At 70.4% G+C, this 110,472-nt stretch carries 109 protein-coding genes and 4 tRNA genes (2 of these 113 cut by a window edge); 48 read left to right on the forward strand and 65 right to left on the reverse strand.

Translation table 11 applies throughout. The features are described 5' to 3' along the window. The 3 genes in view from BHU06_RS08980 to BHU06_RS08990 are tightly spaced (at most 25 nt apart) and all read right to left on the reverse strand, a layout consistent with a single transcriptional unit that may run on beyond the window. Positions 1-2,126: the 5' portion of a nitrate reductase subunit alpha gene (locus BHU06_RS08980; RefSeq protein WP_070398842.1), read on the reverse strand. The gene continues 1,690 nt to the left of window position 1, outside the view; only the first 2,126 of its 3,816 coding nucleotides appear in the window; the start codon lies at positions 2,124-2,126; the stop codon falls past the left edge of the window. A gap of 25 nt (positions 2,127-2,151) precedes the next feature. Next, on the reverse strand, positions 2,152-3,564 hold the full coding sequence (locus BHU06_RS08985) for a NarK family nitrate/nitrite MFS transporter (RefSeq protein WP_070398843.1): 1,413 nt from the start codon (positions 3,562-3,564) through the stop codon (positions 2,152-2,154). 21 nt (positions 3,565-3,585) lie between these two features. Then, the gene (locus BHU06_RS08990) at positions 3,586-4,857 is read right to left on the reverse strand and encodes a nitrate/nitrite transporter (protein WP_070398844.1); all 1,272 of its coding nucleotides are present in this window, start codon (positions 4,855-4,857) and stop codon (positions 3,586-3,588) included. A gap of 157 nt (positions 4,858-5,014) precedes the next feature. Here BHU06_RS08990 and BHU06_RS08995 point away from each other — a divergent pair, with 157 nt between their 5' ends. Further along, positions 5,015-5,569, forward strand: a complete 555-nt coding sequence (locus BHU06_RS08995; protein WP_083293133.1) for a hemerythrin domain-containing protein — start codon at positions 5,015-5,017, stop codon at positions 5,567-5,569. 6 nt (positions 5,570-5,575) lie between these two features. Here BHU06_RS08995 and BHU06_RS09000 read toward each other — a convergent pair whose 3' ends face one another. After that, a complete protein-coding gene (locus tag BHU06_RS09000; protein ID WP_070398845.1) occupies positions 5,576-6,268 on the reverse strand; it encodes a response regulator transcription factor in 693 nt (230 codons plus the stop codon). Beyond that, on the reverse strand, positions 6,265-8,172 hold the full coding sequence (locus BHU06_RS09005; protein ID WP_070398846.1) for a type IV pili methyl-accepting chemotaxis transducer N-terminal domain-containing protein: 1,908 nt from the start codon (positions 8,170-8,172) through the stop codon (positions 6,265-6,267). The genes BHU06_RS09000 and BHU06_RS09005 overlap by 4 nt, the downstream gene beginning before the upstream one ends. Before the next feature lie 213 nt (positions 8,173-8,385). On the opposite strand from BHU06_RS09005, the gene BHU06_RS09010 reads away from it, so the two are divergent. Continuing rightward, entirely contained in the window at positions 8,386-9,690 is a 1,305-nt protein-coding gene (locus tag BHU06_RS09010) for an NnrS family protein (protein WP_070398847.1), read from the forward strand. 147 nt (positions 9,691-9,837) lie between these two features. Beyond that, positions 9,838-10,557 (forward strand): PleD family two-component system response regulator, encoded by a 720-nt coding sequence (locus BHU06_RS09015; RefSeq protein WP_070398848.1) that lies wholly within the window; start codon positions 9,838-9,840, stop codon positions 10,555-10,557. Positions 10,558-10,566: 9 nt separating this feature from the next. Here the strand turns inward: BHU06_RS09015 and BHU06_RS09020 are convergent, their stop codons facing one another. Continuing rightward, the gene (locus BHU06_RS09020; protein ID WP_070399207.1) at positions 10,567-11,775 is read right to left on the reverse strand and encodes a flavin-dependent oxidoreductase; all 1,209 of its coding nucleotides are present in this window, start codon (positions 11,773-11,775) and stop codon (positions 10,567-10,569) included. A 79-nt stretch (positions 11,776-11,854) separates the two neighbouring features. Beyond that, positions 11,855-12,823: a tripartite tricarboxylate transporter substrate binding protein gene (locus BHU06_RS09025; protein WP_070398849.1), complete on the reverse strand. Its 969-nt coding sequence runs from the start codon at positions 12,821-12,823 to the stop codon at positions 11,855-11,857. 89 nt (positions 12,824-12,912) lie between these two features. Between BHU06_RS09025 and BHU06_RS09030 the strand changes: the two genes are divergently transcribed. Next, complete coding sequence (locus tag BHU06_RS09030; RefSeq protein WP_083293134.1) at positions 12,913-13,428, forward strand: MarR family winged helix-turn-helix transcriptional regulator; 516 nt, start codon at positions 12,913-12,915, stop codon at positions 13,426-13,428. A 36-nt stretch (positions 13,429-13,464) separates the two neighbouring features. Here the strand turns inward: BHU06_RS09030 and BHU06_RS09035 are convergent, their stop codons facing one another. The 3 genes from BHU06_RS09035 to orn all read right to left on the reverse strand — a co-directional run bounded on the left by BHU06_RS09035 (position 13,465) and on the right by orn (position 17,861). Then, a complete protein-coding gene (locus tag BHU06_RS09035; RefSeq protein WP_070398851.1) occupies positions 13,465-15,288 on the reverse strand; it encodes a DEAD/DEAH box helicase in 1,824 nt (607 codons plus the stop codon). Between the two features lie 276 nt (positions 15,289-15,564). Further along, positions 15,565-17,145: an inorganic phosphate transporter gene (locus tag BHU06_RS09040; RefSeq protein ID WP_070398852.1), complete on the reverse strand. Its 1,581-nt coding sequence runs from the start codon at positions 17,143-17,145 to the stop codon at positions 15,565-15,567. A gap of 128 nt (positions 17,146-17,273) precedes the next feature. Beyond that, complete coding sequence (orn, locus tag BHU06_RS09045; RefSeq protein WP_070398853.1) at positions 17,274-17,861, reverse strand: oligoribonuclease; 588 nt, start codon at positions 17,859-17,861, stop codon at positions 17,274-17,276. 66 nt (positions 17,862-17,927) lie between these two features. Between orn and BHU06_RS09050 the strand changes: the two genes are divergently transcribed. Genes BHU06_RS09050 through rsgA form a run of 3 tightly spaced genes read left to right on the forward strand, consistent with a single transcriptional unit; the run spans position 17,928 to position 20,437 of the window. After that, positions 17,928-19,190 carry a M48 family metallopeptidase gene (locus BHU06_RS09050; protein ID WP_070398854.1) on the forward strand — a complete coding sequence of 421 codons (1,263 nt, stop codon included), beginning with the start codon at positions 17,928-17,930 and terminating at the stop codon, positions 19,188-19,190. Between the two features lie 12 nt (positions 19,191-19,202). Further along, positions 19,203-19,523, forward strand: a complete 321-nt coding sequence (locus BHU06_RS09055; RefSeq protein WP_070398855.1) for a 4a-hydroxytetrahydrobiopterin dehydratase — start codon at positions 19,203-19,205, stop codon at positions 19,521-19,523. Then, entirely contained in the window at positions 19,523-20,437 is a 915-nt protein-coding gene (rsgA, locus tag BHU06_RS09060; RefSeq protein WP_070398856.1) for a ribosome small subunit-dependent GTPase A, read from the forward strand. Before BHU06_RS09055 ends, rsgA begins: the two co-directional genes overlap by 1 nt. A gap of 94 nt (positions 20,438-20,531) precedes the next feature. On the opposite strand, the gene BHU06_RS09065 is transcribed toward rsgA, so the two are convergent. From BHU06_RS09065 to rpsP, 6 genes are all read right to left on the reverse strand, one after another. Beyond that, the gene (locus BHU06_RS09065; protein ID WP_070398857.1) at positions 20,532-21,461 is read right to left on the reverse strand and encodes a CobD/CbiB family protein; all 930 of its coding nucleotides are present in this window, start codon (positions 21,459-21,461) and stop codon (positions 20,532-20,534) included. 70 nt (positions 21,462-21,531) lie between these two features. Then, positions 21,532-22,224: a CoA pyrophosphatase gene (locus tag BHU06_RS09070; RefSeq protein ID WP_070398858.1), complete on the reverse strand. Its 693-nt coding sequence runs from the start codon at positions 22,222-22,224 to the stop codon at positions 21,532-21,534. Between the two features lie 47 nt (positions 22,225-22,271). After that, entirely contained in the window at positions 22,272-22,628 is a 357-nt protein-coding gene (gene rplS / locus BHU06_RS09075; protein WP_009518047.1) for a 50S ribosomal protein L19, read from the reverse strand. A 154-nt stretch (positions 22,629-22,782) separates the two neighbouring features. Continuing rightward, positions 22,783-23,556, reverse strand: coding sequence for a tRNA (guanosine(37)-N1)-methyltransferase TrmD (gene trmD, locus BHU06_RS09080; RefSeq protein WP_070398859.1), 774 nt, complete (start codon positions 23,554-23,556; stop codon positions 22,783-22,785). Positions 23,557-23,571: 15 nt separating this feature from the next. Continuing rightward, complete coding sequence (rimM, locus tag BHU06_RS09085; protein ID WP_070398860.1) at positions 23,572-24,159, reverse strand: ribosome maturation factor RimM; 588 nt, start codon at positions 24,157-24,159, stop codon at positions 23,572-23,574. A 7-nt stretch (positions 24,160-24,166) separates the two neighbouring features. Continuing rightward, entirely contained in the window at positions 24,167-24,424 is a 258-nt protein-coding gene (gene rpsP, locus BHU06_RS09090) for a 30S ribosomal protein S16 (RefSeq protein WP_070398861.1), read from the reverse strand. Positions 24,425-24,618: 194 nt separating this feature from the next. On the opposite strand from rpsP, the gene BHU06_RS09095 reads away from it, so the two are divergent. Beyond that, on the forward strand, positions 24,619-25,146 hold the full coding sequence (locus BHU06_RS09095; RefSeq protein ID WP_070398862.1) for a GNAT family N-acetyltransferase: 528 nt from the start codon (positions 24,619-24,621) through the stop codon (positions 25,144-25,146). A 2-nt stretch (positions 25,147-25,148) separates the two neighbouring features. After that, a complete protein-coding gene (locus BHU06_RS09100) occupies positions 25,149-25,601 on the forward strand; it encodes a TM2 domain-containing protein (RefSeq protein WP_070398863.1) in 453 nt (150 codons plus the stop codon). A 10-nt stretch (positions 25,602-25,611) separates the two neighbouring features. Here BHU06_RS09100 and BHU06_RS09105 read toward each other — a convergent pair whose 3' ends face one another. Genes BHU06_RS09105 through BHU06_RS09115 form a run of 3 tightly spaced genes read right to left on the reverse strand, consistent with a single transcriptional unit; the run spans position 25,612 to position 27,408 of the window. Then, a complete protein-coding gene (locus BHU06_RS09105) occupies positions 25,612-26,580 on the reverse strand; it encodes an AEC family transporter (protein WP_070398864.1) in 969 nt (322 codons plus the stop codon). Between the two features lie 60 nt (positions 26,581-26,640). Then, on the reverse strand, positions 26,641-26,886 hold the full coding sequence (locus tag BHU06_RS09110) for a hypothetical protein (RefSeq protein ID WP_070398865.1): 246 nt from the start codon (positions 26,884-26,886) through the stop codon (positions 26,641-26,643). A 3-nt stretch (positions 26,887-26,889) separates the two neighbouring features. Further along, entirely contained in the window at positions 26,890-27,408 is a 519-nt protein-coding gene (locus tag BHU06_RS09115) for a Fur family transcriptional regulator (protein ID WP_070398866.1), read from the reverse strand. 113 nt (positions 27,409-27,521) lie between these two features. Here BHU06_RS09115 and BHU06_RS09120 point away from each other — a divergent pair, with 113 nt between their 5' ends. From BHU06_RS09120 to BHU06_RS09135, 4 genes are all read left to right on the forward strand, one after another. Further along, complete coding sequence (locus BHU06_RS09120; RefSeq protein ID WP_217494347.1) at positions 27,522-28,397, forward strand: EamA family transporter; 876 nt, start codon at positions 27,522-27,524, stop codon at positions 28,395-28,397. 16 nt (positions 28,398-28,413) lie between these two features. After that, the gene (locus BHU06_RS09125; RefSeq protein ID WP_070398867.1) at positions 28,414-29,370 is read left to right on the forward strand and encodes a diiron oxygenase; all 957 of its coding nucleotides are present in this window, start codon (positions 28,414-28,416) and stop codon (positions 29,368-29,370) included. A 190-nt stretch (positions 29,371-29,560) separates the two neighbouring features. Further along, positions 29,561-29,860 carry a RidA family protein gene (locus BHU06_RS09130; RefSeq protein ID WP_175442828.1) on the forward strand — a complete coding sequence of 100 codons (300 nt, stop codon included), beginning with the start codon at positions 29,561-29,563 and terminating at the stop codon, positions 29,858-29,860. A gap of 22 nt (positions 29,861-29,882) precedes the next feature. Continuing rightward, the gene (locus BHU06_RS09135) at positions 29,883-31,205 is read left to right on the forward strand and encodes a (Fe-S)-binding protein (protein WP_070398869.1); all 1,323 of its coding nucleotides are present in this window, start codon (positions 29,883-29,885) and stop codon (positions 31,203-31,205) included. A gap of 29 nt (positions 31,206-31,234) precedes the next feature. Here BHU06_RS09135 and BHU06_RS09140 read toward each other — a convergent pair whose 3' ends face one another. The 6 genes from BHU06_RS09140 to BHU06_RS09165 form a co-directional block, all read right to left on the reverse strand. Continuing rightward, positions 31,235-32,017: a 3-hydroxybutyrate dehydrogenase gene (locus tag BHU06_RS09140; protein ID WP_070398870.1), complete on the reverse strand. Its 783-nt coding sequence runs from the start codon at positions 32,015-32,017 to the stop codon at positions 31,235-31,237. Next, positions 32,014-34,203 (reverse strand): acetate--CoA ligase family protein, encoded by a 2,190-nt coding sequence (locus BHU06_RS09145; protein WP_070399209.1) that lies wholly within the window; start codon positions 34,201-34,203, stop codon positions 32,014-32,016. Before BHU06_RS09145 ends, BHU06_RS09140 begins: the two co-directional genes overlap by 4 nt. Before the next feature lie 13 nt (positions 34,204-34,216). Next, on the reverse strand, positions 34,217-35,236 hold the full coding sequence (locus BHU06_RS09150; protein ID WP_070398871.1) for a 3-hydroxyacyl-CoA dehydrogenase family protein: 1,020 nt from the start codon (positions 35,234-35,236) through the stop codon (positions 34,217-34,219). 1 nt (position 35,237) lies between these two features. Then, the gene (locus BHU06_RS09155) at positions 35,238-35,633 is read right to left on the reverse strand and encodes a RidA family protein (protein ID WP_070398872.1); all 396 of its coding nucleotides are present in this window, start codon (positions 35,631-35,633) and stop codon (positions 35,238-35,240) included. A 10-nt stretch (positions 35,634-35,643) separates the two neighbouring features. Next, positions 35,644-36,606 carry a tripartite tricarboxylate transporter substrate binding protein gene (locus tag BHU06_RS09160; RefSeq protein ID WP_070398873.1) on the reverse strand — a complete coding sequence of 321 codons (963 nt, stop codon included), beginning with the start codon at positions 36,604-36,606 and terminating at the stop codon, positions 35,644-35,646. 189 nt (positions 36,607-36,795) lie between these two features. Beyond that, positions 36,796-37,599 carry an IclR family transcriptional regulator gene (locus tag BHU06_RS09165; RefSeq protein ID WP_070398874.1) on the reverse strand — a complete coding sequence of 268 codons (804 nt, stop codon included), beginning with the start codon at positions 37,597-37,599 and terminating at the stop codon, positions 36,796-36,798. A gap of 106 nt (positions 37,600-37,705) precedes the next feature. Between BHU06_RS09165 and BHU06_RS09170 the strand changes: the two genes are divergently transcribed. Both BHU06_RS09170 and BHU06_RS09175 read left to right on the forward strand, forming a co-directional pair. Further along, positions 37,706-38,680: an NADPH:quinone oxidoreductase family protein gene (locus BHU06_RS09170; RefSeq protein WP_070398875.1), complete on the forward strand. Its 975-nt coding sequence runs from the start codon at positions 37,706-37,708 to the stop codon at positions 38,678-38,680. 8 nt (positions 38,681-38,688) lie between these two features. Beyond that, positions 38,689-39,615 carry a LysR family transcriptional regulator gene (locus BHU06_RS09175; RefSeq protein ID WP_070398876.1) on the forward strand — a complete coding sequence of 309 codons (927 nt, stop codon included), beginning with the start codon at positions 38,689-38,691 and terminating at the stop codon, positions 39,613-39,615. 21 nt (positions 39,616-39,636) lie between these two features. On the opposite strand, the gene BHU06_RS09180 is transcribed toward BHU06_RS09175, so the two are convergent. From BHU06_RS09180 to BHU06_RS09195, 4 genes are all read right to left on the reverse strand, one after another. After that, positions 39,637-40,413, reverse strand: a complete 777-nt coding sequence (locus tag BHU06_RS09180) for a ferredoxin--NADP reductase (RefSeq protein ID WP_070398877.1) — start codon at positions 40,411-40,413, stop codon at positions 39,637-39,639. A gap of 13 nt (positions 40,414-40,426) precedes the next feature. Then, entirely contained in the window at positions 40,427-40,759 is a 333-nt protein-coding gene (gene fdxA / locus BHU06_RS09185) for a ferredoxin FdxA (protein ID WP_070398878.1), read from the reverse strand. A gap of 123 nt (positions 40,760-40,882) precedes the next feature. Continuing rightward, on the reverse strand, positions 40,883-41,419 hold the full coding sequence (msrA, locus tag BHU06_RS09190; RefSeq protein WP_070398879.1) for a peptide-methionine (S)-S-oxide reductase MsrA: 537 nt from the start codon (positions 41,417-41,419) through the stop codon (positions 40,883-40,885). Between the two features lie 96 nt (positions 41,420-41,515). Beyond that, on the reverse strand, positions 41,516-42,409 hold the full coding sequence (locus tag BHU06_RS09195) for a LysR family transcriptional regulator (protein WP_070398880.1): 894 nt from the start codon (positions 42,407-42,409) through the stop codon (positions 41,516-41,518). Positions 42,410-42,511: 102 nt separating this feature from the next. On the opposite strand from BHU06_RS09195, the gene BHU06_RS09200 reads away from it, so the two are divergent. Then, complete coding sequence (locus BHU06_RS09200; protein WP_070398881.1) at positions 42,512-43,393, forward strand: class I SAM-dependent methyltransferase; 882 nt, start codon at positions 42,512-42,514, stop codon at positions 43,391-43,393. Here BHU06_RS09200 and BHU06_RS09205 read toward each other — a convergent pair. Then, positions 43,390-44,286 (reverse strand): LysR family transcriptional regulator, encoded by an 897-nt coding sequence (locus BHU06_RS09205; protein WP_070399210.1) that lies wholly within the window; start codon positions 44,284-44,286, stop codon positions 43,390-43,392. The genes BHU06_RS09200 and BHU06_RS09205 overlap by 4 nt on opposite strands. Before the next feature lie 113 nt (positions 44,287-44,399). Between BHU06_RS09205 and BHU06_RS09210 the strand changes: the two genes are divergently transcribed. From BHU06_RS09210 to BHU06_RS09270, 13 genes are all read left to right on the forward strand, one after another. Then, positions 44,400-45,593, forward strand: a complete 1,194-nt coding sequence (locus BHU06_RS09210; RefSeq protein ID WP_070398882.1) for an acyl-CoA dehydrogenase — start codon at positions 44,400-44,402, stop codon at positions 45,591-45,593. A gap of 76 nt (positions 45,594-45,669) precedes the next feature. Continuing rightward, on the forward strand, positions 45,670-47,148 hold the full coding sequence (locus BHU06_RS09215) for a potassium/proton antiporter (RefSeq protein WP_070398883.1): 1,479 nt from the start codon (positions 45,670-45,672) through the stop codon (positions 47,146-47,148). A gap of 109 nt (positions 47,149-47,257) precedes the next feature. Next, complete coding sequence (locus tag BHU06_RS09220; protein WP_070398884.1) at positions 47,258-47,917, forward strand: TetR/AcrR family transcriptional regulator; 660 nt, start codon at positions 47,258-47,260, stop codon at positions 47,915-47,917. A gap of 58 nt (positions 47,918-47,975) precedes the next feature. Then, complete coding sequence (locus BHU06_RS09225; protein WP_139147024.1) at positions 47,976-49,127, forward strand: efflux RND transporter periplasmic adaptor subunit; 1,152 nt, start codon at positions 47,976-47,978, stop codon at positions 49,125-49,127. Between the two features lie 21 nt (positions 49,128-49,148). Further along, positions 49,149-52,325, forward strand: a complete 3,177-nt coding sequence (locus BHU06_RS09230; protein ID WP_070398885.1) for an efflux RND transporter permease subunit — start codon at positions 49,149-49,151, stop codon at positions 52,323-52,325. Between the two features lie 49 nt (positions 52,326-52,374). Beyond that, a complete protein-coding gene (locus BHU06_RS09235; protein ID WP_070398886.1) occupies positions 52,375-53,064 on the forward strand; it encodes a protein-L-isoaspartate O-methyltransferase in 690 nt (229 codons plus the stop codon). A 14-nt stretch (positions 53,065-53,078) separates the two neighbouring features. Next, positions 53,079-53,426 carry a rhodanese-like domain-containing protein gene (locus tag BHU06_RS09240; RefSeq protein WP_070398887.1) on the forward strand — a complete coding sequence of 116 codons (348 nt, stop codon included), beginning with the start codon at positions 53,079-53,081 and terminating at the stop codon, positions 53,424-53,426. A 129-nt stretch (positions 53,427-53,555) separates the two neighbouring features. After that, positions 53,556-54,887 carry a TolC family outer membrane protein gene (locus BHU06_RS09245; protein ID WP_070398888.1) on the forward strand — a complete coding sequence of 444 codons (1,332 nt, stop codon included), beginning with the start codon at positions 53,556-53,558 and terminating at the stop codon, positions 54,885-54,887. A 122-nt stretch (positions 54,888-55,009) separates the two neighbouring features. Then, the gene (locus BHU06_RS09250; protein WP_070398889.1) at positions 55,010-55,750 is read left to right on the forward strand and encodes a glycosyltransferase; all 741 of its coding nucleotides are present in this window, start codon (positions 55,010-55,012) and stop codon (positions 55,748-55,750) included. Next, on the forward strand, positions 55,726-57,759 hold the full coding sequence (locus tag BHU06_RS09255; RefSeq protein WP_083293136.1) for a 3-deoxy-D-manno-octulosonic acid kinase: 2,034 nt from the start codon (positions 55,726-55,728) through the stop codon (positions 57,757-57,759). The genes BHU06_RS09250 and BHU06_RS09255 overlap by 25 nt, the downstream gene beginning before the upstream one ends. Beyond that, complete coding sequence (locus tag BHU06_RS09260) at positions 57,756-59,003, forward strand: O-antigen ligase (protein WP_070398890.1); 1,248 nt, start codon at positions 57,756-57,758, stop codon at positions 59,001-59,003. Before BHU06_RS09255 ends, BHU06_RS09260 begins: the two co-directional genes overlap by 4 nt. Continuing rightward, the gene (locus tag BHU06_RS09265) at positions 59,000-60,079 is read left to right on the forward strand and encodes a hypothetical protein (RefSeq protein WP_070398891.1); all 1,080 of its coding nucleotides are present in this window, start codon (positions 59,000-59,002) and stop codon (positions 60,077-60,079) included. The genes BHU06_RS09260 and BHU06_RS09265 overlap by 4 nt, the downstream gene beginning before the upstream one ends. Before the next feature lie 22 nt (positions 60,080-60,101). Continuing rightward, positions 60,102-61,040 carry a hypothetical protein gene (locus BHU06_RS09270; RefSeq protein WP_070398892.1) on the forward strand — a complete coding sequence of 313 codons (939 nt, stop codon included), beginning with the start codon at positions 60,102-60,104 and terminating at the stop codon, positions 61,038-61,040. Positions 61,041-61,056: 16 nt separating this feature from the next. Here the strand turns inward: BHU06_RS09270 and BHU06_RS09275 are convergent, their stop codons facing one another. Beyond that, on the reverse strand, positions 61,057-61,914 hold the full coding sequence (locus BHU06_RS09275; RefSeq protein ID WP_139147025.1) for a glycosyltransferase family 2 protein: 858 nt from the start codon (positions 61,912-61,914) through the stop codon (positions 61,057-61,059). A 102-nt stretch (positions 61,915-62,016) separates the two neighbouring features. After that, positions 62,017-63,399, reverse strand: a complete 1,383-nt coding sequence (locus tag BHU06_RS09280; protein WP_070398894.1) for a phosphomannomutase/phosphoglucomutase — start codon at positions 63,397-63,399, stop codon at positions 62,017-62,019. 123 nt (positions 63,400-63,522) lie between these two features. On the opposite strand from BHU06_RS09280, the gene BHU06_RS09285 reads away from it, so the two are divergent. The 3 genes from BHU06_RS09285 to BHU06_RS09295 are packed head-to-tail and all read left to right on the forward strand — an operon-like array spanning position 63,523 to position 66,490. Next, complete coding sequence (locus BHU06_RS09285; RefSeq protein ID WP_070399213.1) at positions 63,523-65,046, forward strand: DNA-3-methyladenine glycosylase 2 family protein; 1,524 nt, start codon at positions 63,523-63,525, stop codon at positions 65,044-65,046. After that, positions 65,043-65,579 (forward strand): methylated-DNA--[protein]-cysteine S-methyltransferase, encoded by a 537-nt coding sequence (locus BHU06_RS09290; RefSeq protein WP_070398895.1) that lies wholly within the window; start codon positions 65,043-65,045, stop codon positions 65,577-65,579. Before BHU06_RS09285 ends, BHU06_RS09290 begins: the two co-directional genes overlap by 4 nt. Next, complete coding sequence (locus BHU06_RS09295) at positions 65,576-66,490, forward strand: DMT family transporter (protein WP_070398896.1); 915 nt, start codon at positions 65,576-65,578, stop codon at positions 66,488-66,490. Before BHU06_RS09290 ends, BHU06_RS09295 begins: the two co-directional genes overlap by 4 nt. An 18-nt stretch (positions 66,491-66,508) precedes the next feature. Here the strand turns inward: BHU06_RS09295 and BHU06_RS22495 are convergent, their stop codons facing one another. From BHU06_RS22495 to cphA (BHU06_RS09320), 6 genes are all read right to left on the reverse strand, one after another. Further along, positions 66,509-66,994, reverse strand: coding sequence for a hypothetical protein (locus tag BHU06_RS22495; RefSeq protein WP_139147026.1), 486 nt, complete (start codon positions 66,992-66,994; stop codon positions 66,509-66,511). Between the two features lie 24 nt (positions 66,995-67,018). Then, a complete protein-coding gene (locus BHU06_RS09300; protein ID WP_070398897.1) occupies positions 67,019-67,468 on the reverse strand; it encodes a hypothetical protein in 450 nt (149 codons plus the stop codon). 46 nt (positions 67,469-67,514) lie between these two features. Beyond that, positions 67,515-68,039 carry a CDC27 family protein gene (locus tag BHU06_RS09305; protein ID WP_070398898.1) on the reverse strand — a complete coding sequence of 175 codons (525 nt, stop codon included), beginning with the start codon at positions 68,037-68,039 and terminating at the stop codon, positions 67,515-67,517. Then, positions 68,036-68,467 (reverse strand): hypothetical protein, encoded by a 432-nt coding sequence (locus BHU06_RS09310; RefSeq protein ID WP_070398899.1) that lies wholly within the window; start codon positions 68,465-68,467, stop codon positions 68,036-68,038. The genes BHU06_RS09305 and BHU06_RS09310 overlap by 4 nt, the downstream gene beginning before the upstream one ends. 211 nt (positions 68,468-68,678) lie before the next feature. Then, positions 68,679-71,255, reverse strand: coding sequence for a cyanophycin synthetase (gene cphA, locus BHU06_RS09315; RefSeq protein ID WP_070398900.1), 2,577 nt, complete (start codon positions 71,253-71,255; stop codon positions 68,679-68,681). Then, a complete protein-coding gene (gene cphA, locus BHU06_RS09320) occupies positions 71,255-73,492 on the reverse strand; it encodes a cyanophycin synthetase (protein WP_070398901.1) in 2,238 nt (745 codons plus the stop codon). Before cphA (BHU06_RS09320) ends, cphA (BHU06_RS09315) begins: the two co-directional genes overlap by 1 nt. A 119-nt stretch (positions 73,493-73,611) precedes the next feature. Between cphA (BHU06_RS09320) and BHU06_RS09325 the strand changes: the two genes are divergently transcribed. Beyond that, the gene (locus BHU06_RS09325; protein WP_083293137.1) at positions 73,612-75,957 is read left to right on the forward strand and encodes an ABC transporter ATP-binding protein; all 2,346 of its coding nucleotides are present in this window, start codon (positions 73,612-73,614) and stop codon (positions 75,955-75,957) included. Positions 75,958-75,971: 14 nt separating this feature from the next. Further along, positions 75,972-76,442 carry a DUF1854 domain-containing protein gene (locus BHU06_RS09330; protein WP_070398903.1) on the forward strand — a complete coding sequence of 157 codons (471 nt, stop codon included), beginning with the start codon at positions 75,972-75,974 and terminating at the stop codon, positions 76,440-76,442. Between the two features lie 308 nt (positions 76,443-76,750). On the opposite strand, the gene BHU06_RS22500 is transcribed toward BHU06_RS09330, so the two are convergent. From BHU06_RS22500 to folC, 10 genes are all read right to left on the reverse strand, one after another. Then, positions 76,751-77,350 (reverse strand): hypothetical protein, encoded by a 600-nt coding sequence (locus BHU06_RS22500; RefSeq protein WP_139147027.1) that lies wholly within the window; start codon positions 77,348-77,350, stop codon positions 76,751-76,753. 506 nt (positions 77,351-77,856) lie between these two features. After that, positions 77,857-77,933, reverse strand: a tRNA-Asp gene (locus tag BHU06_RS09335). A 67-nt stretch (positions 77,934-78,000) separates the two neighbouring features. After that, positions 78,001-78,076 (reverse strand) — tRNA-Glu (locus BHU06_RS09340). Between the two features lie 83 nt (positions 78,077-78,159). Next, a tRNA-Ala gene (locus BHU06_RS09345) sits at positions 78,160-78,235 on the reverse strand. A gap of 74 nt (positions 78,236-78,309) precedes the next feature. Continuing rightward, a complete protein-coding gene (gene gltX, locus BHU06_RS09350) occupies positions 78,310-79,695 on the reverse strand; it encodes a glutamate--tRNA ligase (protein ID WP_070398904.1) in 1,386 nt (461 codons plus the stop codon). Next, complete coding sequence (locus BHU06_RS09355; protein ID WP_070398905.1) at positions 79,692-80,903, reverse strand: O-succinylhomoserine sulfhydrylase; 1,212 nt, start codon at positions 80,901-80,903, stop codon at positions 79,692-79,694. Before BHU06_RS09355 ends, gltX begins: the two co-directional genes overlap by 4 nt. A 1-nt stretch (position 80,904) precedes the next feature. Beyond that, positions 80,905-82,407: an amidophosphoribosyltransferase gene (gene purF, locus BHU06_RS09360; protein WP_070398906.1), complete on the reverse strand. Its 1,503-nt coding sequence runs from the start codon at positions 82,405-82,407 to the stop codon at positions 80,905-80,907. Positions 82,408-82,431: 24 nt separating this feature from the next. Continuing rightward, positions 82,432-82,917 (reverse strand): CvpA family protein, encoded by a 486-nt coding sequence (locus tag BHU06_RS09365; RefSeq protein ID WP_070398907.1) that lies wholly within the window; start codon positions 82,915-82,917, stop codon positions 82,432-82,434. Between the two features lie 13 nt (positions 82,918-82,930). Continuing rightward, positions 82,931-83,623: an SPOR domain-containing protein gene (locus BHU06_RS09370; protein WP_070398908.1), complete on the reverse strand. Its 693-nt coding sequence runs from the start codon at positions 83,621-83,623 to the stop codon at positions 82,931-82,933. A 29-nt stretch (positions 83,624-83,652) separates the two neighbouring features. Next, a complete protein-coding gene (gene folC / locus BHU06_RS09375; RefSeq protein ID WP_070398909.1) occupies positions 83,653-84,999 on the reverse strand; it encodes a bifunctional tetrahydrofolate synthase/dihydrofolate synthase in 1,347 nt (448 codons plus the stop codon). Positions 85,000-85,055: 56 nt separating this feature from the next. On the opposite strand from folC, the gene BHU06_RS09380 reads away from it, so the two are divergent. The 3 genes from BHU06_RS09380 (at position 85,056) to argG (ending at position 87,153) form a co-directional block, all read left to right on the forward strand. After that, the gene (locus tag BHU06_RS09380; RefSeq protein WP_070398910.1) at positions 85,056-85,403 is read left to right on the forward strand and encodes an ArsC family reductase; all 348 of its coding nucleotides are present in this window, start codon (positions 85,056-85,058) and stop codon (positions 85,401-85,403) included. Positions 85,404-85,484: 81 nt separating this feature from the next. Beyond that, positions 85,485-85,802, forward strand: coding sequence for a pyrimidine/purine nucleoside phosphorylase (locus BHU06_RS09385; protein ID WP_070398911.1), 318 nt, complete (start codon positions 85,485-85,487; stop codon positions 85,800-85,802). A 19-nt stretch (positions 85,803-85,821) separates the two neighbouring features. Then, positions 85,822-87,153 (forward strand): argininosuccinate synthase, encoded by a 1,332-nt coding sequence (gene argG, locus BHU06_RS09390; protein ID WP_070398912.1) that lies wholly within the window; start codon positions 85,822-85,824, stop codon positions 87,151-87,153. 81 nt (positions 87,154-87,234) lie between these two features. Here the strand turns inward: argG and BHU06_RS09395 are convergent, their stop codons facing one another. The 3 genes from BHU06_RS09395 to murB are packed head-to-tail and all read right to left on the reverse strand — an operon-like array spanning position 87,235 to position 89,219. Further along, positions 87,235-87,780, reverse strand: a complete 546-nt coding sequence (locus BHU06_RS09395) for a DUF4256 domain-containing protein (protein ID WP_070398913.1) — start codon at positions 87,778-87,780, stop codon at positions 87,235-87,237. Between the two features lie 11 nt (positions 87,781-87,791). After that, positions 87,792-88,142 carry a DUF2200 domain-containing protein gene (locus BHU06_RS09400; protein ID WP_070398914.1) on the reverse strand — a complete coding sequence of 117 codons (351 nt, stop codon included), beginning with the start codon at positions 88,140-88,142 and terminating at the stop codon, positions 87,792-87,794. 24 nt (positions 88,143-88,166) lie between these two features. Continuing rightward, positions 88,167-89,219: a UDP-N-acetylmuramate dehydrogenase gene (gene murB / locus BHU06_RS09405; protein ID WP_070398915.1), complete on the reverse strand. Its 1,053-nt coding sequence runs from the start codon at positions 89,217-89,219 to the stop codon at positions 88,167-88,169. A 33-nt stretch (positions 89,220-89,252) separates the two neighbouring features. On the opposite strand from murB, the gene BHU06_RS09410 reads away from it, so the two are divergent. Continuing rightward, the gene (locus BHU06_RS09410; RefSeq protein WP_070398916.1) at positions 89,253-89,738 is read left to right on the forward strand and encodes a YajQ family cyclic di-GMP-binding protein; all 486 of its coding nucleotides are present in this window, start codon (positions 89,253-89,255) and stop codon (positions 89,736-89,738) included. A gap of 126 nt (positions 89,739-89,864) precedes the next feature. After that, positions 89,865-90,482, forward strand: a complete 618-nt coding sequence (locus tag BHU06_RS09415) for a TIGR02281 family clan AA aspartic protease (RefSeq protein ID WP_070398917.1) — start codon at positions 89,865-89,867, stop codon at positions 90,480-90,482. A 1-nt stretch (position 90,483) separates the two neighbouring features. Here BHU06_RS09415 and BHU06_RS09420 read toward each other — a convergent pair whose 3' ends face one another. The 4 genes from BHU06_RS09420 to BHU06_RS09435 all read right to left on the reverse strand — a co-directional run bounded on the left by BHU06_RS09420 (position 90,484) and on the right by BHU06_RS09435 (position 93,162). Next, positions 90,484-90,843 (reverse strand): RidA family protein, encoded by a 360-nt coding sequence (locus BHU06_RS09420; RefSeq protein ID WP_070398918.1) that lies wholly within the window; start codon positions 90,841-90,843, stop codon positions 90,484-90,486. Further along, positions 90,840-91,469, reverse strand: a complete 630-nt coding sequence (plsY, locus tag BHU06_RS09425) for a glycerol-3-phosphate 1-O-acyltransferase PlsY (protein ID WP_070398919.1) — start codon at positions 91,467-91,469, stop codon at positions 90,840-90,842. The genes BHU06_RS09420 and plsY overlap by 4 nt, the downstream gene beginning before the upstream one ends. A gap of 49 nt (positions 91,470-91,518) precedes the next feature. Next, on the reverse strand, positions 91,519-92,010 hold the full coding sequence (locus tag BHU06_RS09430; protein ID WP_070398920.1) for an aminoacyl-tRNA deacylase: 492 nt from the start codon (positions 92,008-92,010) through the stop codon (positions 91,519-91,521). Positions 92,011-92,109: 99 nt separating this feature from the next. Beyond that, positions 92,110-93,162 carry an aldo/keto reductase gene (locus BHU06_RS09435; RefSeq protein WP_070398921.1) on the reverse strand — a complete coding sequence of 351 codons (1,053 nt, stop codon included), beginning with the start codon at positions 93,160-93,162 and terminating at the stop codon, positions 92,110-92,112. Positions 93,163-93,295: 133 nt separating this feature from the next. On the opposite strand from BHU06_RS09435, the gene BHU06_RS09440 reads away from it, so the two are divergent. Then, entirely contained in the window at positions 93,296-93,979 is a 684-nt protein-coding gene (locus tag BHU06_RS09440; protein ID WP_070398922.1) for an OmpA family protein, read from the forward strand. Between the two features lie 65 nt (positions 93,980-94,044). Here the strand turns inward: BHU06_RS09440 and BHU06_RS09445 are convergent, their stop codons facing one another. Next, positions 94,045-95,781 carry an acyl-CoA synthetase gene (locus BHU06_RS09445; RefSeq protein ID WP_070398923.1) on the reverse strand — a complete coding sequence of 579 codons (1,737 nt, stop codon included), beginning with the start codon at positions 95,779-95,781 and terminating at the stop codon, positions 94,045-94,047. Positions 95,782-95,829: 48 nt separating this feature from the next. Between BHU06_RS09445 and BHU06_RS09450 the strand changes: the two genes are divergently transcribed. The 6 genes from BHU06_RS09450 (at position 95,830) to BHU06_RS09480 (ending at position 102,330) form a co-directional block, all read left to right on the forward strand. After that, the gene (locus BHU06_RS09450) at positions 95,830-96,744 is read left to right on the forward strand and encodes an alpha/beta fold hydrolase (RefSeq protein WP_070398924.1); all 915 of its coding nucleotides are present in this window, start codon (positions 95,830-95,832) and stop codon (positions 96,742-96,744) included. A gap of 59 nt (positions 96,745-96,803) precedes the next feature. After that, the gene (locus tag BHU06_RS09455) at positions 96,804-97,310 is read left to right on the forward strand and encodes a hypothetical protein (RefSeq protein WP_070398925.1); all 507 of its coding nucleotides are present in this window, start codon (positions 96,804-96,806) and stop codon (positions 97,308-97,310) included. Between the two features lie 91 nt (positions 97,311-97,401). Beyond that, a protein-coding gene (gene prfB / locus BHU06_RS09465; protein ID WP_116958158.1) for a peptide chain release factor 2 occupies positions 97,402-98,506 on the forward strand; the annotation gives its coding sequence in 2 pieces (ribosomal slippage) (positions 97,402-97,482 and positions 97,484-98,506; 1,104 coding nt in all). A gap of 3 nt (positions 98,507-98,509) precedes the next feature. Continuing rightward, positions 98,510-101,182, forward strand: coding sequence for an aminopeptidase N (gene pepN / locus BHU06_RS09470; RefSeq protein ID WP_070398927.1), 2,673 nt, complete (start codon positions 98,510-98,512; stop codon positions 101,180-101,182). 12 nt (positions 101,183-101,194) lie between these two features. Beyond that, complete coding sequence (locus BHU06_RS09475) at positions 101,195-102,202, forward strand: class 1 fructose-bisphosphatase (protein WP_070398928.1); 1,008 nt, start codon at positions 101,195-101,197, stop codon at positions 102,200-102,202. A 52-nt stretch (positions 102,203-102,254) separates the two neighbouring features. Continuing rightward, positions 102,255-102,330, forward strand: a tRNA-Thr gene (locus BHU06_RS09480). Positions 102,331-102,402: 72 nt separating this feature from the next. Here the strand turns inward: BHU06_RS09480 and BHU06_RS09485 are convergent. After that, positions 102,403-102,870 carry a cyclic nucleotide-binding/CBS domain-containing protein gene (locus tag BHU06_RS09485; protein WP_070398929.1) on the reverse strand — a complete coding sequence of 156 codons (468 nt, stop codon included), beginning with the start codon at positions 102,868-102,870 and terminating at the stop codon, positions 102,403-102,405. Positions 102,871-103,063: 193 nt separating this feature from the next. Between BHU06_RS09485 and BHU06_RS09490 the strand changes: the two genes are divergently transcribed. After that, positions 103,064-103,678: a nitroreductase family protein gene (locus BHU06_RS09490; RefSeq protein WP_070398930.1), complete on the forward strand. Its 615-nt coding sequence runs from the start codon at positions 103,064-103,066 to the stop codon at positions 103,676-103,678. 23 nt (positions 103,679-103,701) lie between these two features. Here BHU06_RS09490 and BHU06_RS22505 read toward each other — a convergent pair whose 3' ends face one another. The 4 genes from BHU06_RS22505 to BHU06_RS09505 all read right to left on the reverse strand — a co-directional run bounded on the left by BHU06_RS22505 (position 103,702) and on the right by BHU06_RS09505 (position 107,197). Further along, the gene (locus tag BHU06_RS22505) at positions 103,702-104,061 is read right to left on the reverse strand and encodes a hypothetical protein (protein WP_139147029.1); all 360 of its coding nucleotides are present in this window, start codon (positions 104,059-104,061) and stop codon (positions 103,702-103,704) included. A gap of 90 nt (positions 104,062-104,151) precedes the next feature. Further along, complete coding sequence (locus tag BHU06_RS09495) at positions 104,152-105,543, reverse strand: FAD-binding oxidoreductase (protein WP_254668142.1); 1,392 nt, start codon at positions 105,541-105,543, stop codon at positions 104,152-104,154. After that, positions 105,503-106,738, reverse strand: a complete 1,236-nt coding sequence (locus BHU06_RS09500; protein ID WP_070398932.1) for a cyclopropane-fatty-acyl-phospholipid synthase family protein — start codon at positions 106,736-106,738, stop codon at positions 105,503-105,505. Before BHU06_RS09500 ends, BHU06_RS09495 begins: the two co-directional genes overlap by 41 nt. A 9-nt stretch (positions 106,739-106,747) precedes the next feature. Further along, positions 106,748-107,197 (reverse strand): host attachment protein, encoded by a 450-nt coding sequence (locus BHU06_RS09505; RefSeq protein ID WP_070398933.1) that lies wholly within the window; start codon positions 107,195-107,197, stop codon positions 106,748-106,750. A gap of 142 nt (positions 107,198-107,339) precedes the next feature. Between BHU06_RS09505 and BHU06_RS09510 the strand changes: the two genes are divergently transcribed. Next, entirely contained in the window at positions 107,340-107,789 is a 450-nt protein-coding gene (locus BHU06_RS09510; RefSeq protein ID WP_070398934.1) for a universal stress protein, read from the forward strand. A gap of 21 nt (positions 107,790-107,810) precedes the next feature. On the opposite strand, the gene BHU06_RS09515 is transcribed toward BHU06_RS09510, so the two are convergent. From BHU06_RS09515 to BHU06_RS09530, 4 genes are all read right to left on the reverse strand, one after another. Next, positions 107,811-108,641, reverse strand: coding sequence for a universal stress protein (locus BHU06_RS09515; protein ID WP_070398935.1), 831 nt, complete (start codon positions 108,639-108,641; stop codon positions 107,811-107,813). 84 nt (positions 108,642-108,725) lie between these two features. Further along, positions 108,726-109,388 (reverse strand): tetratricopeptide repeat protein, encoded by a 663-nt coding sequence (locus BHU06_RS09520; RefSeq protein WP_070398936.1) that lies wholly within the window; start codon positions 109,386-109,388, stop codon positions 108,726-108,728. After that, positions 109,385-110,194 carry an SDR family oxidoreductase gene (locus BHU06_RS09525; protein WP_070398937.1) on the reverse strand — a complete coding sequence of 270 codons (810 nt, stop codon included), beginning with the start codon at positions 110,192-110,194 and terminating at the stop codon, positions 109,385-109,387. The genes BHU06_RS09520 and BHU06_RS09525 overlap by 4 nt, the downstream gene beginning before the upstream one ends. Positions 110,195-110,208: 14 nt before the next feature. Continuing rightward, positions 110,209-110,472, reverse strand: partial view of a TenA family transcriptional regulator gene (locus BHU06_RS09530; RefSeq protein WP_070398938.1) — the final stretch only. The gene runs 411 nt beyond the window's last position; the window shows 264 of its 675 coding nt (coding positions 412-675); its start codon lies beyond the right edge, outside the window; the stop codon is at positions 110,209-110,211.

A 110,472-nucleotide genomic window follows, 5' to 3' on the forward strand; every position in this document is an offset into this window, starting at 1 on the left:
CCGTCCTTGAGCGCCTTGACGACGTAGTCCTTGGGGTCCATTCCCGCGGCGGTGGCGTCGGCCACCACCTGCAGGGGGTTGGTCTTGAGCTGCGGCGCGCTGGGCAGCCAGCCCATGCGTTCGGCGCGCACGTTGTAGTCGATCATGCTGCCGCCCCAGGCGGCCTTATCGGCGAGGGGACTCACGATCTCCCCGAGGTCGAGTTTTTCGTAGCGCCACTGGTCGGTGTGGGCGTAGAAGAAGCTGGTGCTGTTCTGCTGGCGCGGCGGGCGGATCCAGTCGAGCGCGAAGGCCAGCGCGGTCCAACCGGTCTGCGGGCGCAGCTTCTCCTGGCCCACGTAATGCGCCCAGCCGCCCCCGCTCTGGCCGATGCAGCCGCACATCATGAGCAGGTTGATCACGCCGCGGTAGTTCATGTCGGCGTGGTACCAGTGGTTCATGGCCGCGCCGATGATGACCATGGACTTGCCCTGGGTCTTGTCGGCGTTGTCGGCGAACTGCGTGGCCACGGTGATCACCTGCTCGCGCGGCACGCCGGTGATGCGCTCCTGCCAGGCCGGCGTGTAGGGCGCGTCCTCGTCGAACGACGCTGCGCCGCTGCCCAGGCCCCTGTCGATGCCGTACTGCGCGACCTGCAGATCGAACACGGTGGCCACGAGCGCGTGGCGCTCTTCACCGGCCTTGCCCAGGCGCAGGCGCACCGCGGGCACGCGCGCCAGGTTCACCGCCCCGGCCGAGTCATTGCCCGCGAAATGCGGCGAGGCCTGGCCGCCGAAGTAGGGAAAGCCCACGTCAACCACCTCATGCGCCTGCTCGCTGTCTTCCAGCACCGAGAGTTTCAGGCGGACCTCGGCGCCATGGCGCGCCTCCTTGTTCTCCAGGTTCCAGCGGCCGGCGTCGTCCCGGCCCTCGGGGCCCCAGCGAAAGCCGATGCTGCCCTGCGGCAGCACGGCGCGGCCATCGGCATCGAAGGCCACGGTCTTCCATTCCGGGTGGTTCTTCTGGCCCAGGCGCCCGTTGAAGTCGCTGGCGCGCAGGTAGCGGTCGGGCACCTGCACCACGCGGCCGTCGGGCAGGGTCTTGTCCTTGAGCACCACCAGCATGGGCAGGTCGGTGTAGCGGCGCGCGTAGTGGTCGAAGTAGCTCGATCGGGGGCCGTTCTCGGGAAAGTAGAAGCGCTTGAGCACCACGTGGCCCATGGCCATGGCCAGCGCCGCGTCCGTGCCCTGCTTGGGGTGCAGCCACAGGTCGGCGAGCTTGGCGACCTCGGAGTAGTCGGGAGTGACGGCCACCGTCTTGGCGCCCTTGTAGCGCACCTCGGTGAAGAAGTGCGCGTCGGGCGTGCGCGTCTGCGGCACGTTGGAGCCCCAGGCGATGATGTACGAGCTGTTGTACCAGTCGGCCGATTCGGGCACGTCGGTCTGTTCGCCCCAGACCTGCGGGCTCGCCGGCGGCAGGTCGCAGTACCAGTCGTAGAAGCTCATGCACACGCCGCCGATGAGCGAGAGGTAGCGCGAGCCCGCGGCGTAGCTGACCATGCTCATGGCCGGGATGGGCGAGAAACCGATGATGCGGTCGGGCCCGTGCCGCCGGATGGTGTAGACGTTGGCCGCGGCCACGAGCTGGTTCACCTCGTCCCAGCTGCTGCGCACGAAACCACCCATGCCGCGCACCTGCTGGTAATCGCGCCGCGCCTCGGGGTTCTCGACGATGGAGGCCCAGGCGGCCACCGGGTCCTTGGCCACCGCCAGCGCGGCGCGCCAGCGCTGCAGCAGCCGCCCGCGCACCATGGGGTACTTCACGCGGTTGGCGCTGTAGAGGTACCAGGAGTAGGAGGCCCCGCGCGCGCAGCCGCGAGGCTCGTGGTTGGGCATGTCCCAGCGCGTGCGCGGGTAGTCGGTCTGCTGCGTCTCCCAGGTGACGATGCCGCCCTTGACGTAGATCTTCCAGGAACAGCTGCCGGTGCAGTTCACGCCGTGCGTGCTGCGCACGATCTTGTCGTGCGCCCAGCGGTTGCGGTAGGCGTCCTCCCAGGTGCGGTCTTCGTTGGTGACCTGCCCATGCCCGCCGGCGAAGGGCTCGCGCGGCAGCTTGAAATGCATCAGGCGGTCGAGGAAATGGCTCATGTCGGACTCCTTGGTTCCCGGGGCATCAGCAGGGCATGGGCGCGTTGCGGCGGCTGTACTGCCACCAGGTGATCGCGATGCACAGCAGATAGAAGACGATGAACAGGTAGAGCGCGGCCTCGGGTCCGCCGGTGAGGGTGATCGAGGTGCCGTAGCTCTTGGGGATGAAGAAGCCGCCGTAGGCGGCCATGGCGGCGGTGAAGCCCAGCGCGGCCGCGCCCTCGGTATTGCCTTCGCGCGTGGCGCGCGCCACAGCCTCTGCATCGCGCGGGTCCACGCCCTTGAGCGCCTGGTTCAGGAAGATCACCGGGATCATGCGGAAGGTGGAGCCGTTGCCGATGCCGGTGGTGAGGAAGAGCACCAGGAACATGAGGAAGAAGCCCGCGAAGTGGCCACCGGCGCCCTGCTTGGGCAGGAACAGCAGCACCCCGCCCACGGCCAGGGCCATCACCACGAAGTTCCAGAAGCTCACGCGCGCGCCACCCAGCTTGTCGGCCAGCCAGCCGCCGAACGGCCGCACCAGGGCGCCCACCAGCGGGCCGAGCCAGGCGTAGGCCAGCGGGTTGACGCCGGGGAACTGGCTCTTGATCAGCAGCGGGAAGCCGGCGGCATAGCCGATGAAGGAGCCGAAGGTGCCCAGGTAGAGCACGCACATCAGCCAGTTGTGCTTGCGCCGGAAGATCGCGGCCTGCGCGGCAAAGGAGGCCTTGGCATCGGCGATGTCGTTCATGCCGAACCAGGCCGCCAGCGAGGCCAGCGCGATCCAGGGCACCCAGATGAAGGCCGCGTTCTGCGTCCAGACCTGCACCGTGGCGTTGTTCTTCACGATGGTTTGGGCCTCGCCGCCGAAGATGCCGAAGATGCCCGCCGTCACCACCAGCGGGCTGAGGAACTGCACCACCGACACGCCCAGGTTGCCCAGGCCGGCGTTCACGCCCAATGCCGAGCCCTTGCGCTCCTTGGGAAAGAAGAAGCTGATGTTGGCCATGCTGGAACTGAAGTTGCCGCCGCCGAAGCCGCACAGCAGGGCCAGCACCAGCATGGTGGCGTAGGGCGTGGTGTTGTCCTGCACCGCGACGCCGATGCCGATCGCGGGGATCAGCAGCAGGGCGGTGGAGATGGCCGTCCAGCGGCGCCCGCCGAAGATGGGCACCATGAAGGAATAGAAGATGCGCAGCGTGGCGCCCGACAGGGCCGGCGCCGCCGCCAGCCAGAACAGCTGGTCGGTCGAGTAGTTGAAGCCCAGCGCCGGCAGGCTGACGGCGACCACGCTCCAGACCTGCCAGATGGCGAAGGCCAGGAACAGCGCGGGCACGCTGATCCACAGGTTGATCTTGGCGATGGCTTCGCCTTCGCGTTCCCAGAAGGCCTTGTCTTCGGGTGTCCAGATGGTGAGGACGCGGCCGGTGGGGGCCGTCGTCCGGGTGCTGCTGCTCATGGGCTTCTCCTGCAGGGGCGCTCAGTGCGCGGGCGACGGTTCGGCGGGCCCCGCGCCGCGCAGGACGTCGGTGCGGCGCACCTCGGTCCAGTACATCCAGATCAGCGACACCCACACCACCCCATAGAGCAGCATGAAGGCGCTGGAACGGATGCCGGTGAGGTCGAGCAGCGCGCCGAACAGGATGGGCAGCACGAAGCCGCCCAGGCCGCCGGCCAGGCCGACGATGCCGCTGATGGCGCCGATGTTGGTGGGGTAGTCGTCGGCGATGTACTTGAAGACGCTGGCCTTGCCGAAGGCGAAGGCGACGCCCAGCACGGCCATCAGCGCGGTGAAGGCATAGACGTTGAGGCCGATAGTGAAGCTGCGCGGGCCGTCGACGGCGCTGACGGTGAACTGCGTTTTCGGGTAGCTCAGCAGGAACAGGCAGACCCAGCTCACCCACAGCACCCACCAGGTGACCTTGTGGGCGCCGTACCGGTCGCTGAGCACGCCGCCGACCGCGCGCAGCACGCCGCCGGGCAACGAGAAGCAGGCCGCCAGCAGCGCGGCCAGGCGGATGTCCAGGCCGTACTCGCCGATGTAGTACTGCACCATCCACAGCGCCAGCGCCACGTAGCCGCCGAAGACGATGCTGTAGTACTGGCAGTACTTGAGCACCCGGGGGTCCCTGAGCGCCTGGAGCTGCTGCGCAAAACTCACCTGGTTGGGCACGAGGTGCGCCGGGTCGCTGTGGCTGAACAGCCAGAACAGCAGCACGGTGCCGGCCATGATGGCCGCGTACACCTGCGGCACCATCTGCCAGCCGAAGGCCACCAGGATGACCGGCGCCACGAACTTGTTGACCGCCGAGCCGCTGTTGCCGGCGCCGTACACCCCCATGGCCATGCCCTGCCGCTGCTTGGGAAACCAGCGCGCCACGTAGGGCGTGCCGACCGAGAAGGAGCCGCCGGCCAGGCCCACGAACAGGCCGATGACCAGGAAGTGCCAGAACTGCGTGGCGTAGGCCATGAGCCAGATGGCGGGCACGGTGGCCGCCATCAACAGCGTCATGACGATGCGCCCGCCGTAGCGGTCGGTCCAGATGCCCAGCGGCACGCGCACCAGCGAGCCCGTGAGCACCGGCGTGGCCGTGAGCAGGCCGAACTGCGTGGCGTTGAGGTTCAGCATCTGCCGGATCGGGATGCCGATCACGCCGAACATCATCCAGACCATGAAGCACACGGTGAAGGCCCAGGTGCTCACGATCAGCACGGACCAGGCTTGGCGGGTTCTTGCGGTGTCGCCGTTCATGAGATCGCTCCCTTGACCATGCCGGCCACTGTGCTGGCGCCGCGGCGTTCGCAACATCCTGCGCATGAGCGATGGCGGCCTCCCGGAAGAAGGACCCTGGCATCCTCCCAAAGAGCTATGCCCGGTCCACAGCGGCCCCGCGGGCCTAGGATGCGCCATGGTCATGCGCATCGCCCTGCCCGGTCAGGCCCGGGACACCGCCACCACCGAAGTGCCGCTGGAAATGCTGTCGGCTTGCCACGGCCGCGTGCAGGCGCAGTGCGAGACGCTGCGGCGCCTGTGCGGGCACCTGCCGCGCCACGGCGCGGACCGCGGCGCCGTGGAAGCGGCCGAGGCCGTTCTGCGCTACTTCCGCCAGGCCGCGCCGCACCACCATGCGGACGAGGAGGCCGACCTGTTTCCGGCGCTGCGGGACGCGGCGCACGACGCCGAACGCGACGCGGTGCTGCGGCTCACGCAGGCGCTGGCGCTGGAGCACCGCGCGCTCGAGAACCTGTGGCGGCCCCTGGAGGCCGGGCTGGAGGGCGTGCGCGGCGGCGACGGCGCGGCGCTGTCGCAGGCCATGGCCGAGGCGTTCATCGCCGCGTATGAGCGGCACATCGAGCGCGAAGAGGCCGAGCTGCTGCCGATGGCCGAGCGGCTGCTCGATGGCGCCGCGCTCGCGCGCATCGGCGCCGCCATGCGCGCGCGACGAGGCATTGCCGCGCCCTGAAGCGGTTCAGGCCAGCAGTCCGCGCTCGGTGGCGTACACCGCCGCGTGCACGCGGTTGCTCAGTTCGAGCTTGCGCAGGATGTGCTGCACATGGATCTTCACCGTGGTCTCGGCGATGTCGAGGGCGCGCGCGATGTGCTTGTTGCTGTCGCCGCGCGCGATCAGGCGCAGGATCTCGCGCTCGCGCGGCGAGAGGGAGTGGATCGGGTCGGACGGCGGCGGCTCCAGCGGCGCGGGCGCTGGCGCGCCCGCCTCGTGCTGCGCCGGCCCGCGCCGCAGCAGGCCCACCAGCTTGCCCATCATCTCGGGACTGATGACCGAATCGCCCTCGAACACCCGCCGGATGGAGGCCGCGAGGTCGGCCGTGTCGATGGTCTTGAGCAGGTAGCCGTCGGCGCCCGCGCGCAAGCCGCGCGCGAGGTCGCTTTCGTTCTCGCTCACGGTGAGCATGAGCACGCGCGCCTCGGGCGCGGCGGTCTTGAGCGCGGCGATCGCGTCGACGCCGGTGACGCCGGGCATGTGGTTGTCGAGCAGCACCAGGTCGGGCCGCAGCCGGGCCGCCAGGCCCATCGCCGCGGTGGCGTCGCCGGCCTCGCCGACCACCGAAAAGCCGGGCTCCTGCGCCAGCAGGGCCATCAGGCCGCGGCGGAACAGCTGGTGGTCATCGACCACGAGAAGGCGAATGACCGGCTCGCTCATGGCATGGCGGGCAGATCCGCGGCGGGGGCGGGCACGTCGAGCGACACCTCGGTTCCGCTGCCGGGGCGGGATTGGACCTCGACCCGCGCGCCGATGCGCTGGGCGCGCTCTCGCATGATGTGCAGGCCCACGTGGGTGTCGGCGTCGCGCGCGCCGTCGGTCGAGAAACCCTGGCCGTTGTCGCGCACGGTGAAGCGCCAGCGCGGCCCGCGCTGCACGCCCACCGACACCTCGCTCGCGCCGGCGTGCTTGCGCACGTTGGACAACGCCTCCTGCACCACATGCAGCACCTGGAGCTGGGTGTCCGGCGGCAGGGCCACGCCATGGCCCTGCAGGTCCAGGCGCGCGTTCAGGCCGCTTTGCAGCTCGAACTTGCGCAGCGTGGTGCGCAGCGCGTCCTCGATGTCGCCATCGGGCGTGCGGGTCCGGAAGTGCACCAGCAGTTCGCGCACGTCGTTGGTGCTCTCGCGCACACCGGCCTCGATCTCCTCGATGATGGCCGGCACCGCGGCCTCGTCGCCCCGCTGCACGGCGGCCTTGAGCAAGGCGACCTGGATCTTCAGGAAGGACAGCGCCTGCGCGATGGAGTCGTGCAGCTCGCGCGCGAGCAGGCCGCGCTCCTCGCTCACCGCGGCTTCGCGCAGCAGGGCCTGCACGCGCAGGTTCTCGGCCGCATTGGCCAGGTGGCCCGCCAGCGCGTCGTACAGGCCGCGGTCGTCCTCGCCCAGCAGGGCTTCATGGCGATAGAACAGGTTCACTTCGCCCAGCAGGTACGCCTGGTGACGAATGGGTATGCCGATCAGGCAGACGTAGCCCTCCTGCGCGCAACCGCCCAGGCGCCGGTCTTCGGCGGTGGCGATGGGGATCACGCGCGTGCGCGCCGTGGCCGCGGGCTGGCCGCAGGCGCACTCGCCGGCCTCCAGGCAGCGCTCGTCTTCCACCAGCTGCTGGGGCAGGCAGTCGCTGGCGAGCATGAAGTAGCGCCGCGAGCCCTCGTCGCTCCAGCGGATGGCCACCGCGTCGGCGCCGCTCACGGCGCGCAGCTTGCGCGCGAAGCCGCGCGCCAGTTCATCGAGCGTGCGCGCGTTGACGATGAGCGAGCTCACTTCGTACAGCGCCGCCAGGCGCGCGCGCTTGGCCTCGAGGTCGCGCGTCTTGGCCTGCACCTGCCGCTCCAGGCCGTGGTACAGCCCCTGCAGGGTCTGCGCCATGTGGTTGAACCCGGCCGCCAGCTCGGCGAACTCCTGGTGCGAGTCCACCTCCACGCGCGCGGTGAAGTCGCCCGCCTCGATCTGGCGCAGGCCGGCCCGCAGCCGTTTGAGAGGGTGGATCACGAACAGCTGGCCCACATAGAGCGAGACCACGGCCGCGGCCACCGCCATGGCCATCATGACGAACTGGAACAGGTTGAGCACCGCCGTGTAGCGCGCCATGGTGGATTCCATGGCGCGCACCAGGGCGTCGATGCGTTCGACCAGGCCGTCGATGCGCGCCGTGAGCGCCGTGGCCTCGCGCCCGGCGTCGCCCGGGGCGGTCCACAGCGGACGCAGGGCCTCCCACCGTCCCTGGATATCGGCGAAATGCCCTCGGCTGGCCTCGCTCCAGGGCACGGCCAGCGGGCGCTGCGGGTCGCCCTGGTCGAGCAGCGCCAGCGTGCGGTCGACCTCGGCCACGAGCAGGGGCACCTGGGCGGGATCGCGCCCGCCCTGCCAGGCGCTGGCCAGGCGCCAGGCCTGCATGCGCAGGCGCCCGGCCTCGTTGACCGCGGCCGCGCCGCCTTCGATCTGGCGCGTGACCCACATCGTCAGGCCGATGGACAGCAGCGCCAGCAGCAGCAGCGCCAGGCCGATGAGCACGAACTTGGTGGAGAGCTGGCGAGGCCAGGCTCGGGCAACGGAAGGCATGGTGACAGCAAAGGGTGCCTTGGCATTGTCGGCCCGGCCCCGCGCGCTGTCCACGCACCGCCGGGGTCGTGGCCGGGCCATCGTTCTTCCGGAGGATGGCGGGCGCGGGGCACCTTCCACGGAAGGATGGTGGAGCGCACCCGTCGGCGGCACAGTGTCCTGGTCGGCCGGCCCGCACGGCCGGCCCCTTCCCTGTCTTGACCGCGCCCCGCCATGGCACACGCTCCCCGCCCCATCCCCCTGGCCGCCGCCCGGCCGGCACCGCTCGAACCGGCCGCCCTGCGCTGGCGCCCCGTCCACCTGATGCGGGCGCCGCACCGGCTGGCCTTCGCCGGCGCCACCGCGGTGCTGGTACTGGGCTCGCTGTGGTGGCTGTGGGTGCAGTGCGCCCGGCTCGGCTGGCTGCCGGCGGGGCCGCTGGCGGTGTCGCCCAGCCTGGGGCATGGCGCGCTCATGGTGCATGGCTTCATGCCGCTGTTCTTCACCGGCTTCCTGTTCACGGCCGGCCCCAAGTGGCTGGGCGTGGACGGGCCCGCGGCGCGCGCCGTGCTGCCCGCGGTGGCGCTGCAGGCCCTGGCCTGGCCGTTGTGGCTGCTCGGTGTCCATCTGTCGGTCCGGCTGGCGGTGCTGGCCTTGCTGCTGGCCGCCGCCGGGCAGGCGCTGGCCGGCGCGCGCTTCCTGGGGCTGCTGCGCGCCAGCGACGCCGACGACACCGTGCACGCCCGGCTGGTCGCGCTGGGCTGGGCCGTGGGCGCGCTCACGCTGCTGGGCCTGGCCTGGGGCGTGGGACACGACGATCCCGAGGCCGCGCGGCGTTGGCTGCACACCGGGCTGTGGGGCTTCGTGGCGCTGGTCTACGTGACGGTCGTGCACCGCATGGTGCCCTTCTTCACCTCCAGCGCCCTGCCGCTGGTGCGGCTGTGGCGGCCGATGTGGGTGTTGTATGTCCTGGTCGCCACGGTGGCACTCAAGACCCTGGGGCCCTGGCTCACCTGGGCGGGCCTGGACGCCACCGCCTGGGGCGCCTTCGAGGGCTTCGCGCTGCTGGTGGCCGGCTTCGTGCTGCTGTGGCTGGCCTTCGTGTGGAGCCTGGTGCAAAGCCTGGCGGTCCGGCTGCTGGCGATGCTCCACCTGGGCTTCGTCTGGCTGGGCCTGGGGCTGTCGATCGACGGCCTCGGGCAGATCTGGGCGTGGATCGGCGGCGCGCCCGTGGCGCCGCTGGCGGCGCTGCACGCCACCACCATGGGGTTCCTGGGCTCGCTCATGCTGGCCATGGTCACGCGGGTGGCCTGTGGCCACGGCGGCCGCGCGCTGGTGGCCGATCGCCTGTCCTGGTCCGCCTTCCTGCTGCTGCAGTTGGCGACGCTGCTGCGCATCGCCGCGGCGGTGGCGCCACCGGCCTGGGTGGGCGGCCTGACCGCCGCCACCGCCGGGCTGTGGCTGCTGGCGGTCGGGCCTTGGGGACTGCGGCTGCTGCGCTGGTACGGGCAGCCCCGACCGGATGGGCGCCCGGGCTGAGCCCGCCCCCGCACGGGGGCCCCGCCGTGGCACCATTGACGGGCGGCGTGGCCCGGTCGCTCAAGAACGCCGGCCAACCGCCGAAAACCCGGCAGGGCACGCGCCTGGCGCAGGCCCGGACCTTTCCGATCGCCCCTGGAGCGCGCCATGACGCCATCCCCGCTGAACCCGGCGCCCCGGCGCCACAAGATCCTCATCGTCGACGACGACCCGGGCATGGTGCACCTGCTGGCGCGCACCCTGCTCGACATCGCGCAGCTGCATTTCGCGGTGCGCGGCGACGACGCCCTGACCAAGCTGGCCCAGCACCAGCCCGACCTGCTGGTCATTGACGCCGAGCTGCCCGACCTCAATGGCTACGAGGTGATCGCCCGCATGCGCGAGAAGCCGGCGCTGGCCCACACCAAGGTGGTGATGGTGACCTCGCACAACACCGCCTCGTACCGCCAGCGCGCGTTCGAGGCCGGTGTGCTCGACTTCTTCACCAAGCCGATCGACCGCGACCTGATCCGCCTGCGGCTGGAGCAGATCCTCAACGGCGACGCCATGGAGTACATCGAGCTCGACGAGCGCCCGCTGCCGATGCGCCAGGCTGCCGCGAGCGCTCCGGCGCCCGTGGCCGCGCCGGCCCGGGCCCCGGCACCCGCGCCCGCCCCCATGGCGGCACCCGTGGCCGCCGCGGTGGATGTGAACGCCATCACCTCCGAGTTGTTCGAGCGCATCTCGGCCATCCTGCTGCAGGCCGAGACGCTGCGCGAGCGCGTGCCCGCCGGCGCGAGCGCGGCCGAGCTCTACCCCGTGCAACGCATCCAGGAAGAGTGTGCCGAGGTGATCCAGCTGCTGGTCACCATCAGCGGCGAGGACTGAGCCCCGCGCTCAGGCCTTCAGCGAAAACCCCGCGATCCGCTTGTAGTTTTCGGAAATCTCGCGCAACGCGTCCTGGCTGATCAGGTCGTCGATGCGCGTGAAGGGCTGGCCGCCGCTGAGCTCGTCGGCCTTCATGATGATGAAGTCCGGCGGCAGCGTGCGGTTGGTCTCCACCACCTTCGCCGTCGCCGGCCGGCGCGCGGCCTCGTAGCGGCGCAGCGCGGCCTCGGGGTCCGCCGGCGTGGCGGCGAGCTCATCGGCCAGGGTGCGCGCGTCGATCAGCGCCTGGGCCGAGCCGTTGGAGCCGCGCGGGTACATGGGGTGGGCGGCGTCGCCCATCAGCGTCACGCGGCCCTCGCCCCAGTGGGACAAGGCGTCCTTGTCGACCATGGGGTACTCGAACACCTGTTGCGCGCCCTGGATGAGCGCGGGCACGTCGAGCCAGTCGTAGCGCCAGGCCTCGAAGATCGGCAGGAAGTCCTGCATCCGACCGGGCTTGTTCCAGTCGTTCATGGGCGCGCGCGGGTCGCGGATCTCGGCCACCCAGTTGATGAGCTGGTTCCCCTGGCCGTCCACGTTGTCGACGATCGGGTAGATCACCATCTTGCCGGTGTCGATGCTGCCGATGCGCAGATAGCTCTTGCCATCCAGGATGGGCTTGTGCACCGTGACGCCGCGCCAGGTGTTGATGCCGGCGTAGCAGACGGGGTCCTGGGGATGGAAGTGGCGGCGGACCACCGAGTTCACGCCGTCGCAGGCGACCACCAGGTCGGCACGCGCGGCCGCGCCGTTCTCGAAGCGCAGCGTGGCGCCCCGCGCGTCGGGCTCGATCGCCACGCAGCGGTGGCCGGTGAGCAGGCGCTGCGCGCCCAGTCGCTGAACCGCGGCGCGCCAGAGCGCGCCATGCAGCTTGCCGCGGTGAATGCCCAGTTCGGGCAGCGGGTAGCCCGCGTGGCGGCCGCGCGGTTCGCTGTACACATACTGGCCCCAGCGGTTGAAGAACACGCTCTCGCGGTTCTCGATCGCCATGGCCTCCAGCTCGGCGCTCAGGCCCAGGGCGTACAGTTCGCGCATGGCGTGCGGCAGCAGCGTGATGCCCACACCCAGCTCCTTCACCTCGGCCACACCCTCGTACACCTCGCAGGCCAGCCCGCGCTGCTTCAGGCCCAGCGCGAACGCCAGGCCGGCGATGCCGCCGCCCACCACCGCGATCTTCATCGTGTCGCCCGCTTTCATTGGACAAGCCTCCGTTCGGCGCAGCGCGTCGCTTCGCGCCAGGGGAACGGCCCGGCGGCGCTCATTCGGCCTTGATGCCCTGCGCCTTGATCAGCGCGGCCCAGCGGTCCGCGTCCCGGGCCACCAGCTTCGCGAAGCCGTCGGGCGTGTCGCTCGCCGGGTCCATGCCCTGCCCTTCGAAGGCCTTCTTCACGTCCTCGGCGCGCAGGATGTCGTTGATCTCGCGGTTGAGCGCGGCCACCTGCGCGGCGGGCATGCCCTTGGGCGCGAAGATGCCGTACCACATGTCCACGTTCACCTCGCCGGCCTTGGCCTCGCTCAGCGTGGGCAGGTCGGGCAGCAGCGGGTGGCGCTTGTCGCTGCCGATGCCCAGGGCCACCAGGCGGCCGCTGCGCACCTGCGGCAGCGCCACGTGGATGGGCAGGAACATGGCGTCCACCTGCCCGCCGATCATGTCGGTGACCGCCGGGCCCGTGCCGCGGTAGGGGATGTGCGTGAGGAAAACCTTGGCGGTGTTCTTGAACAGCTCCATCGACAGGTGGTGCGGCGTGCCCACGCCCGGCGAGGCGTAGTTCAGCTTGCCCGGCGCCTGCTTCGCGGCGGCGATCAGATCGGCCGCCGTCTTGAAGCCCGAGCGCGGGTGCGTCACCAGGATGAGCTGGCCCCAGCTCGTCAGGCCCACCGGCTGCAGGTCGCGCACCGGGTCGAAGGGCATTTGCGGGTACAGGCTGCGGTTCATCACCAGCGTGTTCACGCTCACCAGCAGAGTGCTGCCATCGGGCGCGGCGCGCACCACGGCCTCGGTGCCGATGTTGCCGGAAGCGCCCGCGCGGTTCTCCACCACCACCGGGCGCTTGAGGCGCTCGGACAGCTTCGGGCCCACGGTGCGGGCGATCAGGTCGATGCCGGTGCCCGGGGTAAAGGGCACGATCAGGCGCAGCGGGCCTTCCTGCGCGGCGCTCAGGCCCGCCGTGGCCAGCAGCGCGGCGGCGACGAGGCCGCGGCGCAGGAACGAGAAATCGGCAACCATGGACGACCTCCTATCGTTAGCATGCTATTGATGTTGGCGGAAGTTCGCCCCCCGCACATCCGTAGAATCCCGCTCGTCCGACGAACATCATGACCCTGACCGATCTCTACCAGCGCCCCGGCTTTCTGCTGCGCCGCACCCACCAGATATCGGCGGCGGTGTTTGAAAACGCCTGCGCGAGCGTGGGCCTGACGCCGGCGCAGTACGGTGTGCTCACCGTGGTGGCGGCCGAACCCGGGTTGGACCAGACGCGGCTGTCTCGCGCCCTGGCCTTCGACAAGGTGACCGTCATGCGCGTGCTCAAGGGCCTTGAGGAGCGCGGCCTGGTGAGGCGCGAGCGCTCGTCCGTGAGCCGGCGCCAGATGACGGTAAGCCTGACCGGCGACGGCGAGGCACTGCTGGCCGCCGCGCGAGAGCCGGCCGAGCGCGCCTACCAGCGCCTGCTGTCGCCGCTCACGCCGGCGCAGCGCGGCCAGTTGATCGAACTGCTGCAGACCCTGACCGAAGGCCTGGCGGACGAGGCGCGCGCGCCTTTCGTGCCGCTGGAAGCCAGCGTCCCCGCGGCCGGAGAACCACGGGCGCGCACGCGCAACACCCCTACCTGAGGGGCCCGCGGCCCAAGGGCCGGGGAACCGGGAGACTCAGCGGTCGCGGCGGCCGCGCGGGCCACCCGCGCGCTCGCCGAAGCCGCCACCGCGCGGGCCGCCGAAACCGCCCTCGCGCGCACCGCCACCGGCGTTGGGGCGCTGGCCCCAGCCGCGCGCCTGGGCCGGGCGGTCGTCGCGCGAGAAGCGCACGTCGCCACGCGGGGCGCGCGTGTCGTTGTTGTAGGGCGCGCGCGGCTCCTGTTGGTACGGCGCGCGCGAATCGCCGCGCGCGGGGCGGGCGTCGCCCTGGAAGGGGCGGCCCTCGCCTTGGAAAGGCCGGCCCTCGCCACGGAAGGGGCGCGCCTCAGCGTAGGGCGCACGGCCTTCGCCGCGCGACGGGCCCCAGCCCTCGCCCCGGCCAGCGGGACGGCCACCCGGCCGGCCGCCACCGCCGCGGCGCTCGGACGACCAGCCGTCGCGGCGCGGCGCGGGCGGGCGCTCGCGCGGCTCCAGGCCCGGCACCACCTCGGCCTTGAAGCGCTGCTGGGTGTAGGCCTCGATGTCGGCGATGCGGCGGCGGTCGCGGAATTCGGCGAAGGTCACGGCCAGGCCGTCTCGGCCGGCGCGACCGGTGCGGCCAATGCGGTGCGTGTAGTCCTCGGCCTTCATGGGCAAGCCGAAGTTGAAGACGTGCGTGATGGTGGGCACATCGATGCCGCGCGCGGCCACGTCGGTGGCCACCAGGATCTGCACCTGGCCGTTGCGCAGCGCCATCAGGCGGCGGTTGCGCAGCCCCTGGCTGAGCGCGCCGTGCAGGGCCACGGCCGCGAAGCCGGCCTGCTGCAGTTCGCCGGCCAGGCCGTCGCACTCGATCTGCGTGCTGGCGAAGACGATGGCCTGGTCGATGGAGGCGTCGCGCAGCCAGTGGTCGAGCAGCTTGCGCTTGTGATCGGCGTGGTCGGCCCAGAACAGCACCTGCTTGATGTTGGCGTGCTGCTCCTGCGGGCTGTCGATCTGCACCTTCTGCACGTGCTTGCCGTTGTCGTGCATCACGCGCATGGCCAGCTGCTGGATGCGCGGCGCGAAGGTGGCGCTGAACATCATGGTCTGGCGGCGCTGGGCGGTCAGGGCGTTGATCTCGGCCAGGTCGTCGGAGAAGCCGAGGTCGAGCATGCGGTCGGCCTCGTCGACGACGAGGAACTGCACCTGGTCGAGCTTGAGCTGCATGGAGCGCTGGAGGTCGAGCAGTCGGCCCGGCGTGGCGACCACCAGGTCGGCGTTTTGCAGCTTGGCGATCTGCAGCTGGTAGGGCATGCCACCCACCACGCTGGCGATGCGCAGGCCGCGGCAGTGGCGCACCAGGTCGATGGCGTCGTGCGCCACCTGCTGCGCCAGCTCGCGCGTGGGGCACAGCACCAGCGCGCCCGGCGTGGCGGCCTTGAAGTGGCGCGGCAGCAGCGGGTTCTTGCGCTTGGGCGCCTTGGGCGGCACCTCGCCGCGCAAGGCGGCCTCGACCGCCAGGCGCTCGCGCTCGGCGCGCTCGGCCGTTTCGCGCGCGGCCTGCTGCTGGATCAGGGTGTGCAACACGGGCAGCAGGAAGGCCGCCGTCTTGCCGCTGCCGGTCTGGCTGGAGACCATCAGGTCGGCGTAGCGCTCGGCGCCCTCGGCCTTGATGGCCAGGGGCATCACACGCGCCTGCACCGCCGTGGGCTGGGTGAAGCCGAGGTCGGCCACGGCAGCCACCAGTTCGGGGGCCAGGCCCAGCGCGGCAAAAGCGCTGGCGTCCACGGGAGCCGTGGTTTCCACCGGGGCCGTGGATTGTTGTTCGGGAGAGATCGCGGGCGAGGTCTCGCCGCGCGCTTCGAAAGCGTCGCTCATGTCAGTTCCTGCGCCCCGCAAAAGCAATGGGGCGCCAATGACCGAATGCCGCGCGAAGGGGAGTTTCAGGCCCCGGGGCGTCGGATCCGTTCGTGGTTACACAACATCAACCACAAACGGTCCGCCCGGAAGCGGTGGCCCCTGCTCGCTCGCGTCGGATGGCGGGCGGTGTTCGGGGGCCGGGGTGTGTGAGGCCAATGCACAAAGGGCTTCGCCGTTACCAGCGAAGCCCGCTATTCTCGCACAAATTCGGGAAAACCCGAAGCCCTGCACCCATCAGGACATGACTGCGGCCACCAGATGGAACAGCAGCGCGGCCAGAACCGCCGTGGCCGGCACGGTCACGATCCAGGCCGCCACGATGCGCATGACCACCGATCGCTTGACGATTTCCTTCTTGTAGGCCTTCTTGAAGGCCTTGCGTTCGCCCTTGGCGAACACCGCGCCGTCCAGGCCGCGCACCTTGGCGCGCTGCTTCATCTCGGCCAGCATCTGCTTCTTTTCCTGCACCTCGGCGGCCTCGAAGCGCTGCATGTAGGCCTCGACCTCCTCGCGGTCGGCGCCCTGGTGGCCGGCGCGCACCACGGCCTCCATCTTGGCGTAGTTCACCTTGAGCAACTCGCGCAGGAAGCCCACGCCGAACACCGCGCCAATGGAAATGTGCGTGGTCGACACCGGCATGCCCAGCTGCGAGGCGACGATCACCGTGAGCGTGGCGGCCATCGCGATGGCGTAGGCGCGCATCTGGTCGAGTTCGGTGATTTCCTTGCCGACGGTGCGGATGAGCTTGGCCCCATACAGCGCCAGGCCGACCGCCAGGCCCAGCGCGCCCAGCACCATGATCCACAGGGGCGTGCCGGCCTTGGTGGCGATGGCACCGGCCTTCACCGCCTCGAAGATCGCGGCCAGGGGGCCGATGGCGTTGGCCACGTCGTTGGCGCCGTGGGCGAAGCTCAGCAGCGCGGCCGAGCAGATCAGCGGCCAGGTGAAGAGGTGATTGACGCCATCCTTGGAGTTCTCCTGGCGCAGCGCGATGCGCTCGATGGGTTTGCGGATGAGGCCCCACACCAGCGCCGCCGTGCCCAGGCCGACGATCACGGCCACGGGGAAGGGCACCTTGACGATCTGGTTCACGCCCTTGAGCAGCATGTAGGTGGTGTAGGACCACACCATCAAGGCGATCAGCGCCGGCACCACGCGCGCGGCCGCCTCCGTCTTCTCGGTGCGGTAGGTGACGCTGCGCTTGATGACATAGAGGAACAGGGCAGCGAACAGCGCGCCCGACAGCGGAGACACCACCCAACTGACGACAATGGCGCCGATGGTCGGCCAATGCACCAGCCCCCAGCCCCCGGCGGCGATGCCTGCGCCCATGACCGCGCCGATGATGGAATGCGTGGTGGACACCGGCGCGCCCAGCGCCGTGGCCAGGTTCAGCCAGAGCGCGCCGGCCAGCAGCGCGGCGAACATGACCCAGGCGAACAGCGTGGGGTCGGTGATGTCGGCCGGATTGATGATGCCGCCCTTGATGGTGCCCACGACCTCGCCGCCCGCGACGATGGCGCCCAGCGCCTCGAACACCGCCGCGACGACGATTGCCCAGCCCATGGTCATGGCACCCGAGCCCACGGCCGGGCCCATGTTGTTGGCCACGTCGTTGGCGCCGATGTTCATGGCCATGTAGGCGCCGACGGCCGCCGAGACGATCAGCAGCCAGACCGCCGTGCGGCTCAGGCCGGCGTCGGCCGCGCCGGTGAGCGAGGCGTACAGCCCCACAAGCAAGAGAAAGGCCACCGCGGTGGCCAGTTGCAGCGTCTCGAAGTGGCGCTCAATGAAGGGGCGGGATTTCTTTTTCATGTGAAATCGGCGTGAAAGTCACTTTATTGTCATGCAAGGCCGGGGTGACGGACCCGCAAGGGGGGGCGGCGGTGGCATCGGGCAACCCCGCCGCCGGCAGGGGCCGGCAAGGCACGGACCCGGCCCGATCAGCGCAGAAACCGCGCGCGGTAGTGCTCGAGTTCGTCAATGGATTCGTGCACGTCGGCCAGGGCGGTGTGCAGCTGGCGCTTCTTGAAGGCGTCGACCACTTCGGGGCGCCAGCGCTTGGCCAGTTCCTTCAAGGTGCTCACATCGACGTTGCGGTAGTGCAGGTAGGCCTCGAGCCGGGGCATGTACTTCACCAGGAAGCGGCGGTCCTGGCCGATGGTGTTGCCACACAGGGGTGCGCTGTTCTTCGGCACGTAGCGCGAGATGAAGTCGATGAGCTGCTGCTCGGCCTCGGCCTCGCTCACCGTGCTGGCGCGCACCTTGTCGATGAGACCGCTGCGGCCGTGCGTGCCCTTGTTCCAGGCATCCATGGCGTTGAGCAGCTCATCGCTCTGGTGGACCACGATGACGGGGCCTTCGATGCGCGGCGTGAGCTGCGGGCCGGTCACCACCACCGCGATTTCCAGCAGGCGCTCCTTCTCGGGATCGAGACCGCTCATTTCGCAGTCGATCCAGACCAGGTTCTGGTCACTCTTGGCGAGCGTGGGCACTTCGGGGGCGGCGATGTCGGCGGGATTGGAGGTCATCCCGCGATTTTCCGTCATCCGCCGGCCCCGGCGGGCCGGCGGGGGCACCGGTAGACTGGCGCCTTCATGGACACCGCTTCCCTCGCTTTCACCGCCCTCTTCTGCGCCCTGCTGGTGCTGGGCCTGCTGACCCGCTTCGCCCTCGCCAGCCGCCAGATCCGCCACGTGGCCCGCCACCGCGATCAGGTGCCCGCGCCCTTCGACGCCACCATCCCGCTCGACGCCCACCGCAAGGCCGCCGACTACACCATCGCCAAGACGCGCTTCGGCCTGCTCAGCACCGCCTTCGAGACCGCCCTGCTGATCGGCTGGACCCTGCTCGGCGGCCTGAACGCGCTCAACCTCGGCCTGCTCGACTGGCTGGGCCCTGGCCTGTGGCAGCAGCTCGCGCTGATCACCGCCTTCGCGCTCATCGGCGGCCTGCTGGGCCTGCCCTTCTCCTGGTACGCCACCTTCCGGCTGGAGGAGCGCTTCGGCTTCAACAAGATGGGCCTGGGCCTGTGGGTCGCCGACGGACTCAAGGGCGCGTTGATCGGCGCGGCCATCGGCCTGCCGCTGGCCGCGCTGGTGCTCTGGCTCATGGGCGCCGCCGGCAGCACCTGGTGGCTCTGGGCCTGGGGCGTGTGGATGGTCTTTAACCTGCTGGCCCTGGTGCTCTACCCCACGCTCATCGCGCCGCTGTTCAACCGCTTCGAGCCGCTGGCCGACGACGCCGTCAAGGCCCGCGTCAACGCCCTCATGGCGCGCTGTGGCTTCTCGGCCCAGGGCCTGTTCGTCATGGACGGCAGCAAGCGCAGCGCGCACGCCAACGCCTACTTCACCGGCTTCGGCGCGGCCAAGCGCGTGGTGTTCTTCGACACCCTGCTCAAGCAGCTCAACCCCGACGAGATCGACGCCGTGCTCGCGCACGAGCTCGGCCACTACCGCCTGCGCCACATCACCCAGCGCGTGCTGCTGCTGTTCGCGCTCAGCTTCGTGGGCTTCGCGGCCCTGGGCTGGGCGGCCTCGCAGGCCTGGTTCTTCACCGGCCTCGGCGTGGAGCCCGACCTGCGCGCGCCCAACGACGCGCTCGCGCTCATCCTCTTCCTGCTGGTGGTGCCGCTGTTCACCTACTTCCTGTCGCCGCTGGCCGCGCAGCTGTCGCGCCGGCACGAGTTCGAGGCCGACGCCTTCGCCAAGGACAAGACGCGCGGAGTCGACCTCGCCAGCGCCCTGCTCAAGCTGTACCAGGACAACGCCAGCACGCTCACGCCCGACCCGCTGTACGCGCGCTTCTACTATTCCCACCCCCCCGCCAGCGAACGCCTGGCCCGCCTGACCGCCGCCTGAGAGCGCCTGACCATGCACCCCATCCACCAGAACCGCCGCGCGCTCAACGCCACCGAGATCGTCACCCAGCTCAGCCAGCTCAACGGCAGCGAGGCCGACGGCTGGAAACTGATCGACGGCGCCATCGAGCGCACCTTCCGCTTCGCCAACTACCACGAGACCATGGCCTTCGTGAACGCCATGGCCTGGATCGCCCACCGCGAGGACCACCACCCCGACGCGGCCTTCGGCTACAACCGCTGCACCCTGCGCTTCAATACGCACGACGTGAACGGCGTCTCGGTCAGCGACTTCCATTGCGCGGCGGCGGTCAACGCCTTGCTCGCGTCCTGATGGGCGGCACGCGCCTGGCCCGTGTGGTGGCGGCCCATGGCCGCCATTGCCTGGTCGAGGACGAGAACGGCCAGCGCACCCTGTGCCACCCCCGCGGCAAGAAAAGCGCCGTGGTCGTGGGCGACATCGTCGCCTGGCAGCCCAGTGGCGACGAGGGCAGCATCGAACGCATCGAGACCCGGCGCAACCTCTTCTACCGCCAGGACGAGATGCGCACCAAGGCCTTCGCGGCCAACCTCGACCAGGTGCTGATCCTGCTCGCCGCGGAGCCCGTGTTCTCCGAGGCCCAGCTCACGCGCGCCCTGCTCGCGGCCGAGGCCGAGGGCATCAGCGCCTGCATCGTGCTCAACAAACAAGACCTGGGCGAGTCCTTCGACCAGGCCTGGGCGCGGCTCGAGCCCTACCGGCGCATGGGCACGCCCGTGCTGCCGCTGGGCCTTCACGACGGCCACGGGCTGGACGCCCTGCGCCAGCGCCTGACCGGCCGCCACACGCTGGTGCTGGGCCCTTCCGGCGTGGGCAAGAGCACGCTGGTCAACCGGCTGGTGCCCGAGGCCGGCGCGCAGACCGGCGAGATCTCGCGCGCCCTCAACACCGGGCGCCACACCACGACCGCCACCACCTGGTACTGGCTGGAGCCGGCGCGCGAAAGCGCGCTCATCGACTCGCCGGGCTTCCAGGAATTCGGCCTGCACCACCTTGAGGCCGAACGACTCGCGCAGCTCATGCCCGACCTGCGCGCCGCGCTGGGCGATTGCCGCTTCTACAACTGCACGCACCGGCACGAGCCGGGCTGCGGCGTGCGCGCCCACGTGGGCGCCGATCCGGCGGCGGACCCGCTGGCCATCGACCAGAACCGCTACCGGCTCTACGACGAACTGTTCGATGAGCTGAGCAACAAGCGGACGTATTGACCGGCCCACCCCTGCCGCGCGGCGCGCGATCCCCTCAAGGGCGCGCGCCCGCGGCCCAGCAAAACCGGTTCAGTGGCGCGTCGACCCGCGCGGCCTACACCCGCGCCAGCGTGAGCAGCGCCAGCAGCAGCATCCACAGCACCACCGCGCGCCACACCAGGCCCACCACGCTGCCCAGGTGGGCGAGCTGGGGCTCGGGGCGCGCGCCGGGGTCGGTCTCGTCCGGGGGCGGGGCCGCCGGGTCCTGCGGCGTCAGGCGCACGTTGATGGCGCCCGAGGTGGCCGCCAGCACCACGCCGTCGCTGCCCGGCGCGAAGCGCTCGGCGTCGGCGCGCCAGCTGGCCACGGCTTCCTCGAAATTGCCCACCACCGCGAAGCCCAGGGCCGTGACGCGCGCGGGCACGTGGTCGATCCAGCGCCAGGCCGTGGCCGCGGCGCGGCGCAGCGCCGCGCTGGGCGTGCCGTCGGGGCGCTCGCGCCAGTTGCGCGACAGGTACTCGGCCAGCCGGTAGAACACCGCGCCCGCCGGCCCCAGGCCGATCACCCAGAACACCAGGAAGCACACGAACACGCCGAACACGTGGCGGTGCGCGGCCAGCACGGAGTGCTCGATCACCTGGCGCAGCAACTCGGTGCGCGGCAGGGTGCTGGCGTCCACGCGCAGCCAGCGCGCCAGTTGCTCGCGCGCGCCACGCTCATCGCCGTCCTCCAGGCTGCGGCGGATTTCGCTGAAGTGGTGGCTGAACTGGCGAAAACCCAGGGTCACGTAGAGCACCGCCACCGTCCAGACCAGGGCCAGCACGCCGCTGAGCTCCCACAGGGCGTGGTAGATCAGCGCCGCCAGCGCCGCCGGCACGCCCACGGCCAGCAGCCAGGCCAGCCACCCATGCGAGGACTGGCCCGCATCGAGGTTGCGGCGCACGCCGCGGCCCCAGGCGCGCAGACCGGCGTGCACGGGGTTGTCGAACGACAGGGGACGGGCCTGCTCGATGAGCAGCGCCAGCAGAATGGCCAGAAAACCCATGGGCCGATGATAGTGGGCACACGCGCCCCTCCGCTCAACAGACGCGACCGCGCCGCGCGCCAGGCCCCGGTCAGGCCGTGAGCAGGCGGTACAGGTTGCGCAGCATGCCCGCCGTGGCGCCCCAGATGAAGCGCTCGCGCTGGCCGTCGTGCCAGGGCATGGAGTACCACTCGCGCGCGGTACCGTCGAAATTCATGAGGTGGCGGCGGTGGTGGCGCGGGTCCATCAGGAAGCGCAGCGGCACCTCGAAGACGTCGTCCACCTCGTGCGGGTTGGGCTTGAGCGTGAAGCCGGGCCGCACCAGCGCCACCACCGGCGTCACGTGGAAGGCGGTGCCAGTGATGTAGACCGGCAACGTGCCCAGCACCTCCACGTTCTGCGGCGGCAGGCCGACCTCTTCGTCGGCCTCGCGCAGGGCGGCGGCAATGGCGTCGGCGTCCTGCGGATCGACCTTGCCGCCCGGGAAGGCGATCTGGCCCGAGTGCGTGGACAGGGTGGCGGTGCGCTGGGTGAGCAGCAGGTTGAGCTCGTCGCGCACCACCAGGGGCAGCAGCACGGCTGCGTCGGCCGGCTCGCGCTCGGCGAAGCGGCGCTCGCGCCACAGCTCGGGTGTCCAGACCGGCGGCGCCTCGAACAGCGCGCGCAGGCCGTCGGGCGTGAGGCGGTGCGGCGACGGCGGCGGCAGGCCTTCGCTCGCCCCCGTGGCCACCACCGGCACGGTGCGGGGATCGAAGGGCGGGATGCGGACGATGGGTTCGGTCATGGACACAAAAAAGCCGCTCCATGGAGCGGCTTTTGCGCGGTGCCGGATCAGGCGCCCAGCTTTTCCTTGATGCGGGCCGACTTGCCGCTGCGCTCGCGCAGGTAGTACAGCTTGGCGCGGCGCACGTCGCCGCGGCGCTTGACCTCGATCTTGGCGATCAGCGGGCTGTACAGCGGGAAGGTCCGCTCCACGCCTTCGCCGCTGGAGATCTTGCGCACGATGAAGCTGGAGTTGAGGCCCCGGTTGCGGCGGGCGATCACGACGCCTTCGTAGGCCTGCACGCGCTTGCGGGTGCCTTCGATGACGTTGACGCTGACGATCACGGTGTCGCCGGGGGCGAAGGGCGGGATGGTCTTGCCGAGGCGGGCAATCTCTTCCTGCTCGAGGGTCTGGATGAGGTTCATGTTTCCTGTTCCACGATCGTGGCCGCGCTGCACTGAAGGCCGCGAATCCGTGGGTCAGGACTGACTGAGGAAACGGTCGCGGCGGCCGGCCAGAGGATCGAAAAGCCCACCATTATAGCCAGACCCGCCAGAGCGGGGAATCCGGACCGCCGGCTCAGCCCAGGCCGCGCAGAAAGCGCTCGTCGTCCGGCCCCAGCCGGCCCTCGGCCCGGGCCCGGGCGATCAGGTCCGGCCGCTGGCGCGCGGTCAGCGCCAGCCGCTGCTCGCGGCGGTAGCGCTCGATCTGCCCGTGGTGCCCACCCAGCAGCACCGGTGGCACGCCCAGGGGGCCGTGCGGGCCCTGCCAGACCTCGGGCCGGGTGTGGTGCGGGCTGTCGAGCAGGCCGTCTAGCGCGGGGTTGAAGCTGTCCTGCTGGTGGCTGCCCTCGTCGCCCAGCACGCCGGGCTGCAGGCGAGCCACGGCGTCCAGCAGGGCCATGGCGGGGATTTCGCCGCCCGAGAGCACGAAATCGCCCAGGCTGAGCTGCAGGTCGACGCAGGCGTCGATGAAGCGCTGGTCGATGCCCTCATAGCGGCCGCAGACCAGCACCGCGCCCCGCGGCCCGGCGGCCCAGGCCTCGACGCCCGCGTGGTCCAGCCGCTCACCGACGGGCGAGAACAGCACCACGGGCGCGCGCTGGCCCTCGGGCTCGGCGCGCTCGGCCCGGATGGCCTGCAGGCAGCGCCACAGCGGCTCGGCCATCATGACCATGCCCGGGCCGCCACCGAAGGGGCGGTCGTCCACGCGCCGGTAGTTGCCCTCGGCGAAATCGCGCGGGTTCCACAGGCGCACGTCGACTTGCTTCGATTCGAAGGCCCGCCGGTTGATGCCGTGCGCCAGGAAGGGCTGGAACAGCTCGGGGAACAGGGTGATGACGTCGAAGCGCATGGGCGCCTGCCCCGCTCAGTAGTCTTTTTGCCAGTCGGCGGTGATGCGCCCAGCGGCGCGGTCCACGTCGTCGATGTAGGCGGCCACGAAGGGGATCATCCGCTCGGCGGCGCGCTCCTCGCCGTCCACCGTCTCGAGGTACTCGAGCACCAGCACCGAGGTCGGTCCCGTGCTCACGAGGTCGCGCACCACGCCCAGGTCCTCGCCCTCGCGGTTGACCACCCGCAGGCCGATCAGGTCGACCCAGTAGTACTCGCCCTCTTCGGGCTCGGGAAAGGCGCTGCGCGGCAGGCTGATGCGGCAGCCCTTGAGCGACTCCGCCAGGTTGCGGTCGTCGACGCCCTCGAGCCGGGCCACCAGGCCGTCGGCGTGGGCCTTGAGCTCGGCCACCCGCACGGCCACGCAGCCCTTGAAAGCAGAAAAGCCGCGCGCGAAGCAGGCTTCGGGCGGCTGGAGGTACCAGTCCTGGCTGGCGAACAGCGCGTCGGTGTCGGCGCTGTGGGGCTGGATGCGGACCCAGCCCTTGATGCCCCAGGCATCCTGGACGCGGCCCAGTTCAACGGCATCGGCCGGCAGGGCCGACGCGACCAGGGCCGCGGACATGGCGCGATCAGGCGGCCGGCGCAGCGGCCTTGGCTTCCTTGACCAGGCGCGCGACGGTGTCGGACGGGGTGGCACCGACGCCGAGCCAGTAGTTCAGGCGGTCCGTGGCGATGCGCAGCTTCTCTTCGCCGCCCTTGGCGTTGGGGTTGTAGAAACCCAGGCGCTCGATGAAGTTGCCGTCGCGGCGCGCACGCTTGTCGGCGGCGACGATGGTGTAGAACGGACGGGCCTTGGCACCGCCGCGGGAGAGTCGAATGACGACCATGATTTATCCTTCGGGTGGTTGGGCACCGACCGGGCCTTCCGGGGTGCCGCCGGATCTTTCGATCCGCTGCTTCACAGCAATTTCCGCGGTGCCTGAGACACACGACTGACCACCCGGCCAGCGAAACACCGCAAAGCCGGCGATTATAGCCCGCCGCCGATTCCGCCACGCCGCTCTTCTTCCGGCCACCCGCCATGCCCCTGATCCGCCCCAGCACCGACGACGACCTCGCCGCCATCACCCGCATCTACGAACACCACGTGCTGCACGGCACGGGCACCTTCGAGACCACCCCGCCCACCCCGGCCGAGATGACCCAGCGACGCGCCGACGTGCTGGGCAAGGGCCTGCCTTGGCTGGTGATCGAAGAGCAGGGCCAGGTGCTGGGCTACGCCTATGGCAACTGGTTCAAGCCGCGCCCGGCCTACCGCTTCTCGGTCGAGGACTCGATCTACCTCGCCCCCGAGGCCGCCGGCCGGGGCCTGGGCCGCCTGCTGCTGGCCGAGCTGCTGGCCGTGCTGCAGCGCGCCGGCATCCGCAAGGTGATGGCCGTGATCGGCGATTCGGGCAATGCCGGCTCCGTCGGCGTGCACCGCGCGCTGGGCTTCACGCCTGTGGGCACGGTGGCAGCCTGCGGCTGGAAGTTCGGCCGCTGGCTGGATATCGTGATCATGGAAAAGCCGCTGGGCGAGGCGCACCACACCCCGCCGCAGGAGGGCTGAACGTGGCGGCACGCAAGAACAAGACGCTGGCCGTCTGGCTGGCGCTCATCGGCGGCGCCCTGGGCCTGCACCGTTTCTACCTGCGCGGCCTGGGCGACTGGGTGGGCTGGCTGCACCCCCTGCCCACGGCCCTGGGCTGGTACGGCGTGGAGCGCGTGCTGGCCTACGGGCAGGACGACAAGCTCTCCTGGGTGCTGATCCCCCTGCTGGGCCTGAGCATCGCCGCCGCCTGCCTCACGGGCATCGTCTACGCCCTGGCCGACGCCGAGAAGTGGGACCGCTGGTTCAACCCCGCAACCCCTGGGGGTGCGGGCAGCCACACCAATTGGCTGACCATGATCGCCCTGGTGCTGCTGCTGCTGACGGGCACCATCGCCTTCATGGGCAGTCTGGCCTTCGGCTTTCAGCGCTACTTCGAATACCAGGTGGAAGAGGCGCGCAAGATCAGCCAGTGAGGCCCGCGGCTCAGCCCGCGAGCGGGTTGAGCCAGGCCATCGCCGTCATCACCACGCTCAGGGTGAACAGCGCGAGCCCGGTGGACAGGCCCATGCTCGCGGTGGTGAGCGCCTGCGCGGTGTCGTAGCGCTGCGCGAACAGGAAGACGTTGGCGCCCACCGGCAGGGCGGCGGCCACCACCATCACCGTCAGCGGCAGGCCGGTGATGCCCAGCCCCCAGGCCGACAAACCCACCAGCAGCGGCAGCAGCAGGTTCTTCACCAGCGACACACCCAGCGCGGGCCGCCAGTGCCCGGCCAGCGGCGTGCGCGCCAGGCTCACGCCCACCAGCACCAGCGCGATCGGGCCGAAGGCGCTGCCCAGCAGCTGCAGCGGCTTGTCCACCACCACGGGCAGGGCCCAGCCGGTCTGCGCGTACAGCAGGCCGCACAGGATGGGCAGCGGGATCGGGTGGATCACCGTGCCCTTGATGACCGAGCCCAGCGTGGCCCACAGCGGCGGCGTGGTCTCGCCGCGCTCGCGCGCCTCGCGCGTGACCACCAGCTCCAGCACCACCGAACCCACGCTGAGCAGGATGAAGGCGTGCACCGACACCAGGGTCAGCATGGTCACCAGCGCCGGCTTGCCATAGGCCAACTCGGCCAGGGTGATGCCGATCATCACCATGTTGGAGAACACCCCCGCCATGGCCACCACCACGCTCTCACGGCTGAAGCCGCGCCAGGCGACCGCGGTGAAGAAGACCAGCAGCACCACCGGGAAGTAGGCCAGCACGGGCCGCAGGTCCAGCTCTTCCAGGTGCACCGAGGCCATGGTGCGAAACAGCAGCGAGGGAATGAGGATCAGGAACACGAGGTTGGACAAGTCCTTGACCGCCGTGTCGCGGATCCAGTCGCGCCGACCCGCCAGGTAACCCAGCGCGATGAGCAGGAAGACCGGTGTGAGGGAGACGAAGAGAGGGTGCTGGGCCAGGTTCACCCGGCGATGGTATCGCCCGCTCCCGCCGGCACCGGGTGCGGGCGGGCCAGGCGCGGTGCGTCAATGCGCGTGGCGCAGGCCGCAGTACTTGCCCAGGGCCAGTCCCTTGCAGGCCTCGGCGAGCGCCGCCTGGCAGGCCTTCTCGCCCTTGCCCGCCTCCAGGCATTTGGCCGCGCCTTCGTGCGCGGCCGCCATGGCGCGGTGGCGCTGGATGTCTTCCTGGATTTCTTTCTGCGAGTGCTGCGCGAAGGCCGCGCCAGCGGACAGCAAGGCAGCGAGGACGGCGGGGATGGCGAGGGCTTTCATGGTTCAGCTCCGGGGTTGGGAAAGGGTGTCGGTATCGGCGCAGCGCGCGCACACGCCCAGCAGGGCCAGTTCCGCGCGCTCGACCACCACGCCCTGGCGCGCCAGCGCGCGCTGCAGGCCGCGCAGCCAGGCCAGGGCGGTGGGCGTGTCGTCCAGCGTGCGGTCCTGGCCGCAGCGCCGGCATTCGAAACGTGGCCGCAGCGCCGGTGCGCCGCGCGGGGAAACCGGCGCGGCGGGGTCCTGCAGGCGGTAGCGCCAGGTGCCCCGGTCGTCGCTGTGGCGCGCCAGCACGGCGCAGGCGGCCAGGCGATCGAGCAAGCGGTAGAGCGTCACGCGGTTGGGCCCGTGCCCGCGCTGGCGCAGGGCCTGCAGCACCTGCGCGTGCGTGAGCCCCTGGCCCGGGCGGGCCAGGAACACGCCCAGGGCCGCGCGCGTGGCCAGGGTGCGGCGCAGGCCGGCGGCGTCCAGGCGCGCCTGCAAGGCGGCGGGCACGGCATCGGTGTCGGCGGGGAAGCGGGCCATGGCGTCGAGGTTATCGCAACAGAGTTGCAAATAATAACCCCATGCAAGGCCCCGGCCGGTCCGCCGCGCGGCGCCTGACTACACTGCCCGCTCCCTCCCCACCCGCACCGACCTTGCCTACCCCGCACCTGCTGCTTGCCCTGGCCGTCGTGGCGGTCTGGGGCACGAACTTCGTCGTCATCCGCTGGGGGCTGGACGGACTGCCTCCCTTCCTGTTCGCCACCCTGCGGTTCACCTTCTCCGCCCTGCCCTGGCTGCTGTTCGTGCCGCGACCCAAGGCCTACTGGCGCTCCATGGCCGCCGTCGGTGTGCTGCTGGGCCCGGGGCAGTTCGGGCTGCTGTTTTTTGCCATCAACGGCCACATCTCACCCGGCCTGGCTTCCCTGGTGGTGCAGGTGCAGGTGTTCTTCACCATCGGCCTGTCGCTGTGGCTCCTGCGCGAGCGCGTGCGGGGCTACCAGGTCGCCGGCCTGCTGCTGGCCATCGCCGGCCTGGGCGTGATCGCCGCCCACCTGGACGCCAGCGTCACCCTGCTCGGGCTGGGCATCATCCTCGCCGCCGCGTTCTTCTGGGCCGCATCCAACCTGGTGGTCAAGTCGCTGGGGGGGGTGAACATGCTGCACTTCATGGTCTGGAGCAGCGTGTTCGCGGTGCCGCCGCTGCTGGCGATATCGCTGATGGTGGAGGGGCCGGCGCTGATCGCGCAGTCGCTGCGCTCGGCCGGCGCGGTGGTGTGGGCCAGCGTGCTGTGGCAGGCGCTGGGCAACACCCTGTTCGGCTACGGCGTCTGGAACTGGCTGCTGGGGCGCCACCCGGCCGCCACCGTCACGCCCCTGGCGCTGCTGGTGCCGGTGTTCGGCATGAGCGCCTCGGCCCTGTCGCTGGGGGAGTCGCTGCCCGGCTGGAAGCTGGGCGCGGCCGCCCTGGTGCTGCTGGGTCTGGCGGTGATCGTCTGCTGGCCGGTGCTGCAGCGCCGGCTGGCCGCCTGAACCCGGGCCCCGCGTCATGCGCCCAGCCGACGACGACCCGTTCAAGGACTGGATCGCCACCTCGGCCGTGCGCGCCAAGCCGTCGCTGACCGACTTCGCGCTCGGCCGGGGCGAAGACCTGGCCAGCGTGCGCTGGTTCGTCTTCGGCGCCCAGGACGAACTGCTGTCCCACCCGGCCCTGCGCCCGCTCGGCCTGGCCGAGCGCAACCGCCTCGCCGCCGCGCGGCTGGTGCAGTTCCTGGACGACATGACGCTCACCGAGCACCGCATCGTCAACACCGCCGCGCAGGCCATCGCGCAGAACCGCCTGAAGGACTTCCTGCCCGAGCCCATGGCGCTGGACGCGCTCAAGCTCTACACCGACGAGGGCTACCACGCCTTCTTCACCGCGCACGCGAGCCGCGCGCTGCGCCAGTGCTTCTCCCTGGCGGCGCGCGACGAACCGAGCCTGAAGATCGCGGCCTTGGAGGCCTGGGTGGCCGAGGCCCCGCCGGCGCAGCGCGACCTGGCCTGGTTCATGGTCGGCTTCGTCGGCGAGACCATGATCACCAAGGCCATCGTCGACTCGATGCGCGGCACCGCGCACTCGGGCCTGCAGCGCCTGCTGCTGGCCCACCTGGAAGACGAGTGGGTGCACGCGCGCTACTTCGCGCAGGCCTTCGCGCTGGTGTGGAAGGGCCTGGACGCGCCGGCGCGCGCGCACTGGGGCGGCCAGCTGCCGCGGGTCATGGCGGCCTTTCACGCGCGCGATCCCCGCCTCCACGGGGAATGGCTGGAACAAGCCGGACTGGGCGTCGCCGCGCGCGAACGCGTGCTGGGCAGGCTGTGCGGCGGTGAGGGCCTGGCCACCCGCACGCGCCAGCTCTGCGCCAACACCCTGCAGGTCCTTGAGCGCTGCGGCGCGCTCAAGGACAGGGCCGTGCGCGAGCGCTTCGTCGAGGCCGGCCTGATCGACCCCGACCACCACCGCTGAGGCGCGGCGCGCCGCGCACCGTTCCGCCAATCGAAAGCATCGAGAGCCGCCCGCAATTGAAGCGGGGGTGCCGCGTGCGTAACCTCGTCGCACCCACTCGCGGCGGGCCCGCCGCCGCTCAAGGACCCCGATGCCCGACACCCCCCGATTCCTTCCCGTTCACAGCGTTGACATCGCCGGCGCCCGCCTGATGTTTGTCTCCGGTGCCACCGCGGGCACCGCCGCGCCTTACGACACCGCGCAGCAGACACGCATCGTGTTCGACAAGATCCTGGCCCGGCTGGCCGAGCATGGCGCCACGCGCGACGACATCCGCAAGCTCACGGTGTTCCTCACCGACATCCGCGAATACGCGCTGTTCAGCGAGGTGCGCAACCAGCTGTTCGCCGACTCTCCCGCCCCACCGGCCAGCTCGGCGGTGGAGGCGCGCCTGGGCTCGGCCTCGGTGCGCGTGGAGATCGAAGCCATTGCGGTGCGCCTCGGCGGCTGAAGCGATCCTCGAGGAGTCCCCCATGAACACCCCCACCCCCGCCCAAGCCGGCTTCAGCGACTACGTCGACCAGGCCTGGGCCGACATGCTGTCCGCCTGCACGCGCTGCGGCGCCTGCGTCGAGGTCTGCCCGGTGCGGCCGTTCGCGCCCGGCCTGGCCGAGGCCGACCCCGGCCAGGTCGTCTCCGGCGTGCTCGACTTCATGCGCGACTCGGTACCGCTGCCGCCGGCCTCCGCCACCTGGGTGCGCCAATGCAATGGCTGCGGCGACTGCATCCCCGCCTGCCCCGAGGGCATCAACCCGCGCCGCCTGGTGATGATGAGCTGTTCCAAGGTGTCCCAAGTGGACAACCCGACGCCACACGTGTTCCGCAAGATGGCGCGGGCCATCCGCATCATGGTCTCCATGCAGCTGCTGCCGGCCGAGGTGGCGCGGCTGCTCAGGCCGCCGCAGGCCCGGCCGGTGGATGTCGTCTTCTACACCGGCTGCAATCCGATCCGCACGCCGCACGTGCTGTTCAACGTGATGACCATCCTGGACCGCCTGGACGTCGAGTACGAAGTGATGGGCGGCCCTTCGGCCTGCTGCGGCATCGTCTACAGCAAGTGGGAGGGCGATCTCAAGAAGGGCGGGCGCGTGTCCGAGCAGACGCTGCAGCGCTTCGGCGAATTCACGCCGCAGAAGGTGCTGAGCTGGTGCCCCTCGTGCCAGATCCACCTGGGGGAAACGATCAAGGGCTACCGCGAAGTCGCCTTCGATTTCGACCACATCACCCAATTCCTGCTCGAGCACGAAGCCGAACTGATCGGGCGCTTCACAACGCCAGTGAACGAGCGCGTGGTGGTGCACACCCACCGCGGCCTGCCCGAGGTGGGCCAGGCGGTGCTGCGCCTGCTGCGCGCCATCCCTGGCCTGACGGTGGTGGCCGAGGCCGAGGAGCCCGGCTACATGTGCGGCGCCTCGGGCTCCGACCGCTCGCCCGAGCTCAAGGCCCACGTGCGCCAGGACACGCTGGCGCTGTGCCGGCAGAACAACGTGGACGCGCTGGTGTCGCTGTTCCATGGCTGCCACCTGCAGTTGTCCAAGGAAGGCCACACGCACGGCTTTCGCGTGACCAACTTCACCGAGCTGCTGGTAAGGGCCCTGGGCGAGCAGCCCTGCCCGGACACGGTGGAGCCCTACCGCCTCATCAAGGACTGGCGCGCGATGGTGGACGAGGCCGCGCCGCTGCTCAAGGCCAACGGCATCCAGATGGACCCGGACGAATTGGCGGCGGTGCTGCCCGAGGTCTTCACCTCGGCCGAATTCCGCGGCGGGCTGTGCAGCTTCGCGCCCAACGAATGACGGACAGGGCCTGAGCGCCCACCGGGCGCTCAGGCCGCGGCGTAGCCGCCGTCCAGGTTCCAGGCCACGCCGCGCGTTTGCGCCGCCTCATCCGACACGAAGTAGGCCGCCAGCGCGGCCACCTGCTCCAGCGTCACGAAATCCTGCGAGGGCTGCTTCACCAGCAGCTGGCGCACGACGTCCTCGCGGCTGCCGCCCTCAGCCGCGTGGCGCGCCTGCAGTTGCCGCTCGACCAGGGGCGTGAGCACCCAGCCCGGGCAGATGGCATTGCAGGTAATCGCCTCGGTGGCGGTCTCCAGCGCGGTGACCTTGGTCAGGCCCACCAGGCCGTGCTTGGCGGCCACGTAGGCCGCTTTCATGGGCGCGGCCACCAGGCCGCTGACCGAGGCGATGTTGACGATGCGGCCCCAGCCCCGCGCGCGCATCAAGGGCAACGCCAGGCGCGTGGTGTGAAACGCCGCGCTCAGGTTGACGGCAAGGATGGCGTCCCAGCGCTCGGGCGGAAATTGATCGATCGGCGCCACGTGCTGGATGCCGGCGTTATTGACCAACACGTCCAGGCGGCCATGGTCCTGTGCCACGGCGGCCATCAGCCGCTCGATCTGCGCCGGCTGCAGCAGGTCGGCCTCGAAGTGGCGGGCCTGCGGCGCGCCCAGCTTCCTCAGCGCCTCCTCGATCGCGGCCACGCCCTCGGGCGGGGCGAAGCCATGCAAGGCCATGCGGAAACCCTCGCGCGCCAGGCGCCGGGCGATGGCCAGGCCAATGCCGCTGGTGGACCCGGTCACCAGCGCCACGCGCTCGCCGGCGCTCATTCGGCCAGCTCCACCGGCGGCTCGACGTGACACACATCGGGTGCCGCGCGCAGCCGCACCAGCCCATCCACCGCCACCGCGCCGTCGCCGCGCGCGATCAGCGGGTTGATCTCCAGTTCGTCGATGTGCTCGCGCAAGGCCCAGGCCGCGTCGGACACCGCCTCGACGGCCCGCGCCAGCGCGGCCAGGTCCACCGCGGCGCTGCCGCGCGCGCCTCGCAGCAGCGGCCAGGCGCGCAGGCGCTGCAAAAGCGCGGGCACCAGTTCGCGGCCCACCGGCAGGGGCGCGTGCACCACGTCGCCCAGGACCTCGGTCCAGAGACCGCCCAGGCCCAGGCTCATAACCAGCCCAAACACCGGGTCGCGCGCCACGCCCACCAGCAGCTCCACGCCAGGCGCGGCCTGCGCCTGCACCAGCGCGCCTTCCACGCGGGCCCGCGGCGCGCGCTGCGCCACCGCTTGCTGCACACGTTCATAGGCTTCGCGCACGGCCACCTCGTCGCGCAAGTGCAAGCGCACCCCCCCCACGTCGGACTTGTGCGCGAGGTCGGCGCCCAAGACCTTGAGCGCCACGGGGTAGCCGATGGCGCGCGCCGCCTGCACCGCGGCGTCGGCGTCCCGCACCGCGCGTTCGGCCACCGTGGGCACGCCCAGGGCCGCGAGCAGGCGCTTCGATTGGTGCTCGTCGAGCAGCGTTCGGCCTTGTTCGCACGCCTCGCGCAGGAGGCCAAGGGCGGTCGCGCCGAGGCCCGGCCCGGCCGCCGAGACCCGCACCGTGGGCATCGACGCGTAGCGGCGCCGGTTCTCGTGCCAATGGGCGAGGCTGGCCAGCGCCTGCACGGCCCGCGTGGTGTCGTCGAACACCGGGATGCCAGCGTCTTCGAGCGCGCCGCGGCGCGCCACCTGGCCGGTGGAAATCACCGCCACCAGCCGCCCCGCGCGGCGCGACACCTCGGCGATGCCTTCGGCCATGCGGTCGATCAGGAAACCCGGCGCGTACAGCACGGCGAAGTCCGCCTCGCCCGAGTCGAAGATGTGCTGCAGCGCCTCGGCGCTGAACTGGTGGCGGTTGACGATGTTGCCGGTGAAGTCCACCGGGTTGCGCACCATACCGAAGCGCGGAATGCCCGCGTGCAACGCATCGCGCAGCGAAGCGGAGAACTCCGGCAGTTCCACGCCGGCCTGGGTGAAGGCGTCGGCCAGCAGCGCGCCGATGGCGCCCGAGATGGTGAGAACCGCCACGCGCCGGCCGCTCGCGCGCTGCCGGAAACGGGCCAGGTAGGCGATGTCGGCCGTGTGCAGGATGTCGCGCGCCGGCACCACACACAGGCGCTCGAAGACGGCGCGGTAGACGGCGCCGCTGCCGGCCAGGGCGGCGGTGTGCGAGGCCGCGGCCTGTGCACCCTTGTCGGTCTCGCCCGCCTTGAGCAGGGCCAGCAAGCGGCCCTCGTCACGCAGCCGCGCGGCCACGCGCTCGAAACGCGGGCCATCACGCAGGCCCTCGATGTAGCCGACGATGGCCTCGGTGCCTGGGCGATCGGCGAGGTACTCCAGGTACTCGGCGAACTCCACGCAGGCCTCGTTGCCGGTGTTGATCACCACGCCGAAGCGCACGCCGAGCTGGCGCCCCGCCGCGTAGATGGCCGAGCACAGGCTGCCGCTTTGGGTGATGAGGCCGGTGTCCCGCGGCGCGGGCGGTGGCTCGACCGTGCGAAAGATGGCGGTGAAGGTGCTGTAGGCGTGGCTGTCCAGGTTGCCAAAACCCATGCAATTGGGGCCGGCCACCACGATGCCGAGTTCGCGCGCGGCGTCCACCAGCTCGGCCTGCAGCGCCAGGCCCTCGGCGTCGCCGGCCTCGGCGAAACCAGCGGCGAAGACCACCGCGGCGCGGATGCCGCGCGCGGCCGCCTGCCGCAGCACCGGCACCACCTCGGGAGCGGCCACGGCGATCACGATCAGGTCGGCCGGCTCGGGCGTGGAGGCGATGTCGGGGTAGCAGCGCAGGCCGGCGATCTCGCCGTACTTCGGGTTGATGGGATAGATGGCGCCCCGAAAGCCCCGCTCGGTCAGCAGGGCCACGGGCATGCCACCCAGGCGCGTGAGGTCGGCCGAGGCGCCGTAGACGGCGATCGAACGCGGATCGACCAGGGGTTGCAGGCGCCGGGTGTCGGCAGGAACGGAGGGCATCATTCAGGGGGGTTCAGATGGGGTGCGGATCGCTGACGAGCTCGGCCAGGCCGTGCATCGCCCGCCACAGGCGCAGATCGCGCTCGCGCTGCAACTGCAGCGGGGTGCGGCCGGCGTAGTCGTAGAAGCCCTTGCCGCTGGTGACGCCGAGTTCGCCGCGCGCCACCCGCTCCCGCAGCGGCGCGGGCGAGCGGTTCACCGGCGCGTCGACGATGTCGGGGTCGCCCAGGTTGCGCAGGCTCAGGTGCAACCCGGTGTAGTCGTAGCGCTGCATGAGACCCAGCACCTGCATGCGCGGCGCCAGGCTGGTGCGCACCGCCACGTCGAGCGCGGCGATGGAGATCACACCGTCCTCGATCATGGCGAAGGCCTCGCGGCCCAGGGCGCGCAGCAAGCGGTTGATGACGAAGCCGGGAACAAACTTGTCGAGCAGCACCGGCGCCTTGCCGAGGGCGCGCAACAGCGCCAGGGTCTCGTCGCGCAGGCTCTCGGGCACGGGCGGCTGGCACACCACCTCCACCAGCGGCAGGATGTGCGGCGGCGCGAACCAGTGCGCCACCAGCAGGCGCGGCGCCAGCGCCGCCGGCGCCAGGCCAAAGACGTCCAGCGTCGAGGTGTTGCTCCACACCACCGCGTGCGGCGGCGCTTCGTCCGCGATGCGCTCGAACACGCCGCGCTTGATCTCGCGGTTCTCGGGCACGGCCTCGATGACCAGGTCGGCCCGGCCCAGGGCCTCGCCCGCCTCCAGGCGCGGGGTGACGCGGGCGATCGCGCGGGCGGCCGATTCGGGCGTGCACAGCCCGGCCTCCTGCTTGAGCAGCAGCGCGTCGGCCAGCGCGGCCATGCCCGCGTCCAGCGCCGGCTGGCTCACCTCGCACAGGTCCACCGGCATGCCGTGTTCGGCGAACACCAGCGCGATGCCCGGGCCCATCACGCCCGCGCCCAGCACCACCACGCGCATCTGCGCGGGCAGCACGGACCGGCCGGCCAGGCTCAGGCCATCGGTGGCCTTGCCATGCGTTGCACCGTTCATCTCAGTCCAGCACCGCGATGGCCTCGACCTCGAGCAGAAGCTCCGGCCGCGCGAGCGAAGCGACGCCCACCATGGTGCTGGCCGGCAAGCCCTCCGGGTTGAGGAAGGGCGAGCGCGCCTCGCGGATCGCGCGCGCCTTGTCGGGATCGAGGTCGCGCACGAACAGCACGGTCTTCACCACGTCGTGCATCGACGCGCCCTCGGCCTGCAGCGCGGCCTGCAGGTTGCGGTAGACCTGACGCGTCTGCGCCGCCAGGTCGCCCTCGCCCACGACGCGCCCGCTGGCGTCGTACGAGACCTGCCCCGACACGAAGACGGTGGTGCGGCCCGTGGTGCGCGCCGTGTGGGAAAAGCCGTTCGGCCGGGCCAGGCCCTCGGGTGACAGGAAGCGGTTCATGCCGGCCGCCTCACAGCGAGTTCTTCATGCCCAGGCGCTCGATGGTGCGCGCCTCCTCGGCGTAGGTCTTGGCGGCCCAGGCCGTGTAATCGGCCGAGTTCATGTAGATGACGGGTTGGTCGAAGCGGTCCACGATCTCCATCACCTTGGGATCGTTCAGACCGGTGCGGAAGGCGTCGTGCAGGACCTTGACCACGGCCGGGTCCATGCCTCGGGGGCCCACGATGCCGAACGGCGAATCGGACGCCGTGTCGTAGCCCAGTTCCTTGAGCGTCGGCACGTTGGGCCAGCGCTTGGTGCGCTGGCTGCCGTAGGTGGCCAGCAAACGCATCTTGCCGCTGTCCACGTGCGGTGCCCAGCCCGTCGTGTCGGTGCCCACCATGATGTGGCCGCCCAGCAGCGCCGGCAGCATGTCCGCGCTGCCTTTGTAGGGCACGTGGGTGAGTTCGATGCCGGCGCGCGAGGCGAACTCGTCCATGGCCAAGTGTGGGCCCGCGCCGATGCCGGTGGAGCCGTAGGTGATCTTGCCCGGGTTGGCCTTGGCGTAGTCCACCAGGTCCTTGACGGTCTTGAACGGCGAGTCCGCGCGCACCACCATGCCGAAGGTATAGCCCGTCAGGTTGATGATGAAGGTGAAGTCCCGGACCGGGTCGAAGGTCTGCGTGCGCTGCATGTGCGGCACGCGGAACATGCCCATCGGGCATTGCGTGAGGGTGTAGCCGTCCGGCCGCGCGGTCCGCATCGTGGGCGCTGTCATGGTGCCGGCGGCGCCCGGCTTGTTCTCGACCACGATGGACTGGCCGAGGGCCCGCCCGGCCGCTTCGGCCAGGGCGCGGAACATCAGATCGGTCGGCCCGGCGGCGGGAAACGGGCAGTACAGCAGCACGGGCCGGGACGGAAAGGCCTGGGCGGCGGCGAGCAGCGGCAGTGCGCCTGCTGCGCCGGTGGCAAGAAGCAATTCACGACGTCGCATGGGGGGCTCCGGTTGGGAATGGCGCCGAAAGGAGCTCGGCGTCCGGGCCTGTTCGTCAAGTTCCGCAGGGCAGAATTGATGAAGGACTTGAATTCAGTTTAGCCAGCCAGCCGACGCCGGTAAACCGGGACACCCCCCACCTCCGGGCATTTGCGACGGCAGAAAGCTTCCGTTTGCCGCCGCTCGTTTTCAGTTCTCGGAACGGATCGCGCGCTCGATGCGGGCGGCCGTCTCGATCAGCCGCGGCCCCAGGCAGGCCAGTCTGGCCGCGTCCATGCTGCTGGCCGGCCCGCCGCAGTTGAGACCGAACCGGTCGCGGCCGTCGCCCGGGTCCAGCGTCACCGCCACGGCGCCGATGTCCGCGCCCGGCGACGAACGCACGTAGCCATGGCGCTCCAGGTGCGCCTGTGCCTCGGCCAGGCCGCCGCGCCCCTGTTCCCACTCGGCGGGCGCCTCCGCCCGCAGGGCCTTGAGCGCCTTGTCGCGCGTGTCGGCATCGAGCGAGAACAGCATGGCACGCCCGATCGCCGAGCGCGCCAGCGACAGGCGCGCACCCACATCCAACCCCAGGGTCAGCGGCGCCGCCGACCGGCAATGCGCCACGTAAACCGCCCAGCCGCCGCTGCGCACCGCCAGCGACACGGCCGCGCCGGCCTCGTCGGCCAGGGCCTGCATGAAGGGCCGCGCGATGCGGCCCAGCTCGAAGTGCGACAGCACGCGAAACCCCAGGCCCAGCACCGGCAAGCCCAGCGCATACATCTCGCGCTCGGGCGAGTGCTCCAGGTAGCCCAGCGCGGTGAGCGTGTAGGTCATGCGCGAGACCGTGGCCTTGGGCAGGCCGGTGCGGTGCGCGATCTCCTGGTTGGGCAGCCATCGCTCCGATGGCTGGTAGCAGCGCAGCACGTCCAGGCCACGCGCCAGCGCCGTCACGAAACGGCGGTCGCCCTCGGCGTCGGAGCGGCGGGTCTTGAGTGGTTTGGCGGTGCGTCCCATGGCGTCCTCATTTGGTTCCGCTGTGCAGAATAGGAATTCTATTCAGATGGCCCGGACAGCGCCTCGTGGCTATACTGGACCGCGAACTCCAACCGACAGAGACACGATGAAAGCTGTGGTTTGCAGACAATGGGGATTGCCGGAATCCCTGGTGGTGGACGAGCTGCCTTCGCCCACGCCCGGCCCGGGCGAAGTCCTCATCGAGGTCCACGCCGCTGGCGTGAACTTCCCCGACACCCTCATCATCCAGCGCAAGTACCAGGTGCAGCCCGAACTGCCCTTCTCGCCCGGTGGCGAGGTGGCGGGCCGGGTGCTGGCGCTGGGCCCGGGCGTCAGCGGCTGCCGGGTGGGCGATCGGGTGGTCGGCAGCGCCGCTTTCGGCGGTTTCGCGCAAGAGGCCGTGGTGGCGGCCGAGCGTGTGGTGCCGCTGCCCGAGGACATGCCCTATGAACAGGCGGCCGCCTTCGTGCTGGCCTATGGCACCAGCCTGCACGCGCTGAAAGACCGCGCCCGCCTGCTGGCGGGCGAGACGCTGCTGGTGCTGGGCGCCGGCGGCGGCGTGGGCATCGCGGCGGTGGAGATCGGCAAGGCCATGGGCGCGCGGGTGATAGCCGCAGCGTCCGACGCGCAGAAGCTGGCCCTGTGCGTGGCCCATGGGGCAGACGACACCATCAACTACGCCAGCGAGGACCTGCGCGAGCGCCTGAGCGGGCTGGTCCCCGGCGGTCCGCAGGTCATCTTCGACCCCGTGGGCGGGGCCCTCAGCGAAACGGCGTTCCGCGGCATCGCCTGGGAGGGGCGCCACCTGGTGGTGGGCTTCGCCGCTGGCGAGGTGCCGCGCCTGCCGCTCAACCTGCCGCTGCTCAAGGGCGCGTCCGTCATGGGCGTGTACTGGGGCGCCTTCCTGCGCCGCGACCCGGAGACCACGCGTGCCCACATGCGCGAGCTGTTCGCGCTGCGCAACAGCGGCGCGGTGCGCCCTCCCGTGACACGCAGCTACCGCATGGAAGAGGCCGGCCAGGCGCTGCGCGACGTGATGGAGCGGCGCGTCAAGGGCAAGGTGGTCATCCTCGTCCGTTAGGAGTCCCCATGGTCCGTCTGGGTGAAGACATTTCCTCGCGCAAGCTCGAGGTGCTGGTGGCCTACCTGGAACATCGAACGCTCAGCGCGGCCGCCGATGCGCTCAACACCAGCGCGGTGAGCGTGCACCGCGCGCTGCACTCGCTGGAGGACAGCGTGCGCTGCTCGCTGTTTCGCCACGAGGGTCGCGTGCTGGTGCCCACCGAAGCCGCCCACACGCTGGCCGGCGTGGCCCAGGACGTGCTGGGGCGGCTGGAGCGCGGCATCGAAGCCACGCGCGCGGCCGCGGGCTACTCGTCGGACCGGCTCAAGATCGGTTCGCTGTACTCCCTCACCAGCCACCTGCTGCCCGAACTCATCAAGGCGATGAACCAACGCCGGCCGAACGTGCAGTGCGAACTGGTCCTGGGCAAATCGCGCAACGAACTGCTGCCGCGCCTGCGCCAGGGGCTGGTCGACTCGGTGTTCGCCGAGATCAGCCCGGCCGACACGGACCTGGTCTGCCTGCCGCTGTTCGAGGACGAGCCCTGCTTCGCCGCGCCCCTGTCCTCGCCCCTGGCGGCGCTGGACGCGATCACGCTGGCCGATCACGCCGGCGAAAAAACCGTGACCCTGGCCGAGGGACCGTTCTCGGCCGAGCGCCTGGCCGAGCGCTTCCCGGACTTCCGGCCCACGGTGGTGATGGAGGTGCAGGACATCTTCACGCAGCTGAACCTGGTGGCCAGCGGCATGGCCTGCGCCGTGGTGCCGGGGCGCATCCGCGCGATGTACCAGCACCTGGTGCGCTTCGTTCCCCTGGCCGAGGGTCAGGGCGCGCGCCAGACCATCGGGCTGTGCTTCATGAAGGCGCGCGAACGCGACCCGAACCTGCTGGCGCTGTCCTCGGTCGCCCGGCTGTTCGTGCGCGGGCGGGAACGCGACGCCGCGCGCGCCTGAGCGGCGGCGCCGGCGGCCCGTTCAGCGCTGCGCGAAGGCCTTCTCGATCACGTAGTGGCCCGCGTGGCCGGTCTGCGGCGACGCCATGAAGCCGCGCGCGTCGAGCCGCGCCGTCAGGTCCGCCAGCATGGACGGACTGCCGCACAGCATCACGCGATCGCTGGCCGCATCCAGCGCCGGCAGGCCGGCGAGGCGCGCCAGCGCGCCCGTGTCCATCAGCTCGGTGATGCGGCCCTGCGTGTGAAAGGCCTCGCGCGTGACGGTGGGCAGGTAGACCAATTGCTCGCGCACCATCTCGCCCAGGAACTCGTCTCGCGGCAAGTCCTCGGTGATGGTGTGCGCGTAGGCCAGGTCGGACACCTTGCGCACCGAGTGCACCAGCACGATCTTGCGGAAGCGCTCGTACACCACCGGGTCGCGGATGATGCTCATGAATGGCGCCAGGCCCGTGCCGCTGCCCAGCAGGTACAGGTGTTCACCCGGCAGCAGGTCGTCGATGACCAGCGTGCCCACGGGCTTGCTGCTGACCAAGACCTCGTCGCCCGGCCGGATGTTCTGCAAGCGCGACGTCAGTGGCCCCCCGGGCACCTTGATGCTGAGGAACTCCAGGTGCTCCGCGTAGTGCGCGCTGGCGATGCTGTAGGCCCGCATCAGCGGACGGCCGTCGACCTCCAGCCCGAGCATCACGAAATGGCCGCTGTGAAAGCGCAGCGCCGACGAACGGGTGGTGCGAAAGGTGAAGAGTTCCTGGTTCCAGTGGTGAACAGACGAGACGGTTTCGCGCAGTACGCTGGCCATGGGTTTCCTTGTGTCAGGCGTGGGCCGGGTCGGCGGTGCCGAAGGCGGCGAGGAGTTTTCCGGGAACACCGTCCCAGTTCGCCGCATCGGCGGGCCGTTCGCCCGGGCGCTCGATCGCCGGCCACGCGGACGCGTACCGGGCGTTGAACGCCACCCAGCCGGCCGCGCTGGCGTCCGGCGCGATCGCATGGGCGGGGCATTCGGGCACGCACACGCCGCAGTCGATGCACAGGTCCGGATCGATGACCAGCATCGATTCGCCTTCGCGGAAGCAGTCCACGGGACAGACCGCGACGCAATCCATGTACTTGCATCGGATGCAGTTTTCGGTGACGACGTAGGGCATGGGCACTCGGGTGTGGTGGAGCCCCGAAGCTACCCATGGCCGCGCGCGCGATCAAACAAGCCGCCGTTGAACCCTTTCGCCGCGCGCAACGTTTCCCGGGCCGGCCAGCCGCGGCGCGGCGCCCTACTTCGCCAGCCGCGCGAAGGTCTTGCGGAACTTGGCCACCTTGGGCGCGGCCACCGCCATGCAATAGCCCTGGTGCGGGTTGCGCTCGAAGAAGTCCTGGTGGTAGTCCTCGGCCGGCCAGTAGTTCTCCAGCGGTTGCACCTCGGTCACGATGGGACGGCCGAAGGCGCCCTCCCGGGTGAGCTCGTCGATGATGGCGCGCGCCTCGGCCTGCTGCTCGGGCGTGGTGAAGTAGATGCCGCTGCGGTACTGCGTGCCCACGTCGTTGCCCTGGCGGTTGGGCGTGGTCGGGTCGTGCACCACGAAAAAGATCTCCAGCAGCTCGCGCGTGCTCACCTCGTCGGGGTCGTACTCCAGGCGCACCACCTCGTTGTGGCCGGTGCCGCCGGTGCACACCTGCTCGTAGCTGGGCTGCTTCAGGTGCCCGTTGCTGTAGCCCGACTCCACGTCGGTGACGCCGCGCACTTCCTTGTAGACCGATTCGGTGCACCAGAAGCAGCCGCCACCCAGCACCAGCACCTGTTTGTCGCTCATCGTGAATCTCCAGTGGTCCTTGCCAGACCGTGAGTAGACCACCCGCGGCTTTCACGGCGCCGCAGCGGGGCCTTGGGCCGCCGCCAGGGCGCCTACCTAGCCGGTGAGCACGGGCCGGAGCGCTTCGATCTCCGCCACCATGAACTCAAAGAAAGCGCTGACCCGCGCCGTCTGGCGGATCTCGGGCAGCGCGAGCAGCCGCCAATCGCGCGCGAGGGCCGGCACCGGCCCGAGCACCCGAACCAGTTGCGGGTCGGCGTCGCCCAGGGCGGTGGGCAGCGGCCCAATGGCCACACCCGACTTCACCGACAACAGCAGGCCCAGCACGCTGTCGTTGCGCGCCACCAGCGTCGCGTTCGGGGCCACCTGGCGCAGCCACTGGCTGGCCCGGTGCCTGGCCATGCTCTCGTCGAAACCCGCCAGGGGGTGCGCCTCGAGCGCTTCGATGGAGGCCGGCTGGCCGTGGCGCGCCACATAGTCCCGGCTCGCGTAGACCGCCCACAGCGAATCGCCCAGCTTGCGGCCGACCAGCGCGCCATCGTCCGTGTCGCCGGAGCGCAGCGCCACGTCGGCCTCGCCGGTGCGCAGATCGACGTACCTGTCGCTCATCACGAATTCCACGTGGTAGGCGGGATGCTTCGCATGGAAGCGCTCCAGCAGCCCCGACTGCGTGAGCCGGCTCACCAGCGGCTCGGGGCAGGTGAGGCGGATCACGCCCGCCACATTGCGCCGCGACACCACCAGTGCCTGCTCGAAGGCGGCGACGGACTGTTCGACCCGCTGGGCCGCGTCGAGCATCTCGGTGCCGAAATCGGTGAGCCGGTAGCCGCTGGGGTGGCGCTGAACCAGGGCGCGGCCGATATGCCGCTCCAAGGCGCCCACACGCCGCTGCACGGTGGACTGGTCGACCCCCAGCGCGCGGCCCGCGGCCAGCGTGCTGCCGTGCCGCGCCACCGCCACGAAGTACCGCAGGTCGTTCCAGTCGAGCATGGCCCGTTATGCACCACTGCGGCCCCCTTGTGCAAATCCGCGCCTTCCAGCGGTCGCCGCGCGGGCCTACGCTGGGTGCCCCGATCACCCGGAGACAGCACCATGAACCTCCCAACACCACAAGGGGCCACCGGCCCGGGTGCCAGCGGCGCCGCCAGCGCCTGGGACCGCGCGGCCGACGGCTGGAACCGCAGCACCCCGCTCATCCACGCCTGGCTGGCCCCGGCCACCGCGGCCATGCTGGCCCGGCTGAGGTTGCGGCCCGGCGCGCGGGTCCTCGACCTCGCGGCCGGTGCGGGCGATCAGACCAAGGACGTGGCCCAGGCCGTCGGCCCCACCGGCCATGTGCTGGCGACCGACATCTCGCCCAGGATCCTGGCCTTCGCCCAACGCAACCTGGGCGCGGCAGGGCTGGCCCATGTGCGGTACGCCGTCGCGGATGCGGAGCAGGCCGTGCCAGGCGAGGCGCCGTTCGATGCGGTGCTGTGCCGGCTCGGCCTCATGCTCTGCGCGAATCCCGCGGCCGCCCTGGCCTCGGCGTTCGAGGCCCTGCGGCCGGGCGGGCGCTTCGCCGCCCTGGTGTTCGGCGAGCCCGCGCACAACCCCTGCATCACGACCCTGATGAGGCTGGCCCGCCAGCACCGGGGCCTGAACGGCGGGGCATCGCCCTACACCGCGGGCGGCCTGTTCAGCCTGGCCGAGCCCGGCCGGCTGGCTGGCCTGCTGGCGGCGGCGGGGTATGCCGACATCGCGGTGGAGCCGCTCGCGGCGCCGTTCGCGCTGCCCGACGTGGCCACCTACATCGCCTTCGTCCGGGACTCGGGCTCGCCGATCATGGAACTGCTCGCGCCGCTGGACCCGTCGGCCCAGGCGGCGGCCTGGCAGGCCATGGCGGCGGCGCTGCAGCCGTTCACGGGTGAGCGTGGGTGGGTGGGACCCAACGAGCTGCTGCTCTGTTCGGCGACGCGGCCCCTCACGCACTAGTGCCCTGGCGCAACAGGACGCTGGCTCCGCACGACATCGAGAAAGGCCGCCAGCGCGGCGCTTTCACCGCCGTCCCGCCAGAGGCAATGCGTCTCGTACGGCGGCGAATCGCCCTGCAGCGGCACGAAGGCGGCCCCCGGCAGCCCGGCCTGCTGCAGGGCGGCCGGCACCAGCGAGACGCCCAGGCCCTGCGCCACCACCGACACCACGCTGAGCCAGTGGCGCAGCTCGAAGCGCACGTCGGGCTCGAAGCCGTGGTCGGCGCACAGGGCGAGCAGGCGGTCGTGGTAGTCGGGCGAGACGGCACGCGAGATCGCCACGAAGGGCTGGCCGGCCAGCGCGGCAGGCGCCAGCCGCCGCTTGCGCGCCAGCGCGTGGCCCGCCGGCACGCAGGCCACGAAGGCCTGGCGCGAGACCAGCACCTGCGAACAGCCCGGCGGCACGCGCGTGGTGTGCACGAAGCCGGCCTCCAGCCGCTGGTGCTGCAGGTCGATGAGCTGGTCGCTGGAGCTCATTTCGCGCAGCACCAGCTTCAGGCGCGGGTGACGCTGGGCGAAGCCGCGCAGGATCTGCGGCAGGCCCCGGTACAGCACGGTGCCCGCGAAGCCCACGCGCAGCTGGCCGCTCACGCCCTGGGCCACCTCGCGCGCCTCGCGCGCGGCCGCGCCAGCCGCCTCCAACAGGGCCCGCGCGCGTGGCACGAAGGCCTGGCCGGCGGGCGTGAGGGCCACGCCCCGGCTGTTGCGCACGAACAGCGGGGCGCCCACCGAAGCCTCCAGCTGCTGGATGTTGAGCGACAGCGGTGGCTGCGTCATGGCCAGGCGCGCGGCGGCGCGGCCAAAGTGCAGCTCCTCGGCCAGGGCGAGGAAACAGCGCAGGTGGCGGAACTCCATGGCCTTCTCCATCGATTTTCCGTTTGTATTCTTGGATACAGGATCGATATTAGACAGCTATGGCGCCACGGCGGACAATCCTTCGATTGCCCCAACGCACACGGAGACAGGACATGCTCTCGCCCAAGAAAGCCAAAGCCAGCTTCAGCTGGGAAGACCCCTTCCAGTTCGACGGCCAGCTCACCGAGGACGAGCGCGCCGTGCGCGACGCCGCCCACGCCTACTGCCAGGAACGCCTGCTGCCGCGCGTGACCGAGGCTTTCCGCAAGGAAGTCACCGACCCGGCCATCTTCCGCGAGATGGGTGACCTGGGCCTGCTGGGCGTGACCATCCCCGAGGCCTACGGCGGCGCCGGGCTCAACTACGTCTGCTACGGCCTGGTGGCGCGCGAGGTCGAGCGCATCGACTCGGGCTACCGTTCCATGATGAGCGTGCAAAGCTCGCTGGTGATGGTGCCCATCAACGAGTTCGGAACCGAGGCGCAGAAGCAGAAGTACCTGCCCAAGCTGGCCACGGGCGAATGGATCGGTTGCTTCGGCCTGACCGAGCCCAACCATGGCTCCGACCCCGGCAGCATGGTCACGCGCGCCAAGAAGGTGGCCGGCGGCTACAGCCTGTCGGGCGCCAAGATGTGGATCACCAACAGCCCGATCGCCGATGTCTTCGTGGTCTGGGCCAAAGACGACGACGGCGCGATCCGCGGCTTCATCCTGGAAAAGGGCGCCAAGGGCCTGTCCGCGCCCGCCATCCACAGCAAGGTGGGCCTGCGCGCCTCCATCACCGGTGAGATCGTGATGGACAACGTCTTCGTGCCGGAAGAGAACGCCTTCCCCGAGGTGCGCGGCCTCAAGGGGCCCTTCACCTGCCTGAACAGCGCGCGCTACGGCATCGCCTGGGGGGCGCTGGGCGCCGCCGAGGACTGCTACTTCCGCGCCCGCCAGTACGTGCTGGACCGCCAGCAGTTCGGCCGCCCGCTCGCGGCCAACCAGCTGATCCAGAAAAAGCTGGCCGACATGCTGACCGAGATCAGCCTGGGACTGCAGGGTTGCCTGCGCCTGGGCCGCCTCAAGGACGAGGGGACGGCGCCCGTGGAGCTCACCTCCATCCTCAAGCGCAACAGCTGCGGCAAGGCCCTGGACATCGCCCGCCTGGCGCGCGACATGATGGGCGGCAACGGCATCAGCGACGAGTTCGGCGTGGCGCGCCACCTGGTCAACCTCGAAGTGGTCAACACCTACGAAGGCACGCACGACATCCACGCCCTGATCCTGGGCCGGGCGATCACCGGCATCGCGGCGTTCAACTGAATCGCCTGAGCCGGGCGCCCGCGCGCCCCGGTGCAACCCGCTGAGCGGCGTGCACGCTTTCTGCTAGCGTGCGGGCGTGCACCACCTGCTCGACGCCCTCTCCCTGCCGCTGTTCGCCGCCGCCGCGCTGGTCTTCGTCAGCGTGCTGGCCGGCGTGGTGTCCACGCGCGCCGGCTTCTCGCTGCTGCTGGTCTTCCTGGTCGCGGGCATGCTGGCCGGCAAGGACGGGCCCGGCGGTTTCAGCTTCAACGACTTCCGCCTGGCCTTCTGGGTCGGCAACGTCGCGCTCGCCGTGATCCTGCTGGACGGCGGGCTGCGCACCGAACTGGCCACCTTCCGCACCGGCCTGAGGCCCTCCATGCTGCTCGCCACGGTGGGCGTGCTGGTGTCCGCGGCCATCACCGGCGCGGCGGCTCATTGGCTGCTGGCCCTGTCCTGGCCCATGGCCCTGCTGGTGGGCGCCATCGTGGGCTCCACCGATGCGGCGGCGGTATTTGCGCTGCTGAAGTCGTCCGGCGTTCGGCTCAACGAGCGCGTGGCCGCCACGCTGGAGATCGAGTCGGGCATGAACGACCCGATGGCGGTCTACCTCACCCTGGCCTTCATCGGCGTGGCGCTGGCCCTGGGCAACGCGGTGGCGAACGAGGTCACGCTGGGCGGCATCGCCTGGTCGCTGCTGCTGCAGTTTGGCTGGGGCGCGGCCATGGGCCTGGGCAGCGGCTGGGGCCTGGCCGAGCTGCTCAAGCGCCTGGGGCGCGGCGCCGACGGCGGCGGCGGCATCCGCGCCCTGCTCATCGTCTCGGGTGGGCTGGCGGTGTTCGCGCTCACCACCTGGCTGGGCGGCTCGGGCTTCCTGGCGGTCTACGCCATGGGCGTGGTGGCGGGCAACCGCGCGCGCCGGCTGGTGCGCTCCTCGCTCTCGGCCATGGACGGCTACGCCTGGCTGGCGCAGGCCGGCATGTTCCTGCTGCTGGGCCTGCTGGTGTCGCCCAGCGAAATGATGGACACCTTGCTGCCGGCCCTGGGCGTGTCGCTGGTGCTGATGCTGGTGGCACGGCCGGTGGCGGTGTGGCTGTGCCTCAGGCCTTTTCACTTCTCGCCGCACGAAATCGGCTTCATCGCCTGGGTGGGCCTGCGCGGCGCGGTGCCCATCGTGCTGGCGGTGTTCCCCATGATGGCCGGCGTGCCCGGCGCGCACGGGTTCCTGGACGTCGCCTTCGTGGTGGTGCTCACGTCCCTGCTGCTGCAGGGCTCCACCATCGGCCTGGCGGCGCGCCGCGCCCACGTGGCCCTGCCGGACCTGGACGACACCGAAGAAGCCCGCCTGGTGTTCGGCGACTTCGTGCTCGACGCCAACACGCCGCTGGAGGGGCTGTGCGGCTTCTACGGGCTGCCGGTACCCGGCGAATCGGACCAGACGGTGGGCCAGTGGCTGCGCAACGAACTGCACCGCCCGCCGGTGGTGGGCGACGTGGCGGAACTGGGCAAGGCCGAAATCAGCGTGCGCGAGATGGACGCGAGCCGGATCACGCGGGTGGGCATCAAGCTGGGCTGAGCCCGCGCCGGCGGGCGTGCGCTGGCGCCGGCCCCGACTGGGCCCAGGCGGCACGCCGCATGGGCGGCTGGGGTATATTAATAACCCATCGGTCAGTAACTAGCGCCCCATGCCCGCCCCCCCCCCGTCACCGCCCGCCGAGGTCCCGCGCCGCGCCCGCCGCAAGGAAGCGCGCCCGGGTGAGCTGATCGAGGCGGCCCTGGCCCTGTTCGTCGAGAAGGGCTTCGCCGCCACGCGCGTCGAGGAGGTGGCCGCGCGCGCCGGGGTGTCCAAGGGCACGCTGTTCCTGTATTTCCCCAGCAAGGAAGACCTGTTCAAGGCCGTGGTGCGCGAAACCGTCGCGGGCCGCTTTCCGGAATGGTCGAACGAGTTGGCCGAGTTCCAGGGCGACAGCGTGGAGCTGGTGCGCTACGCCATGCACACCTGGTGGGAGCGCGTGGGCATGACGCCCGCGTCGGGCATCACCAAGCTCGTCATGGCCGAGGCGGGCACCTTCCCCGAGATCGCCAGCTTCTACCAGAACGAGGTGGTCGCCCCGGGCCACGAGCTGATCAAGCGCATCCTGCAGCGCGGCATCGACCGCGGCGACTTCCGCGAGATGCCGCTCGACTACGCGGTCTACAGCCTGATCGCGCCCATGATCTTCCTGCTCATGTGGAAACACGCCATGACGCCCTGCGCCCCGCCCTCGCAGCAGATCGATCCCCTGACCTTCATCGACACCCAGGTCGACCTGATCCTGAGCGGCATGCTCAAACGCCCGCGATGAGCCCCGCACGACCGCCCAAAAGGGCCCGCACCACAGCGCGCCGCGCGAAGGTTTCCCCATGACCACCTCCCGTCTGCGAAAGACCCTCTACTGGGCCCTGGCCGGGCTGGCCGTGGCCGCGCTGGCCTTGGGCGTGGTGCGCGCGCTGCACAAGCGCAGCGCCCAGGCCGCGCAGGCGAACGCCGCCGCCCAGGCCCTGCAGACCGCGCCGGTCTACGAGGTCGCCGCGCGCGACGTGTTCACGGTGCGCCGCCTCGCGCTGCAGCAAACGGCCGAGGTCTCAGGTTCGCTGGTGGCGGTGCAAACCGTGGCCATCAAGGCGCGCGTGGCCGGCGAGCTGCAAGGCCTGAACAAGCGCGAGGGCGACAGCGTGGCCGCCAACGAGGTGGTCGCGCGCATCGACCCGACCGAGCCGCAGGCGCGCGTGCGACAGGCCGAGCAGCAGGCCGAGTCGGCGCTGGCGCAGGTGCGCATCGCGCAGCGCAACCAGAACAACAACCAGGCCCTGGTGCAGCAGGGCTTCATCTCGGCCACCGCGCTGGACACCTCGCAGGCCAACCTGGCCGCGGCCGAGGCCAACCACCGCGCGGCCATGGCCGCGCTGGACATCGCACGCAAATCGCTCGCCGACACGGTGCTGCGCTCGCCCATCGCCGGCCAGATCGCCAGCCGGCCGGTGCGCAACGGCGAGCGCGTGGGCGTCGACACCCGCGTGCTCGAGGTGGTGGACCTCTCGGCCTTTGAGGTAGAGGCCGCGCTGAGCCCGGCCGACGCCGCGCGCATCGCCCCGGGCCAGCGCGCGCGCCTGGTGGTGGAGGGCCTGCCCGAACCGGTGAACGCCGCGGTGGCGCGCATCAACCCCAGCGTGCAGGCCGGCAGCCGCAGCGTGCTGGTCTACCTGCGGCTGACCGCCCAGCCGGGCATGCGCCAGGGCCTGTTCGCGCGCGGCGGGATCGTGGCCGGCACGGTCGAGGCCCCGGCCGTGCCGGTGTCGGCCATCCGCAACGACCGGCCCGAGCCCTACGTGCAGGTGCTGCGCGACGGCGTGGTCAAGCACGTGGCCCTGACGCCCGCGCCCACGGGCAGCGTGGACGGCGTGCCCCACCAGGCGGTGCCCGCCCTGGCCGAGGGCGACACCGTGCTGGCGGCCACGGCCGGCGCCATCCGCGACGGCACGCGCGTGAACCTGGCCGCCGCGGCCAAGCCCTGAGCCCCGGGAGCGCGACACGCCATGTGGTTCACCCAGGTCTCGCTGCGCAACCCGGTCTTCGCCACCATGGTCATGCTGGCCTTCGTGGTGCTGGGCGCGTTCTCCCTGCAGCGCCTGCAGGTGGACCAGTTCCCCAACATCGACTTTCCGGTCGTGGTGGTCACCACCACCTACCCCGGCGCCTCGCCCGAGATCGTCGAGTCCGAGGTGACCAAGAAGGTCGAGGAAGCCGTCAACGCCATCGCGGGCGTGAACAGCCTCACCTCGCGCAGCTACGAAGGCAACTCGGTGGTGATCATCGAGTTCCAGCTCACCGTGGATGGCCGCAAGGCCGCCGACGACGTGCGCGAGAAGATCGGCATCCTGCGCCCGCTGCTGCGCGACGAGGTGGACGAGCCGCGCGTGCTGCGCTTCGACCCCGCCAGCCGCTCCATCTGGTCGGTGGCCGTGGTGCCCGAGGCGGTGGACGGCCGCGCGATGTCGGCCGTGGAGCTGTCCACCTGGGCCGACCAGGTGCTCAAGAAGCGGCTGGAGAACGTGCGCGGCGTGGGCTCGGTCACGCTGGTGGGCGCCACGCGGCGCGCCATCAACATCGAACTCGACCCGGCCGCCATGCGGGCGATGGGCGTGACCACCGAGCAGATCAACGCCGCCGTCCTCAGCGAAAACCAGGACCTGCCCGTGGGCACGCTCAAGACCGGCGAGTCCGAGCGCGTGGTGCAGGTGCTCTCGCGCCTGGCCAACCCGCGCGATTTCGACGACATCATCGTCGCCCGCCGCGGCGGCCTGCCCATCAAGCTGGGCCAGGTGGCGCGCGTGAGCGACGGCACCCAGGAAGTCGAGAGCCTGTCGCTCTACAACGGCCAGCGCACCTTGTTGCTGCAGGTGCAGAAGGCGCAGGACGAGAACACCATCGCGGTGGTCGACGGCCTGAACGCGGCACTGACCGCGGTCAAGCCCGAGCTGCCGCCCGGCGTACGGCTGGAGCCCATCGCCGATGGCGCGCGACCGATCCGCGTGTCGGTGCAGAACGTGCGCCAGACGCTGATCGAGGGCGCCATCCTCACCGTGCTGATCGTCTTCCTGTTCCTCAACTCCTGGCGCTCAACGGTCATCACCGGGCTCACCCTGCCCATCGCCATCATCGGCACCTTCTTCGTGATGAACGCGTTGGGCTTCACGATCAACATGATCACGCTGATGGCGCTCACGCTCTCGGTGGGCCTGCTGATCGACGACGCCATCGTGGTGCGCGAGAACATCGTGCGCCACGTGCAGATGGGCAAGACGCCCTACCAGGCCGCCATGGAAGGCACGCAGGAGATCGGCCTGGCGGTGCTGGCCACCACGCTGTCCATCGTGGCGGTGTTCCTGCCCATCGGCTTCATGGGCGGCATCATCGGCAAGTTCTTCCACGAGTTCGGCATCACCATGGTCGCGGCCGTGCTGATCTCCATGTTCGTGAGCTTCACGCTGGACCCGATGCTGTCCTCGGTGTGGCACGACCCGGCCATCGACACGCACGGCCAGCCGCCTGGCCGCTCGCTCTACGACCGCACCCTGGGCCGCGTGACGCACTGGTTCGACCGCTTCCAGGACGACCTCGCCGACGGCTACCAGGCCGCGCTGCGCTGGTCGCTGCGGCACAAGCTGGCCACGCTGGCCCTGGCCCTGGCCACCTTCGTCGCCAGCCTGGCCCTGCTGCCGCTGCTGGGCACCGAGTTCGTGCCCAAGGCGGACTTCTCCGAGACCTCGGTCAGCTACCACACGCCAGTAGGCAGCTCCCTGCCCGCCACCGAGGCCAAGGCGCGCGAGGTCGAGGCCGTCCTGCGCACCTTCCCCGAGGTGCGGTACACGCTCACCACCATCAACACCGGCAACGCGCAGGGCTCGATGTACGCCAGCACCTACGTGCGCCTGGTGGACCGCAAGGACCGCACGCTCAGCGCCGACGCCATGTCGGCCCTGCTGCGCGACCGGCTGCGCGCGGTGCCCGGCATCACCGTCACGCACGCCGGCCTGCTCGACGCCGTGGGCGGCGGCAAGCAGATCGAGTTTTCGCTGCAGGGCGACGACCTCGACGAGCTGGAGCGCCTGAGCGCGCTGATCACCGAGCGGCTGCGGCCCATCGTCGGCCTGGTGGACCTGGACTCCAGCCTCAAGCCCGACAAGCCCACGGTGGACGTGGTGCTCAGGCGCGACCTGGCCTCCGACCTCGGCCTGTCCACCAAGGCCATCGGCAACAGCCTGCGCACCCTGGTGGCCGGCACCACCGTTGGCAACTGGCGCGCCCAGAACGGCGAGACCTACGACGTAGTGGTGCGCCTGCCCCCGCCGCAGCGCCAGCGCACGCAGGACCTGCTGCAGCTGCCGCTCAGCGTGGGCAACGCGGCCGACGGCAGCGTGCGCACCGTGCCGCTGGCGCAGGTGGCCGACATCGTGGAAGGCACCGGTCCGAACCAGATCAACCGCCGCAACCTCAACCGCGAGGTGTCCTTCAGCGCCAACGTCTACGGCCGCTCGGCCGGCGAGGTGTCGGCCGAGATCCAGCGCGTGGTCGACGGCATCGCCCTGCCGCCGGGCTACCGCACCGAGTTCAGCGGCTCCACCAAGAACATGAAGGAGTCCTTCGGCTACGCGCTGTCGGCGCTGGCGCTGGCCATCATCTTCATCTACATGATCCTGGCCAGCCAGTTCCAGAGCTTCCTGCAGCCGCTCTCGCTCATGACCTCGCTGCCGCTCACGCTGATCGGCGTGGTGCTGGCGCTGCTCATGTTCGGCTCCACCATGAGCATGTTCTCCATCATCGGCATCGTGCTGCTCATGGGCCTGGTGACCAAGAACGCCATCCTGCTGGTGGACTTCGCCATCCGCGCGCGCGAGGGCCGCGCCGGCGGCCCGCCGCTGCCGCGCGACGAAGCCCTGCTGCTGGCGGCCAAGGTGCGGCTGCGCCCCATCCTCATGACCACCCTGGCCATGGTCTTCGGCATGGTGCCGCTGGCCTTCGCGCTCACCGAAGGCTCGGAGCAGCGCGCGCCCATGGGCCAGGCCGTGATCGGCGGCGTCATCACCTCCTCGCTGCTCACGCTGGTGGTGGTGCCGGTGGTCTACGGCTACCTCGACGACCTGGCCGCCTGGCTGCGCCGAAAGGCCGGGCTGCCGCCCGCCGCCACGCCCCCGCAGGACAGTGCGCCATAGGGCGCCTCCTAAAATCCACCGGTTGTGCCGACCCCATTGGAGAAATGAGATGACCACCGCGAACAGCCTCGAACAGGCCCGCTTCAACATGATCGAGCAGCAGATCCGCCCCTGGGAGGTGCTCGATGGCCGCGTGCTCGAGCTGCTGGGCCGGGTGCGCCGCGAGGACTTCGCCCCCGCCGCCCACCGGGCCCTGGCGTTCACCGACATGGAACTGCCCCTGACCCAGCCCGCGGTCGATGGCCAGTGCATGCTGGCACCGCGCGTGCAGGCCCGCTTGGTGCAGGACCTGGCCCTCAAGCCCACCGACAAGGTGCTGGAGATCGGCACCGGCAGCGGCTACACCGCCGCCCTCATGGCCAGCCTGGCGCAGCGCGTGCTGTCGCTGGAGATCGAGCCCGCGCTGGCCTCGCAGGCCCGCACCCGCCTGATGCAGGCCGGCGTCACCAACGTCGAGGTGCGCCAGGCCGACGCTGCGGCGAACGGCTTCGCCGCCTGCCGCGCCGACGGGCCTTACGACGCCATCCTGCTCGGCGGCTCGCTGGCCGAGGTGCCGCCCGCCCTGCTGGGCCTGCTGGCGCCGGGCGGGCGCCTCGCCGCCATCGTGGGCGACGAGCCCGTGATGCGCGCCACCTTCATCACCCGCGCCGGCGAGGCCGACTACCGCAGCGCCCAGCCTTGGGACACCCTCGCGCCGCGCCTGCGCCACTTCCCCGAGCCATCGCGCTTCCGCTTCTGAACCGGCGCCACCGCATGCAAGCCATCACCCCCTCCCAGCTCGACGACTGGCTGCGCCAGGAAACCGCGGACGGCGCCGCCGCGCCCCTGCTGCTCGACGTGCGCGAGCCCTGGGAACTGCAGACCGCGAGCGTGCCGCCCGGCCCGGGCTACGAACTGCTGGCCATGCCCATGCGCAGCGTGCCCGCGCGCCTGGCCGAGCTGGACCGCGACCGCCCCATCGCCTGCCTGTGCCACCACGGCGGGCGCAGCGCCCAGGTGGCCCGCTTCCTGCAAGACCAGGGCTACACGCGCGTGGTCAACGTGCACGGCGGCATCGACCTGTGGTCGCGCGAACGCGACCTGTCGATCCCACGCTACTGATATGAAGCACCCCCTGCGCCGCTTCGCGGCTTCCCCCTCTCTCGCCTTCGGCGGGAGGGGGACGGCACCTGCGGCCCAGCAAAGCCGGTTCCGCGGTGCCCCCGGACCGTCGTCTCTGAGGAGCTACCCATGACTGTTGCTGTTCCCCTTCGTCCCTTGGCGGTTGCCGCGCTCCTGGCGCTGGGGGCGGCGTCCGGCGCGCAGGCCCAGAGCCTGGTCCAGCTGTTCGAGGCCGCGCGCGGCTTCGACGCCACCTACCTGGCCGCGCGCTCGCTGTACGAGGCCAACCTGGCCCAGGCCGACCAGGCGCGCGCCGGCCTGCTGCCCCAGGTCGGCCTGGGCGCGGGCGCCAGCTGGGCGAACCGCGACAGCAGCAACAAGCTGCTCGACGGCACCAGCAACAGCCAGAACGTGACGCTGTCGGCCAGCCAGCCGCTGTACCGGCCGGCCAACAAGCTCGCCAACGACCAGGCCATCCTGTCCAAGGACATCGCGCAGGCCCAGCTCGTGCAAGCCGAGCAGGACCTGATCGTGCGCGCCGCGCAGGCCTATTTCGACGTGCTCGCCGCCCAGGACACGCTCACCTTCGTGCGCGCGCAAAAGACCGCGGTGGAACAGCAGCTCGCCGCCGCGCGGCGCAACTTCGAGGTCGGCACCGCCACCGTGACCGACGCGCGCGAGGCCCAGGCCCGTTTCGACCTGGTGATCGCCCAGGAGATCGCGGCCGAGAACGACCTGCGGGTGAAGAAGCTCGCGCTCGACCAGCTGGTGGGCCGCAGCGGTGTGACGCCCCTGCCCCTGGCCACGCCGGTGGACCTGCCGCCGCTGGAGCCCGCCACGCCGCAGGCCTGGCTGGACCGCGCGGGCGACCGGCACCCGGTGATCCTGAGCGCGCAGCGCAACCTGGAGATCGCCAAGCTTGAAACGCAGCGCGCCGAGGCCGGCCACAAGCCCACGGTAGACCTGGTGGGCCAGTACCAGGTGGCGCGCGCGCCGTCCGGCGTGCAGGGCATTCCGGGCAACGTGCGCAACAACAACGCCAGCGTGGGCGTGCAGTTCAACATGCCGCTGTTCGCGGGCTACTCCATCCAGAACCGCGTGAAGCAGACCCTGGCGCTGGAGGAGAAGGCCCGCGCCGACCTCGACGCCGCCCGCCGCACGGTGGACCTGCGCACGCGCAGCGCCTTCCTCGGCCTGGTCTCGGGCCAGGGCCAGGTGAAGGCGCTGGAAGCGGCCGAGACCTCCAGCCAGAGCGCGCTCGAAGCCAACCAGCTGGGCTACCAGGTGGGCGTGCGCATCAACATCGACGTGCTCAACGCCCAGAGCCAGCTCTACCAGACCAAGCGCGACCTGGCCCAGGCCCGCTACAACGTGCTGCTGGGCAGCCTGCGCCTGCGCCAGGCCAGCGGCGAGCTCACGCCCGCCGACCTGCAGGCGGTCGACGCCTTGCTGGCGCGCTGAGCACCGGTCCCACCGGGTGGGCGGCGTGCGAGCCGCCCACCCTGGAGCCGATACACTCCCCCGATTGCCCACCCGCCCGGCCCCAACCGGGCGGGCCCGTTTTTCACCCTGCAGGAGATGACGTGCAAGCCGTCAACGTGCTGTGCATCAAATGGGGCCGCAAGTACGGCCCTGAATACGTCAACAAGCTCCACAGCATGGTGTCGCGCCATCTGAGCCGGCCCTTCCGCTTCGTCTGCCTCACCGACGACGCCACCGGCATCCACTCGGGCATCGAGGTCAAGCCGATTCCCGCCGTGGGCTTCGATCAGTTCGACCAGCGCAAGCCCTGGACCTTCGGCCACGGCTGGCTCAAGCTCACCAGCTTCGCCGACCCGCTGTACGACCTCAGCGGCCGCACCCTGTTCCTGGACCTGGACATCGTCATCGTCGACAGCCTCGACCCTTTCTTCGATCAGCCCGGCGAGTTCGTCGTGATCAAGGAATGGGACAAGACGGACGGCACGGGCAATACCTCGTGCTACCTCTACACCATCGGCGCCCACACCGACGCGCTGGAGCACCTGAAGACGGGCTACCCCCAGTCCATCGCCGACGTGCGCAACGAGCAGGAGTACATCACCGGCTACCTGGGCCGCCAGGGCAAGGTGAGCTTCTGGCCCGAGGGCTGGTGCGTGAGTTTCAAGCGCCACTGCATGCAGCGCGGCCTCATGGGCTGGTTCAAGCCGCCCGAGATCCCGCCGGGCGCCCGAATCATCGCCTTCCATGGCAAACCCAACCCGCCCGACGCCATCGCCGGCGTGAGCGGCAAGTGGTACCGACGCGTGCTGCCCACGCCATGGGTGGCCGAACACTGGCGTTGAACCCGCCGCGCGCCACCGCGACGCTGAGGGCCTACCGGGGCCTGAGCCGCGCGCTCGCGCCCTGGCTGCTGGGCTGGTTGTGGTGGCGCGGCCGGCGCGAACCCGGCTACCGCGAGCGCCTGGGTGAACGCCTGGGCCACCTCCCCATCGACCCCGGGCGCTTCGGCGGCCTGTGGCTGCACGCGGCCTCGGTCGGCGAGGTGCAGGCCGCGCGGCCGCTGATCGAGGCCCTGCTGCGCGACTGGCCCGCGCACGCCCTCACCGTCACCACGCAGACGCCCACGGGCGCGGCCGCGCTGCGCGCCGCCTGGGGCGATCGCATCGCGCACCGCTTCGCGCCGCTGGACACGCCGGGCGCGGTGCGCCGCTTTCTCGACCGGCTGCAGCCGCAGGCCCTGGTGCTGGTGGAGCGCGAGCTGTGGCCGCAGTGGCTGTTCGAATGCGCCGAGCGGGCGCTGCCGGTGCTGCTGGCCAACGCGCGCCTGTCCGAGGCGTCCGCGCGCACCTACAGCCGCTGGCCGGGTCTGATGCGGCACGCCTGGCCCCGGCTCGACGTGGCCGCCGCCGACGGGGCCTCGGCCGAGCGCTTGCGCGCGCTGGGCGTGCCGGCGCAGCGGCTGGCGCTCACGGGCAACCTCAAGTTCGACGCCGCCCCGCCCGCGCAGGCGCAGGCCCTGCCGCCCGAACTGCGATCGCGTCGCCTGGTGGTCGCCGGCAGCACGCACGAAGGCGACGAAGCCGCCTGGCTCGACACCTGGCGCGGCCTGCGCGAGCGCCACCCCGACGCCCTGCTCGTGCTCGTGCCGCGCCACCCGCAGCGCTTCGACGCCGTGGCGGCCGAGCTGCGGCGCCGCGGCCTGGCCTTCGCGCGCCGCAGCGCGGGCGACGCCGTGGAGCCGCAGACCAGCGTGCTGCTGGCCGACACCATGGGCGAGTTGATGCACTGGTACCGCCACGCCAGCCTGTGCTTCGTCGGCGGCACGCTGGCGCCCGTGGGCGGCCACAACCCGCTGGAGCCCATGGCCCTGGGCCAGGCCTTCCTGTTCGGCCCGCACACCACCAACGCGCCCACCCTGTTCGCCGACGCCCAGGCCGCTGGCGCCGGGCTGGCGGTGCACGACGCGGCCACGCTGGAGCGCGCGGTGGACGAGGCCCTGCGCGACCCCGCCGCCTGGGCCGCGCGCGGCGCGGCGGCGCGCGGCCTCATCGACGCCCACCGCGGCGCGGCGCGGCGCACCCAGGCCCACCTGCGCGCGCGGCTGGGCGATGTCGACGGCTCGGCGCTCGGACCGGTGCGGGTCACCGCGCAAGGTGGCGACACGCTGTGGCACGACCCGCGCCGCGTCGACGCGACCGACGCGCCCCACCTGTTCGAGGCCGAGGCGCCCGCCGAACACCTGGCCACCGGCAGCGGCCGCGGCCAGGCGCGGCTCGTGCAGCACCAGGGCCAGGGCCTGGTGCTGCGCCACTACCGGCGCGGCGGCCTCATGGCCCGCCTGAGCGAAGACCGCTTCCTGCGCGAGCCCGCGCACCGCAGCCGCGCCATGCGCGAATTCGCGCTGCTGCGCCTGCTGCGGTCCTGGCGGCTGCCCGTGCCCGAGGCCGCGCTCGCGCGCCACCGCTCCCACGGGCTGGTCTACAGCGCCGACATTGCGGTCGGCCTGATCCCGGGCAGCCGCAACCTCGTGCAGCGACTGCAGTCCGCGCGCCCCACGCCAGCGGACTGGGCGGCCCTGGGCCGCGCCATTCGCGCCCTGCACGACCGACAGGTCTTCCACGCCGACCTCAACGCCCACAACCTGCTGCTCGACGCGCCTGGCCGTGCCTGGGTGGTCGACTTCGACAAATGCGCCGTGCGCCCGGGCGACGCCTGGAAAGCGGACAACCTCGCGCGGCTGCATCGCTCGCTGCGCAAGGAAGCGACGCGCGTGCACCCGTACCACTGGGACGAAGCCGACTGGACCCACCTCACCACGGCCTACGAGCGGCCCGACGACACCCTCCCATGAGCTTCACCCACGCCTGTTCCACTGGCGCCCGCGCCACCCTGGTGCTGTGCTTCCTGGCCTTCCCCATGTCCGTGGCCCTGGCCAACGTGGCCCTGCTGCTGACCCTGCTGCTGTGGCTGCTCTCGCTCGCCGGCGCGCCGGCGCGCGCCGAGCTGCGCGAGGCCCTGCGCAATCCGCTGGCTGCGCCCGCGCTCGCGCTGTTCGCCTGGATCGTGATCGCCGTGGCCTGGTCGCCGGCCGACCCCCAGGGGGTTTTGGGCGCCGTGCAGAAGTACCTGAAATTCCTGATGGTGCCGATGTTCATCGCGCTGCTGCAGGACCCGGCCACCCGCCGGCGCTGCTGGCACGCCTTCATGCTGGCCCTGCTGTTCACACTGGCGGTCACGTGGCTCAGCGTGTGGATAGAGATTCCCTGGACGCGCGCCAGCCGCTTCGGACGGGTCAATGACCACACGGTGTTCAAAGACCACATCTCGCAAGGCTTGATGATGACGGTGTTCGCCACGATCGCTGCCCTGGTCGCCATCACCTCCAGCAAAACCGTGTGGCGGTGGCTCGCCGGCGCACTCTGGGTGCTCGCCACCGGTTCCATCCTCTTCCTGTCCGAGGGTCGTACGGGCTACCTTGCCTGGGCTGCGTCCAGTGGCGTGTTCGCCGTCACACTGGCCTTCGCGCACTCCAGGCGCGCCGTTCTCGGCGCCGTGGTGGGCCTGGTGGCCGTGGGGGCGTTGGTTTTCGCCACCTCTCCAGTGTTCCAGGAACGAGTGGCCAATGCGTGGCGAGACATGCGCACCGCTCAGTTGGACAACACCCCCGGCGCCGTGGTCACCTCCACCGGCGCGCGCGTCGAGATGGCCCGCTTCGCCCTCGACGCCTCGCTCCAGGCCCCGGTGTTCGGCCACGGCACCGCGTCCTATCCCGTACTGGCCAAGCAGCACTTCACCAGCACCGAGTGGTGCTCGGTGGTGTGCCCGCACCCGCACAACCAGTTTCTCTTCTTCCTGGTCGAACAGGGCGCCATCGGCCTGCTGCTGTTCCTGTGGTTCATCGCCGCCATCGCGCGCGAGGGCTGGCGGCACGACCTGCCGCGGCGCGCCTTCTCCCTGGCCTTCGTGGCCACGCTGGCGGCGGCCTGCCTCTCGCACAGCTCGTTCTGGTTGTCGACCGAGAACCATTGCCTCATTCTCATGAGCGCGCTCACCATGGCCAGCCTGCGCGCGCGGCGCGCGCCGGTGTCCGCATGACCCGCCTCACCATCGCCTTCCATTCCAACCAGATCTCGCTGCGCGGCACCGAGGTGGCCCTGTACGACTACGCGGTCGGTGCCGAGGCGGTGCTGGGCCACCGCGCCGTGATCCTGCACGACGCCACCCACCCGGGCAACGACGGGCAGGCGATCGCCAAGTTCCGCGCGCGCTTCGAGGTGGCCGCGTACCGCGATCGCGGCGAACTCGACGGCCTGCTGCAGCGCCACGGCGCGCAACTGCTGTACGCGATCAAATCGGGCAAGAACGATGGCCTGATGTCGCACACGGTGCCCACCATGGTGCACGCGGTCTTCCCCACGCACCCGCGCCAGATGCATGGCGCGTCCTACGCCTTCATCTCCGAGTGGCTGAGCCGGCGCTGCAGCGCCGGCCGCATCCCGGCCGTGCCGCACATCGTGAGCCTGCCCGCCGAGGACAGCGACCTGCGCGCCGAACTGGGCATTCCCACGAAAGCCAAGGTGCTGGGCTGCCACGGCGGCGCGCACAGCTTCGACGTGCCGGCGGCCATCGAGGCGGTGAAGCGCGTGCTGGCCACGCGCGACGACACCTGGTTCCTCTTCCTCAACATCGAGCCCTTCGTCGACCACCCGCGCGCCCGCTTCCTGCCCGGCACCAGCGACCTGGTGTTCAAGACGCGCTTCATCAACAGCTGCGACGCCATGCTGCACGCGCGCCTGCAGGGCGAGTCCTTCGGCCTGGCCTGCGGCGAGTTCTCCGTCCGCAACAAGCCGGTGTTGACCTACGCGCGCAGCAAGCACCGCCACCACCTGGACGTGCTGGGCGACGCCGGCTGGCCCTACCGCGACGCCGACGACCTGGTGCGCCGCATCGAATCGCTGGACCCCGCCGCCGTCCGCGCGGGTTCCTGGGACCGCTACACGCCGCTCTACAACCCCGAGCGCGTGATGGGCCTGTTCGACCAACACCTGATCCAACCCGCGCTGCGCAACCCCTCGCGCGAGCGGCCCCAGTTGCACGTGCCCTGGGTGGACACCCTGGCCTATTGGCGACTGAAGCTGGACATGCGACTGCGGCGCGGCGCGCGCCTGTGACACCGACGAAACGGCCCTTCCCATGAGCCTGCCTCTCTTCGAACCCCGGGATCCCGGCGCCGCGCCAAGGGTCTACGACTGCTTCACCTACGACGGCGAAGACTGCCTGGATCTGAGGCTGCGCGCGCATTGGGACCGCGTCGACGTCTTCGTCATCGTCGAGGCCTCGCTGACCTTCGCGGGGCAGGCCAAGGCCCTGAGTTTCGACCCGGCGCGCTTCGACTGGGCCATGCCCAAGATCCGCTACCTCCCCTTGAGCGAGGAGAGCTTCGCGGGCTGCAAGACGGCCTGGGACCGCGAGCGCCGCCAGCGCGATGCCCTGCGCCAGGGCTATGCCGATGCGGCCGACGACGACGTGGTGGTCATCGCCGATGTCGACGAGATCCTGCGGCCGGAGAAGATCGGGCCCGTGCCCGCGGGCGAGGTTCAGGTCTTCGAGCAGCTCATGCTCTATTTCTACTGCGACTACCTCATGATCTCGGAGCCGTTCTGGCGCAAGGCCATCGCCGTCAGTGGCGCCGATGCCCTGCGCCACACGCCCGAAGACCTGCGCAACGACAAGGCGCTGAGGCAATCGATGCGCGAGGTGGTGATTCCCGACGCCGGCTGGCACTTCAGCTACCTGGGCGGCATGGAGATGATCGAAAAGAAGCTGGAGCGCTTCTCGCACCAGAACCTCAACAAGCCAAAGTACCGCGACCGCCAGAAGAACCTGGCGCGCCTGTACGCCGGCAAGGACATCTACCACCGCCCCAAGCAATGGGGCCGCGTGCAGCTCACGGCCGGGCAATGGGCCCCCGAGGTCGTGGAGCGCTGGTTTCGCGAGCGTCCCGAGCTGCGCGCGCCCGAGGATATCCGCAGCGCCGGAAGCCTGACCGACGTGCTACAGCGTCAGCGCGAGCGGCCGCGCTGGCGGCGCACCTGGGACAAGCTGCGCCTGCGGATCTGGAACGCCTTCTGAGGCCCCGCGCCGGCCGCTACGGCCGCCAGCGCGCCAAGCCCATCCAGCGGCCCGCCATGCGCGCCAGCAGGCGCGGCGACCAGGCGATGGCGCGCAGCGGCAGCGCCACCGTGGTGCCCAGCAACACGCTCCAGCGCTGCCGCCGCGCCTGCGCGGGCGAGCGGTGCTTGGCCGTGTAGATCAGCTTGGACTGCGCGTGGTGGTAGCCGCGCAGGTACTCGCTTTTCCAGGGCGCCTTGCCTTTGACGGAGCCGCGCGCGCGGTGCACCGCCATCACGGCGGGCCACACCACCAGCGGGCGCTGGTGCTGGAACAGGCGCAGGCAGAGGTCGTCGTCTTCGTAGTACAGGAAGAAACGCTCGTCGAAGAAGCCCACGCCCTCGAAGCGTGCCAGGCGAAACAGCATGGCCGCGCCGACCACGAAGCCCACGCAGGCCGGGCCCTCGGCACCGGGGCCGCGCGAAGGCCACAGCGTGCTGGGCCAGCGGTAGTTCACGTCGGGCCGGCCCGGCGCGCCTTCCAGCTGCGGCGCGACGACGGCGGCCTCGGGCATCGCCTGGGCGGCGCGCACCAGCTCGCGCAGACCGTCCGGCGTGACCTCGCAGTCGGGGTTGAGCAGGAAGGCGAAGGGCGTCTTCACCTGCGCGATGGCACGGTTGTTGGCCGTGCCGAAGCCCAGGTTGCGGCCATGCTCCAGCACCGTGGCGCGCGGCCAGCGCGCGCGCGCCTGCCCGGGCGTGCCATCGCCGCTGCCGTTGTCGGAGATGACGATGTTCGGGCAGTGGGCGAGCAGGCCGTCCAGCGCGTCCAGGCAGTGCGCGCTGTGGAAGGTGACCAGCACCACGGTCACGTCATTGAGCAGATCCTCAGCCATGCGTGCCCTCATCGGGAAATGCCGCGGAACCGGCTTTGCCGGGCCGCTGGCATTGCCCCCTTGAGGGGGTGGCGCGAAGCGCCGCGGGGGTGTTCATATTTGTCAATGCGCGCTCGCGCCCACGACGGCGTCGGGCTTGGCCTGCTTCAGCAGGTCCAGCATCGTCGCCTCGATGCGGTGCAGCGCCTCGGTCGTCTGGCCTTCGAAGCGCAGCACCAGCACCGGCGTGGTGTTGGAGGCGCGGATCAGCCCGAATCCGTCGGGCCAGTCCACGCGCACCCCGTCGATGGTGGAGACCCGCGCCGGCGCCTCGAAGCGCGCCAGGTCCACCAGCGCCTTCACCACCGCGTGCGGCTCGCCCTCGGCGCAGGCCACGTTGAGCTCGGGCGTGCTGTGGCTGGTGGGCAGGCCGTTGAGCACGGCGTTGGCGTCGGGGTGGCGGCTCAGGATCTCCAGCAGGCGCGCGCCCGCGTAGCTGCCGTCGTCGAAGCCGAACCAGCGCTCCTTGAAGAAGATGTGGCCGCTCATCTCGCCGCCGAGCGGGCTGTCCAGCTCCTTCATGCGCGCCTTGATCAGCGAGTGGCCGGTCTTGTAGATGTGCGGCACGCCGCCGGCGGCCTCGATGGCCGGGCCCAGGCGCTGCGAGCACTTGACGTCGTAGACGATGGCGCCGCCCGGCACGCGCGACAGCACGTCCCGCGCGAACAGCACCATCTGGCGGTCGGGGAAGATGTTGTGGCCGTCCTTGGTGACGATGCCCAGGCGGTCGCCGTCGCCGTCGAAGGCCAGGCCCAGCTCGGCGTCGGTCTCGGCCAGGGCGCGGATCACGTCGCGCAGGTTCTCGGGCTTGCTCGGATCGGGGTGGTGGTGGGGGAAGTTGCCATCGACCTCGCTGAAGAGTTCGATCACCTCGCAGCCCAGGGCGCGGAACAGCGCGGGCGCCGAGGCGCCGGCCACGCCGTTGCCGCAGTCCACCACGATCTTCATCGGCCGCGCCAGCTTCACGTCGCCCACGATGCGGTCGCGGTAGGGGCCGGCCACGTTGACGTGGCGCACCCGCCCGCCCTCGGCGCGCTCGCCGCCGTCGCGCTCGATGAGCTGGCGCAGGGCCTGGATGTCATCGCCGTAGATGGCCCGGCCGCCCAGCACCATCTTGAAGCCGTTGTAGTCCTTCGGGTTGTGGCTGCCGGTGACCTGGATGCCGCTGTGGCACAGCGTGGCGGCAGCGAAGTACAGCATGGGCGTGGTGACCACGCCGACGTCGATGACGTCGATGCCGGCCGCCACCAGGCCCCGGATCAGCGCGGCCGACAGCGCCGGTCCGCTCAGCCGCCCGTCGCGGCCCACGGCCACGGTGCGCTCGCCCTGGCGGCGCGCCACGGTGCCGAACGCCAGGCCCAGCGCCTCGGCCACGCGCTCGTCCAGCGTGCTCGGGACCACGCCACGGACGTCGTAGGCCTTGAAGATGGAGGCGGACACTTGCATGCAGGGGCTCCCGTGAGGTGATGGCAAAGCGGGCATTGTAGGAAGCGGGGGCCAGGCCCCTGTTACAGGATCATGTCCGGAAACGGCGGGTCGGCCGGCGCACGCGGGCCTACCATGGCCGCCATGGACACCCGAACCGCCACCGACGACGACGCCCGCTACCTGGCGCTGTGCGCGCGCGACGCCCGCTTCGACGGCCGCTTCTTCACCGGCGTCACCTCCACCGGCATCTACTGCCGCCCGGTCTGCGCGGTGCGCACGCCGCGGCGCGCCAACTGCCGCTTCTTCGACCACGCGGCCCAGGCCGAGCGCGCTGGCTTTCGCCCCTGCCTGCGCTGCCGCCCCGAGCTGGCTCCGCTGTCGCGCGCCTGGTCGACGCAGGACGCCAGCGAGCTGCTGGTGCAGCACGCCAGCCGGCTGCTGGACGACCCCGCCCAATGGACCGGCGACGACGGCCCCGCCATGCAGCGCCTGGCCGCCCGGCTGGGCGTAAGCGACCGCCACCTGCGCCGCGTGTTCGAGGCCCGGCTGGGCGTGTCGCCCCTGCAGGTGCTGCACACGCGCCGCCTGCTCGCGGCCAAGCAGCTGCTCACCGACACGCGCCTGAGCGTGTCCGCCGTGGCCGCCGCCAGCGGCTTCGCCAGCCTTCGCCGCTTCAACGCCGCGCTGCTGGAGCGCTACGGCCTGAGCCCCACGGCCATGCGCCGGCGCGGCAGCAGCAGCGAAGCGGGCAGCCAGGCCATCGCCTTGGGTTGGCGCCCGCCGCTGGACGTGGCGCCGCTGCTCGCCTTCCTCGACGCGCGCCGCCTGCCCGGCGTGGACGCGACCGACCTGGCCGCCCTGCGCTACTGGCGCACGCTGCGTCTGCACACGCCCTCGGGCGCGCACACCGGCTGGTTCGGCCTGCGCTTCGAGCCCGAGCGCCACCGCGTCTGGCTGCACGCCAGCGACGGCCTGCTGCCCGCCCTGCCCACGCTGATCTGGCGCGTGCGCGCGCTGTGCGACCTGGACGCCGACCCGCACGCCATCGACGCCGTGCTGGGCACGCACTTCCCCGGTGGCGCCGGCCTGCGCGTGCCCGGCGCCATCGACGGCTTCGAGCTCGCCGTGCGCGCCGTGCTGGGCCAGCAGGTCACGGTGGCCGCCGCGCGCACCCTGGCCGGGCGGCTGGTGGCGCGCTTCGGCGAGCCGCTGGACACCCCCGATCCGGCGCTCAACCGCCTCTTCCCCACGCCCCAGGCGCTGGCCGAAGCCAGCGGCGAAGACCTCGGCGCGCTGGGCATCGTGCGCCAGCGCCAGGCCGCCATCCAGGCGCTGGCGCGCGCCGTGGCCGACGGCACGCTGGACCTGGGCCCGCACGCCGACCTGGCCACCACCACGCGGGCGCTCACCGCCCTGCCCGGCATCGGCGCCTGGACGGCCCAGTACATCGCCATGCGCGCGCTGCGCTGGCCCGACGCCTGGCCCGCGGCCGACGTCGCCCTGCACAACACCCTGGGCTTGAGCGGGACGCCGCGCGAGCGCGAACGCGCCTGCGAGGCCCTGGCCCGGGCCTGGCAGCCCTGGCGCAGCTACGCCGTGCTGCGCGCCTGGGCCGGCCTCTACCGCGCGGCCCCTCCCCCCACCCCCGCCACGGATTCGCCATGAAACTGCCCCACACCCTCACCCAGGCCACCATCGCCACCCCCCTGGGCCCCATGCGACTGGCCGCCACCGAGTGCGCCTTGGCCGGTGCCTGGTTCCACGACCAGCGCTACGCGCCCGAGCCCGCCCTGGTCGCGTCGTGGCGACCCGATCCGCACCATCCCGTGCTGCGCGAAACGGCCCGTCAGCTCGCCGACCACTTCGCCGCGCGGCGGCAGGCCTTCGACCTGCCACTCGACCTGTCCTTCGGCACGCCCTTCCAGACCGCCGTCTGGCGGGCGCTGTGCGCCATCCCAGCCGGGCACACGCTGAGCTATGGCGAACTCGCCCGCCGGCTGGACGCACCCAACGCCGTGCGCGCCGTCGGCGCGGCCGTGGGCCGCAACCCGCTCAGCGTCGTGGTGCCCTGCCACCGCGTGCTGGGCGCGCGCGGCGGGCTCACCGGCTATGCTGGCGGGCTGCCGCGCAAACAGGCCCTGCTGCGGCTCGAAGCCACCGGGCGGCCAGCCCCCCTACCCACCCCCATGCCCGCATGACACCCCTGCTGCTGCTCGAATTCGTCGCGCTCGCCGCCCTCTGGGGCGCGTCCTTCCTGTTCATGCGCCTGGGCGCTGCCGAGTTCGGGCCTGTGCCCACGGCGGGGCTTCGCGTGGGCATCGCGGCCTTGTGCCTGCTGCCCATGTTCCTGAAGGCCGCCGTCTGGACCGACTTCCGCGCGCGCTGGCGGCCCATCCTGGTGGTGGGCCTTCTCAATTCGGGCCTGCCCTTCCTGCTGTTTTCGTTCGCGGTGCTGCACATCCCCACGGGGGTCTCGGCCATCCTGAACGCCACGGTGCCGCTCACCGGCGCGCTGGTGGCCTGGCTCTGGCTGAAGGACCGCCCGGGTGGCTCGCGTATCCTGGGGCTGGTGATCGGATTCGTCGGCGTCACGCTGCTGGTGTTGGGCAAGTCGGGCGTGGACGCACGCGGCGCGACCAACGCGCAAGGCTCCGTCATGTCGCTGGTGGCCATGGGCGCCTGCCTGCTGGCCACGCTCTGCTACGGCATTGCCGCCAGCTTCACCAAACGTTACCTGTCGGGCGTGGACCCGCTGGCCTCGGCCAGCGGCAGCCAGATCGGCGCGGCGCTGGCGCTGGCCCTGCCCATGGCCTGGCTGTGGCCCGCGCAGCCAGTGAGCGCGGGTGCCTGGACGGCCGTGGTGGCACTGGCCGTGCTGTGCACCTCCATTGCTTACATCCTTTACTTCCACCTCATCGAACGCGCCGGGCCGGCCAAGGCCCTCACCGTGACCTTCCTGATCCCGGTGTTCGCCCTGGTCTACGGCGCGGTGTTCCTGGGCGAAATGGTGAGCGCATGGATGGTGGGCTGCGGCCTGGTCATCGTGTGTGGCACGGCGCTGTCGACGGGCTTGGTGAAGGTGCGCGCGCTGGAAAAGGCGGCGCGCTGAACCTCGGGGCCTGCCGGCTCAGCCGAACAGCCGCAGGTGGAGATAGCGCATCGCGCCGGTAAGCAATCCACCGGCCACACCGGTCAAGGGAATGACCATGGCCGGATGCCGTTCGATGGGCAGGCTGTCCACGTCCTGGTCGAGATACGCAGCCGCATAGACCACAGGTGCCAGCAATGCCGCACCGCAGCACCCCCAGGCCACAACCGAAGGCAGCCACTTGGGGTACCGGCGTTCGCCGGTGGCATCCTCTCGAACAGTGATTCGTTCCTGGGTCATCGACAACGGGAAAGCGGGGACGATCAGCAGCTTGTTCTGAGCGGCTTCAACCCGCTCCCGCGTTGCGGGTTGGCTGGACGCGTCGGGAGAAGTTCCGCCAATGCCGTCCTCTGCTGGTGGCTCATCCGAGCTCGATGACACGTCCACCGTGCCGCTGCGGCTCTGCGGCGGCGTGGTCCTGGCTGGCGGGGTGAAGCGGTGCCCCAGGGAATTTTTCTGGCCCATCGATGCCCTCCGGGCGTGAAGCGGTTATGCGCAATGGGGCTCAACGTAGTGCCCCATGGCCCAGGTCACCGTGCCGGCAAGGCAGCCACCGAGGACGGCGAGGACGGCCCGGCCAAGATACTCATCCGTATGACCCGTCAGCATGAAGGGCACGCCCAAGAAGATGGTTGTCGCGACGCCCGCCGTGATCCCGGCCACCCCGCCCTTGCCCAAACATTGGCGCACAGCCTTGCCGTCCGGGCAAGGCCGTGCCTCTGGCAGCGAGGGGCAACAGTTCAGCTTGCTCAGGACCTGCATCAGCAGCCCTGGTTGAGGCGCCGGCGCGCCTTGTGGCTGTGTCCCCGGAACATCGGCGTCCAGGGGGACTTGGTGCTCGTTGTCCAAGCCGGTTGGCTTGGCGGTGGCGCCCTGGGCCGCGACCACCGCGGGCAATGGTCCGGTGGACAGGTGGTTTGACGGGCTGGTCCGTTGCATGAATCTCTCCTGAAACGACGCAATTTCGATGTGGCGACACGCGCCGCTAACTCAGACGCACCACCCGCGCCATCGCCTCGGTCTGCAGATGGTGGTAGCGCTCGTCGCCGCGCCCCAGGGCCACGGCGTGCTCGTAGGCCTGTTGCGCTTCTTCGGTCTCGCCCAGCGCGGCGCAGCACTCGCCCATGCGAAAGGCCGATGGCGCGTGGGTGGCGTCCTGGCCCAGCGCCAGCAGATACATCACCGCCGCTTCGCGGTAGCGCTGGCGCTTCTGCAGGCACAGGCCCGCGAGGTAGCTGTACTTGACCGAGCGCGCCTCATGCGCCACCAGGGCCAGGCTCACGGGCAGGGCGCGCTCGTGATCGCCTGCCTCGTAGAGCTGCATCGCCACCGCATACAAGGCCTCGTAGTCTTCATGGTTCATGCCACGCAGGTCACCCGGGCTGTGGCCGGACCGCAGCGCGTCTGCGCACTGCTCAAGCAAGGTCCCCATGCCGGCGAGGGACTGACATGAAGCGGCGATGGCGCCTTCGATGACGGGATCGGGGTGGACGGGGAGCGAATCGATCATGGCTGTTGCTCCGCCGAGCCGTCGGTTGTGGACGCCCGGTAGGCCATGTCCAGAAACCCGCCGATGACCAGACCACCAGCGCCGGCCGCGGCGACCCAGCCAACGACGGCCCCCAGCGGCACGGAGCCTTCCTTCACCAGGACGGTTGCCATGGTGCTGGTGGCCATGGCCGCCCCACCCAGACCCCCCTTCAGGCCGGGTGGCAGCTGGTCCCAGTTCAGTCCGCAGAGCGAACCGGTCAAACCGGCTTGGGCCCGCAGCACGGCGTCTGCCTCCGGCTCTTCACCCGCCTGAGGCTCGGTGCCCGGAACATGGCGGGGTGGTGGATGGCTGTCGGCGCCGGCCACGACCAGCGCCGTGAGCGACTTATCGGTGGCGACCGGGCCATACCCGAAGGCCCCCTTGACCGCGTTGGTGAACGCCTGCATGAAACCCTCCTGAAGGTGTGACAGCCTTCGCCGAAGCACGGTGCCACGGCGCGCTCGCCGGCAGCCGGGCGAACGGCGTCTGAGTGGCGCCGCGCCTGCCGTGGTTCGGGGCACGGTGCCCCCATCAGGCAAACATAAAAAAGGCCTCCACGGTGTGGAGGCCTTGTGCGCGGCGCCGCTCGGGTGCGCGATCTGTTCAGAACCCGGGGTGTCAGGCCGGCACGACCGCTTCCTGTCGCGTGCGCATCTGCAGGTGGGCCAGCGCCGCCTCCACCTGGTCCACCAGCACCAGGCACAGGTCGCCGGGCTGCAGGCGCTCCAGCGCGGCGTCGATGGCGTTGAACTCGCCCCGGATTTCCAGCACCTCGCGCACGCGCGGGGCGCCCGCCAGGCCTTCGCGCAGCAGGCCGATCACCTCGCCGTCGGCGCGGCCGCGCTGGCAGGCGTCCTGGTACAGCACGACCTCGTCGAAGGCCTTGCCCAGGATCTGCGTTTGCTCGCGGATGTCCTGGTCGCGCCGGTCGCCGGCACCGCTGATGACCACCGAGCGGCGCTGCGCCGGCAGCGCCTCCACCGCCTGCACCAACGCGCGCATGGCGTCGGGGTTGTGACCGTAGTCGGCGATCACGGTGGCGCCGCGGTACTCCATCACGTTGAAGCGGCCGGGCGCGTTGTGGGCGTCGTTGTGGAAGCTGGCCAGGCCACGGCGGACCGTGTCCCAGGCCAGGCCCGCGCCCCAGGCGGCCGCGATGGCGGCCATGGCGTTCTCGACCTGGAAGCCGATCTGGCCGTTGCGCGTGATGGGGATACCCGAGAGCTCGAAGCGCTCGCTGAACCCGCCCTGCTCGGCCACCACCGCGCCGTTGTCCACGTAGACCACGCGGCGGCCCTGGGCGCGGTGCGTGGCCATCACGGGCTGCTGGCGGTCCTGCGCAAAATAGATCACCTCGCCGGGGCAGTTGTGGATCATGTCGGCCACGATGGGGTCGGCCGCGTTGAGCACGGCGTAGCCGGTCTCGGCCACGTTCTGCACGATGACGCGCTTGAGCACCGCCAGGTCCTCGACCGTGGTGATGTAGTTCAGGCCCAGGTGGTCGCCCGCGCCCACGTTGGTGACCACCGCCACCTGGCAGCGGTCGAAGCCCAGGCCCTCGCGCAGCACGCCGCCGCGCGCGGTCTCGAACACGGCGGCGTCGACGTCGGGGTGGGCCAGCACGTTGCGCGCGCTGCGCGGGCCGGCGCAGTCGCCGCTGTCGGTCTGATGGCCGTTGACGTAGACGCCGTCGGTGTTGGTCATGCCCACGCGCAGGCCGCTGGACGCGAACAGGTGGGCGATCAGGCGCACGGTGGTGGTCTTGCCGTTGGTGCCGGTGACGGCCACCACGGGGATGCGGCCGTCGCCGCCATCGGGGTACATGTCCTCGATCACCGCCTGGCCAACGTCGCGCGCATGGCCGTAGGAGGGCGAGAGGTGCATGCGCAGACCGGGCGCCGCGTTCACCTCGACGATGCCGCCGGCCTGGTCTTCCAGCGGCTTGAGCATGGTCTCGCAGACCACGTCCACGCCGCAGATGTCCAGGCCGATCATCTGCGCCGCCGCCACGGCGCGCGCGGCGATCTCGGGGTGCACGTCGTCGGTGACGTCGGTCGCGGTGCCGCCGGTGCTCAGGTTGGCGTTGTTGCGCAGCACCACGCGGCGGCCCTTGGCCGGCACGCTGTCGGCCTGCAGGCCCTGCACGGCCAGGCAGCCCAGGGCGATGTCGTCGAAGCGGATCTTGGTGAGCGCGGTGGCGTGGCCCTCGCCGCGGCGCGGGTCGGCGTTGACGATGTTCACCAGTTCGCGCACCGTGTGCACGCCGTCGCCGGCCACCTGCGGCGGGTCGCGGCGCGCGGCCGCCACCAGGCGATCGCCCACCACCAGCAGGCGGTAGTCGCTGCCCGGCAGGTAGCGTTCGACCAGCACCTCGCCATAGTTGGCCGCCGTCTGGAACGCGGCGTCGAGCTGCTCGCGCGCCGTCACGTTCACGGTGACCCCCTTGCCCTGGTTGCCGTCGCGCGGCTTGAGCACCACCGGCAGACCGATCTCGAGCGCGGCGGCCCAGGCGTCATCGGCGTCGCTCACGGGACGGCCCAGCGGCACGGGCACGCCGGCCGCCTGCAGCAGCCGCTTGGTGAGCTCCTTGTCCTGGGCGATGGATTCGGACACGGCGCTGGTGCGGTCCACCTCGGCCGCCTGGATGCGGCGCGCGCGGCTGCCCCAGCCGAACTGCACCAGGCTGCCGGTGGTGAGGCGCCGGTAGGGAATGCCGCGCGCCACCGCCGCGTTGACGATGGAGCCCGTGCTCGGGCCCAGGCGCTCGTCCTCGTCGAGTTCGCGCAGCTCGGCCACGGCGGCGGCCAGATCAAAAGATTCGCCGCGCAGCACGGCCTCGATCAGCCCATGCGCCAGCGCCAGCGCGCGGCGGCCCACGGCCTCTTCGCTGTACTGCACCACCACCTGGTAGACGCCCGATTCAAGGGTGGCCGAGGTGCGGCTGAAGGTGACCGGGCAGCCCGCCTGGGCCTGCAGCGACAGCGTGGCCACCTCCAGCACGTGGGCCAGCGAGAGCGAGCCGCCGGCGCTGTGCAGCGCGCCCGGGTGCGGAAACTGCTCGCGCAGGCGCGCCTCGAAGCCCGGCAGGCTGGCCAGGGCGCGTTCGTTGTCGCCGCAGTGCACCACGGTTTCGATCGCGGTGTGGCGGGTCCAGAGGTTGGGGCCGCGCAGGGCCCGAATGCGGGTGAGTTCCATCAGAGGCTCTTCTCGGCAAGGGATTCGGGGGACGGCTGCGCCGCCGGCACGCGGCGGACGGGGGCGTGGGCGATCGGGGCTTCGCGGGCGAAGGTGCGCAGGCCGGCGGCCATGAGCGCGGGCGAAATGTCCAGGGCCCAGGCCGCCGCCAGCGAGGCGAGCAGCACGGCCGTCTTGTCTTCGGGGGCCACGCCCTCGCCCAGCGACACCTGGGCCAGCGACGCCACCACATGCTCCTGCTGGCCGTCGCTGAGCACGATGTCGCCCTGGCGCAGGAAGACCGCGCGGCGGTACTGCGCCAGGTGCTCCACCAGCACCGGCAGCTCGGGGTCCTCGGCGTAGAAGATGACATCGCCGTCGCACAGCGGCGCCATCTCGGCCACCACCGGGTCGGCGGCGTTGAGCACAGCCGCGCCATCGGGCAGCACCACGTCCACCTGGGTACGCATGACCTTGAAGAGCTGCTCCACCTCGCGGATGTGGCAGGCCGCCAGCGCGGGGCTGCCCGAGGCGTCGGTCACCACGCCCACCTGGCAGCGGTCGTAGGCCAGGCCTTCGTTGACGATGGTCAGCGGGTCGTTCTCGAACACCGCCGTCTGCACGCCGCGGTTCATCAGCAGGCGGCGCGCCGCGCCGGCCTTGGAAAAGTCGCCGTGCTGCAGCGCCCGGCGGCCCAGGAACAGGCCCGCCTTGCACGCCAGGCCCACCTGGGGTCCGCTCAGCGAGGCGAGCCAGGCCACCAGGCGCGCGATACCGGTGGTGCCGCGGCTGCCCGCCACGCCCACCACTGGCACACGGCCTGAATCGCCGGGCACGAAGAGGTGGTCGACGATGGCGCGCCCCACCGGCCGCGGCTGGCCCACGGCGGGCTTGAGGTGCATCAGCAGGCCGGGACCGGCGTTGACCTCGACGATGGCGCCGCCCTGATCGGCCAAGGGGCGCGAGATGTCCTGCGCCACCAGGTCGACGCCGGCGATGTCCAGCCCGATGACGCGCGCGGCCAGCGCCACCACGCGGGCCACGTCCGGATGGACCTCGTCGGTGCAGTCCACCGAGAGGTTGCCGTTGCGCATGATCAGCACGCGCTGGCCGGCGGCCGGCACGCTGTCGATGGTGTGGCCCTGGCGCTGCAGCTCGACGGCCATGGCGGGGTACTCGTCGAGGTGGATGGCGTTGAGCGGGAATTCCTCGCTCAGGCCGCGGCGCGGGTCGCTGTTGATCTGGCTGTCGATGAGCTGCCCCACGGTGCTGCGGCCGTCGCCCGTCACCCAGGCTTCATCGCCGCGCGTGGCGGCCACCACGCGCCCGCCCACCACCAGCAGGCGGTGTTCCAGGCCGCGCACGAAGCGCTCGACCATGACGCCACTGCCTTCGGCGTCGGCCACGGCGAACGCCGCCTCCACGTCTTCCTGGCGCATCAGCTCCAGCGATACGCCCCGGCCGTGGTTCGCGTCGGTGGGCTTCACCACCACCGGCAGACCGATGTCGCGCGCGGCCTCCCAGGCCGCCTGCGGGCTCTCGACCACCTGGCCCTCGGGCACCGGCACGCCGCAGGCGGCGAGCATGCGCTTGGACAGGTCCTTGTCGCTGGCGATGCTCTCGGCGATCGCGCTGGTGCGGTCGGTCTCGGCCGTCCAGATGCGGCGCTGGCGCGCGCCATAGCCGAGCTGCACCAGGTTGCCGTCGTTCAGGCGGATGTGCGGGATGCGGCGGCCGGTCGCGGCGTCGACGATGCTCGCGGTGCTGGGGCCCAGGCAGTGGTCGTCGACCAGCTCGCGCAGTTCGTGCACCGCGGCGGCCACGTCGAAGGGGCTGTCGTTGATGGCGGCCATCAGCAGTTCATGCCCCAGCGTGAGCGCGCGCCGCGCCACCCGCTCGTCGCGGGCGCGAAACACCATCTTGTAGACGGCGCGCACCGGTGTGCTGCGGGTCTGGCCGAAGCCGGTCTGCAGGCCCGCCAGGTTCTGCAGCTCGATCACCACGTGTTCGAGGATGTGGCCGGCCCAGGTGCCTTCCTGCAGGCGCTGCAGGAAGCCCCCGCGCTCGCCCACGCCGCACTGGTGCTCGATCAAGCCAGGCAGCCAGGCCGTCAGGCGCTCGTACAGGCCGGGCAGCAGGTGCGAGGGGTAGTCCTCGAGCTCCCCGATGTCGATCCAGCTCTCGAGCACCGGGCGGTAGGTCCAGATGTTCGGTCCGCCGAGGTAGCTGACGCGCAGAAAACGAATGGGTTGTTTCATGGTTGTCGATTCAACGGCATAACGCCGTGGGGGCGCTGTGGACTTACTCGGCGTTTCATCTAGGACAATATCGGATACGCCCGCGGGCGCCGGTCATTTTCCGGATGGGTCCACTTCTAATGAATTCACCTTTAGCCGAACTTACGTCGCCGTTCAGTGCCTTGCCACAACCGTTTCAAGACGGTCTGCGGGCGCGCTTGCTGGACAACGAGCAGGTTTCAAGTTGGCTGCAGCTTGACCTCGATTCGCAATTGAATTTTTCCGCCGGCTGGCTGGTGCTGACCACCCAACGGCTGTTGAGCTGGGAGCCCGGCGGGGCCGATGCCGGCTGGCGTGAGTGGCCCCTGGGAGGCGTATTGTGCTTGAAGCACAACGACCATGCAGGCCTCGCGCAGCTCAGTGTGCACGGCGCCCAACAGCGGCTGGCTATTTGGCGTTTTACTGCGACGCACAACACACGCGCGCTGCGGTTCATTGCAGAATTCGACCGCCTGCAAGCCCTTCGCCACAGCACTGGATTAAATGATGCAGTGCAAAAATCCACCCCGTCATCGACCAGCGCAATACCGCTGTCGCCAAATCACGAAAGTGATTTGTCGCCGATTGGCGACGAATTAATCGACGCCCCGGAATTGCACCGGCCGCCGTCCACCTGGGTGCTATTGCGGCTCGGACGATTCGCCAAACCGTACCGCGCGCAATTGGCCCTGGGTTTTGGCCTGACGCTGGCCGCCACAGCCGCCACGCTGGTGCCGCCCTACCTGACCATGCCGCTCATGGACGAGGTGCTGATCCCCTTCCAGAACGGCCAGCGCATCGATCCCTGGCAGGTGGCCATGCTGCTCGGCGGCCTGCTGCTGGCGGCGCTGACGGCCTGGGGCCTGGGCTGGGCGCGCACCTATGTGCTCTCGCTGGTGTCCGAGCGCATCGGCGCCGACCTGCGCACCACCACCTTCGAGCACCTGCTGGCGCTCTCGCTCGAGTACTTCGGCGGCAAGCGCACCGGCGACCTCATGGCCCGCATTGGCTCGGAGACCGACCGCATCTGCGTGTTCCTCTCCTTGCACGCCCTGGACTTCGCCACCGACGTGCTGATGATCGTGATGACCGCGGTCATCCTCTTCAGCATCAACCCCTGGCTGGCGCTGGTGACGCTGCTGCCCCTGCCCTTCATCGCCTGGATGATCCACCTCGTGCGCGACCGCCTGCGCACCGGCTTCGAGAAGATCGACCGCGTCTGGTCGGACGTGACCAACGTCTTGGCCGACACCATCCCCGGCATCCGCGTGGTGAAGGCCTTCGCGCAGGAGAAGCGCGAAGCCGCCCGCTTTCGCGAGGCCAACCGCCACAACCTGGAGGTCAACGACAAGCTGAACAAGACCTGGTCGCTGTTCACGCCCACGGTCACGCTGCTCACCGAACTCGGCCTGCTGGTGGTCTGGGCCTTCGGCATCTGGCAGGTCTCGCGCGGCGACATCACGGTGGGCGTGCTCACCGCCTTCCTGGCCTACATCGGCCGCTTCTACAGCCGGCTCGACTCCATGAGCCGCATCGTCTCGGTCACGCAGAAGGCCGCCGCCGGCGCCAAGCGCATCTTCGACATCCTCGACCACGTCTCCAACGTGCCGGAGCCCGCGCAGCCCGTGCGCCGGCCGCGCATCGACGGTGGCATCGAACTGAGCGACGTGCACTTCCGCTACGGCAACCGCTCGGTCATCCGCGGCATGAACCTGGCCATACGGCCCGGCGAGATGATCGGCCTGGTGGGCCACAGCGGCTCGGGCAAGAGCACGCTGGTCAACCTCATCTGCCGCTTTTACGACGTCAGCGGCGGCAGCATCCGCGTCGACGGCATCGACGTGCGCCAGTTCGCCGTGGCCGACTACCGCCGCCACATCGGCCTGGTGCTGCAGGAGCCCTTCCTGTTCTTCGGCACCATCGCCGAGAACATCGCCTACGGCAAACCGGACGCCACACGCGCCGAGATCGTGGCCGCCGCGCGCGCCGCGCACGCGCACGAGTTCATCCTGCGCCTGCCGCACGGCTACGACTCATTGGTGGGCGAACGCGGCCAGGGCCTGTCGGGCGGCGAGCGCCAGCGCATCTCCATCGCGCGCGCGCTGCTGATCGACCCGCGCATCCTGATCCTCGACGAGGCCACCTCCAGCGTGGACACCGAGACCGAGAAGGAAATCCAGAAGGCGCTCGACAACCTCGTGGCCGGGCGCACCACCATCGCCATCGCGCACCGCCTCTCCACATTGCGCCGCGCCGACCGGCTGGTGGTGATGGACCGGGGAGAGGTGGTGGAGGTGGGCCCGCACGACGAGCTGATGGCGCGCGAGGGCGCCTACTGGCGGCTCTACATGGCGCAGCTGCGCAACGTGGACGTGGAAGACGAGCCAAGCCTCGCCCCACCCCACACCAACCCCACGGCGCATGGCGCCACGGCGGGAACCGACTGAACGCGGAGATCAGCATGACGACGATCGACTGGACACTGCGCCGAGACCCGCAAGGCCCGCTGCAGCTCACCACCGCCGATGGGCGGGTGCACGCCGGCGTGCTGCCCGTGCGCGCCTTCCCCCTGGCCGCGCCCGACGAGGGCCTGTCGCTGGTGGGCAGCGACGGGCACGAGCTCGTGTGGATAGAGCGCCTGTCGGCGCTCGACGCCGCCACGCGGACGCTGATCGAGGAAGAACTGGCGCCGCGCGAGTTCATGCCCCGCATCCAGCGCATCCTGGGTGTCTCGGGCTACGCCACGCCCAGCACCTGGACGGTGGAAACCGAGCGCGGCCCCGCGCAACTGGTGCTCAAGGCCGAGGACGACATCCGCCGGCTCGACGGAAAGCGTCTGTTGATCCAGGACGGCAATGGCCTGCAGTTCCTCGTTGCCGACCGTTTTGCGCTGGACCGGATCTCCAAGCGGATCCTTAATCGATTCTTGTGAGCTGAGCCTCGCTGAAGTCCCCTCGAAAACCTGAACCACCCGGAAGCAGAGAATTCCCCCAAATTCACCCAAGCGATCGAATCGCTCTAACAACAGTTTGGTTAATGGTGATCAGGCAGTAGCCGCTGCGCCACTGGTTGCGGTTCGAAAACCCCTCACCGGCGAACAGCAAGCGGCTCCACATTCGCGGGAACAAAAAACCAGCCGGCCGGCAACCCTGCGGCTGCACGACCGGTCTGCATTCGTTCTGCCAGCGAGGAGGCATTAAAGACAGAGAATCCCTCAACCGCCCTCTGAGGCAGTAGCATTCATCTGGGGAAGAAACAATATTTCAGGGCCCCATTGATTGGGTCACCCCCAAAAGATGCAGAGTTGCAGGTCATTGTATTGTTGAGAATTGCACTCTTGTTATACGCACTGCCGTTGCTCGTCCAACCGATGTACTGTGCCCGATCGCATGAGCCGACAGTAGCGGTTTGGCAGCCCAAATTGCTGTTGGTCACCATGCCCGCGAGCGGGTTGGGGTTGCCCTCTACCGCGACAAACTTGAGGGGGATACCTACCGAGGGAGCGCCAAGCCCCCCGAGGTAGGTCAATTTTTCGCAATTTTTCGGTTGATTGGGATAAGGATCCCCACCCCAATACTGATTGCTACAAGTAGCCGTGCCTGAGCCTGTAAATCCCTTATAGGACCAAAGGCCCGGACAACCAGAGTTTGGGCAGCCAGCGCTGTCAGTCCTCCCATAACGAACAAAATCGCCATCTTGGTATGAAAACGGTTGACCCTCGATCGCAACCGACGTCCAACTACCGCTATACGCCAACGCCGAACCCGTTCCCAACAACGCAGACAGCGCCAAAACACCACTTAAAACCAGCTTCAGAAGCCTTGATTGACGGATATTCATAACAGCACCTTTAAAAAAGAAAAGAGTGCATCTGGCCATCCAATAGCAATGCCCATTGCAAATGGTCGACACGTTCCCAGCAACTCCCTGATACCGTGGGACTCCCGCCAACCGAGCGGAATGCCCAAAGAACTCGTCTGGGAGAGACAGTAATCCAGACATGCACAACACTCAATTCGGCCAGTTGGATGATTCCGCTTGAGCGGTCAAATCTGACCCCTCACAGGTGGATCAATGGTGACAACGCGGTGAAGACTGCACCGATGGCAGCGCACCCGAACATCCGGGTCCCGGATGTCACGAGTGGCGTGCAGGCCCAGCATTCACCGTCTTGCTCGGGCCTATGGGCGGGCAAGGCTGCATCGGGAGTGGCGGCAAGGCCGTTCTGGTCGGCCTGATGCGTGAGCGCGCCTGGGCGAGCCGACCGGTTGATCGGTGTCAGGCACTGATGGGCCGCAAAAATGAAAACGGGTTACGCGATTTCTCACGTAACCCGTTGATGTGTCTGGCGGAGTGGACGGGGCTCGAACCCGCGACCCCCGGCGTGACAGGCCGGTATTCTAACCAACTGAACTACCACTCCTGGCAGGCGGCTTTCGTTCTCTCGAACCAAGTGCCACGACTTGTGCCTACTTGCCTTGCGGCTTGTTTGGCGACCCTACGGGGATTCGAACCCCGGTACTCACCGTGAAAGGGTGATGTCCTAGGCCTCTAGACGATAGGGTCATAACCTAGACGGAAGCCTCGCATTGTATCAGCGGCAGTGTCTGCTTTTCCTGCCGTCGCCACCATGCGCGACTTCGAATCTGTGGTGGAGGTAAGCGGGATCGAACCGCTGACCTCTTGCATGCCATGCAAGCGCTCTCCCAGCTGAGCTATACCCCCACAGGGTTCGCTGTTCCGTTTCGCTGATCACTCAGCGTTGCGTCCTAGCGAGCCTCGCATTATATGCCAGAAATTCATGCTTTCTGAAGTCGCTCGAGCACAAGTTCACGCGACTGCAGTTCGAGCACCGCATCGAGCGACGGCGTCTGCGCCGTGCCCATCACCAGCACACGCACCGGCATGGCCAGTTGCGGCATCTTCAGGCCGTGCGCAGCGAGTACCTGCTTGAGCGCGCCCGAGATGGCGGGTTTGTCCCACGCGGGCAGTGCGGCCAGCGCCGCGGCGAGCGCGGCCACGGCAGGCTTCACGGCCTCGGTGATGTGCTGCGCGCGCTCTTGCTCGCTCGGGCTCACGTCGGCGTAGAAGGCCGCGGCCCAGTCGGCCAGTGCCACGGTGGTGTCGCAGCGGTCCTTGAACAGCGCGCAGATGCGCGGCAGGCGCTCGTCGGCCACCAGGCCGCGCTTCTTCAGCTGCTCGGCCACCAGTGGCGCGAGCGCTTCGTCGGCCATGGCCTTGAGGTGCTGGGCGTTGACCCAGCGCAGCTTGGCCTCGTCGAACTGCGCGGCGCTGCGGCCGAGGTGGTCGAGGTCGAACCACTCGAGAAACTGCGCGCGGCTGAAGATTTCGTCGTCGCCGTGGCTCCAACCCAGGCGCGCCAGGTAGTTCACCATCGCGTCGGGCAGGTAGCCTTCGTCGCGGTACTGGGTGACGGGCTTGGCGCCGTTGCGCTTGCTCATCTTCTCGCCCTGCTCGTTGAGCACGGTGGGCAAGTGGGCGTACACCGGTGGCTCCTGGCCGAGGGCGCGGAAGATGTTGATCTGGCGCGGCGTGTTGTTCACGTGGTCGTCGCCGCGGATCACGTGGGTGATGGCCATGTCGATGTCGTCCACCACCACGCAGAAGTTGTAGGTGGGCGTGCCATCGGGGCGTGCGATCACGAGGTCGTCGAGTTCGTCGTTGCGGATCTCGATGCGGCCCTTGACCTTGTCGTCCCAGGCCACCACGCCGCCCTGCGGGTTCTTGAAGCGCAGCACGGGCTTCACGCCCTCGGGCACGGGCGGCAGGGTCTTGCCGGCCTCGGGGCGCCAGGTGCCGTCGTAGCGCGGCTTTTCCTTGGCGGCCATCTGGCGCTCGCGCAGGGCGTCGAGCTCCGCCACGCTCATGTAGCAGGGGTAGACCAGGCCCTGCGCCTGCATCTTCGCCAGCACCTGCTTGTAGCGGTCCATGCGCTGCATTTGGTAGAAGGGCCCCTCGTCGGGGTCGAGGCCCAGCCAGGCCATGCCTTCCAGGATCACGTCGACCGCGGCCTGCGAGGAACGCTCCAGGTCGGTGTCCTCGATGCGCAGGATGAAGTCACCCTGCTGCGAGCGCGCGAAGGCCCAGGGGTACAGGGCCGAGCGGATGTTGCCGAGGTGAATGAAGCCGGTCGGCGACGGCGCGAAACGGGTGCGGACTTTCACGGGAGGGTGTCGAGGCCGCGCGAGAGGTCGGCCTGCATGTCGTTGATGTGTTCGAGGCCCACGGCCACGCGGATCAGGCCCTGGCCGATGCCGGCCGCCTGGCGCTGCGCTTCGGTGAGGCGGCCGTGCGAGGTGCTCGCGGGGTGCGCGCACAGGGTCTTGGTGTCGCCCAGGTTGGTGGACAGCGAGAGCACGCGCAGCGAATCGAGCACGTGGAAGGCGCGCTGGCGGGCCTGTTCGGGGTTGGCGGCCTTCACGTCGAAGGACAGCACCGCACCACCGATGCCGCTCTGCTGCTTCATGGCCAGCGCGTGCTGCGGGTGGCTGGGCAGGCCGGGGCTGTGCACGCGCGCCACCGCGGGGTGCGCCTCCAGCCAGCGGCCCAGCGCGAGCGCGTTGGCGCTTTGCGCGCGCAGGCGGATGTCCAGCGTCTCCAATCCCTTGAGCATGACCCAGGCATTGAAGGGCGCGAGCGTCATGCCCGCGCTCTTCATGATGGGCAGGAACTTCTCGGTGACCAGGGCCTGGCTGGCGCACAGCGCACCGGCCATGACGCGGCCCTGGCCGTCGAGGTACTTGGTGCCCGAGTGCATGACGATGTCGGCGCCGAAATCCATGGGGCGCTGCAGCGCGGGCGTGGCGAAGCAGTTGTCCACGCAGAGCAGCGCGCCGGCGTTGTGCGCCAGATCGGCCAGGGCCTGGATGTCGCAGACCTCGGTGAGCGGGTTGGTGGGCGTCTCGGCGAACAGCAGCTTGGTGGAGGGGCGCAGCGCGGCCTTCCAGGCGCCCACGTCGGTCTGCGGCACGAAGCTCGACTCGACGCCGAACTTCGCCAGGTCGCTGCCGATGAGCTTGATGGTCGAGCCGAACATGGACTGCGAACACACCACGTGGTCGCCCGCCTTGAGCAGGCCCAGGCACATGAGCAGGATGGCCGACATGCCCGAGGCCGTGCCCATGGCCGCCTCGCTGCCTTCCAGCGCGGCGAGGCGGCGCTCGAAGCTGGTGACCGTGGGGTTGCCGTAGCGGCCATAGGTGAAGCCTTCTTCGTCGCCCGCGAAGCGGCGGGCCGAGGACTCGGCCGAGGACTGCACGTAGCCGCTGGTGAGGTACAGCGCCTCGGAGTTCTCGCCATAGGGGCTTCGATCGACGGCCTCGCGCACCGCCAGGGTGTCGCGGTGCAGGGTTTTTCTCAGCGCGTCGTCCAACTCAGGCCTCCTGGGCGTTCGGCAATGCCAGACGGGAGGTGTCTTCTTCGCCCTCCTCGCTTTGCGGGCGGCCCTGGTTGAGCCGTTCGATGTCCTGCGGCGTGATGTCGCCGGTGACGTAGACGCCGTCGAAGCAGGAGGCGTCGAAACCGTCGAGCTGGGCGTTGAGCGAGCCCACGGCCTGCTTCATGCCGTCCACGTCCTGGTAGATCAGGGCGTCGCAGCCGATGATTTCGCGCACTTCCTCCACCGACCGGCCGTGCGCCACGAGTTCGCCCGGCGTGGGCATGTCGATGCCATAGACGTTGGGGAAGCGCACCGGCGGCGCGGCGCTGGCCAGGTAGACCTTGCGCGCGCCGGCGTCGCGCGCCATCTGCACGATCTCGCGGCTGGTGGTGCCGCGCACGATGGAGTCGTCCACCAGCAGCACGTTGCGGCCCTTGAACTCGCTGCCGATGACATTGAGCTTCTGGCGCACCGACTTCTTGCGCACGGCCTGGCCCGGCATGATGAAGGTGCGGCCCACGTAGCGGTTCTTCACGAAGCCTTCGCGGTACGGCAGGCCCAGCAGGCGCGCCAGCTCCATCGCGCTCGGGCGCGAGGACTCGGGGATGGGGATCACCACGTCGATCTCGTTCGGCGGCACGGTGGAGATGACGCGCTTGGCCAGCGTGGTCCCCAGGTTCAGGCGCGCCTGGTAGACCGAGATGCCGTTCATGACGGAGTCGGGCCGCGCCAGGTAGACGTATTCGAAGATGCAGGGTTTGAGCACGGCGCCGGGCGCGCAGCGCTCGGCGTGCATCTCACCCTCGAGGCTGACGTAGACCGCCTCGCCCGGCAGCACGTCGCGCTCGAAGTGGAAACCCGTGCCTTCGAGGGTCACCGATTCGCTGGCCACCATCACGCTGCCGTCCTGGCGGCCGATGCACAGCGGGCGGATGCCGTAGGGATCGCGAAAGGCCAGCAGGCCGTGGCCCGCGATCAGGGCCACCACCGCGTAGGAGCCTTTCACGCGCGCGTGCACGCCGCGCACGGCCGCGAACACGTCGGCCGGCTTGAGCGGCTCGCCGCGCGTGCACTTCTCCAGCTCGTGCGCCAGCACGTTGAGCAGCACCTCGGAGTCGCTCTCGGTGTTGATGTGGCGGTGGTCGGTCTGAAACAGCTCCTGCTTGAGCGCCTGGGCGTTCGTGAGGTTGCCGTTGTGCACCAGCACCAGGCCGAAGGGCGCGTTCACGTAGAAGGGCTGGGCCTCTTCCTCGCTGTAGGCGTTGCCGGCCGTGGGGTAGCGCGCCTGGCCCAGGCCGCAGTTGCCCGGCAGGGCGCGCATGTTGCGGGTGCGGAAGATGTCACGCACCATGCCCTTGGCCTTGTGCATGAAGAACTTGCGGCCCTGCTGGGTGACGATGCCCGCGGCGTCCTGACCGCGGTGCTGCAGCAGCAGCAGCGCGTCGTAGATGAGCTGGTTCACCGGGGTCTGGCTGACGACGCCGACGATTCCACACATGATGGTGTCCTTGGGTTCAGAAGTTCAGGGGATGTAGCGCGCGAACGGGTCGGGCAGCAGGGGCTTGGCCTGGCGCAACGCGCCGCTCAGTGCGTTGGCGGTGGGCGAGTCCTGCCACCAGGCGGCCGATTGCATCTGCGTCATGGCAATGACCAGCGCCACGGCGAGCAGGATGACCAGGCCTCGCAACAGGCCGAAGGCGCCGCCCAGGACGCGGTCGACCGGGCGCAGGCCCACGGTGTTGATCAATTTCTGCACCAGCCAGGCCAGCACGCCGCCGAGAAAAGCGACGGCGATGAAGACCAGCGCAAAGCCGATGGCCAGTTGCAGCGGCGGCGCGACCTTGTCGATCGGCAGCCACGGCACGACATCGTCGGCGAAGGCCTGGGCGCACAGGAAGGCGGCCACCCAGCCCAGCACCGACAGCACCTCGAACATGAGCCCGCGCCACAGGCCCAGCAGCACCGACAGCAGCAGCAAGGTGAGCAGCACCCAGTCGGTCAGCAGCATGGCGCCCCTCCGTTCAGAGGGTCAGGATGGCGGCCGGCAGGCCCAGGGACTTGACGCGGGCGGCGGCCTTCTCGGCCTCGGCGCGGCTGTCGAAGGGGCCCACCCGCACGCGCACGCGCTTGCCATCCGCCGTCTGGGCCACGTTCACGTAGGTCTTGAGGCCGGCGCGCTCGAGCTTCTGGCGTGTTTCGCGGGCGCGGGCCTCGTCGGCGAAAGCGCCCACCTGCACCACCACGCGCTCGGTCGCGGCGGCGGTGGCGGGCGGGGTCTGGCCGCGCAAGATGGCCTGGGCGCGCGCGGCGTCGGCGGCATCGCGTTTCGGCGGCTCGGGCGCCGGAGCCGGAGCCGGAGCCGGAGCCGGAGCCGGCGCAGGACTGGGGACGGGCGCGGGCGCCGGACTGGGCGCAGGGGCTGACGAGGGGGCGGGCGTCGGCAAGGGGGCCGGGGCCGGCGAAGGGCTGGGCGCGGGGGCGGGCCGGGTCGTGCTGGCCAGGGGCGGCGCGGCATCGCGGCCGGGGATGTCGATCGGAATATCCACCGCGATCGGGCGCGGCTGGCTGTCGAACAGCAGCGGAAAACCGATGACGCCGGCGGCCACCAGGATGCTGGCGCCGATGAGCCGGTGGCGCGCCCGGCGACGCACCGCTTCGATGGTGGGTGGCGATGCGTTGGCGCCGCCCTGGGAGCCGGAGCGTGAGCTGATCATGGGGTCGCGAGGGCCTTGGTCGGCACGGTTCAGGCGGCGAGGTGCGGCGCCGCGAGCTTCGGCAATCCGTCCTGCAGCACACCACCGACGGTGTAGAACGAGCCAAAGACGAGGATTCTATCAGCGGGGTCCGCCGCGCCCAGGGCCGCGGCCAATGCCTCGCGCGGGTCGCGGTGCAGGCTGGCGTCGCGTCCCCCGGGTCCTTTCAGACCCTCCACCAGGGGCTTGAGGTCGGCGGCCCGGCTGGCCCGTGGCAGGGGCAGGTCGGTCAGGTACCAGCGGTCGATCAGCGGCGCGATGCGCGCCAGCATGGTGCCGAGGTCCTTGTCGGCCATGGCGCCGAACACGGCGTGCGTGCGCGGGTAGAAGCCCATGGCGTCGAGGTTGGCGGCCAGCGCGGCCACCGAATGCGGGTTGTGCGCCACGTCCAGCACCAGCGCGGGCCGGCCGGGCACGATCTGGAAACGCCCCGGCAGTTCGACCAGCACGAAGCCGGTGCGCACGGCCTGGGCCGTGACCGGCAGGCGAGCGCGCAGGGCCTCGATGGCGGCCAGCGCGCCGGCCGCGTTGAGCAGCTGGTTGGCGCCGCGCAGCGCCGGGTAGGCCAGGCCGCTGTAGCGGCGCCCGCCGCGCGAGGGGTGCATGGCCCAGCCCCACTGCTGCTGGTCGCCCGCGACGTGGAAGTCGACGCCCACGCGCCAGAGCTCGGCGTCGATCTCGCGCGCGTGGTCGATCAGGCTCTGCGGCGGCGCCGGGTCGCTCACCACGGCGGGGCGGCCGGTGCGCATGATGCCGGCCTTCTCGCGGCCGATGCTCTCGCGGTCGGGGCCGAGCAGGGCCATGTGGTCGAGGTCGATGCTGGTGATGACCGCGCAGTCGGCGTCGAGGATGTTGACCGCGTCGAGCCGGCCGCCCAGGCCGACCTCCAGGATGGCCACGTCCACCGCCTCGCGCGCGATGGTGCGCAGGATGGCCAGGGTGGTGAACTCGAAATAGGTCAGGCTCACCTCGGGCTCGCCGCCCTGCCCGCGCCGCGCCACGTCCACCTCGGCCATGGCGGGCACCAGCGTGTCGGCCGACACCACCTCGCCCGCGATGCGGCAGCGCTCCTCGAAATGCACCAGGTGCGGCGAGCTGTAGACGCCCGTGCGATAGCCCGACTGGGTGTAGATGGACTCCAGCATGGCGCAGGTGCTGCCCTTGCCGTTGGTGCCGGCCACGGTGATCACCGGGCAGCTCAGTTGCAGGCCCATGCGCCGCGCCACGGTCGTCACGCGCTCCAGGCCCATGTCTATGGCCTGCGGGTGCAGGCGCTCGGCGTGGGCCAGCCAGTCGGCCAGCGTCACGGGGTGGTCGGGAACGGGGATCTCAAGCATCTCGCGATTGTCCCACCCGCCCCCTGGCCCGACATGGCTGACGGACAATCCCGCCCATGATCACGCTGCATGGCATTCCGAACTGCGACACGGTGAAGAAGGCGCGCGCCTGGCTGGACGCCAACGGCCGCGAACACCATTTCCACGATTTCAAGAAGCAGGGCGTGCCCGAGGCCGGGCTGGACGCCTGGCTGGCCAGCGCGGGCTGGGAAACCCTGGTGAACCGCAAGGGCACCACCTGGCGCCGGCTCGACGAGGCCACGCGCGCCGCCGTGGTGGACAGCGCCAGCGCGCGCCGCCTGCTGCTCGAGCAGCCCAGCCTGATCAAGCGGCCCGTGGTGCTGTGGAGCGACGGCGCCATCACCGTGGGCTTCGACCCGACTGACTGGGCCGCCCGGCGCTGAGCCGCGGCCGGCCCCCCCGACCGCCCTCCCGGGGCCGCGACCTAAAATCGCGGCTTTGCCTTCATCACGCCCTCCAGCACCATGACCACCACCCAGATCAGCGGCGTCACCGTCGCCACCCAGGCCAACGTCTACTTCGACGGCAAATGCGTGAGCCACAGCCTCACCCTGGCCGACGGCACGAAACAATCGGTGGGCGTGATCCTGCCCGCCACGCTGACCTTCAACACCGGCGCGCCCGAGGTCATGGAATGCGTGGCCGGTGGCTGCGAATACCTGCTGGCCGGCAGCAGCACCTGGGTGAAAAACGGCCCGGGCGAGCAGTTCAGCGTGCCCGGCAACAGCAGCTTCCAGATCCGCGTGAGCGAGGCCTACCACTACATCTGCCGTTTCGGCTGAGCCACCACAGGACACCGACATGGCCACCATCCTGCAACACCTGCCCACGCAACAGAAAGTCGGCATCGCCTTCTCCGGCGGCCTGGACACCAGCGCCGCCCTGCTGTGGATGAAGAAGAAGGGCGCCCTGCCCTATGCCTACACGGCCAACCTGGGCCAGCCCGACGAGGACGACTACGAGGCCATCCCGCGCAAGGCCATGGCCTATGGTGCCGAGAAGGCCCGCCTGATCGACTGCCGCCTGCAGCTGGCGCACGAGGGCATCGCCGCGCTGCAGTGCGGTGCCTTCCACATCAGCACGGCCGGCATCACCTACTTCAACACCACCCCACTGGGCCGCGCCGTCACCGGCACCATGCTGGTGGCCGCCATGAAGGAAGACGACGTCCACATCTGGGGCGATGGCTCCACCTTCAAGGGCAACGACATCGAGCGCTTCTACCGCTACGGCCTGCTCACCAACCCCAGCCTCAAGATCTACAAGCCCTGGCTGGACCAGCGCTTCATCGACGAACTCGGTGGCCGCAAGGAGATGAGCGAATTCCTCATCGCCAACGGCTTCGACTACAAGATGAGCGTGGAGAAGGCCTACAGCACCGACAGCAACATGCTCGGCGCCACGCACGAGGCCAAGGACCTGGAGCACCTGAACTCGGGCATCCGCATCGTCAACCCCATCATGGGCGTGCCCTTCTGGCGCGAGGACTGCGTGGTCAAGCCCGAAGAGGTGACGGTGCGTTTCGAGGACGGCCAGCCCGTGGCCCTCAATGGCCAGAGCTTCGCCAGCCCGGTCGACCTCATCATGAAGGCCAATGAGATCGGCGGGCGCCACGGCCTGGGCATGAGCGACCAGATCGAGAACCGCATCATCGAGGCCAAGAGCCGCGGCATCTACGAGGCCCCCGGCCTGGCCCTGCTGTTCATCGCCTACGAGCGCCTGGTCACCGGTATCCACAACGAAGACACCATCGAGCAGTACCGCATCAACGGACTCAAGCTCGGCCGCCTCCTCTACCAGGGCCGCTGGTTCGACCCGCAGGCCATCATGCTGCGCGAGTCGGCCCAGCGCTGGGTGGCGCGCGCGGTCACGGGCGAGGTGACGGTCGAGCTGCGCCGCGGCAACGACTATTCCATCCTCAACACCGAGAGCCCCAACCTCACCTACGCACCCGAGCGGCTGTCGATGGAGAAGGTGGAGGACGCGCCCTTCACGCCGTTGGACCGCATCGGCCAGCTGACCATGCGCAACCTCGACATCACCGACACGCGCGGCAAGCTGGGCGTCTACAGCCGCACCGGCCTGCTGACCGGCGGTGACGGCACCGACATGCTCAAGCTCGGCAAGGACTGAAGCGGGGCCACCGCTTCCACTCGAAAGGCCCGCCAGCTGGCGGGCCTTTCTTTTGGGGCCACCGTCCGGCCCGCGCCGCGATCAGGCCCGCAGCAGCCCCCGAAAGCCGCGCGACGCATAGTAGGACTGCACGCCGTTGTGGTACGTGAACACCTGGCCGTAGCGGCGGTCGCAGAACAGGGCCCCGCCGAGCGCGCGCACGGCTTTCGGGGTGGCGATCCAGCTGGAGGTCTTCAGGTCGAACTCGCCCAACTCCTGCAGCCGGCGGTACATCGCCTCATCGAGCATCTCGATGCCTATCTCGGCGGCCATCTCCATGGCGCTGCCTTGCGGCTTGTTCTCCTTGCGCGCGTCCAGCGCCTCGCGATCGAAGCACAGGCTGCGGCGGCCCGTGGGCGTCTCGGCCGAGCAATCGCAGAAAAGGAACACGCCCGAGGCCTTGTCGCGCCCGATCACATCGGGCTCGCCGCCCGATGCCTCCATCCGGTGCAGGGACGACAGAGCGCCGGGGTTCGCCTCCAGCCGCGCCAGCACCTCGTCCCAGGCGATGCCCTTGTGGCGCTTGTGGTGCTTCTCGAACCGGGTCTTCAGGGTCTGCAGCAGCAGGTCGCGTTCGGTGGGTTTCATGTGTGCCTCGCTCAATTCCTCAGGATCTTGTCCATCGCCTTGCCCTTGGCGAGCTCGTCGATCAGCTTGTCCAACTGGCGGATCTTGCGCATCAGCGGGTCGTCCACCGCTTCGACACGCACGCCGCACACCAGGCCCTGGATCCGCGCGCTGTTGGGGTGAAACGCGGGCGCCTGGGCAAAGAAGGTCTCGACGTCGCTGCCCTGCTCGATCTGGCGGCGCAGGCCCGCCGCGTCGTAGCCCGTCAGCCAGCCGATGACCTGGTCCACCTCCTCACGGGTGCGCTGCTTGCGCTCGGCCTTCTGCACGTACAGCGGGTACAGCCGGGCGAACTTCATCGAGAAAACGGGGTGGCCAGCCATCGTCATTCCTCCGGATGAAAACACTCAGATCACCACCGGCTCCGGCTCCAGCCGGATGCCGAAGCGCTCATAGACGCTGGTCTGGATCGCCTTCGCCAGCGTGACCACCTCGCCCCCGGTGGCCCCGCCGCGGTTCACCAGCACCAGGGCCTGCTTGTCGTACACGCCCGCGTTGCCCACGCCGCGCCCTTTCCAGCCGCAGGCGTCGATCAGCCAGCCCGCGGCCAACTTCACCGTGCCATCGGGCATGGGGTAGTGCACCACCTTGGGCTCGCGCGCAATGATGTCCGCGCATTGGTCCAGCGTCACCGTGGGGTTTTTGAAGAAGCTGCCCGCGTTGCCGATCACCGCCGGGTCCGGCAGCTTGGCGCGCCGGATGCCACAGATCCAGTCGAAGATCGTGCGCGCATCCGGCGTGGTATTGCCGGTTTCGGCGATCTTGCGCTCCAGATCGGCATAGCCCAGCACCGGCTTCCAGGCCTTGGGCAGCCAGAAGCGCACCCGCGCGATGAGCGCGCGGCCCGCCAGGCCGAAGTCGCGCGCATCCGTGGGCTGGTGCTTGAACACCGAGTCGCGGTAGCCGAAGCCACACTGGGCGGCGTCCAGCGTGAATCCCTCGCCCGAGCGCAGGTCGATGGCGTCCAGCGAATGGAAACGGTCCTGCAGTTCCACGCCGTAGGCGCCGATGTTCTGCACCGGCGAGGCGCCCACGGTACCGGGGATCAGCGCCAGATTCTCCAGCCCGGGCCAGCCCCGCTCCAGCGTCCACTGCACGAAGGCGTGCCAGTTCTCGCCCGCGCCAGCCTCCACCAGCCAGCCCTTGGGCGTTTCCTCCACCAGGCGCCGGCCCGCGATCTCCACCTTGAGCACCAAAGGCCTCACATCGCCCGTGATCACCAGGTTGCTGCCACCGCCGAGCACGAAAGGGGGGGTCTCGCGGGTGAGTTGCTGCCAGTCGTCCGAGGCCCGCAGCTCGGCCAGGTCGGCCTCGGCGCGGATGCGCGCGAGGCGGTGCGCCTTGGCCACGATGCCAAAGCTGTTGTAGGCCTGTAGAGGCACCTGCTTCTCGACTATCATGGCCGCGATTTTCTCACCCACCGCCGCCTCGCCATGCCCTCGTTCGACACCGTCCTAGAAGCCGATCTCGTTGAAGTCAAGAATGCCGTCGATCAGGTCGCGCGCGAGATCGGCACGCGCTTCGATTTCAAGGGCACGAGCGCCGCGATCGAGTTGAAGGACAAGGAGATCACCCTCACCGGTGACGCCGACTTCCAGCTCCAGCAGATCGAGGACGTGCTGCGCAACAAGCTGGCCAAGCGCAACGTGGACGTGCGCTTCCTCGACATGGGCAAGGTCGAGAAGATGGGCGGCGACAAGGTCAAGCAGGTGGCCAAGGTGCGCAACGGCATCGCCACCGAAGACGGCAAGAAGATCCAGCAGGCCATCAAGGCCAGCAAGCTCAAGGTGCAGGCCGCCATCCAGGGCGACGCCGTGCGCGTGACCGGCGCCAAGCGCGACGACCTGCAGGCCACCATGGCCATCATCAAGAACGAGATGAAGGACCTGCCCTTGTCCTTCAACAACTTCCGCGACTAATTGAATCCCCCCCGCAGCGCCTTCGGCGCTCCCCCCCTTCCGGGGGCGGCGCCTGCGGCCCGGCAAAGCCGGTTCCGCGGCACGTCTGGGTTTCGGTCCCTTCGCGCGCTGCTGATCTGTTTCCTGATGGGGTCGGCCGGCCTCGTCGTCGCGCAGTCGGTGTCGCTCTCGGGCGTCTCGGGCAGCAAGGCCCTGGTGGTCATCGACGGCGCCGCGCCGCGCTTCATGGCGGCCGGCCAGGCCCACCAGGGCGTGCGCCTGGTGTCGGTGCAGGGCGACTCGGCCGTGGTCGAGATCGGCGGCCAGCGCCAGGCCCTGCGCCTGGGCGAAGCGCCCGTGAGCCTGGGCGGCGCCACCGGGGCCGGCGCGAACGGTGCCCAGCGCGTGGTGCTCACGGCCGACGGCAGCGGCCACTTCATGCCCCAAGGCCAGATCAACGGTCGCGCGGTGCAGTTCATGGTGGACACGGGCGCCACGCAGGTCGTCATCGGCGAGTCGGAAGCCAAGCGCATCAACCTGGACTACCAGCGCGGCCAGCGCGTGAGCGTGCAGACGGCCAACGGCACCGCGCCGGGCTACCGCGTCACGCTCGACTCGGTGCGCGTGGGCGACGCCCAGGTGCACGCCGTGGCCGCCATCGTGCTGCCACAGCCCATGCCCTTCGTGCTGCTGGGCAACAGCTTCCTCACGCGCTTCCAGATGCAGCGCAACAACGACCAGCTCACGCTGGAGCGGCGCTACTGACTCAGGCCTGCGCGGCCGTCACCACGATCTCGATGCGGTACGCCGGGTTGGCCAGGGCGGCTTGCACGGTGGCGCGTGGCGGCGCGGCGCCGGGCACCACCCAGGCGTCCCAGACCTCGTTCATCGCCGCGATGTCGCGGATGTCGGTGAGGAAGATCTCGGTGCGCAGGATGCGCGACTTGTCGCTGCCGCATTCCTTCAGGCGCTGCTCCACCTGCTGCAGCACGTCCTCGGTCTGGCCGCGGATATCGGTGTCGCCGCGCTCGGGCACCATGCCCGCCAGGAACACGATGCCCTTGAACACGGCGGCTTCGCTGTAGCGCGCGGCCATGCCCACGCGCTGGATCCCTTGTTGGCTCATTTCTTCTTGGCTCCGAGCTGGCTTTCCTTGCCGGCCAGCAAGCGGTTGATGTTCTCGGCGTGGCGCCAGACCAGCAGCACCGCCATCACGGCCAGGCCCAGCACCATCACGCCCGGGGCCTCCCAGGCCACGCCGCCGCCCAGCAGGTAGTAGGCCGGCGCGAACACCGCCGTGACGATGGACGCCAGCGAGGAATAACGGAAGAAGATGGCGATGATGAGCCAGGTGAGCAGCGAGGCCAGGCCCAGCCAGGGGTTGAAGCCCAGGATGACGCCGGCCGCCGTGGCCACGCCCTTGCCCCCCTGGAACTTGAAGAACACGGGATACAGGTGCCCGAGGAAAGCCGCCAGCCCCACCAGCGCCACCGTGCCCGCGCCCAGGCCGAAAGGCTCGCCCCAGTGCGCCACCACGAACACCGGCAGCCAGCCCTTCACCGCATCGAGCAGCAGCGTGACGATGGCCGCCGCCTTGCTGCCCGAGCGCAGCACGTTGGTGGCGCCGGGGTTCTTGCTGCCGTAGGTGCGCGGGTCGGACAGGCCCATCAGGCGGCTGACGATCACCGCGAAGGACAGGGACCCGATCAGGTAGGCGGCCACGGTGGCCAGCGCGGGATAGAGCGCTTGCAAGGGCATCTCCTCGGTCAACGGTTCTTGTGGTTGGAATGGGGGGCGCGCGTCATTCTGCCAGCGCGCACTGCACCGGCTTCGCGCCCAGGGGAGTGCTCAGCACGGCCGGATCGATGCCGACCAGGAAACCACGCCGCCCGCCGTTGATCCACAGGCGCGGCAGTTCCAGCACCGTCGATTCCACGAACACCGGCATGGCGCGCTTGAGTCCAAAGGGCGAGGTGCCACCCACCAGGTAGCCGCTGTGGCGGTTGGCCACGTCGGGCTTGCAGGGCTCCACCGATTTCGCGCCGATCTGGCGCGCCAGGTTCTTGGTGGACACCGTGCGGTTGCCGTGCATGAGCACCGCCAGCGGCCTGGCGGCCTCGTCCTGCATGATCAATGTCTTGACCACCGCGAACGGGTCCAGGCCCAGCACCTGCGCGCTGTGCTGCGCCCCGCCGTGCTCCAGGTACTCGTAGGGATGCTCGGTGTACACGACGCCATTCGCCTTGAGCCAGGCCGTGGCGGGTGTCTCGGAAACATGTCGAGGCTTGGGCATACCAGGCTTTGTCCAGATAGGCCGCGGAACCGGCTCTGCCGGGACCGCAGGCATCGCCCCCTTGAGGGGGTCGCGCGAGGCGCGGCAGGGGCGTTCCTTTTACTGCGCGGGGTCGCGGCTGTCCCAGCGGATCTTGTCCACCGCCGCCTGCAGCTCGGGCGTGAACGGCGTGCCCCAGGCGTCCAGGCACTCGTCCAGCTGGGCCACGGTGGTCACGCCGAGGATGGTGGAGGCCACGCGCCAGTTGTTGTAGCAAAAAGCCAGCGCCAGTTGCGTCGGCGTGAGGCCGTGCTCGCGGGCCAGCGCGTTGTAGCGCTGGGCGGTGGCCAGCGCCTCGGGTCGGCCCCAGCGCTGCTTGCGCATGCTCTCGAAGATCGCCAGGCGGCCGTGCCCGCCCACCAGGCCGGTGCCGTCGTACTTGCCGGTGAGCAGGCCAAAGCCCAGCGGCGAATAGGCCAGCAGCGACACGCCCAGGCGATGGCAGGTCTCGTCCAGCCCGTTCTCGTGGCTGCGGTTGATCAGGCAGTAGGGGTTCTGCACCGTGGCCACGCGCGGCAGGCCGTGCTGCTCGGCCAGGCGCACGAACTCGTGCACGCCGTAGGACGTTTCGTTGGACAGGCCGATGGCGCGCACCTTGCCCGCTTTCACCAGCTCGGCCATGGCCTCGAGCTGTTCGAGGATCGAGGCGCAGGGCTTGTCCTTGCTCGGGTCGAAGCTGAGCGCGCCGAAGGCCGGCAGGTTGCGCGCCGGCCAGTGAATTTGATAGAGGTCAATCACCTCGGTCTGCAGGCGACGCAGACTGCCCTCGCAGGCCTTCACGATTTCGGCCTTGCTCAGTCCCGCGTTGTCGCCGCGGATCCAGGGCATGCCGCGCGAAGGTCCCGCCACCTTGGTAGCGAGCACCAGCTTCTGGCGCTGGCCAGGGTGGCGCGCGAACCAGTTGCCGATGATGGTCTCGGTGGCGCTGAACGTTTCGGCGCGCGCGGGCACCGAGTACATCTCGGCGGTGTCGAGAAAATCCACGCCGCGCTCGACGGCGCGGTCCAGGATGCGGTGCGCGGTCGGCTCATCGACCTGCTCGCCGAAGGTCATGGTGCCGAGGCAGATGGGGGTGACGTGAAGGGGGCTCTGGCCCAGTGCGACGGGGTTCATGCAAGGATTTGTAACGTCAGAGAATTCCTACGGGGCCGGTAACCCCGGAGGGGTATAAGTTTAGGCGCTGAGTCATCCACCGCCAGCGGCGCCCGGCGGGCCTGTTTTCCCATCAACAACGAGGAGTTCCACCATGTCCCACACCGTTTCCCACACCACGCGCGGCCTGACCGTGCTCACCGTGGCGGCGGCCCTGGCCATCAGCGGCTGCGCGAACATGAGCGAAACGCAGAGCGACAGCGCCAAAGGCGCTGGCATCGGCGCGGCGGCGGGCCTCGTACTGGGCGGCCTCACCGGTGGCTCCAAGGGCGCGGCCCAGGGCGCCGTGCTGGGCGCCGGCGCGGGCGCGCTGGGCGGCTACATCTGGTCCACGCGCATGCAGGAGCAGAAGAAGCAGATGGAAGCGGCCACGGCGGGCACCGGCATCGGCGTGAGCCAGACGGCCGACAACCGCCTGAAGCTGGACGTGCCAGCCGATGCGGGCTTCGCGTCGGGCCGCTCCACGCTGAGCCCCACGCTGGTGCGCGTGCTGGGCCAGTTCGCCACCACGCTGCAGCAGAACCAGGCCACGCAGGTGACCATCATCGGCCACACCGACAGCTCGGGCAGCGACGCCATCAACAACCCGCTGTCCTTCGACCGCGCCAATGCCACGCGCGACTACCTGGTGGGCCGGGGCGTCGCGGCCACGCGCATCAGCACCGACGGCCGCGGCTCGCGCGAGCCCATCGCCGACAACGGCACGGCCCAGGGCCGCGCCATGAACCGCCGCGTGGAGATTTATGTGGCCGAGCCGGCCAGCACCGCGCAGCGCTGACCCATCACTGCTGTCACCGCTCTCTCAAGCCCGGCAAGCGCCGGGCTTTTTTTGCGCCCGGCGCGTCACGCGGCGCGTGCGCGTTCCTCTTCCCGCAGGCGCAGCACCCGGCGCTGCACCTTCCCCGTGGTGGTCATGGGCAGCGCGTCGATGAACTCGATCTCCTTCGGGTACTCATAGGGCGCCAGCCGCCCTTTCACGTGCGACTGCAGTTCGGCGACCAGCGAGGCATCGCCGATGTGTCCCGGCGACAGCACCACGTAGGCCTTCACCACCGCCCCCCGCTCCCGGTCCGGCTTGGGCACCACCGCCGCGTTCGCCACCGCCGGGTGCTTGACCAGGCAGTTTTCGATCTCGCTCGGCCCGATGCGGTAGCCCGCGGCCTTGAACACGTCGTCGGCGCGGCCCTGGTACCAGAGGTAGCCGTCTGTGTCGCGCACGGCCAGGTCGCCCGTGCGGCACCAGCTGTTGGCGGGATCGCCGGTGAACTTGCCGCGCGTGGCCGCCTCGTTTTTCCAGTAGCCCAGAAAGAAGATCGGGTCGGGCTCGCCATGCACGTCCAGCCGGTGCACGGCCACGTCGCCGGGCACGCCCACGGGGCATTCCTTGCCGTTGTCGTCGATCACCGCCACCCGATGACCCGGGTAGCCCTTGCCCATGCTGCCCGGCCGCGCCGGCCACAGGCGCGCGCAGTTGCCCACGATGTAGTTGATCTCGGTCTGGCCGAACATTTCATTCACCGTGATGCCCAGCTCGTCCCGGCACCAGTTGAACACGGCGTCGCCCACGGCCTCGCCGGCGCTCATCAGCCCCTGCAGCACGAAGCGGAACTGCCGCTTGGGACGCGGGTAGGCCTTCATCATGGCCTTGAGCGCGGTGGGAAACAGGAAGCTGTGCGTCACCCCGTGGCGCTCGATGAGTTCGAAGGCCGTCTGCGGGCTGAAGCGGCCGTTGTGCGCCACGATGGGCCGGCCGAAGTAGAGCGTGGGCAGCAGCGCGTCCATCAGGCCGCCGGTCCAGGCCCAGTCGGCGGGGGACCAGAACACGGCCTCGCTGGGGCGGCTGGTGTCGAAGGGGTCGAAGCCGAACCAGTTCTGGCTGCACACGAAGCCGGTGAGGTTGCCGATGAGCGCGCGGTGCGGAATGAGCGCGCCCTTGGGGTTGCCGGTGGTGCCGCTGGTGTAGATCAGCACGGCGGCTTCGTCGGCGCGCGTGTGCGCGGGTTCGAAGGCCTCCTCTTCCTGCGCCAGCAGTTGGGCCCAGTCGAGCGCGCCGCCACGCGCGGGCCCGGCGGGCGCGTCGACGGCCACCAGTTCGTTCAGCAGCGGGCAGGCGGCGCTCACGCCCTGCACCGCGGCCAGGGTACTGGCGTCGCAGATGGCGAGCACGGCCTCGCTGTCGCGCAGGCGGAACTCCAGCGCCTCGGGACCGAAGAGCTGCGACAGCGGCATGGCCACCGCGCCCATCTGCAGCACGGCCATGTAGGCCACGGCGGTTTCGAAGCGCTGCGGCAGCACGATGGCGACGCGGTCGCCGCGCTGCACGCCCAGGGCGTCGAGCGCATTGGACAGGCGGTTGGCCTGGGCGAAAAGCTCGGCGTAGCTGTGCTCGCGGTCGGCCTGGCCGGGAGCGGTGGCGATCACCGCCGTGCGGCGGCCGCTGGCCGCGCCCGTGGCCCAACGGCGCATGCAGACCTCGGCCATGTTGAATTCGGCCGGCACCTGCCAACGGAAGTCCGCGTGCAGCGCGGGGTAGTGGTCGATCGCGGTGTCACGGCCTGGGCGGCGGGCGGCGTGGGGCATGCCTTTGTCTCCAAGCCCCGCGACCGGGGGCTCTCTATGATCGGGCGAATGTACCAAGCACGACGCCCCTCACGCAGCGAGTTTCTCCCCATCCGCGGCTGGCGCTACCACCTGCGCCACTGGGGCACGCCCGATGCCGCCCGCCCGCCGTTGGTGCTGGTGCACGGCTGGATGGACGTGGCCGCGTCGTGGCAGTTCGTGGTGGACGCGATGCGCGAGGACCGCCACATCATCGCCCCCGACTGGCGCGGCTACGGCGACACCACATGGAACGGCGCCGCCCCCGACAGCTACTGGTTCCCCGACTACCTGGGCGACCTCGACGCCCTGCTCGACGCCCTGGCCGGCGACCAGCCCGTGGACCTGGTGGGCCACAGCATGGGCGGCCATGTGGCCACGTTGTACGCGGGCGCGCGGCCGCAGCGCATCCGCCGCCTGGTCAACCTGGAAGGCTTCGGCATGCCGGCCTCGCCGCCCGAGCAGGCGCCCAAGCGCTACGCCCAGTGGCTGGATGAGATCCGCGCCCTGCGCCGGGGCGACATGGACCTGAGCGACTACGCCGACGCCGAGGGCGTGGCGCGCCGCCTGATGAAAACCAACCCGCGCCTGCCGCAGGACAAGGCCGACTGGCTGGCGCGCCAGTGGGCACGGCCGAATGCCGAGGGCCGTTGGGCCATCCTGGGCGACCCGGCGCACAAGGTCACCAACGCCGTGCTGTTCCGGCCCGAGGAAGCCATCGAGGTTTACCGCCGCATCGGCGCACCCACGCTGTGCGTGGTGGCCAGTGACGACAGCCTGGGCCTGTGGTGGAAGGGCCGCTACACGCTGGACGAATTCCGCGAGCGCATCGCGCACGTGCCGAACCTGCGCCACGCCCTGATCGAAGACGCGGGACACATGATGCACCACGACCGGCCCGAGGCCCTGGCGGCGCTGATCGAGGACTTTCTGCGCGGCGGCTGAGTCACGTTTTCTTGCATCCCGCGAGCTTCTCGAAACAGGCGGGAAGGCATACTTGGCCGATGCGACCGCTCCATTGTTTTGCCGCCACGGCCGCCCTGCTCTGCGCCCCCGCCTTCGCCTTCAACGCCTGCCCCGGCTGGGACGACCCCTTGCCCGAGGGCCAGTCACGCTACGAGCTCTTCGCCTCGCCGTACACCCACCACTGGTCCCACGACCCGGAACACCGCCCGGTGTTCGCCCTGGCGCTGAACCGCCAACTGCCCGACGACCGCTTCTGCGGCCTGTCCCTGTTCCGCAACTCCTTCGGCCAACCCTCGGGCTATCTGTACGCGGGCAAGCGCTGGGACGACCTCATCGACGGCTGGCCCCAGGTCTACGCGCAGGTGAGCGCCGGCGTCATCTACGGCTACGTGGGCCAGTACAAGAACAAGGTGCCCGCCAACGTCGGGGGCTTCTCGCCCGCCATCGTCCCGGCCATCGGCTACCGCCTCAGCGACAAGGCGGGCCTGGAAGTGCAGATCCTGGGCACCGCGGCCCTGATGTTCGGTTTCACCTGGCGCTATTGACGCGCCTGCGGGGCCACGGGCGGCGACCGTCGCCAGGACCGCCCCTGCATGAGAAAATCAAGGTTTTTGCCGAACACACGCAGGAACCGCCATGGACGCCGAACAGATCAACGCCATCCGCACGCAACTCGATGACCTGACCACCCGCGTGGTCGAGTTGCGGAGGTATCTTTGACTACGATGCCAAGGCATCGAAGCTGAAAGAAGTCGAATCCGCGCTGGAAGACCCCACCGTCTGGGACAACCCCAAGCGCGCCCAGGACCTGGGCAAGGAAAAGAAGGCCCTGGAAGACGTGGTGCTGGTGCTCGACCGGCTGAGCGTCGAGCTCGCCGACAACACCGAGCTGCATGAGATGTCGGCCGCCGATGACGACCACGCCGGCCTGCAGACCATCGCCAACGAGGCCGCCAAGATCCAGGCCGAGGTGGAGAAGCTCGAATTCCGCCGCATGTTCAACAAGCCGGCGGACCCGCTGAACTGCTTCCTCGACATCCAGGCCGGCGCCGGCGGCACCGAGGCCTGCGACTGGGCCAGCATGCTGCTGCGCCAGTACCTGCGCTACGCCGAACGCAAGGGCTTCAGCACCACGGTGGAAGACGAGACCCCGGGCGACACCGCCGGCATCAAGAGCGCCACCATCAAGATCGAGGGCGAATACGCCTTCGGCCTGCTGCGCACCGAAACCGGCGTGCACCGCCTGGTGCGCAAGAGCCCCTTCGACAGCTCGGGCGGGCGCCACACCTCGTTCGCCTCGGTGTTCGTCTACCCCGAGATCGACGATTCGATCCAGATCGACATCAACCCCGCCGACGTGCGCGTGGACACCTACCGCGCCAGCGGCGCGGGCGGCCAGCACATCAACAAGACCGACTCGGCCGTGCGCCTGACGCACATGCCCACGGGCATCGTGGTGCAGTGCCAGGACAGCCGCAGCCAGCACAGCAACCGCGACCTGGCCTGGCAGCGGCTGCGCTCGCGCCTGTACGACCACGAGATGCGCAAGCGCATGGAAGAGCAGCAGAAGCTGGAGGACACCAAGACCGACGTCGGCTGGGGCCACCAGATCCGCAGCTACGTGCTGGACAACAGCCGCATCAAGGACCTGCGCACCAACGTCGAGATCTCCGCCACCCAGAAGGTGCTGGACGGCGACCTCGATCCTTTCATCGAAGCCTCGCTCAAACAAGGGGTGTGACCCATGAGTTCCCTGCGTGAAGGCCCCACCACGGTGGTGCGCCGCGAAGACTACGCCCCGCCCGCCTACTGGATCGACACGGTCGAACTCACCTTCGACCTCGACCCGGCCAAGACCCGCGTGCTGAACCGCATGGCGCTGCGCCGCAATCCGGCCGTGCCCGCGCAGCCGCTGCGCCTGGATGGCGAGGAGCTCAACCTCGCGCGCGTGCTGGTCAACGGCGCCGGCTGCTCGTTCAAGATGGACGGCGGCCAGCTGGTGCTGGACAACCTGCCCGAGGGCGACGCGCCCTTCACGCTGGAGATCTTCACCACCTGCGCGCCCGAGAAGAACAGCCAGCTCATGGGCCTGTACGTGAGCCAGGGCACCTTCTTCACGCAGTGCGAGGCCGAGGGCTTCCGCCGCATCACCTACTTCCTCGACCGGCCCGACGTGATGGCCAGCTACACCGTCACGCTGCGCGCCGACAAGCAGCGCTACCCGGTGCTGCTATCCAACGGCAACCTGGTCGAGTCGGGTGAACTGGCCGATGGCCGCCACTTCGCCAAGTGGGTCGACCCGCACCGCAAGCCCTGCTACCTGTTCGCCCTGGTGGCGGGCCAGCTCGTGGCGCGCGAGCAGCGCATCGTCTCGCGCGGCGGCCAGGAGCACCTGCTGCAGGTCTACGTGCGCCCCGGCGACATGGACAAGACCGAACACGCCATGCACTCGCTCATGGCCAGCGTGGCCTGGGACGAGGCCCGCTTCGGCCTGCCGCTGGACCTCGAGCGCTTCATGATCGTGGCCACCAGCGACTTCAACATGGGGGCGATGGAGAACAAGGGCCTCAACATCTTCAACACCAAGTACGTGCTGGCCAACAGCGCCACCGCCACCGACACCGACTTCGCCAACATCGAATCGGTGGTGGGCCACGAGTACTTCCACAACTGGACCGGCAACCGCGTCACCTGCCGTGACTGGTTCCAGCTCTCGCTCAAGGAAGGCCTCACGGTCTTTCGCGACCAGGAGTTCAGCATGGACCTGTGCGCCGAAGCCTCGGCGCGCGCGGTCAAGCGCATCGAGGACGTGCGCGTGCTGCGCACCGCCCAGTTCCCCGAGGATGCGGGCCCCATGGCCCACCCGGTGCGCCCCGACAGCTACGTCGAGATCAACAACTTCTACACCGTCACGGTCTACGAAAAGGGCGCCGAGGTCGTGCGCATGATGCAGACCCTGGTCGGCCGCGAGGGCTTCGCGCGCGGCATGAAGCTCTACTTCGAGCGCCACGACGGCCAGGCCGTCACCTGCGACCACTTCGCCCAGGCCATCGCCGACGCCAACCCCGACAGCGCGCTGGCGCGCCTGCTGGAGCCCTTCAAGCGCTGGTACAGCCAAGCCGGCACGCCGCGCGTGCGCGCCGAGGGCCACTACGACGCCGCCGCCCGCCGCTACACGCTGTCGCTCACGCAGCGCTGCGCGCCCACGCCGGGCCAGGCCCTCAAGCAGCCCTTCGTGATCCCGGTGGCGCTGGGCCTGCTGGACGCCGAGGGCCGCGAACTGCCGCTGACGCCCGAGCAGCGCCTCTTCGTGCTCACCGAGGTCAGCCAATCGCTGGTGTTCGAGGGCGTGGACAGCGAACCCGTGCCCTCGCTGCTGCGCGGCTTCTCGGCGCCCGTGGTGCTGGAATGCGACTACAGCGACGCGCAGCTGCTGACCCTGCTCGCCAACGACAGCGACCCCTTCAACCGCTGGGAAGCCGGCCAGCGCCTGGCGCTGCGCCGCGCGCTGGCGGCCATCGCCGCCCCCGGCGCGGTGGACGCCCCGCTGGACGCCGCCTTCATCGAGGCCATGCGCGCGGTGCTGCGCCACGAGCGCCTGGACGCGGCCTTCAAGGAACTGGCCCTCACCCTGCCCAGCGAGACCTACATCGCCGAACAGCTCGAGGTGGTGGACCCGCAGCGCGTGCACGCGGTGCGCGAGGCCATGCGCGAACAGCTCGCCCAGGCCCTGCAGGCCGACTGGGCCTGGGCCTACGAAGCGCACAAAGAGAACGGCGCCTACCGGCCCGACCCGCTGAGCGCGGGCCGCCGCGCCCTGGCCGGGCTGGCGCTCGCCATGCTGTGCCTGCAGGCGCGCCGCTCGGGCGACGCCGTCTGGCCCGGCAAGGCCTACCAGCGATTCAAGGACGCCGGCAACATGACCGACCGCTTCAACGCGCTGTCGGCCCTGGTGGTGGCCGACCACCCGCTGGCGCGCGAGGCGCTCACGCGCTTCCACGCCATGTTCCGCGACGAGGCCCTGGTGCTGGACAAATGGTTCGCCCTACAGGCCGGCGCGCCCGACCGCGGCGGCAACGTGCTGCCGGCGGTGAAGCAGCTCATGGCGCACCGCGACTTCAACCTGCGCAACCCCAACCGCGCGCGCAGCGTGATCTTCAGCTACTGCAACGCCAACCCGGGCGCCTTCCACCGCGCCGACGCGGCCGGCTACGTGTTCTGGAGCGAGCGCGTCATCGAGATCGACCGCTTCAATCCGCAGGTGGCCGCGCGCCTGGCGCGCGCGCTGGACCGCTGGAAGAAGCTGGCCGAGCCCTACCGCGGCGCCGCGCGCGAGGCCATCGCCCGCGTGGCCGCGCAGACCGAGCTGAGCAACGACGTGCGCGAGGTCGTGACCCGCGCCCTGTCCGACGACTGAGAACACCCGACCATGAGCCAACGCATCTCCCTCACCCGTTACCTCGTCGAAAAGCAGCGCGTCGACGGCCACATCCCCTCGCAGCTGCGCCTGCTCATCGAGATCGTGGCGCGCGCCTGCAAGGGCATCAGCCACGCGGTGAACAAGGGCGCGCTGGGCGGCGTGCTGGGCACCGCCGGCAGCGAAAACGTGCAGGGCGAGGTCCAGAAGAAGCTGGACATCATCGCCAACGAGGTCCTGATCGAGGCCAACGAATGGGGCGGCCACCTCGCGGCCATGGCCAGCGAGGAAATGGACAGCATCTACGTGGTGCCCAACCGCTACCCGCAAGGCGAGTACCTGCTGCTCTTCGATCCGCTCGACGGCTCCTCGAACATCGACGTCAACGTCAGCATCGGCACCATCTTCAGCGTGCTCAAGATGCCTGAAGGCGACCGCGGCGTCGACGAGGGCGACTTCCTGCAGCCCGGCCACAAGCAGGTGGCGGCCGGCTACTGCGTCTACGGTCCGCAGACCACGCTGGTGCTGACGGTGGGCGACGGCGTGGCCATGTTCACGCTGGACCGCGAGCAGGGCTCCTTCGTGCTCACGCAGGAGGACGTGCGCATTCCCGCCGACACCAAGGAATTCGCCATCAACATGAGCAACATGCGCCACTGGGACGCCCCGGTGAAGCGCTACGTGGACGAGTGCCTGCAGGGCAAGGAAGGCCCGCGCGGCAAGGACTTCAACATGCGCTGGATCGCCAGCATGGTGGCCGATGTGCACCGCATCCTCACGCGCGGCGGCATCTTCATGTACCCCTGGGACAAGCGCGAGCCCGACAAGCCCGGCAAGCTGCGCCTGATGTACGAGGCCAACCCCATGAGCTGGCTGGTGGAACAGGCCGGCGGCGCCGCCACCAACGGGCGCGAGCGCATCCTGGATATCCAGCCCGGCAAGCTGCACGAGCGCGTCAGCGTGATCCTGGGCAGCAAGAACGAGGTGGAGCGCGTCACCCAATACCACCGCGAGGCCTGAGCCGCCGGCCACGGACCAGGCCCTCGCCCGCTTGGCTATAATGCCAGGCTTCGCCGGTGTAGCTCAGTTGGTAGAGCAGCTCATTCGTAATGAGAAGGTCGGGGGTTCGACTCCTCTCTCCGGCACCACCTTCCCAGCCCCCGCGGTCCATCCGGCCCGCGGGGGTTTTTCATTGGGCCGGCGCGCTTGGCGCCGCAGGCTCAATGGCTGGCGCGCGCCTCGCCACCGGGCTCGCCCTCGCGCGCCAGACCCGACTTGAGGGTGCCGGCCAGCGCCGCCAGTTCGTCGGCCAGCACGCCCAACACGTCGTCCATCGACAGCACCCCCACCACCGCCTGGCCGTCGTCGCCGATCACCAGCAAGCGCCGCACGCCGTGCCGGCGCATGGCTTCCACGGCCTCGTGCACCGAGGCCTGGGCCGACACGCCATGCAGGTTGGACGAGCACACGCCGGCCACCACCTGGCCGTCGACGGGTCGCTCGCCCGCCAGCACCTGCAGCACCAGGTCGCGGTCGGTGACGACGCCCACGATGCGCCCGGGCTCGAACGGGTCGGTCAGGCCGAGCGCGCCCACGCGCTCGGCCTGCATGGCGCGGGCCGCCTCACGCACCGAGGCATTGGCGGGAATGGTGACCGGCGCGCGCCGGCAGAGGTGGGCGATCTTCATGGTGGCTCCAAGGGGTCGGGGACCCATGGCGACCACTGTGGCCCAGGCAGCAGACGCCCATGTTGACGGCCATCAAGCTGCCCACCCGGTGCCCCGCGCGACGTTCCGGCCCGCGGACATGACCTGCGTCAAGCACAGGCGCCGCGCCCGGCGTCATGGTGCGTCCATCCCTGTCCCCGATGGAGCAAAGACCATGTCCACCGTCCAGCTCAATCTTGAAACCGACGATGTCGTCCTGCCGCCCGCGCGCACGGAAGGCGGCGCCACGCTGGCCAGCGCACTGCGGCTGCGCCGCAGCACGCGCGAGTTCCTGCCCGACGCCTTGAGCCTGCAGGAGGTGTCCGACCTGTTATGGGCCGCGTTCGGCGTGAACCGCCCGCCCCAGCATGGGCGCACCGCGCCCTCGGCCCACGATTGGCAGGAAGTCGCGGTGTTCGCCGTGCTGCCGGAAGGGGCCTTCCGCTACGACCCTCAGGCCCATCGGCTGAGCCTGGTCAAGGCCGAGGACCTGCGCGGCTTCACCGGCCTGCAGGCCTTCGCCGCCTCGGCCCCGCTGGACCTGGTCTACGTGGCCGACTTCGCGGCCATGCACGACGCGCGTGCGGACGAACGCCCTTTTCTTGCCGGCGCCGACGCGGGCTGCATCGCGCAGAACGTGTACCTGCACTGCGCGGCCCATGGCCTGGGCACGGTGGTGCGCGCCCTGATCGACCGGCGCCGGCTGGCCCAGGCGCTGGGCCTCCAGCCCACCGAGCGCATCGCGCTGGCGCAATCGGTGGGCCGCTGCGCGACGCCCGCGGACACTTGAGCGCGACGCCGCCAGCGCGCGGCTCAGCGCGCGGGACAGGCGGCGCGCGGGGGCGTGCGCAGGGGCGCGCCGCGGTCGGCCGCGCGGCGCTCCATGAGGCGGTGGTGCTCCTCCATCACGTGACGGCATTCCTCGGGCGTTTTGGTGGCCCGCATCTGCGCCCGGTGCTGCGCGCGCTCTTCCTTGCTCATCATCGACCAGCCCGGGGTGTAGCGCGGCCCCACGCGAGCGCCGCTGGGCGGGGCGTTCGGCGTGGCCGCATTGGGTGCGCCTGGCGGGTAGTTGTCCTCGCCGGGCCGGGGTGCGCTCTGAGCAAAGGCCGCCGCAGCGGCGCAGGCCAGCACGGCCGACAGGGTGATCGTTCGAAGGGTGGAGGTCCGCATGGCAATGGTCCTTGAAGTGGGGAGATGCCCAGCGTAGGAGCGCGCCGATCGCCGCGGCTTGATGGCCATCAAGTTGCGCGTGCGACGCGCTCAGGCGCCCCGCACGCATTTGTCGAACAGGTGCGGCGCCCGGCCTTGCGGGTCGTAGCGCGCCTTCAGGCGCTCGTAGCTGTCCATGCCGTACGTGCGGTCGAAGACCTCGCGCGTGAAGAAGGCGTCGGAGTACAGGGACTTGATGCCTCCCAGGCGCAGCACCGCGTCTTCGACGCGGCGATTGACGTGGTCGGGCGATTGCCCCGCGCGCACCGGCACCACGTCCCAGAAGCCGAAGTTGACGCACAGCCCGGCCGGCAGGGGGTACAGCGGGAAGCGCGGCGGCGCGCTGCCGCGCACCGGGCAGACCCACACCGGCCAGATGCCGACCTCGCTGCGCAGGAACTCCGAGAAGGCCACCGCCCCGGCCAGGGGAATGTCCACGTCCTGCACCACGCTCTCGTGCCGCTGGCCGAGCAGGCGGTCCAGGCGCTGCGTGGCGCGCCAGCGCGCGTTCCAGCGCATCCAGCGCGTGTAGGTGCGCGAATTCAGGTACCGCCGCCCCAGCAGATGGCGCAGCCAGCGGTGCTGCAGGCCGAAGCGGCGCGAGCACCAGAACCAGTCGGTGTCCCAGCGCCACAGGTAGCCGGCGGTGGTCAGCGTGTCCTCCTCGCGCCGCCGCAGCGACTCGTGGTAGATGTCGAGCCAGGTGTAGTCGCTGGCGCGCGCGGCCTCGGGCACGAAGCGCGCCAGGCTGAGCACCTGCTCGCGCGGACCGAACAGCACGCCATCGACGAAGTCGGGGCCGACACCCGCCGGCAGGGGCGCGCAGGCCGCGGCCAGGGCGTCGAAGAACGCCCGCGGGTCGTCGAAGCGCTGGTGGTGCACGTGCACGAAGGGCTGTGTGGGCAGGGTGCGAAGCCGAGCGCTCAGCGCATAGCCCAGGGTGCCGTAGGCGTTCGGGAAGCCGTGGAAGAGATCGGCGTGCTCGTTGTCGGCCGTGCAGTGCACCACCTCGCCACCGGGCAGCAGCACCTCCAGCGCGCTCATGGTCTCGTGCACCAGGCCGTGACGGAACGAGGTGGCCTCGATGCCCACGCCCGCGAGCGCTCCGCCCACGGTGATGGTCTTGAGCTGCGGCACCACCGCGGGCATGGCCCCGCGCGGCAGGGTCCAGGCCACCAGGTCCTCATAGGTGAGCATGCCCTCGGCGTCCACCCAGCCCGCCTGTGTGTCGGCGCCCAGCACCTGGTTCAGGCCACTCAGGTCCAGCCGCTGGCGCGCCGCGCGCTGGCGATGGCGGAACAGGTTGGAGGTGCGCTTGTCCAGGGCCAGGGGCTTGCGCGATGGGTCCTGGCGCAGCCGCTCGGCGACCGCGCGGACGCGGGCCGCGTGCGCGCGCTGCGCTTCACGTGCCGCGCGCGCCTGGGGCATCGACGGCGTAGACATGGTCCCGCGTCATGGGGTAGGCGGCGCGGCCCGCGTTGCCTTTGCTGAACAGCACCTGGAACAGGTGGGTGCAACCGACGGGTGAGCGGAACAGTTCGGCGCAGCCCACGAGGTAGACAGTCCAGATGCGGCGGAAGCGTTCGTCGAACCGCGCGGGGTCCAGCGCCTGGATCTCGGGCCAGCGCTGCGCGAAGCGCCGCGCCCACTCATCGAGCGTGAGCGCGTAATGGCGGCGCAGGTTCTCCACGTCGAGCACCTCGAGCCCGCAGCGCTCCATCTCCTGCATCACCTCGCTGAGCGCGGGAATCCAGCCGCCGGGGAAGACGTGCTTGCGGATGAAGGGCTCGGTGTCGCGCGGTCCCACGTGGCCGATGAAGTGCAGCATGCCGATGCCTCCCGGGCGCAGGCAGTCGGCGTGGGCCTGGATCACCTCGGCCAGCTGGTCGCGGCCGGCGTGTTCCAGCACGCCGATGGACACCAGCTTGTCGAAGCACTCGCCCACGTCGCGGAAATCGGCCTCGCGCACCGACAGCGTGGGCGCCAGGCCCTGGCGCTCCAGCGACTCGCGCAGCCACTGCACCTGGCCGGTGGCGGTGTTGATGCCGGTGCCGATCGCCCCCGTGGTCTCCCAGGCGCGCAGCAGAAAGCCGCCAAAGCCGCAGCCCAGGTCCACGTAGCGCTCGCCACGCGCCAGGCGCAGCTTGCGGCAGACGTGGTCGATCTTGTCGCGCTGCGCCTGCTCCAGCGAGGTGCAGCCCTCGCGCCAGTAGGCGCAGGTGTACATCTTGAGCGGCTCGTCGAGCCAGAGCCGATAGAAGGCCTCGCCCAGGTCGTAGTGCGCGCAGGCGTTGCGTTTGGCCTGGGCGCGGTCGCGGTTGCTCTGTCCCCGCTCGAGCAGGCGGTTCTCCACGCTGTTCACCACCGAGGCCTGTAGGTCGAAGCCGGCGCTCAGGCCCGCGGCCAGGGCCCGGTTCAGGGGCCCGGCCAGATCGACCTGGCCATCGAAGTAGGCCTCGAGCAGGCCCATGTGGCCGCGCAGCAGCGTGGCCGCGAGCGCGCCCTCGCTGCGAAAGTGCAGGCCGAAGGCGGGGGCGCCCTCGCCCGCCTTCAGGCGGCCGCCGCCGGGCAGCACCACCTCGAAGGCAACACCGGCACGCCGCGCGAGCTCTTCCAGGAAGGCGGCGACGGGGGCCATGCGCGCGCCTCAGGCGGACGCCAGCTCATCGCGCACGCGCTGGTCCAGTTCGAGCGCGCTCACCTGGCTCAGGTCCACGGGCAGGCTGGCCTTGAGCAGGCGGCGCGCGCCATCGCCCAGCGCGTCGCGAAGCTCGCCGAGAAAGGGCTTGCCCGCGAACACCACCAGCGCGCGATAGGCCTGGGACCGCGCGCCGGCCTCCAGGTGCTCGGCGAGTTCGCGCGCGAAGCGCTGATGCTCCTTGCGGTGCGCGTCCAGGCGGGGCTCCAGGGCCACGCCGCCTTGACCGCGGCGGTCGGCGCGCTCATGGCCCGCGCGGTCGTCACCGAGTTCGCTGGCCTTGAGCCGGCCTTCGGGATGCGAGAAGGTGGCGATCAGCACCAGGGGCAAACCGGGTTCGCGCTGCAGCAGGCGCGCGTGCGTGGCACTGGCCACCAGAATCCATTCGATGCGGGGCATGGCGCGGTCCTTTCGGGGAAAAGTGGTACTGCCGGTGACGATAGGCCCGCCGCCCGCGGGCGTTGTTGATCCATCGCAAAGCGGTTCCGCGCGCGCCCAGGCACAGTGGGGCCATCGTTCAACGTTCCATGCGGAGACCTCCATGAACCCGTTCAAGCGAATCCTCGTGCCCGTGGATGGCAGCGAGACCTCCAAGAGGGCGCTCGAGGCCGCCATCCAGCTGGCCCGCGCCATGGACGGGCAGATCCGCGTGATGCACGCCATCGATCAGATGATGTACGTGAGCGGCTACGAGGCCACGGTGGATTTGCTCGGCACCGCGCGCACCTGGGCCCGCGAGGCCTTGGACGAGGCGATGGCGACCGTCAAGGCCGCCGGGGTGGCCTGCGATTCGCTGCTCATTGATGAACTCGGCCCGCGGCTGGGCGAATCGGTGGCGCAGGCGGCGCGCGACTGGCGGGCCGACCTGATCGTGCTGGGCACGCACGGCCGGCGCGGCGTCAACCGCCTGCTGCTGGGCAGCGGCGCCGAGCAGATCATCCGGCTCGCGCCGTCGCCGGTGATGGTCATCCGGCCCACGGACCTGGCCTGAGGCCGCGCCCGGGGCGCCGCCTCAGTGCGACATCAGCACCGGCAGCGTCATGGACCCAAGTACGGTGCGGCTGACCCCGCCCAGGACCCATTCGCGCACGCGTGCGTGGCCGTAGCAGCCCATCACCAGCAGGTCGGCCGACAGGTCGCAGACGCGCGACAACAGCACCTCGCCCAGGTCCGCGGGTTCCTGGTCTTCCCGGTGCCATTGCACCGAGACGCCGTGCAGCCTCAGCCAGCCGCGCAGGTCCAGCCGGGGGCCTTGCACCAGCGGCCCCGGTTCGGCGCCCCAGCCCAGCACGTGCACCCGCTCGGCGCGCTGCAGCAGTGGCAGCGCGGCGATCACCGCGCGCATCGCCTCGCGGCCGGGCTTCCAGGCAATGGCGATGCACCGCGGCAAGGCCTCGAACTGGCCGGTGTAAGGCACCACCAGCGCGGGCCGCCCGCTGGCGGCCAGCACCCCTTCGACGAAGTCGGGCGGCACGTCGGGCGCGTGCTGCCTGCCCGGGTCGTGCTGGCCCAGTACCAACAGGTCGGCGAACAGCGCCTGCTCGGCGAAGCCCTCGATCAGCGGAAACACCGTCAGCTCACTCCAGGTGGCTGTGCCATCGGGGCGGCGCATGTCGCGCTCGAAGGCCGCGCGCGCCTGCGCGCAGCGCTGCAGCTCGCGCTGCAGCAGGCTGGCCGCGTTCTCGCCAAGTTCGGGGTATGGCATCGCCAGCGGCACCAGGCTCGCGGCGTAAAGCGCGTCCAGCACGGCGCCGTGCGCGTGGGCCAGTTGGCGGGCGATGCGCAGGCGCTCCAGGCTGCGTTCGTCCGCGTCCATGTGGACGAGGATCTGTTTGAGGGGCATGGCAACTCCTTGAAGCCGCCCGCAGCTTGCGGCGCGCCCGCGCGCGCCGGCTTGATGCCCGTCAAGAAGCGCGGCGGTGCCGCGTCACAGGCGGCTTTCGATGTCCTTCAGCCGCTGGCGGATTTCGCTGCGGCGGCCTTCGTCGGCGGCCGTGCGGCCCGCTCGGTCGGGCGCCGCGAGGGCTTTCTCCAGCGCGGCCTTGGCCTGCGGGTAGCGCTTCTTGCGCAGCAGGAAGTCGCCATAGAAGAAGTTGGGGTCGATGCCGTCGGGGTTGATCGCCAGCGCCTGCTTGAGCAGGGCCTCGGCCTTGGCGTCGTCGCCAAAGCCCAGCGGCCAGCCCGGCACCTGGTAGTACAGGCTGCCCAGGCTGGTGTAGGCCGAGCCGTCGAGCGCCTTGGGATCGAGCTTGAGCGCCTCTTCCAGTTCGGCCTTGGCCTTCTTCACCAGATCGAGCGCGCCCAAACCGCCCTTGGCGCCCGCGTAGGTGCTGAGCACGATGCCGTGCCAGATGCGCAGTTCGGCCGCCGCGGGCTCGGCGGTCACGGCCTGCGCGGCCTGCTGCGCGAGATCGGCGAAGGCGGCTTCGCGCTGCTTGTCGGGCAGCTTGTAGTTCACCTCGGCCCAGCGGGCCTGGATGCCCTCGAGCTGCTGGCGGGCGGCGTCGCCCAGGGCCAGGGCCGGCAGGCTCAGGCCCGCGCCCAAGGCGGCGGCGAGGGTGATGGCGAGGAGGTGGTGTCGGGTTTTCATGGCGAGGCGGTTCCTTGGGTGGGTTGGCGCGCGAAGCGCTGGATGACGGGCAGCTGCTTGCGCAGCGCACGGTCCACCAGGCGCGGCAGCAGGCCGTTGAGGCGGACGAAAAACTTCTCGGGGCTGCCCAGGTAGATTTCCTTGCGCTCGTCGCGCAGCGCGTCGGCGATGCGGCGTGCCACGGTCTCGGGCGGGTCCATGGCCACCTGCAGCTGCCGGTTCATCTGCACCATGGCGTCGGCGTTCATCGCCGTGCGGGTGGAGCGCGGGGCGGCGTACAGCACGCGCACCGGGCCGTCGGCCAGTTCGCGGCGCAGCGCCTCGGCGAAGCCGCGCAGCGCGAACTTGGTGGCGCTGTAGACCGCCTGGCCCGGGTAACCGATGGAGCCGAAGATGGAACCGAGGAACGCCACCGTGGCGCGCGGGCGCTCGCGCAGCAGCGGCAGCATCGCGTGTGTGAGCTGCAGGGTGGCCGTGAGGTTGAGCGCGACCATCTGCTCGATGGCCGCGTCGTCCATGCCGTCGAAGAGGCCGAAGTGGTTGACGCCGGCGGCGTTGATGAGGCCGTCGACGTGGCCGATGTCGCGCGCGGCGTCCACCACGGCCTGGCGGCCGGCGGGCGTGCGCAGGTCGGCCACCACCACGCGCACGCGCTGCGGGTGGCTCTCGGCCAGGGCGTGCAGGGTGTCGGCCTGCCGGCCCGCGACGAGCACCCGCGCGCCGCGCCGGCACAGCTCCTCGACCAGCGCCTGCCCGATGCCGCCGCTGGCGCCGGTGACGACCCAGCGGCTCGATGCCAGATTCATGGGGGGCCTTCCTTTCAGGCGGCGAGCGCGGCCGGCTGCTCGTGCGGGCGCAGCGCGCGGAACAGGTCGCCATAGAGGCGGTAGACGACGCGGGCCGTGTGCAGCACGGCCTGGCGGTCGCCCTCGTCGTCGAGGCGGTTGACCAGGCCGGCGAACAGCTGGATGTGGTCGAGGTCCAGCGCGCCGTGCGAGCTGAGGTAGCTGAAGGCCTTGCCTGGCAGGCCCAGCGTTTCCTGGATGCGCCCGGCCGCGCGCGAGGCGAGCTGGATGCTGGTGCC

The sequence above is a fragment of the Hydrogenophaga sp. PML113 genome (assembly GCF_001777155.1).
GTDB lineage: Bacteria > Pseudomonadota > Gammaproteobacteria > Burkholderiales > Burkholderiaceae_C > Hydrogenophaga > Hydrogenophaga borbori.

Coding starts and splice junctions, on each gene's coding strand:
- BHU06_RS08985 (WP_070398843.1), bottom strand. CDS start 3,564: ATGAGCAGCAGCACCCGGACGACGGCCCCCACCGGCCGCGTCCTCACC.
- BHU06_RS08990 (WP_070398844.1), bottom strand. CDS start 4,857: ATGAACGGCGACACCGCAAGAACCCGCCAAGCCTGGTCCGTGCTGATC.
- BHU06_RS08995 (WP_083293133.1), top strand. CDS start 5,015: ATGGTCATGCGCATCGCCCTGCCCGGTCAGGCCCGGGACACCGCCACC.
- BHU06_RS09000 (WP_070398845.1), bottom strand. CDS start 6,268: ATGAGCGAGCCGGTCATTCGCCTTCTCGTGGTCGATGACCACCAGCTG.
- BHU06_RS09005 (WP_070398846.1), bottom strand. CDS start 8,172: ATGCCTTCCGTTGCCCGAGCCTGGCCTCGCCAGCTCTCCACCAAGTTC.
- BHU06_RS09010 (WP_070398847.1), top strand. CDS start 8,386: ATGGCACACGCTCCCCGCCCCATCCCCCTGGCCGCCGCCCGGCCGGCA.
- BHU06_RS09015 (WP_070398848.1), top strand. CDS start 9,838: ATGACGCCATCCCCGCTGAACCCGGCGCCCCGGCGCCACAAGATCCTC.
- BHU06_RS09020 (WP_070399207.1), bottom strand. CDS start 11,775: ATGAAGATCGCGGTGGTGGGCGGCGGCATCGCCGGCCTGGCGTTCGCG.
- BHU06_RS09025 (WP_070398849.1), bottom strand. CDS start 12,823: ATGGTTGCCGATTTCTCGTTCCTGCGCCGCGGCCTCGTCGCCGCCGCG.
- BHU06_RS09030 (WP_083293134.1), top strand. CDS start 12,913: ATGACCCTGACCGATCTCTACCAGCGCCCCGGCTTTCTGCTGCGCCGC.
- BHU06_RS09035 (WP_070398851.1), bottom strand. CDS start 15,288: ATGAGCGACGCTTTCGAAGCGCGCGGCGAGACCTCGCCCGCGATCTCT.
- BHU06_RS09040 (WP_070398852.1), bottom strand. CDS start 17,145: ATGAAAAAGAAATCCCGCCCCTTCATTGAGCGCCACTTCGAGACGCTG.
- orn (WP_070398853.1), bottom strand. CDS start 17,861: ATGACCTCCAATCCCGCCGACATCGCCGCCCCCGAAGTGCCCACGCTC.
- BHU06_RS09050 (WP_070398854.1), top strand. CDS start 17,928: ATGGACACCGCTTCCCTCGCTTTCACCGCCCTCTTCTGCGCCCTGCTG.
- BHU06_RS09055 (WP_070398855.1), top strand. CDS start 19,203: ATGCACCCCATCCACCAGAACCGCCGCGCGCTCAACGCCACCGAGATC.
- rsgA (WP_070398856.1), top strand. CDS start 19,523: ATGGGCGGCACGCGCCTGGCCCGTGTGGTGGCGGCCCATGGCCGCCAT.
- BHU06_RS09065 (WP_070398857.1), bottom strand. CDS start 21,461: ATGGGTTTTCTGGCCATTCTGCTGGCGCTGCTCATCGAGCAGGCCCGT.
- BHU06_RS09070 (WP_070398858.1), bottom strand. CDS start 22,224: ATGACCGAACCCATCGTCCGCATCCCGCCCTTCGATCCCCGCACCGTG.
- rplS (WP_009518047.1), bottom strand. CDS start 22,628: ATGAACCTCATCCAGACCCTCGAGCAGGAAGAGATTGCCCGCCTCGGC.
- trmD (WP_070398859.1), bottom strand. CDS start 23,556: ATGCGCTTCGACGTCATCACCCTGTTCCCCGAGCTGTTCCAGCCCTTC.
- rimM (WP_070398860.1), bottom strand. CDS start 24,159: ATGTCCGCGGCCCTGGTCGCGTCGGCCCTGCCGGCCGATGCCGTTGAA.
- rpsP (WP_070398861.1), bottom strand. CDS start 24,424: ATGGTCGTCATTCGACTCTCCCGCGGCGGTGCCAAGGCCCGTCCGTTC.
- BHU06_RS09095 (WP_070398862.1), top strand. CDS start 24,619: ATGCCCCTGATCCGCCCCAGCACCGACGACGACCTCGCCGCCATCACC.
- BHU06_RS09110 (WP_070398865.1), bottom strand. CDS start 26,886: ATGAAAGCCCTCGCCATCCCCGCCGTCCTCGCTGCCTTGCTGTCCGCT.
- BHU06_RS09115 (WP_070398866.1), bottom strand. CDS start 27,408: ATGGCCCGCTTCCCCGCCGACACCGATGCCGTGCCCGCCGCCTTGCAG.
- BHU06_RS09125 (WP_070398867.1), top strand. CDS start 28,414: ATGCGCCCAGCCGACGACGACCCGTTCAAGGACTGGATCGCCACCTCG.
- BHU06_RS09130 (WP_175442828.1), top strand. CDS start 29,561: ATGTTTGTCTCCGGTGCCACCGCGGGCACCGCCGCGCCTTACGACACC.
- BHU06_RS09135 (WP_070398869.1), top strand. CDS start 29,883: ATGAACACCCCCACCCCCGCCCAAGCCGGCTTCAGCGACTACGTCGAC.
- BHU06_RS09140 (WP_070398870.1), bottom strand. CDS start 32,017: ATGAGCGCCGGCGAGCGCGTGGCGCTGGTGACCGGGTCCACCAGCGGC.
- BHU06_RS09145 (WP_070399209.1), bottom strand. CDS start 34,203: ATGCCCTCCGTTCCTGCCGACACCCGGCGCCTGCAACCCCTGGTCGAT.
- BHU06_RS09150 (WP_070398871.1), bottom strand. CDS start 35,236: ATGAACGGTGCAACGCATGGCAAGGCCACCGATGGCCTGAGCCTGGCC.
- BHU06_RS09155 (WP_070398872.1), bottom strand. CDS start 35,633: ATGAACCGCTTCCTGTCACCCGAGGGCCTGGCCCGGCCGAACGGCTTT.
- BHU06_RS09160 (WP_070398873.1), bottom strand. CDS start 36,606: ATGCGACGTCGTGAATTGCTTCTTGCCACCGGCGCAGCAGGCGCACTG.
- BHU06_RS09165 (WP_070398874.1), bottom strand. CDS start 37,599: ATGGGACGCACCGCCAAACCACTCAAGACCCGCCGCTCCGACGCCGAG.
- BHU06_RS09170 (WP_070398875.1), top strand. CDS start 37,706: ATGAAAGCTGTGGTTTGCAGACAATGGGGATTGCCGGAATCCCTGGTG.
- BHU06_RS09175 (WP_070398876.1), top strand. CDS start 38,689: ATGGTCCGTCTGGGTGAAGACATTTCCTCGCGCAAGCTCGAGGTGCTG.
- BHU06_RS09180 (WP_070398877.1), bottom strand. CDS start 40,413: ATGGCCAGCGTACTGCGCGAAACCGTCTCGTCTGTTCACCACTGGAAC.
- fdxA (WP_070398878.1), bottom strand. CDS start 40,759: ATGCCCTACGTCGTCACCGAAAACTGCATCCGATGCAAGTACATGGAT.
- msrA (WP_070398879.1), bottom strand. CDS start 41,419: ATGAGCGACAAACAGGTGCTGGTGCTGGGTGGCGGCTGCTTCTGGTGC.
- BHU06_RS09195 (WP_070398880.1), bottom strand. CDS start 42,409: ATGCTCGACTGGAACGACCTGCGGTACTTCGTGGCGGTGGCGCGGCAC.
- BHU06_RS09200 (WP_070398881.1), top strand. CDS start 42,512: ATGAACCTCCCAACACCACAAGGGGCCACCGGCCCGGGTGCCAGCGGC.
- BHU06_RS09205 (WP_070399210.1), bottom strand. CDS start 44,286: ATGGAGTTCCGCCACCTGCGCTGTTTCCTCGCCCTGGCCGAGGAGCTG.
- BHU06_RS09210 (WP_070398882.1), top strand. CDS start 44,400: ATGCTCTCGCCCAAGAAAGCCAAAGCCAGCTTCAGCTGGGAAGACCCC.
- BHU06_RS09220 (WP_070398884.1), top strand. CDS start 47,258: ATGCCCGCCCCCCCCCCGTCACCGCCCGCCGAGGTCCCGCGCCGCGCC.
- BHU06_RS09225 (WP_139147024.1), top strand. CDS start 47,976: ATGACCACCTCCCGTCTGCGAAAGACCCTCTACTGGGCCCTGGCCGGG.
- BHU06_RS09230 (WP_070398885.1), top strand. CDS start 49,149: ATGTGGTTCACCCAGGTCTCGCTGCGCAACCCGGTCTTCGCCACCATG.
- BHU06_RS09235 (WP_070398886.1), top strand. CDS start 52,375: ATGACCACCGCGAACAGCCTCGAACAGGCCCGCTTCAACATGATCGAG.
- BHU06_RS09240 (WP_070398887.1), top strand. CDS start 53,079: ATGCAAGCCATCACCCCCTCCCAGCTCGACGACTGGCTGCGCCAGGAA.
- BHU06_RS09245 (WP_070398888.1), top strand. CDS start 53,556: ATGACTGTTGCTGTTCCCCTTCGTCCCTTGGCGGTTGCCGCGCTCCTG.
- BHU06_RS09255 (WP_083293136.1), top strand. CDS start 55,726: ATGGGTGGCCGAACACTGGCGTTGAACCCGCCGCGCGCCACCGCGACG.
- BHU06_RS09260 (WP_070398890.1), top strand. CDS start 57,756: ATGAGCTTCACCCACGCCTGTTCCACTGGCGCCCGCGCCACCCTGGTG.
- BHU06_RS09265 (WP_070398891.1), top strand. CDS start 59,000: ATGACCCGCCTCACCATCGCCTTCCATTCCAACCAGATCTCGCTGCGC.
- BHU06_RS09270 (WP_070398892.1), top strand. CDS start 60,102: ATGAGCCTGCCTCTCTTCGAACCCCGGGATCCCGGCGCCGCGCCAAGG.
- BHU06_RS09275 (WP_139147025.1), bottom strand. CDS start 61,914: ATGGCTGAGGATCTGCTCAATGACGTGACCGTGGTGCTGGTCACCTTC.
- BHU06_RS09280 (WP_070398894.1), bottom strand. CDS start 63,399: ATGCAAGTGTCCGCCTCCATCTTCAAGGCCTACGACGTCCGTGGCGTG.
- BHU06_RS09285 (WP_070399213.1), top strand. CDS start 63,523: ATGGACACCCGAACCGCCACCGACGACGACGCCCGCTACCTGGCGCTG.
- BHU06_RS09290 (WP_070398895.1), top strand. CDS start 65,043: ATGAAACTGCCCCACACCCTCACCCAGGCCACCATCGCCACCCCCCTG.
- BHU06_RS09295 (WP_070398896.1), top strand. CDS start 65,576: ATGACACCCCTGCTGCTGCTCGAATTCGTCGCGCTCGCCGCCCTCTGG.
- BHU06_RS22495 (WP_139147026.1), bottom strand. CDS start 66,994: ATGGGCCAGAAAAATTCCCTGGGGCACCGCTTCACCCCGCCAGCCAGG.
- BHU06_RS09300 (WP_070398897.1), bottom strand. CDS start 67,468: ATGCAACGGACCAGCCCGTCAAACCACCTGTCCACCGGACCATTGCCC.
- BHU06_RS09305 (WP_070398898.1), bottom strand. CDS start 68,039: ATGATCGATTCGCTCCCCGTCCACCCCGATCCCGTCATCGAAGGCGCC.
- BHU06_RS09310 (WP_070398899.1), bottom strand. CDS start 68,467: ATGCAGGCGTTCACCAACGCGGTCAAGGGGGCCTTCGGGTATGGCCCG.
- cphA (WP_070398900.1), bottom strand. CDS start 71,255: ATGGAACTCACCCGCATTCGGGCCCTGCGCGGCCCCAACCTCTGGACC.
- cphA (WP_070398901.1), bottom strand. CDS start 73,492: ATGAAACAACCCATTCGTTTTCTGCGCGTCAGCTACCTCGGCGGACCG.
- BHU06_RS09325 (WP_083293137.1), top strand. CDS start 73,612: ATGAATTCACCTTTAGCCGAACTTACGTCGCCGTTCAGTGCCTTGCCA.
- BHU06_RS09330 (WP_070398903.1), top strand. CDS start 75,972: ATGACGACGATCGACTGGACACTGCGCCGAGACCCGCAAGGCCCGCTG.
- BHU06_RS22500 (WP_139147027.1), bottom strand. CDS start 77,350: ATGAATATCCGTCAATCAAGGCTTCTGAAGCTGGTTTTAAGTGGTGTT.
- purF (WP_070398906.1), bottom strand. CDS start 82,407: ATGTGTGGAATCGTCGGCGTCGTCAGCCAGACCCCGGTGAACCAGCTC.
- BHU06_RS09365 (WP_070398907.1), bottom strand. CDS start 82,917: ATGCTGCTGACCGACTGGGTGCTGCTCACCTTGCTGCTGCTGTCGGTG.
- BHU06_RS09370 (WP_070398908.1), bottom strand. CDS start 83,623: ATGATCAGCTCACGCTCCGGCTCCCAGGGCGGCGCCAACGCATCGCCA.
- folC (WP_070398909.1), bottom strand. CDS start 84,999: ATGCTTGAGATCCCCGTTCCCGACCACCCCGTGACGCTGGCCGACTGG.
- BHU06_RS09380 (WP_070398910.1), top strand. CDS start 85,056: ATGATCACGCTGCATGGCATTCCGAACTGCGACACGGTGAAGAAGGCG.
- BHU06_RS09385 (WP_070398911.1), top strand. CDS start 85,485: ATGACCACCACCCAGATCAGCGGCGTCACCGTCGCCACCCAGGCCAAC.
- argG (WP_070398912.1), top strand. CDS start 85,822: ATGGCCACCATCCTGCAACACCTGCCCACGCAACAGAAAGTCGGCATC.
- BHU06_RS09395 (WP_070398913.1), bottom strand. CDS start 87,780: ATGAAACCCACCGAACGCGACCTGCTGCTGCAGACCCTGAAGACCCGG.
- BHU06_RS09400 (WP_070398914.1), bottom strand. CDS start 88,142: ATGGCTGGCCACCCCGTTTTCTCGATGAAGTTCGCCCGGCTGTACCCG.
- murB (WP_070398915.1), bottom strand. CDS start 89,219: ATGATAGTCGAGAAGCAGGTGCCTCTACAGGCCTACAACAGCTTTGGC.
- BHU06_RS09410 (WP_070398916.1), top strand. CDS start 89,253: ATGCCCTCGTTCGACACCGTCCTAGAAGCCGATCTCGTTGAAGTCAAG.
- BHU06_RS09415 (WP_070398917.1), top strand. CDS start 89,865: ATGGGGTCGGCCGGCCTCGTCGTCGCGCAGTCGGTGTCGCTCTCGGGC.
- BHU06_RS09420 (WP_070398918.1), bottom strand. CDS start 90,843: ATGAGCCAACAAGGGATCCAGCGCGTGGGCATGGCCGCGCGCTACAGC.
- BHU06_RS09430 (WP_070398920.1), bottom strand. CDS start 92,010: ATGCCCAAGCCTCGACATGTTTCCGAGACACCCGCCACGGCCTGGCTC.
- BHU06_RS09435 (WP_070398921.1), bottom strand. CDS start 93,162: ATGAACCCCGTCGCACTGGGCCAGAGCCCCCTTCACGTCACCCCCATC.
- BHU06_RS09440 (WP_070398922.1), top strand. CDS start 93,296: ATGTCCCACACCGTTTCCCACACCACGCGCGGCCTGACCGTGCTCACC.
- BHU06_RS09445 (WP_070398923.1), bottom strand. CDS start 95,781: ATGCCCCACGCCGCCCGCCGCCCAGGCCGTGACACCGCGATCGACCAC.
- BHU06_RS09450 (WP_070398924.1), top strand. CDS start 95,830: ATGTACCAAGCACGACGCCCCTCACGCAGCGAGTTTCTCCCCATCCGC.
- BHU06_RS09455 (WP_070398925.1), top strand. CDS start 96,804: ATGCGACCGCTCCATTGTTTTGCCGCCACGGCCGCCCTGCTCTGCGCC.
- pepN (WP_070398927.1), top strand. CDS start 98,510: ATGAGTTCCCTGCGTGAAGGCCCCACCACGGTGGTGCGCCGCGAAGAC.
- BHU06_RS09475 (WP_070398928.1), top strand. CDS start 101,195: ATGAGCCAACGCATCTCCCTCACCCGTTACCTCGTCGAAAAGCAGCGC.
- BHU06_RS09485 (WP_070398929.1), bottom strand. CDS start 102,870: ATGAAGATCGCCCACCTCTGCCGGCGCGCGCCGGTCACCATTCCCGCC.
- BHU06_RS09490 (WP_070398930.1), top strand. CDS start 103,064: ATGTCCACCGTCCAGCTCAATCTTGAAACCGACGATGTCGTCCTGCCG.
- BHU06_RS22505 (WP_139147029.1), bottom strand. CDS start 104,061: ATGCGGACCTCCACCCTTCGAACGATCACCCTGTCGGCCGTGCTGGCC.
- BHU06_RS09495 (WP_254668142.1), bottom strand. CDS start 105,543: ATGTCTACGCCGTCGATGCCCCAGGCGCGCGCGGCACGTGAAGCGCAG.
- BHU06_RS09500 (WP_070398932.1), bottom strand. CDS start 106,738: ATGGCCCCCGTCGCCGCCTTCCTGGAAGAGCTCGCGCGGCGTGCCGGT.
- BHU06_RS09505 (WP_070398933.1), bottom strand. CDS start 107,197: ATGCCCCGCATCGAATGGATTCTGGTGGCCAGTGCCACGCACGCGCGC.
- BHU06_RS09510 (WP_070398934.1), top strand. CDS start 107,340: ATGAACCCGTTCAAGCGAATCCTCGTGCCCGTGGATGGCAGCGAGACC.
- BHU06_RS09515 (WP_070398935.1), bottom strand. CDS start 108,641: ATGCCCCTCAAACAGATCCTCGTCCACATGGACGCGGACGAACGCAGC.
- BHU06_RS09520 (WP_070398936.1), bottom strand. CDS start 109,388: ATGAAAACCCGACACCACCTCCTCGCCATCACCCTCGCCGCCGCCTTG.
- BHU06_RS09525 (WP_070398937.1), bottom strand. CDS start 110,194: ATGAATCTGGCATCGAGCCGCTGGGTCGTCACCGGCGCCAGCGGCGGC.